The organism is Curtobacterium sp. LFS084, from assembly GCF_047977705.1.
Taxonomy (GTDB): domain Bacteria; phylum Actinomycetota; class Actinomycetes; order Actinomycetales; family Microbacteriaceae; genus Curtobacterium.
Genome location: NZ_JBFPFM010000002.1, coordinates 112,797 through 223,165 on the forward strand (window position 1 = coordinate 112,797; position 110,369 = coordinate 223,165).

At 72.3% G+C, this 110,369-nt stretch carries 115 protein-coding genes and 2 pseudogenes (1 of these 117 only partly in view); 60 read left to right on the forward strand and 57 right to left on the reverse strand.

Features of this window, described 5'->3' with window-relative positions; translation table 11 throughout:
* Nucleotides 1-196: 196 nt before the first annotated feature.
* Complete coding sequence (locus ACNQOV_RS01960) at nt 197-583, reverse strand: ATP-dependent DNA ligase (RefSeq protein WP_416393143.1); 387 nt, start codon at nt 581-583, stop codon at nt 197-199.
* A gap of 59 nt (nt 584-642) precedes the next feature.
* Between ACNQOV_RS01960 and ACNQOV_RS01965 the strand changes: the two genes are divergently transcribed.
* Together ACNQOV_RS01965 and ACNQOV_RS01970 are read left to right on the forward strand one after the other, a co-directional pair.
* Entirely contained in the window at nt 643-1,062 is a 420-nt protein-coding gene (locus tag ACNQOV_RS01965; protein ID WP_416393144.1) for an ArsR/SmtB family transcription factor, read from the forward strand.
* A complete protein-coding gene (locus ACNQOV_RS01970) occupies nt 1,062-2,048 on the forward strand; it encodes an SRPBCC family protein (protein WP_416393145.1) in 987 nt (328 codons plus the stop codon). Before ACNQOV_RS01965 ends, ACNQOV_RS01970 begins: the two co-directional genes overlap by 1 nt.
* A gap of 64 nt (nt 2,049-2,112) precedes the next feature.
* Here ACNQOV_RS01970 and ACNQOV_RS01975 read toward each other — a convergent pair whose 3' ends face one another.
* The 5 genes from ACNQOV_RS01975 to mvk are packed head-to-tail and all read right to left on the reverse strand — an operon-like array spanning nt 2,113 to nt 7,411.
* Nucleotides 2,113-3,270: a hydroxymethylglutaryl-CoA synthase gene (locus ACNQOV_RS01975; RefSeq protein ID WP_416393146.1), complete on the reverse strand. Its 1,158-nt coding sequence runs from the start codon at nt 3,268-3,270 to the stop codon at nt 2,113-2,115.
* Nucleotides 3,267-4,331 carry a hydroxymethylglutaryl-CoA reductase gene (locus ACNQOV_RS01980; protein ID WP_070418055.1) on the reverse strand — a complete coding sequence of 355 codons (1,065 nt, stop codon included), beginning with the start codon at nt 4,329-4,331 and terminating at the stop codon, nt 3,267-3,269. The genes ACNQOV_RS01975 and ACNQOV_RS01980 overlap by 4 nt, the downstream gene beginning before the upstream one ends.
* A complete protein-coding gene (locus ACNQOV_RS01985) occupies nt 4,324-5,406 on the reverse strand; it encodes a phosphomevalonate kinase (protein WP_402267767.1) in 1,083 nt (360 codons plus the stop codon). The genes ACNQOV_RS01980 and ACNQOV_RS01985 overlap by 8 nt, the downstream gene beginning before the upstream one ends.
* On the reverse strand, nt 5,403-6,422 hold the full coding sequence (gene mvaD / locus ACNQOV_RS01990) for a diphosphomevalonate decarboxylase (RefSeq protein WP_416393148.1): 1,020 nt from the start codon (nt 6,420-6,422) through the stop codon (nt 5,403-5,405). The genes ACNQOV_RS01985 and mvaD overlap by 4 nt, the downstream gene beginning before the upstream one ends.
* The gene (mvk, locus tag ACNQOV_RS01995) at nt 6,422-7,411 is read right to left on the reverse strand and encodes a mevalonate kinase (protein WP_416393149.1); all 990 of its coding nucleotides are present in this window, start codon (nt 7,409-7,411) and stop codon (nt 6,422-6,424) included. The genes mvaD and mvk overlap by 1 nt, the downstream gene beginning before the upstream one ends.
* Before the next feature lie 140 nt (nt 7,412-7,551).
* Between mvk and ACNQOV_RS02000 the strand changes: the two genes are divergently transcribed.
* Nucleotides 7,552-9,180 carry a DHA2 family efflux MFS transporter permease subunit gene (locus tag ACNQOV_RS02000; RefSeq protein ID WP_416393151.1) on the forward strand — a complete coding sequence of 543 codons (1,629 nt, stop codon included), beginning with the start codon at nt 7,552-7,554 and terminating at the stop codon, nt 9,178-9,180.
* Nucleotides 9,181-9,262: 82 nt separating this feature from the next.
* Here ACNQOV_RS02000 and ACNQOV_RS02005 read toward each other — a convergent pair whose 3' ends face one another.
* Nucleotides 9,263-9,736, reverse strand: a complete 474-nt coding sequence (locus ACNQOV_RS02005) for a MarR family winged helix-turn-helix transcriptional regulator (protein ID WP_402267778.1) — start codon at nt 9,734-9,736, stop codon at nt 9,263-9,265.
* 41 nt (nt 9,737-9,777) lie between these two features.
* Between ACNQOV_RS02005 and ACNQOV_RS02010 the strand changes: the two genes are divergently transcribed.
* From ACNQOV_RS02010 to ACNQOV_RS02025, 4 genes are read left to right on the forward strand one after another with little or no spacing between them, the layout of a single operon-like run.
* Entirely contained in the window at nt 9,778-10,692 is a 915-nt protein-coding gene (locus ACNQOV_RS02010; protein WP_416393153.1) for an EamA family transporter, read from the forward strand.
* 21 nt (nt 10,693-10,713) lie between these two features.
* Complete coding sequence (locus ACNQOV_RS02015) at nt 10,714-11,169, forward strand: MarR family winged helix-turn-helix transcriptional regulator (RefSeq protein WP_022905449.1); 456 nt, start codon at nt 10,714-10,716, stop codon at nt 11,167-11,169.
* A gap of 22 nt (nt 11,170-11,191) precedes the next feature.
* Nucleotides 11,192-11,614, forward strand: coding sequence for an organic hydroperoxide resistance protein (locus tag ACNQOV_RS02020; RefSeq protein WP_022905450.1), 423 nt, complete (start codon nt 11,192-11,194; stop codon nt 11,612-11,614).
* 24 nt (nt 11,615-11,638) lie between these two features.
* Nucleotides 11,639-12,613, forward strand: a complete 975-nt coding sequence (locus ACNQOV_RS02025) for a zinc-binding dehydrogenase (RefSeq protein WP_416393303.1) — start codon at nt 11,639-11,641, stop codon at nt 12,611-12,613.
* 58 nt (nt 12,614-12,671) lie between these two features.
* Here ACNQOV_RS02025 and ACNQOV_RS02030 read toward each other — a convergent pair whose 3' ends face one another.
* The 4 genes from ACNQOV_RS02030 to ACNQOV_RS02045 form a co-directional block, all read right to left on the reverse strand.
* Nucleotides 12,672-14,438, reverse strand: coding sequence for a chloride channel protein (locus ACNQOV_RS02030; RefSeq protein ID WP_416393154.1), 1,767 nt, complete (start codon nt 14,436-14,438; stop codon nt 12,672-12,674).
* 53 nt (nt 14,439-14,491) lie between these two features.
* On the reverse strand, nt 14,492-14,956 hold the full coding sequence (locus ACNQOV_RS02035) for a MarR family winged helix-turn-helix transcriptional regulator (protein ID WP_416393156.1): 465 nt from the start codon (nt 14,954-14,956) through the stop codon (nt 14,492-14,494).
* Between the two features lie 77 nt (nt 14,957-15,033).
* Nucleotides 15,034-16,491, reverse strand: coding sequence for a sugar porter family MFS transporter (locus ACNQOV_RS02040; protein WP_416393158.1), 1,458 nt, complete (start codon nt 16,489-16,491; stop codon nt 15,034-15,036).
* Between the two features lie 128 nt (nt 16,492-16,619).
* Complete coding sequence (locus tag ACNQOV_RS02045; RefSeq protein ID WP_416393160.1) at nt 16,620-17,147, reverse strand: hypothetical protein; 528 nt, start codon at nt 17,145-17,147, stop codon at nt 16,620-16,622.
* 118 nt (nt 17,148-17,265) lie between these two features.
* Here ACNQOV_RS02045 and ACNQOV_RS02050 point away from each other — a divergent pair, with 118 nt between their 5' ends.
* Nucleotides 17,266-18,168 carry a LysM peptidoglycan-binding domain-containing protein gene (locus ACNQOV_RS02050; RefSeq protein ID WP_402267793.1) on the forward strand — a complete coding sequence of 301 codons (903 nt, stop codon included), beginning with the start codon at nt 17,266-17,268 and terminating at the stop codon, nt 18,166-18,168.
* A 90-nt stretch (nt 18,169-18,258) separates the two neighbouring features.
* Here ACNQOV_RS02050 and pgi read toward each other — a convergent pair whose 3' ends face one another.
* The 4 genes from pgi to ACNQOV_RS02070 all read right to left on the reverse strand — a co-directional run bounded on the left by pgi (nt 18,259) and on the right by ACNQOV_RS02070 (nt 23,008).
* Nucleotides 18,259-19,968, reverse strand: coding sequence for a glucose-6-phosphate isomerase (gene pgi, locus ACNQOV_RS02055; RefSeq protein ID WP_416393161.1), 1,710 nt, complete (start codon nt 19,966-19,968; stop codon nt 18,259-18,261).
* Nucleotides 19,969-20,224: 256 nt separating this feature from the next.
* Nucleotides 20,225-22,456 carry a heavy metal translocating P-type ATPase gene (locus ACNQOV_RS02060; RefSeq protein WP_416393162.1) on the reverse strand — a complete coding sequence of 744 codons (2,232 nt, stop codon included), beginning with the start codon at nt 22,454-22,456 and terminating at the stop codon, nt 20,225-20,227.
* Nucleotides 22,453-22,671, reverse strand: coding sequence for a heavy-metal-associated domain-containing protein (locus ACNQOV_RS02065; RefSeq protein WP_022908520.1), 219 nt, complete (start codon nt 22,669-22,671; stop codon nt 22,453-22,455). The genes ACNQOV_RS02060 and ACNQOV_RS02065 overlap by 4 nt, the downstream gene beginning before the upstream one ends.
* Before the next feature lie 46 nt (nt 22,672-22,717).
* A complete protein-coding gene (locus tag ACNQOV_RS02070; RefSeq protein WP_031263278.1) occupies nt 22,718-23,008 on the reverse strand; it encodes a metal-sensitive transcriptional regulator in 291 nt (96 codons plus the stop codon).
* A gap of 90 nt (nt 23,009-23,098) precedes the next feature.
* Between ACNQOV_RS02070 and ACNQOV_RS02075 the strand changes: the two genes are divergently transcribed.
* The 11 genes from ACNQOV_RS02075 to ACNQOV_RS02125 all read left to right on the forward strand — a co-directional run bounded on the left by ACNQOV_RS02075 (nt 23,099) and on the right by ACNQOV_RS02125 (nt 29,412).
* A complete protein-coding gene (locus ACNQOV_RS02075; RefSeq protein ID WP_416393163.1) occupies nt 23,099-24,286 on the forward strand; it encodes a helix-turn-helix domain-containing protein in 1,188 nt (395 codons plus the stop codon).
* A 164-nt stretch (nt 24,287-24,450) separates the two neighbouring features.
* A complete protein-coding gene (locus ACNQOV_RS02080) occupies nt 24,451-24,906 on the forward strand; it encodes an Asp23/Gls24 family envelope stress response protein (RefSeq protein ID WP_022908523.1) in 456 nt (151 codons plus the stop codon).
* A complete protein-coding gene (locus ACNQOV_RS02085; protein ID WP_022908524.1) occupies nt 24,899-25,090 on the forward strand; it encodes a DUF2273 domain-containing protein in 192 nt (63 codons plus the stop codon). Before ACNQOV_RS02080 ends, ACNQOV_RS02085 begins: the two co-directional genes overlap by 8 nt.
* Nucleotides 25,087-25,401 (forward strand): hypothetical protein, encoded by a 315-nt coding sequence (locus ACNQOV_RS02090; protein ID WP_022908525.1) that lies wholly within the window; start codon nt 25,087-25,089, stop codon nt 25,399-25,401. The genes ACNQOV_RS02085 and ACNQOV_RS02090 overlap by 4 nt, the downstream gene beginning before the upstream one ends.
* A gap of 9 nt (nt 25,402-25,410) precedes the next feature.
* The gene (locus ACNQOV_RS02095; RefSeq protein ID WP_022908526.1) at nt 25,411-25,986 is read left to right on the forward strand and encodes a DUF6286 domain-containing protein; all 576 of its coding nucleotides are present in this window, start codon (nt 25,411-25,413) and stop codon (nt 25,984-25,986) included.
* Nucleotides 25,983-26,546, forward strand: coding sequence for a hypothetical protein (locus tag ACNQOV_RS02100; RefSeq protein WP_022908527.1), 564 nt, complete (start codon nt 25,983-25,985; stop codon nt 26,544-26,546). The genes ACNQOV_RS02095 and ACNQOV_RS02100 overlap by 4 nt, the downstream gene beginning before the upstream one ends.
* Before the next feature lie 88 nt (nt 26,547-26,634).
* Nucleotides 26,635-26,808, forward strand: a complete 174-nt coding sequence (locus tag ACNQOV_RS02105) for a CsbD family protein (RefSeq protein WP_022908528.1) — start codon at nt 26,635-26,637, stop codon at nt 26,806-26,808.
* 79 nt (nt 26,809-26,887) lie between these two features.
* Nucleotides 26,888-28,051, forward strand: coding sequence for an Asp23/Gls24 family envelope stress response protein (locus ACNQOV_RS02110; protein WP_416393165.1), 1,164 nt, complete (start codon nt 26,888-26,890; stop codon nt 28,049-28,051).
* The gene (locus ACNQOV_RS02115; protein WP_402267812.1) at nt 28,048-28,464 is read left to right on the forward strand and encodes an MFS transporter permease; all 417 of its coding nucleotides are present in this window, start codon (nt 28,048-28,050) and stop codon (nt 28,462-28,464) included. The genes ACNQOV_RS02110 and ACNQOV_RS02115 overlap by 4 nt, the downstream gene beginning before the upstream one ends.
* 38 nt (nt 28,465-28,502) lie before the next feature.
* Nucleotides 28,503-28,688: a hypothetical protein gene (locus tag ACNQOV_RS02120; RefSeq protein ID WP_022905857.1), complete on the forward strand. Its 186-nt coding sequence runs from the start codon at nt 28,503-28,505 to the stop codon at nt 28,686-28,688.
* A gap of 76 nt (nt 28,689-28,764) precedes the next feature.
* Nucleotides 28,765-29,412 (forward strand): gamma-glutamylcyclotransferase, encoded by a 648-nt coding sequence (locus tag ACNQOV_RS02125; RefSeq protein ID WP_416393166.1) that lies wholly within the window; start codon nt 28,765-28,767, stop codon nt 29,410-29,412.
* Here the strand turns inward: ACNQOV_RS02125 and ACNQOV_RS02130 are convergent.
* From ACNQOV_RS02130 to rimK, 4 genes are all read right to left on the reverse strand, one after another.
* Nucleotides 29,388-30,374 (reverse strand): NAD-dependent epimerase/dehydratase family protein, encoded by a 987-nt coding sequence (locus tag ACNQOV_RS02130; protein WP_416393167.1) that lies wholly within the window; start codon nt 30,372-30,374, stop codon nt 29,388-29,390. The two genes, ACNQOV_RS02125 and ACNQOV_RS02130, sit on opposite strands and share 25 nt — an antisense overlap.
* Nucleotides 30,371-33,079, reverse strand: a complete 2,709-nt coding sequence (locus ACNQOV_RS02135) for an alpha/beta fold hydrolase (protein ID WP_416393168.1) — start codon at nt 33,077-33,079, stop codon at nt 30,371-30,373. The genes ACNQOV_RS02130 and ACNQOV_RS02135 overlap by 4 nt, the downstream gene beginning before the upstream one ends.
* The gene (locus tag ACNQOV_RS02140; RefSeq protein ID WP_402268020.1) at nt 33,076-34,149 is read right to left on the reverse strand and encodes a 3-oxoacyl-ACP synthase III; all 1,074 of its coding nucleotides are present in this window, start codon (nt 34,147-34,149) and stop codon (nt 33,076-33,078) included. The genes ACNQOV_RS02135 and ACNQOV_RS02140 overlap by 4 nt, the downstream gene beginning before the upstream one ends.
* Nucleotides 34,150-34,238: 89 nt before the next feature.
* On the reverse strand, nt 34,239-35,432 hold the full coding sequence (rimK, locus tag ACNQOV_RS02145; RefSeq protein ID WP_070418032.1) for a 30S ribosomal protein S6--L-glutamate ligase: 1,194 nt from the start codon (nt 35,430-35,432) through the stop codon (nt 34,239-34,241).
* A 66-nt stretch (nt 35,433-35,498) separates the two neighbouring features.
* Between rimK and ACNQOV_RS02150 the strand changes: the two genes are divergently transcribed.
* Both ACNQOV_RS02150 and ACNQOV_RS02155 read left to right on the forward strand, forming a co-directional pair.
* Entirely contained in the window at nt 35,499-35,981 is a 483-nt protein-coding gene (locus ACNQOV_RS02150; protein WP_022906836.1) for an ATP-dependent zinc protease, read from the forward strand.
* Nucleotides 35,981-36,205, forward strand: coding sequence for a hypothetical protein (locus tag ACNQOV_RS02155; protein ID WP_416393169.1), 225 nt, complete (start codon nt 35,981-35,983; stop codon nt 36,203-36,205). Before ACNQOV_RS02150 ends, ACNQOV_RS02155 begins: the two co-directional genes overlap by 1 nt.
* Before the next feature lie 157 nt (nt 36,206-36,362).
* On the opposite strand, the gene ACNQOV_RS02160 is transcribed toward ACNQOV_RS02155, so the two are convergent.
* Together ACNQOV_RS02160 and ACNQOV_RS02165 are read right to left on the reverse strand one after the other, a co-directional pair.
* A complete protein-coding gene (locus tag ACNQOV_RS02160; RefSeq protein ID WP_416393170.1) occupies nt 36,363-37,256 on the reverse strand; it encodes an alpha/beta hydrolase in 894 nt (297 codons plus the stop codon).
* A gap of 117 nt (nt 37,257-37,373) precedes the next feature.
* Complete coding sequence (locus ACNQOV_RS02165) at nt 37,374-37,964, reverse strand: TetR/AcrR family transcriptional regulator (protein ID WP_402267828.1); 591 nt, start codon at nt 37,962-37,964, stop codon at nt 37,374-37,376.
* 23 nt (nt 37,965-37,987) lie between these two features.
* Here ACNQOV_RS02165 and ACNQOV_RS02170 point away from each other — a divergent pair, with 23 nt between their 5' ends.
* The gene (locus tag ACNQOV_RS02170; RefSeq protein ID WP_416393171.1) at nt 37,988-39,235 is read left to right on the forward strand and encodes an MFS transporter; all 1,248 of its coding nucleotides are present in this window, start codon (nt 37,988-37,990) and stop codon (nt 39,233-39,235) included.
* Here ACNQOV_RS02170 and ACNQOV_RS02175 read toward each other — a convergent pair.
* Nucleotides 39,141-39,479, reverse strand: coding sequence for a YciI family protein (locus ACNQOV_RS02175; protein WP_416393173.1), 339 nt, complete (start codon nt 39,477-39,479; stop codon nt 39,141-39,143). The two genes, ACNQOV_RS02170 and ACNQOV_RS02175, sit on opposite strands and share 95 nt — an antisense overlap.
* Nucleotides 39,480-39,543: 64 nt before the next feature.
* Here ACNQOV_RS02175 and ACNQOV_RS02180 point away from each other — a divergent pair, with 64 nt between their 5' ends.
* The 4 genes from ACNQOV_RS02180 (at nt 39,544) to ACNQOV_RS02195 (ending at nt 43,569) form a co-directional block, all read left to right on the forward strand.
* A complete protein-coding gene (locus ACNQOV_RS02180) occupies nt 39,544-40,809 on the forward strand; it encodes a sensor histidine kinase (RefSeq protein WP_416393174.1) in 1,266 nt (421 codons plus the stop codon).
* A complete protein-coding gene (locus ACNQOV_RS02185; RefSeq protein WP_416393175.1) occupies nt 40,791-41,477 on the forward strand; it encodes a response regulator in 687 nt (228 codons plus the stop codon). Before ACNQOV_RS02180 ends, ACNQOV_RS02185 begins: the two co-directional genes overlap by 19 nt.
* Before the next feature lie 137 nt (nt 41,478-41,614).
* Entirely contained in the window at nt 41,615-42,496 is an 882-nt protein-coding gene (locus tag ACNQOV_RS02190) for an ABC transporter ATP-binding protein (RefSeq protein ID WP_402267842.1), read from the forward strand.
* Complete coding sequence (locus ACNQOV_RS02195) at nt 42,493-43,569, forward strand: ABC transporter permease (protein WP_022906827.1); 1,077 nt, start codon at nt 42,493-42,495, stop codon at nt 43,567-43,569. Before ACNQOV_RS02190 ends, ACNQOV_RS02195 begins: the two co-directional genes overlap by 4 nt.
* Before the next feature lie 122 nt (nt 43,570-43,691).
* On the opposite strand, the gene ACNQOV_RS02200 is transcribed toward ACNQOV_RS02195, so the two are convergent.
* Together ACNQOV_RS02200 and ACNQOV_RS02205 are read right to left on the reverse strand one after the other, a co-directional pair.
* The gene (locus ACNQOV_RS02200) at nt 43,692-44,195 is read right to left on the reverse strand and encodes a flavin reductase family protein (RefSeq protein WP_022906826.1); all 504 of its coding nucleotides are present in this window, start codon (nt 44,193-44,195) and stop codon (nt 43,692-43,694) included.
* A complete protein-coding gene (locus ACNQOV_RS02205) occupies nt 44,192-44,707 on the reverse strand; it encodes an NADPH-dependent FMN reductase (RefSeq protein WP_022906825.1) in 516 nt (171 codons plus the stop codon). Before ACNQOV_RS02205 ends, ACNQOV_RS02200 begins: the two co-directional genes overlap by 4 nt.
* A 670-nt stretch (nt 44,708-45,377) precedes the next feature.
* On the opposite strand from ACNQOV_RS02205, the gene ACNQOV_RS02210 reads away from it, so the two are divergent.
* The 10 genes from ACNQOV_RS02210 to ACNQOV_RS02255 all read left to right on the forward strand — a co-directional run bounded on the left by ACNQOV_RS02210 (nt 45,378) and on the right by ACNQOV_RS02255 (nt 56,600).
* Complete coding sequence (locus tag ACNQOV_RS02210; RefSeq protein WP_022906824.1) at nt 45,378-46,559, forward strand: sugar ABC transporter substrate-binding protein; 1,182 nt, start codon at nt 45,378-45,380, stop codon at nt 46,557-46,559.
* On the forward strand, nt 46,556-48,190 hold the full coding sequence (locus ACNQOV_RS02215) for a sugar ABC transporter ATP-binding protein (RefSeq protein WP_416393177.1): 1,635 nt from the start codon (nt 46,556-46,558) through the stop codon (nt 48,188-48,190). Before ACNQOV_RS02210 ends, ACNQOV_RS02215 begins: the two co-directional genes overlap by 4 nt.
* Complete coding sequence (locus ACNQOV_RS02220; protein ID WP_022906821.1) at nt 48,190-49,227, forward strand: ABC transporter permease; 1,038 nt, start codon at nt 48,190-48,192, stop codon at nt 49,225-49,227. Before ACNQOV_RS02215 ends, ACNQOV_RS02220 begins: the two co-directional genes overlap by 1 nt.
* A 31-nt stretch (nt 49,228-49,258) precedes the next feature.
* Complete coding sequence (gene rutA, locus ACNQOV_RS02225; protein ID WP_416393178.1) at nt 49,259-50,359, forward strand: pyrimidine utilization protein A; 1,101 nt, start codon at nt 49,259-49,261, stop codon at nt 50,357-50,359.
* Complete coding sequence (locus ACNQOV_RS02230; RefSeq protein ID WP_416393179.1) at nt 50,356-51,264, forward strand: carbon-nitrogen hydrolase family protein; 909 nt, start codon at nt 50,356-50,358, stop codon at nt 51,262-51,264. The genes rutA and ACNQOV_RS02230 overlap by 4 nt, the downstream gene beginning before the upstream one ends.
* A complete protein-coding gene (locus ACNQOV_RS02235) occupies nt 51,261-52,907 on the forward strand; it encodes an amidase (RefSeq protein ID WP_416393180.1) in 1,647 nt (548 codons plus the stop codon). The genes ACNQOV_RS02230 and ACNQOV_RS02235 overlap by 4 nt, the downstream gene beginning before the upstream one ends.
* A 43-nt stretch (nt 52,908-52,950) precedes the next feature.
* Nucleotides 52,951-54,408, forward strand: a complete 1,458-nt coding sequence (locus tag ACNQOV_RS02240) for an MFS transporter (RefSeq protein ID WP_416393181.1) — start codon at nt 52,951-52,953, stop codon at nt 54,406-54,408.
* 121 nt (nt 54,409-54,529) lie between these two features.
* Complete coding sequence (locus ACNQOV_RS02245; RefSeq protein ID WP_416393183.1) at nt 54,530-55,153, forward strand: isochorismatase family protein; 624 nt, start codon at nt 54,530-54,532, stop codon at nt 55,151-55,153.
* Complete coding sequence (locus ACNQOV_RS02250) at nt 55,150-55,770, forward strand: TetR/AcrR family transcriptional regulator (protein WP_416393185.1); 621 nt, start codon at nt 55,150-55,152, stop codon at nt 55,768-55,770. The genes ACNQOV_RS02245 and ACNQOV_RS02250 overlap by 4 nt, the downstream gene beginning before the upstream one ends.
* A complete protein-coding gene (locus ACNQOV_RS02255; RefSeq protein ID WP_022906814.1) occupies nt 55,767-56,600 on the forward strand; it encodes a GntR family transcriptional regulator in 834 nt (277 codons plus the stop codon). Before ACNQOV_RS02250 ends, ACNQOV_RS02255 begins: the two co-directional genes overlap by 4 nt.
* Before the next feature lie 8 nt (nt 56,601-56,608).
* On the opposite strand, the gene ACNQOV_RS02260 is transcribed toward ACNQOV_RS02255, so the two are convergent.
* The 4 genes from ACNQOV_RS02260 to ACNQOV_RS02275 all read right to left on the reverse strand — a co-directional run bounded on the left by ACNQOV_RS02260 (nt 56,609) and on the right by ACNQOV_RS02275 (nt 59,276).
* A complete protein-coding gene (locus ACNQOV_RS02260; protein WP_022906813.1) occupies nt 56,609-56,836 on the reverse strand; it encodes a helix-turn-helix domain-containing protein in 228 nt (75 codons plus the stop codon).
* A complete protein-coding gene (locus ACNQOV_RS02265; RefSeq protein ID WP_416393186.1) occupies nt 56,836-57,447 on the reverse strand; it encodes a hypothetical protein in 612 nt (203 codons plus the stop codon). The genes ACNQOV_RS02260 and ACNQOV_RS02265 overlap by 1 nt, the downstream gene beginning before the upstream one ends.
* A 93-nt stretch (nt 57,448-57,540) precedes the next feature.
* On the reverse strand, nt 57,541-58,632 hold the full coding sequence (locus tag ACNQOV_RS02270) for a YeiH family protein (protein WP_416393187.1): 1,092 nt from the start codon (nt 58,630-58,632) through the stop codon (nt 57,541-57,543).
* Between the two features lie 44 nt (nt 58,633-58,676).
* Nucleotides 58,677-59,276 (reverse strand): LppP/LprE family lipoprotein, encoded by a 600-nt coding sequence (locus ACNQOV_RS02275; RefSeq protein WP_416393189.1) that lies wholly within the window; start codon nt 59,274-59,276, stop codon nt 58,677-58,679.
* Nucleotides 59,277-59,411: 135 nt separating this feature from the next.
* On the opposite strand from ACNQOV_RS02275, the gene ACNQOV_RS02280 reads away from it, so the two are divergent.
* Entirely contained in the window at nt 59,412-59,762 is a 351-nt protein-coding gene (locus ACNQOV_RS02280; protein WP_402267875.1) for a hypothetical protein, read from the forward strand.
* A 33-nt stretch (nt 59,763-59,795) separates the two neighbouring features.
* Nucleotides 59,796-60,440, forward strand: coding sequence for a hypothetical protein (locus tag ACNQOV_RS02285; protein WP_416393191.1), 645 nt, complete (start codon nt 59,796-59,798; stop codon nt 60,438-60,440).
* 165 nt (nt 60,441-60,605) lie between these two features.
* Here the strand turns inward: ACNQOV_RS02285 and ACNQOV_RS02290 are convergent, their stop codons facing one another.
* Complete coding sequence (locus ACNQOV_RS02290; protein WP_402267878.1) at nt 60,606-62,318, reverse strand: APC family permease; 1,713 nt, start codon at nt 62,316-62,318, stop codon at nt 60,606-60,608.
* A gap of 147 nt (nt 62,319-62,465) precedes the next feature.
* Between ACNQOV_RS02290 and ACNQOV_RS02295 the strand changes: the two genes are divergently transcribed.
* The 3 genes and pseudogenes from ACNQOV_RS02295 to ACNQOV_RS02305 all read left to right on the forward strand — a co-directional run.
* The gene (locus tag ACNQOV_RS02295) at nt 62,466-63,803 is read left to right on the forward strand and encodes a flavin monoamine oxidase family protein (protein ID WP_416393192.1); all 1,338 of its coding nucleotides are present in this window, start codon (nt 62,466-62,468) and stop codon (nt 63,801-63,803) included.
* 108 nt (nt 63,804-63,911) lie between these two features.
* Nucleotides 63,912-64,007 (forward strand): annotated as a pseudogene (locus ACNQOV_RS02300) (DivIVA domain-containing protein); the annotation flags it as partial.
* Nucleotides 64,008-64,073: 66 nt separating this feature from the next.
* Nucleotides 64,074-64,163, forward strand: a pseudogene (locus tag ACNQOV_RS02305) (DivIVA domain-containing protein); the annotation flags it as partial.
* Between the two features lie 144 nt (nt 64,164-64,307).
* Here ACNQOV_RS02305 and ACNQOV_RS02310 read toward each other — a convergent pair.
* The 3 genes from ACNQOV_RS02310 to ACNQOV_RS02320 form a co-directional block, all read right to left on the reverse strand.
* Nucleotides 64,308-65,465 carry a Gfo/Idh/MocA family protein gene (locus ACNQOV_RS02310; protein ID WP_022906501.1) on the reverse strand — a complete coding sequence of 386 codons (1,158 nt, stop codon included), beginning with the start codon at nt 65,463-65,465 and terminating at the stop codon, nt 64,308-64,310.
* On the reverse strand, nt 65,462-66,277 hold the full coding sequence (locus ACNQOV_RS02315) for a sugar phosphate isomerase/epimerase family protein (protein WP_416393194.1): 816 nt from the start codon (nt 66,275-66,277) through the stop codon (nt 65,462-65,464). The genes ACNQOV_RS02310 and ACNQOV_RS02315 overlap by 4 nt, the downstream gene beginning before the upstream one ends.
* Nucleotides 66,278-66,446: 169 nt before the next feature.
* A complete protein-coding gene (locus ACNQOV_RS02320) occupies nt 66,447-67,814 on the reverse strand; it encodes an MFS transporter (protein ID WP_022906503.1) in 1,368 nt (455 codons plus the stop codon).
* A 159-nt stretch (nt 67,815-67,973) separates the two neighbouring features.
* Here ACNQOV_RS02320 and ACNQOV_RS02325 point away from each other — a divergent pair, with 159 nt between their 5' ends.
* Complete coding sequence (locus ACNQOV_RS02325; protein WP_402267895.1) at nt 67,974-68,558, forward strand: TetR/AcrR family transcriptional regulator; 585 nt, start codon at nt 67,974-67,976, stop codon at nt 68,556-68,558.
* Nucleotides 68,559-68,619: 61 nt separating this feature from the next.
* Here the strand turns inward: ACNQOV_RS02325 and ACNQOV_RS02330 are convergent, their stop codons facing one another.
* Together ACNQOV_RS02330 and ACNQOV_RS02335 are read right to left on the reverse strand one after the other, a co-directional pair.
* A complete protein-coding gene (locus ACNQOV_RS02330) occupies nt 68,620-69,024 on the reverse strand; it encodes a hypothetical protein (RefSeq protein WP_416393196.1) in 405 nt (134 codons plus the stop codon).
* Between the two features lie 47 nt (nt 69,025-69,071).
* On the reverse strand, nt 69,072-69,239 hold the full coding sequence (locus ACNQOV_RS02335; RefSeq protein WP_022906506.1) for a hypothetical protein: 168 nt from the start codon (nt 69,237-69,239) through the stop codon (nt 69,072-69,074).
* Between the two features lie 215 nt (nt 69,240-69,454).
* Between ACNQOV_RS02335 and ACNQOV_RS02340 the strand changes: the two genes are divergently transcribed.
* Both ACNQOV_RS02340 and ACNQOV_RS02345 read left to right on the forward strand, forming a co-directional pair.
* Entirely contained in the window at nt 69,455-70,075 is a 621-nt protein-coding gene (locus ACNQOV_RS02340) for an NUDIX hydrolase (protein WP_416393304.1), read from the forward strand.
* A gap of 129 nt (nt 70,076-70,204) precedes the next feature.
* Nucleotides 70,205-70,642 (forward strand): hypothetical protein, encoded by a 438-nt coding sequence (locus ACNQOV_RS02345; RefSeq protein WP_402267901.1) that lies wholly within the window; start codon nt 70,205-70,207, stop codon nt 70,640-70,642.
* A gap of 24 nt (nt 70,643-70,666) precedes the next feature.
* On the opposite strand, the gene ACNQOV_RS02350 is transcribed toward ACNQOV_RS02345, so the two are convergent.
* Together ACNQOV_RS02350 and ACNQOV_RS02355 are read right to left on the reverse strand one after the other, a co-directional pair.
* A complete protein-coding gene (locus tag ACNQOV_RS02350; protein WP_416393199.1) occupies nt 70,667-71,899 on the reverse strand; it encodes an acyl-CoA dehydrogenase family protein in 1,233 nt (410 codons plus the stop codon).
* Between the two features lie 102 nt (nt 71,900-72,001).
* Nucleotides 72,002-72,661, reverse strand: a complete 660-nt coding sequence (locus tag ACNQOV_RS02355) for an AmiS/UreI family transporter (RefSeq protein WP_416393200.1) — start codon at nt 72,659-72,661, stop codon at nt 72,002-72,004.
* Nucleotides 72,662-72,959: 298 nt separating this feature from the next.
* Here ACNQOV_RS02355 and ACNQOV_RS02360 point away from each other — a divergent pair, with 298 nt between their 5' ends.
* The 7 genes from ACNQOV_RS02360 (at nt 72,960) to ACNQOV_RS02390 (ending at nt 79,129) form a co-directional block, all read left to right on the forward strand.
* A complete protein-coding gene (locus tag ACNQOV_RS02360) occupies nt 72,960-73,193 on the forward strand; it encodes a PLDc N-terminal domain-containing protein (protein WP_022907416.1) in 234 nt (77 codons plus the stop codon).
* A gap of 42 nt (nt 73,194-73,235) precedes the next feature.
* Nucleotides 73,236-73,652 (forward strand): hypothetical protein, encoded by a 417-nt coding sequence (locus ACNQOV_RS02365; RefSeq protein ID WP_416393201.1) that lies wholly within the window; start codon nt 73,236-73,238, stop codon nt 73,650-73,652.
* A gap of 56 nt (nt 73,653-73,708) precedes the next feature.
* Nucleotides 73,709-74,335 (forward strand): molybdenum cofactor guanylyltransferase, encoded by a 627-nt coding sequence (mobA, locus tag ACNQOV_RS02370; protein WP_416393202.1) that lies wholly within the window; start codon nt 73,709-73,711, stop codon nt 74,333-74,335.
* A gap of 8 nt (nt 74,336-74,343) precedes the next feature.
* Nucleotides 74,344-74,610: a DUF6457 domain-containing protein gene (locus ACNQOV_RS02375; protein WP_031262690.1), complete on the forward strand. Its 267-nt coding sequence runs from the start codon at nt 74,344-74,346 to the stop codon at nt 74,608-74,610.
* Nucleotides 74,607-75,779: a molybdopterin molybdotransferase MoeA gene (locus ACNQOV_RS02380; protein WP_416393203.1), complete on the forward strand. Its 1,173-nt coding sequence runs from the start codon at nt 74,607-74,609 to the stop codon at nt 75,777-75,779. The genes ACNQOV_RS02375 and ACNQOV_RS02380 overlap by 4 nt, the downstream gene beginning before the upstream one ends.
* Nucleotides 75,780-75,893: 114 nt before the next feature.
* A complete protein-coding gene (fdhD, locus tag ACNQOV_RS02385) occupies nt 75,894-76,826 on the forward strand; it encodes a formate dehydrogenase accessory sulfurtransferase FdhD (protein ID WP_416393204.1) in 933 nt (310 codons plus the stop codon).
* Nucleotides 76,823-79,129 (forward strand): FdhF/YdeP family oxidoreductase, encoded by a 2,307-nt coding sequence (locus ACNQOV_RS02390; RefSeq protein ID WP_022907412.1) that lies wholly within the window; start codon nt 76,823-76,825, stop codon nt 79,127-79,129. The genes fdhD and ACNQOV_RS02390 overlap by 4 nt, the downstream gene beginning before the upstream one ends.
* 82 nt (nt 79,130-79,211) lie before the next feature.
* On the opposite strand, the gene ACNQOV_RS02395 is transcribed toward ACNQOV_RS02390, so the two are convergent.
* Nucleotides 79,212-80,690 carry a PepSY-associated TM helix domain-containing protein gene (locus tag ACNQOV_RS02395; protein WP_416393205.1) on the reverse strand — a complete coding sequence of 493 codons (1,479 nt, stop codon included), beginning with the start codon at nt 80,688-80,690 and terminating at the stop codon, nt 79,212-79,214.
* A gap of 145 nt (nt 80,691-80,835) precedes the next feature.
* On the opposite strand from ACNQOV_RS02395, the gene ACNQOV_RS02400 reads away from it, so the two are divergent.
* Nucleotides 80,836-81,033: a hypothetical protein gene (locus ACNQOV_RS02400; RefSeq protein ID WP_416393206.1), complete on the forward strand. Its 198-nt coding sequence runs from the start codon at nt 80,836-80,838 to the stop codon at nt 81,031-81,033.
* A gap of 103 nt (nt 81,034-81,136) precedes the next feature.
* On the opposite strand, the gene ACNQOV_RS02405 is transcribed toward ACNQOV_RS02400, so the two are convergent.
* Nucleotides 81,137-82,903 carry a hypothetical protein gene (locus ACNQOV_RS02405; protein ID WP_416393208.1) on the reverse strand — a complete coding sequence of 589 codons (1,767 nt, stop codon included), beginning with the start codon at nt 82,901-82,903 and terminating at the stop codon, nt 81,137-81,139.
* 263 nt (nt 82,904-83,166) lie between these two features.
* On the opposite strand from ACNQOV_RS02405, the gene ACNQOV_RS02410 reads away from it, so the two are divergent.
* Nucleotides 83,167-83,400: a PLDc N-terminal domain-containing protein gene (locus ACNQOV_RS02410; protein WP_022907408.1), complete on the forward strand. Its 234-nt coding sequence runs from the start codon at nt 83,167-83,169 to the stop codon at nt 83,398-83,400.
* Nucleotides 83,401-83,547: 147 nt separating this feature from the next.
* Here ACNQOV_RS02410 and ACNQOV_RS02415 read toward each other — a convergent pair whose 3' ends face one another.
* The gene (locus ACNQOV_RS02415; RefSeq protein ID WP_416393210.1) at nt 83,548-84,045 is read right to left on the reverse strand and encodes a GNAT family N-acetyltransferase; all 498 of its coding nucleotides are present in this window, start codon (nt 84,043-84,045) and stop codon (nt 83,548-83,550) included.
* Nucleotides 84,046-84,263: 218 nt separating this feature from the next.
* Between ACNQOV_RS02415 and ACNQOV_RS02420 the strand changes: the two genes are divergently transcribed.
* From ACNQOV_RS02420 to ACNQOV_RS02430, 3 genes are read left to right on the forward strand one after another with little or no spacing between them, the layout of a single operon-like run.
* Nucleotides 84,264-85,724, forward strand: coding sequence for a DUF6421 family protein (locus tag ACNQOV_RS02420; RefSeq protein ID WP_416393211.1), 1,461 nt, complete (start codon nt 84,264-84,266; stop codon nt 85,722-85,724).
* A complete protein-coding gene (locus ACNQOV_RS02425; protein WP_416393213.1) occupies nt 85,721-86,392 on the forward strand; it encodes an SDR family oxidoreductase in 672 nt (223 codons plus the stop codon). The genes ACNQOV_RS02420 and ACNQOV_RS02425 overlap by 4 nt, the downstream gene beginning before the upstream one ends.
* 4 nt (nt 86,393-86,396) lie before the next feature.
* A complete protein-coding gene (locus ACNQOV_RS02430) occupies nt 86,397-87,470 on the forward strand; it encodes a threonine aldolase family protein (RefSeq protein ID WP_416393215.1) in 1,074 nt (357 codons plus the stop codon).
* Between the two features lie 63 nt (nt 87,471-87,533).
* Here the strand turns inward: ACNQOV_RS02430 and ACNQOV_RS02435 are convergent, their stop codons facing one another.
* Nucleotides 87,534-88,061: a GNAT family N-acetyltransferase gene (locus ACNQOV_RS02435; protein ID WP_416393217.1), complete on the reverse strand. Its 528-nt coding sequence runs from the start codon at nt 88,059-88,061 to the stop codon at nt 87,534-87,536.
* Nucleotides 88,062-88,189: 128 nt separating this feature from the next.
* On the opposite strand from ACNQOV_RS02435, the gene ACNQOV_RS02440 reads away from it, so the two are divergent.
* Entirely contained in the window at nt 88,190-88,702 is a 513-nt protein-coding gene (locus tag ACNQOV_RS02440) for an RNA polymerase sigma factor (protein WP_416393305.1), read from the forward strand.
* A 57-nt stretch (nt 88,703-88,759) separates the two neighbouring features.
* On the opposite strand, the gene ACNQOV_RS02445 is transcribed toward ACNQOV_RS02440, so the two are convergent.
* The 5 genes from ACNQOV_RS02445 to ACNQOV_RS02465 all read right to left on the reverse strand — a co-directional run bounded on the left by ACNQOV_RS02445 (nt 88,760) and on the right by ACNQOV_RS02465 (nt 94,415).
* The gene (locus tag ACNQOV_RS02445) at nt 88,760-90,136 is read right to left on the reverse strand and encodes a family 1 glycosylhydrolase (RefSeq protein WP_416393218.1); all 1,377 of its coding nucleotides are present in this window, start codon (nt 90,134-90,136) and stop codon (nt 88,760-88,762) included.
* Nucleotides 90,133-91,053 (reverse strand): carbohydrate ABC transporter permease, encoded by a 921-nt coding sequence (locus tag ACNQOV_RS02450; RefSeq protein ID WP_416393219.1) that lies wholly within the window; start codon nt 91,051-91,053, stop codon nt 90,133-90,135. Before ACNQOV_RS02450 ends, ACNQOV_RS02445 begins: the two co-directional genes overlap by 4 nt.
* Entirely contained in the window at nt 91,043-92,002 is a 960-nt protein-coding gene (locus ACNQOV_RS02455) for a carbohydrate ABC transporter permease (protein ID WP_416393221.1), read from the reverse strand. The genes ACNQOV_RS02450 and ACNQOV_RS02455 overlap by 11 nt, the downstream gene beginning before the upstream one ends.
* Entirely contained in the window at nt 91,999-93,261 is a 1,263-nt protein-coding gene (locus ACNQOV_RS02460) for a sugar ABC transporter substrate-binding protein (RefSeq protein ID WP_416393222.1), read from the reverse strand. The genes ACNQOV_RS02455 and ACNQOV_RS02460 overlap by 4 nt, the downstream gene beginning before the upstream one ends.
* Before the next feature lie 92 nt (nt 93,262-93,353).
* Nucleotides 93,354-94,415 (reverse strand): LacI family DNA-binding transcriptional regulator, encoded by a 1,062-nt coding sequence (locus ACNQOV_RS02465; RefSeq protein ID WP_416393224.1) that lies wholly within the window; start codon nt 94,413-94,415, stop codon nt 93,354-93,356.
* A 256-nt stretch (nt 94,416-94,671) separates the two neighbouring features.
* Here ACNQOV_RS02465 and ACNQOV_RS02470 point away from each other — a divergent pair, with 256 nt between their 5' ends.
* Entirely contained in the window at nt 94,672-95,868 is a 1,197-nt protein-coding gene (locus ACNQOV_RS02470; protein WP_416393225.1) for an FAD-binding domain-containing protein, read from the forward strand.
* Between the two features lie 19 nt (nt 95,869-95,887).
* On the opposite strand, the gene ACNQOV_RS02475 is transcribed toward ACNQOV_RS02470, so the two are convergent.
* The 10 genes from ACNQOV_RS02475 to ACNQOV_RS02520 form a co-directional block, all read right to left on the reverse strand.
* Nucleotides 95,888-96,457: a DUF2510 domain-containing protein gene (locus ACNQOV_RS02475; protein WP_416393227.1), complete on the reverse strand. Its 570-nt coding sequence runs from the start codon at nt 96,455-96,457 to the stop codon at nt 95,888-95,890.
* A gap of 214 nt (nt 96,458-96,671) precedes the next feature.
* Nucleotides 96,672-99,158, reverse strand: coding sequence for a GH32 C-terminal domain-containing protein (locus ACNQOV_RS02480; protein ID WP_416393228.1), 2,487 nt, complete (start codon nt 99,156-99,158; stop codon nt 96,672-96,674).
* A gap of 101 nt (nt 99,159-99,259) precedes the next feature.
* The gene (locus tag ACNQOV_RS02485) at nt 99,260-99,571 is read right to left on the reverse strand and encodes a Sec-independent protein translocase TatB (protein ID WP_402267954.1); all 312 of its coding nucleotides are present in this window, start codon (nt 99,569-99,571) and stop codon (nt 99,260-99,262) included.
* 31 nt (nt 99,572-99,602) lie between these two features.
* Nucleotides 99,603-99,815: a twin-arginine translocase TatA/TatE family subunit gene (gene tatA, locus ACNQOV_RS02490; RefSeq protein WP_416393229.1), complete on the reverse strand. Its 213-nt coding sequence runs from the start codon at nt 99,813-99,815 to the stop codon at nt 99,603-99,605.
* A gap of 52 nt (nt 99,816-99,867) precedes the next feature.
* The gene (tatC, locus tag ACNQOV_RS02495) at nt 99,868-100,671 is read right to left on the reverse strand and encodes a twin-arginine translocase subunit TatC (protein WP_022905745.1); all 804 of its coding nucleotides are present in this window, start codon (nt 100,669-100,671) and stop codon (nt 99,868-99,870) included.
* Entirely contained in the window at nt 100,668-101,603 is a 936-nt protein-coding gene (locus tag ACNQOV_RS02500) for a carbohydrate kinase family protein (RefSeq protein WP_416393231.1), read from the reverse strand. The genes tatC and ACNQOV_RS02500 overlap by 4 nt, the downstream gene beginning before the upstream one ends.
* A gap of 40 nt (nt 101,604-101,643) precedes the next feature.
* Nucleotides 101,644-103,119, reverse strand: coding sequence for a glycoside hydrolase family 32 protein (locus ACNQOV_RS02505; RefSeq protein ID WP_416393232.1), 1,476 nt, complete (start codon nt 103,117-103,119; stop codon nt 101,644-101,646).
* Entirely contained in the window at nt 103,116-104,024 is a 909-nt protein-coding gene (locus tag ACNQOV_RS02510) for a carbohydrate ABC transporter permease (RefSeq protein ID WP_022905748.1), read from the reverse strand. The genes ACNQOV_RS02505 and ACNQOV_RS02510 overlap by 4 nt, the downstream gene beginning before the upstream one ends.
* Nucleotides 104,021-104,968: a carbohydrate ABC transporter permease gene (locus tag ACNQOV_RS02515; protein ID WP_416393233.1), complete on the reverse strand. Its 948-nt coding sequence runs from the start codon at nt 104,966-104,968 to the stop codon at nt 104,021-104,023. The genes ACNQOV_RS02510 and ACNQOV_RS02515 overlap by 4 nt, the downstream gene beginning before the upstream one ends.
* Nucleotides 104,968-106,374, reverse strand: a complete 1,407-nt coding sequence (locus ACNQOV_RS02520; protein ID WP_416393234.1) for an ABC transporter substrate-binding protein — start codon at nt 106,372-106,374, stop codon at nt 104,968-104,970. Before ACNQOV_RS02520 ends, ACNQOV_RS02515 begins: the two co-directional genes overlap by 1 nt.
* Before the next feature lie 137 nt (nt 106,375-106,511).
* Between ACNQOV_RS02520 and ACNQOV_RS02525 the strand changes: the two genes are divergently transcribed.
* The gene (locus tag ACNQOV_RS02525) at nt 106,512-107,570 is read left to right on the forward strand and encodes a LacI family DNA-binding transcriptional regulator (RefSeq protein ID WP_416393235.1); all 1,059 of its coding nucleotides are present in this window, start codon (nt 106,512-106,514) and stop codon (nt 107,568-107,570) included.
* Nucleotides 107,567-109,039 carry a GH32 C-terminal domain-containing protein gene (locus ACNQOV_RS02530; protein WP_416393236.1) on the forward strand — a complete coding sequence of 491 codons (1,473 nt, stop codon included), beginning with the start codon at nt 107,567-107,569 and terminating at the stop codon, nt 109,037-109,039. Before ACNQOV_RS02525 ends, ACNQOV_RS02530 begins: the two co-directional genes overlap by 4 nt.
* Before the next feature lie 59 nt (nt 109,040-109,098).
* Here the strand turns inward: ACNQOV_RS02530 and ACNQOV_RS02535 are convergent, their stop codons facing one another.
* Together ACNQOV_RS02535 and ACNQOV_RS02540 are read right to left on the reverse strand one after the other, a co-directional pair.
* Nucleotides 109,099-110,268 (reverse strand): SGNH/GDSL hydrolase family protein, encoded by a 1,170-nt coding sequence (locus ACNQOV_RS02535; RefSeq protein ID WP_416393237.1) that lies wholly within the window; start codon nt 110,266-110,268, stop codon nt 109,099-109,101.
* Between the two features lie 41 nt (nt 110,269-110,309).
* Nucleotides 110,310-110,369, reverse strand: the 3' portion of a protein-coding gene (locus ACNQOV_RS02540; RefSeq protein WP_416393238.1) for an ABC transporter ATP-binding protein. Its footprint extends 1,848 nt past the window's final position; only the last 60 of its 1,908 coding nucleotides appear in the window; the start codon falls outside the window, past its right edge; the stop codon is at nt 110,310-110,312.

Consider the following 110,369-nt stretch of genomic DNA (forward strand, 5'->3'; position numbering starts at 1 on the left):
AGGGCGACGGAGAGGGGGCGCTGTGGGCCGGGAGACCCCTGATCCGGGACTCCTCACACGACGCGTGGTTCCCCCTCTTCCCGCGCGTGCTGCCGTCATCGGATCCCTGGGCCGGAGTCGATCGCTCGCGCGGTACGCCCACCGTAGTCAGTCTGCACGGACGTGCGCGACCCGTTGACCGTCCACAGGCCGTGTGCTAATGCCCATCCTCGGTACCGGAGTCGTCGTCGGCATCGCCCGGCACCACCGCACGGGACCACGCCGAGTCGTCCGCGGTGCTCGTGTCCGACGGCTCCGGGGTGAGCACGAGCCCTGCGCCCGAGGTGGCGGCAGCGTAGAGGTCCTCGAGCCAGCTGCGGTTGATCCGGGGCACCCGGCTGCCGGAGAACTTGAAGTGCAGACTCACGTTCGGGTGCATCCAGATGGTGCTGCGCCCGTTGCCGTGGACGGCGTCGTCCTTCCACGAGAACGCGAACCGGTGCTCCCGCCGGAGCATGTTCACGATGACGATCTGCAGGTGTGTGAGCGCTCGGTCGTCGATCCGGAGGTCGAGCGGCTCTCCGTCGTAGATGAGCTGACCCATGCGTCCTTGTACACCGCGGGGGTTGTGCGGCGGGCAGGACCGTCGTAACGTACAACCGGATGGTTGCACGTACCGAACTGAGCGATGCCGAGATCGACCGGGTCTTCCACGCCCTGGCCGACGCGACCAGACGCGACATCGTCCGTCGCACCCTGGTCGGCGAGGCGTCCGTGAGCGCACTCGCGGACGCCTACGCGATGTCGTTCGCCGCCGTCCAGAAGCACGTCGCCGTCCTCGAAGGAGCAGGACTCGTGACCAAGGAACCCCGGGGCCGCACCCGCATCGTGCGCGCCGAGCCGGGACAGATCGATCGCGTCCGTGGGCTGCTCGACGGCTACGCGGACCTCTGGCGCGGCCGGATCGAGCGGCTCGACGCACTGCTGGGAGAAGACCGCACGCCGCTGGGAGAAGACCGCGCGCCGCTGGGAGCCCACCGCGCACCGCGCAGCGACGATGACCGAACGCAAGGGAGCCAATGATGCCGACCACGTCCGTCCACACCGACCCCGAGGAGCTCACCGTGACCCTCGTGGCCGAGTTCCCCGTCCCCGTCGAACGCCTCTGGGCAGCGTTCGCGGATCCCCGGCAGCTCGAACGCTTCTGGGGCCCGCCCGGGTTCCCCGCAACGTTCACCTCGTTCGACCTGCGCCCCGGCGGCGTCGCCCACTACCGGATGACCTCGCCCGAGAACGAACGGTTCCACGCACTCTGGCAGGTGTCCGAGGTCGACGAACCCCGCCGGATCGCCTTCCGCGACCTGTTCTCCGACGCCGAGGGCACGGTCGACGACGCGCTGCCCGCGAGCGAGACCGTGCTGTCGTTCGAGGCCGTCGGCAGCGGGTCACGGGTGACGGTGCTGACGTCGTTCGCGTCCGCCGCCGACCTCGACGCCATGCTCGAGATGGGCATGCTCGACGGCTACGAGCAGGCGTTCGGGCAGCTCGACACGGTGCTGGCCGACCTCCGCGAGTACGCCCTCGGCCGGGGCACGGTCACCGAGATCGTGGACGACACCCACGTGGCCATCACCCGCGCGTTCCGGGCGCCGCGGCACCTGCTCTGGCGTGCGTACACGGAGCCGGAGCTGATGCGGCGCTGGCTGCTCGGCCCGGACGGGTGGGAGATGACGGTGTGCGAGGACGACCTGGTCGTCGGCGGATCGTTCCGGCAGGCCTGGGCACCCGTCGGGGACACCGAGGGCGAGGCGTTCGGGTTCGAGGGCGAGCACCTCGTCATCGAGCCGGAACGCCGCATGGTCACGACCGAACGGATGACCGGTGCGCCGTTCCCGGCCAACGTCAACGACCTGCAGTTCGACGAGGCCGACGGCGTCACGTTCATGACGCTCCGCATCACCTACCCCGACCGCGAGCAGCGGGACATGATCCTCGCGACCGGCATGACGGACGGCATGGAGACGAGCTACCAGCGTCTGGAACGCGAGGTCCTGTCCGCAGCGGCGTGAGTCGTGCGGGACGGGAGGGACGGTGCCAGCGGGCACCGCGCCTCCCGTCCGTCAGGCGGTCGCGTCAGCGCTGCGTCGCCTCGTAGCGGCGGGCGCCGCCGCGCACCCCGGCGAAGCGGTACGGCGCAGCCGTGACCTGCGGACGCTCGACGTCCTCGCTCGTCGCGGCACCCGCGGCGTGCAGCTCGCGGTAGGCGTCGACCGAGAGCGGCACCCGGGCGGCGAGCAGCTCGCGGACCCGCCCCTCGCGGCGGTGCTCGCGGTACGCCGGCTGGACGATGCCGGTGACGAGCTCGCCGACGCTGCCGGATCCGTAGCTGAACAGCCCGATGCGCTCCCCCGCGAGGTCGTCGTCGAGGTCGAGCAGGGCCGCGAGCCCGATCCAGAGCGACGCCGTGTAGGTGTTGCCGGTCTGCTTGTTGTACGTGAAGCCGAGGGCGAGCTCGGACTCGTCGAAGGGCACCCCGACGTGCTGGGTGAGCTTCCGGTGCGCCTTGAGGGCCATCTTCGTGAACGGCTGGTGGTGGACGAAGCGCACGATGTCCTCGTACGCCGGGCCGCCCTGCGCCGCGAGGTCGTCCCACGCCCCGACGAACGCGTCGACGTAGGCGCTCACGGACAGGCGGCCGTCCACGAGTGCGGTGGAGCGGTCGTTCGGCCGCCAGAAGTCGTCGACGTCGGCGGTGAAGACCCCGGCGGCCGGCTCGATCTCGATGAGGTCGGGGTCGGCGGCGATCAGCATCGCGGCCGCGCCGGCACCCTGCGTCGGCTCGGCGGCCGTGTCGACGTCGTACCGGGCGACGTCGGCGGCGATGACCAGCACGCGCTCCCGCGGAGCCCGCGCGACGATGCCGAGGGCGAGCTGGACGGCCGCGGTCCCGCCGTAGCAGGCCTGCTTCAGCTCGACGACGCGGACGTTCTGCGGCAGCCCGAGCAGTCCGTGCACGAACACCCCGGCGGCCTTGGACTGGTCGACGCCGGACTCGGTCGCGAACAGCACCGTGCGGATGCCCTCGGCACCGTGCCGGTCGATGATCTCCTTCGCCGCGGCGGCGCCCATCGTGACGATGTCCTCGTCCGGCGCGGGCACGCTGAACGCGTCCTGCCCGATGCCGACGTGGTACTTCGCCGGGTCGACGCCGAGGCGCTCGGCGAGGTCGTCGAGCTCGAGGACGTGGTGACCGGTCGCGACGGCGAGGTCGTGGATGCCGATGCGGGTCATGCTGCACCTCCGGCAGGCTTGGCGCCACGGCGTTCCATGGCGACGTGGGCGGCCATCAGCTCGCCCGGGTTGGTCTGCGCGGCGAGCAGCGAGAGCTCCCCGCACAGGACGGTCGCGGCACACAGGGCAGCGAGACGGCGGGCGTTCGCGCCGGGCTCGCGGTCCTCGCGGCAGCCGAGACGCACGAGGGCGTCCTCGACGACGGGCAGGTCACCGCCCTTGCCGTTGCCGACCGTGCCGACGATGAGGTGCGGGAGCGAGGTCGCGAAGTACAGGTCGCCGTCGCGGTCCTCGGCGCTCGTGATGCCCTGGGAGCCCTCGACGATGTTCGCGGCGTCCTGTCCGGTGGCGAGGTAGAACCCGAGGAGCATGTTCGCGTAGTGGGCGTTCGCGGAGCGGATGGCCCCGGCGATGGTGGAGCCGACCAGGTTCTTCGCGACGTTCAGCTCGGCGATCCGGGCGGCGCTCGACCGCAGGCGCTTCTCGACGACCTCGCCCGGGATGACGATCTCGGCGACGGTGTTCCGGCCGCGTCCGCGGATCCCGTTCACCGCCGTGGCCTTCTTGTCGGTGCAGAAGTTGCCCGAGACGCTGACGTACCGCAGGCCCGGCTCCCACGCGAGGATCGCCGGCAGGAGCTTGTCCGCCGCCTGCGTGACCATGTTGTGCCCGGAGGCGTCGCCCGTGGTGAACGCGAAGCGCAGGAACAGCAGGTCCCCGACGATCTCCGGGTGCACCTCGATGAGCTTCGCGAAGCGGCTCTGCCCGGCGACGATCTGCTCGAGCTCGTCCTGCCGCGCGAGGATGCGCCCGGTGGCCAGGTGCGCGGCGGCGGCGCTGTCGGCGCGGACGACGACCGAGCGCGTCATGCGCTCGTCGACGACGGTCGCGACGATGCCGCCCTCGACCATGCGCGAGATGCGGGCACCGCGGCCGACGGACGGCCAGAGCGGTGACTCGTACGTGGCGAGCGGCACCTCGTGCTCGCCCTCCACCGCGTTGCCGCTGATGCGGATCGGCCCCACCCACTTCGTGGGGATCGGGGTCAGCAGGTCAGTCATCGACGCTCCCTTCGGGCGCTTGCACCGCGACGCTGAGGTGTCTGATGTCGTGCGCCTCCCAGGCGCGGTGGATGCCGGCGAGGTCGGTGTCCGCCGGGACGAGCGCGATGCCGCAGTCGCCGCCGCCGGCACCGGACGGCTTGGCCGCCCCGCCCGCCGCTTCGACGACGTCGCACAGGGTCGCGAGTCGCTCGGTCTCGATCTGCGAGCCGACCGACGTGCCGAGGCGCTGGAGCAGGCCGCGAGCGCGACGGAGCGCACCGAGGGCCCGCTCGGCGTCGCCGGTCTGCAAACCCGCGGTGAGGTCGTCGACGCAGGCGCGGCTCTCGTCGAGGAAGGCCTGGTAGCCGCCGTTCCGGTGCCGACGCACGACGCCGACGAGCTTCGTGGTCGACGCCGGTGAACCGGTCCAGCCGACGAGCAGCTCGAGGTTCTCGGGGGCGGGCAGGCGCTGGACGTCGAAGCCCTCCCACGCGTCCTGGTCACCGAGGATCTCGGTCACGGAGCGGGTGTCGAGCTGGGCCGCGAGCCGCTCGCGGTCGGGCGCGCTGTAGCGGAGCCAGCCGCCGAACGTGCTCGCCGCGAGGTCGCCGCCCGACGCCCGCGGGTTGACCCGGATCGTGGCGAGCAGGGCGACCTGGAACCGCTTCCGCTGCGAGAGCCCGAGCCCGTAGAAGCGGTCGAGGGCGCCGACCGTGGCGACGGTCACGGCAGCGGAGGACCCGAGCCCGAACTTCCGACCGCTCGCGTCGTCGAGCTGGCTGTGGATGCGGAGGTCGTGGAAGCGCGGTGCGATGCCCTGCTCGGCTCGGAGCTTCTCGACGAGGTCGATCGTCGCCATCACGTAGTCGTAGGGGTGGTGCTCGGTGTCGAGCGCGATGCCGTCCTCGGCGCGGGTCCACGTGAGCGGGAGGTGTCCGTACTCCTCGGAGTGCACGCTGCCGGCACCGTGCCCCTCGCTCACCCGCGCGGTGATGGCGCGGTCGAGGGCGATGATGACGGACGGCTGCCCCGGCTCGACGACGGCGTACTCCCCCGCGACGAACAGCTTGCCGTGGGCACGGAACTCGATCACTCGGCGGACTCCTCTGGTCGGACCACACCCGGTGCGTGTGCCGCCGGGTCCTCGGTCCCCGTTCCTTCGGAGCCGACCAGGTACGCGCCTGGTCCGGTACCGGACTCGATGACGTCGCCGAACGACGCCAGCGCCGTGGCGACGGCCGAGCGGTCCTCCGGCTTGCAGAGCACGACGACGTTCGGGCCGGCGTCGGCGGTGGCGTACGCCTCGAGTCCGGCGGCGCGCAGTTCGCCCACGGCGTCGAACACGGCGACGCTGCGGGCGTTCAGGTACCGGATGGGCGGGAAGGCGCCCTCGATCGTGGCGTGCATGCGGAGCGCGTTGCTCTCGGTCAGCTCGCCGATACGGGTGAAGTCCCCCGCGGCGCAGGCGGTGAGCACGTCACCGACGGTCTCGGTGGTGGAGGTGACCCAGGCCGGGTAGAACGGCGACGTCGCGATGGTGCGTCGCATGGCCTCGCGGGAGCCGATCGGCTTCGGGCCGGCGTCGATCGTCACGACGACCATGGCCATCGGCGGCGCGGGGATCGGTTCGGCGTAGGAGCCCTGGTCGTCGCCGGCGTGCCACACCGCGACCCCGCCGGGGATCGACCGGGTGGCCGAGCCGGAGCCGCGACGGGCGAGCCGGGACAGGTCGCGCGGCGACAGGTCGAGCCCGTAGGCCGCGGCGGCGGCGGTGGCGAGCGCGGCGAACCCCGAGGCGCTCGAGGCGAGGCCCGCACCGGTCGGGACGGTGTTCTCGGAGACGACGGACGCGCGCGCGGAGGACCCGGCGAGCCCGCGCACGAGGTCGAGGAACTGCGTGACCCGGACGAGCGCCCCGTCGGTCGTGAGGGCACCGTTGAGGGTCAAGGTGTCGTCCGCGGTGTCCCCGACGGTGACCGACGTCGTCGTCGGGAACACGTCGAGCCCCATCGAGACGCTGCCCGTGGCCGGCAGGGCGAGGGCGGCGTCCGCCTTGCCCCAGTACTTGACGAGGGCGATGTTGGGGTGCGCGACGGCGGTGGCGGTCATCAGGCGCGGTCTCCGATCGTGGTGGTCCAGGTGGCTGCGGCACCTGCGCCGCGCAGTGCGGCCGCGATGCGGTCCGCGTGGTCGTCGTCCGTGGCGAGGGCGATCACGCACCCGCCGCGGCCACCGCCCGTGAGCTTCGCGCCGAGGGCGTCGGCCGCACGTGCGGCGTCGACGAGCCGGTCGAGGTCGTCGCTCGACACGTCGAGGTCGCCGAGCAGCCCCTGCGCGGCGTCCATCGTGGCACCGAGCGCCTGTGCGTCGCCGTCCACGAGTGCCGCCCGCGCGCGTCGGGCGAGCGCGCCGATGCGGTCCACGACGGCGTCGGTGGCGTCCGGGTCGGCGTCGTGGCGGGCACGGACGGCCGCGACCGCCTCGCGCGTGTGACCGGGCACGCCGGTGTCGGCGACGACGAAGGCGAAGCGCGCGCCGAGCTCGACCGGTCCGATGCGGCCGCCCTCGAACCAGACGGGCGCGTCCGCGACGACCCCGCGGGCGTCGAGGCCGGACGGTCGACCGTGGGCGACGCGCTCGCACTCCTGGATGAGGTCGTGGTGCGCCTCGGCGTCGAGGGGCTCGCCGAGGGCGTCCGCGACGGCCGCGGTCACCGCTGCGGCCACCGCCGCGCTCGAGCCCATGCCCCGGGCGGTGGGGACCGCGCTGTCGACACGCACGTGGAACCGGCGGTCCGTCGCGCCGAAGTGGCGGAGCGTCGCGGTGACGGCGGTCACGGTGGGCATCACGGCGGCCGGGGCGAGGTCGAGCGGTCCGGTGTGCACGGCGGACTCGAGGTGGTGCCCCTCGGCGTCGTCGGTCGGCGTCACCGTCGCGACGACCACGGCGTCGAGGACCGGCAGCACGAGCGCGGGTGCGCCGTAGACCACGGCGTGCTCCCCGATCAGGATCGTCTTGCCGTGGGACGACGCCCTACCGGTGCGGCGGGTGGGGCCGGCTCCAGTGGTCGCTGAGTTGTCGAGGTCGTTGGTGGTCATCGTGGGTCACGTCAGCCTAACCGTCCCGGCCACGGGCGCGCTCGACGGTGTCCGTACCCCGCCCGTGCGCGCGCTGCACGAGGTCCTCGTTCGGGGCGTACGGTGATCGTCAGCATGCTGACTACCCGAGGAGCCGCCACGTGAGCACCCACCACACCCCCGACCGTCGACGCTGGGCCGGACTCGTCATCATCAGCATCGCCGTCTCGCTCATCATCGTCGACTCGACGATCGTGAACGTCGCGATCCCGAGCATCGTCCGCGACCTCGACATCGGGTCGACGGCGGTGCAGTGGGTGCAGGAGAGCTACACCTTGGTCTTCGCGGCGCTCCTGCTCGTGTTCGGCTCCCTCGCCGACCGGTTCGGCCGACGGCGCCTGCTGGTCGTCGGCGTCTCCGTCTTCGCGCTCGCGTCGGTCCTCGCCGCACTGGCCCCGACGGGCGACCTGCTCGTCCTCGCCCGCATCGCGCAGGGCGTCGGCGGCGCGATGGTCCTGCCGACGACCCTGTCCCTCGTCAACGCGACCTTCACCGGGCGCGAGCGCGGGATCGCCTTCGCGGTCTGGGGCTCGACGATCGGCGGCATGGTCGCCGTGGGCCCGCTGCTCGGCGGCTGGCTGACGACGGACTTCTCGTGGCGGTGGGCGTTCGGCATCAACATCCCGCTCGGCGTCGCGATCGTCATCGGCGCGTACCTGACCGTGCGCGAGTCCCGCGACACCGTGCACGCCGGCCGGATCGACGTCGTCGGCGCGGTGCTCAGCGTCGTGACGAGCGCCACGCTCGTGTTCGGCCTCATCGAGGGACGGACGTACGGCTGGTGGACGAACGCCACCCGGTTGACCGTCGGCGACTGGACCTGGCCCGGACCGCTGTCGCCGATCCCGTACGCGTTCCTCGTCTGCGTCGTCGCGGGCGTGGCCTTCGTGCTCTGGACCCGGCGGCGGCAGCGCGCGGGCCGCTCCACGCTCATCGCGCTCGACCTCTTCACGATCGGGTCGTTCCGGAACGGGTCGATCGCGGCGCTCATCGTGTCGCTCGGCGAGTTCGGCATCATCCTCTCCCTGCCCATCTGGCTGCAGAACGTGCTCGGGTACTCCGCCCTGCAGACCGGGTTCGTGCTGCTCGCCCTCGCGATCGGGTCGTTCGTCGCGAGCGGGTTCGCCGCGACGGCCGGCCAGCGGATCGGCGCGCTCAGGATCGTGCGCATCGGCATCGCCGCCGAGATCGTGGGCGTCGCGGCCATCGGCTTCGTCGTGACCTCGTCGACGCCGTGGTGGGCGATCGTGCCGTGCCTGTTCGTCTACGGGTTCGGCGTCGGGCTGGCGACCGCGCAGCTGACCGGCGTCGTGCTGCGCGACGTCCCGGTCGAGCGGAGCGGCGAGGCCTCGGGCGCCCAGAGCACCGCGCGCCAGATCGGCTCGGCGCTCGGCATCGCGGTGCTCGGCACGGTCCTGTTCACCTCGACCGGGACCCTGCTCCAGCACCGCCTCGAGGACGCCGGCACCCCCGCGGCCGCGGCCTCGCAGATCGCCGATGCCGTGGTGGCGTCCTCCGGCGGGTCGATCGCGGCACTCACCGAGCAGAGTCCGACCGCCGGAGCCGCGGCGGCTGAGGCGTTCAGCGACGGCACGCGCGCCGCGGCCTGGTCCGCCGCGGGCTTCCTCGTGCTCGGCCTCGCGGCGACGCTGCGGCTGCGCAGCCGCCCCGGGGACGTCGAGGACGGTGCGGCCGAGCCGACCCGTCAGCGCACCGACGTGACCGACTGACGGACGCACGGCGCGGGTCGGCCTCGCACCGCGCCTCCCGGTCCGCGGTCCGCGGCACCGCCTGCGCGGCGAGCCGTCCGGATCAGACGGCCAGGCGCTCGAGCAGGCCCGCGAGCGCCTCGCGCTCGTCCGGCGTGAAGCGCTCGAGCAGACGCCGCTCGGTCGCGAGGTGGTCCGGCAGCACCCGGTCGAGCAGCTCCTTGCCCCGGGCGGTGAGCTCGACGATCTTGCCCCGGCCGTCCGAGGGGTTCGCAGTCCGCCGCACGTACCCGAGCGACTCCAGGCGGTTCAGCCGCTGCGCCACGGCGCTGGAGGTCACCATCGCCTGCGTCGCGAGCTCGACGGGCGTCAGCCGGTACGGGGCACCCTGCCGGGCGAGGGAGGCGAGCACGTCGAAGGTCGACGCGTCGATCCCGTGCCGGGCGAAGGTCGCGGCGAGGACCCCCTCGACCGCGGTCGCCGCCCGACTCAGGCGCCCGATGACGGCCATCGGACTCGGGTCGAGGTCCGGACGTTCCGTACGCCACTGCGCGAGTACTCGATCGACGTGGTCCACGTCGCGATCCTAATCGCTCAGCACTGAGCTACATTTACTCAGTGCTTAGCAATCGACTTCCGCTCATCGCCGTGACGGCGCTCGCTCCGGCGCTCTGGGGCACCACGTACTCGGTCTCGACGACGTTCCTCCCGCCAGGGCACCCCCTCCTCACCGCCACCCTGCGAGCCCTGCCCGCGGGCCTGGTCCTGCTGGCGATCGGCCGGCGCCTGCCGCGCGGCTCGTGGTGGTGGCGGTCGCTCGTGCTCGGTACCCTGAACATCGGTGCGTTCTTCGCGTTCCTCTTCATGGCCGCAGATCGACTGCCCGGAGGCGTCGCGGCGGTGATCGGCGGCGTGCAACCCCTGCTCGTCGCCCTGCTCGCATCCCGGTTCCTCGGCGAGCGTCTGACACCGGTGACGATCGCCGCCGGCACCGGTGGGCTCGTCGGCGTCGCCCTGGTCGCGCTCCGCGCCGAGGCGGCACTCGACCCGGCCGGAGTCGCCGCCGCCCTGCTCGGCGCGGGGTCGATGGCAGTCGGCGTCGTGCTCACGAAGCGCTGGGCCTCGACCGAGCCTCCGATCGTGACGACCTCATGGCAGCTGCTCGCCGGCGGACTCCTGCTGGCCGCACTGACCGCCGTGGTGGAGCCGCTCCCGACCTCGGAGGTGACACTCGGTGCCGTCGGGGCATACGCCTGGCTGGCGATCGTGGGGACGGCGTTCGCGTACCTCGTCTGGTTCCGTGGCGTCGCGTCCCTGCCGACCCGGGTGCCGGCGTTCCTCGGGCTCCTCAGCCCGGTCGTCGCGCTCGCGATCGGGACCCTCGTCGCCGGGGAGACGCTCTCGTCCGGGCAGGTCGTCGGCGTCGCCGTCGTCCTCGCGGCGGTCGGGACAGCGGTGATGCTGGGAGGTCGACCGGCGCGCGACCCGGCCAGATCGAAGACAGGTGTCCGCGACAAGGTTGTGCACAACTGAATTGCGTGCAATCCTTGTGGCATGCCCGTGACCGACGAGATGGTGTGCTTCTCCCTCTACGCAGCGAGCCGTGCCACCACGCAGGCGTACCGGTCCCTGCTCGAACCATGGGGCCTCACGTACCCGCAGTACCTCGTCCTCGTGACGCTGTGGATCGAGGGCGACCAGACGGTCTCGGGCCTCGGCGACCACCTGCAGCTCGACTCCGGCACGCTCTCGCCACTGCTCCGTCGCATGGAGCAGGGCGACCTCGTCCGCCGCGAGCGCCGCAGTGCCGACGAACGCGTCGTCACGGTCACACTCGGTGACCGCGGCCGCACGATCCGCGGCGAGCTCGCCCACATCCCGTCGACGATCGCCGCGGGGATGGGACTGGCCGACGAACACGCCGCGACGGAGCTCATCGCGACGCTGCACCGGCTGACCGAGACCATGCACGCCGCCGCGACGCCGGACCGCGCCGCAGCGGACCACTGACCCCCACGAAGGAAGGAACCACATGGAAGCCCTCTACACCGCCGAGGCCCTCTCCACCGGAGCCGGTCGCGACGGCCGCGTCGCCACCAGCGACGGCTCGTTCGCGCTCGACCTCGCGATCCCCAAGGAGATGGGCGGCTCCGGCGCCGGCACCAACCCCGAGCAGCTCTTCGCCGCCGGGTACGCCGCGTGCTTCCACTCCGCACTGCAGGGCGTCGCCCGCAGCCAGAAGGTGAAGATCGCCGACTCGTCCGTCGGCGGCCGCGTGCAGATCGGCCCGAACGGCGAGGGCGGCTATCAGCTGGCCGTGCTGCTCGAGGTCGTCCTGCCCGGGCTCGAGCACGACCAGGCCCAGGCCCTCGCGGACGCCGCGCACCAGGTCTGCCCGTACTCGAACGCGACCCGCGGCAACATCGACGTCACCATCACCGTCTCGGAGGACTAGTCCATGAGCACCACCCCCACCACCATGCGTGCCGTCGTCCACCACGAGTTCGGCGAGCCCGCCGACGTGCTGACCGCCGAGGACCGCCCGGTCCCCACCCCCGGCGCGGGCGAGGTCCTCGTCCGCACCGTCCTCTCCCCGATCCACAACCACGACCTGTGGACCATCCGCGGCACGTACGGCTTCAAGCCCGAGCTGCCCGCGGCCTCCGGCACCGAGGCGCTCGGCGTCGTCGAGGCCCTCGGCGAGGGCGTCACGAACCTCACCGTCGGCCAGCGCGTCGCCGGCGGCACCTTCGGCGTCTGGGCCGAGTACTACGTCGCGAACGCCGCCGGGCTCGTCCCGGTGCCGGACGCGATGACCGACGAGGACGCCGCGCAGCTCGTCTCGATGCCGTTCAGCGCCATCAGCCTGCTGCACTCCCTCGACCTGCACGAGGGCGACTGGCTCATCCAGAACGCCGCCAACGGCGCGGTCGGCCGCATGGTGGCCCAGCTCGGCAAGGCCCGGGGCATCAACGTCATCGGGCTCGTCCGTCGCGCCGCCGGCGTCGAGGAGCTCCGTGACCAGGGCATCGACCGCATCGTCGCCACCGACGCGGACGACTGGCAGGACCAGGTCCGCGCGATCACGGGCGGCGCCCCGATCGTCGCCGGCGTCGAGTCCGTCGGCGGCAAGGCCGCCGGTGACATCGCCTCGGTGATGGGCGAGAACGGCACCCTCGTCGTCTTCGGCGCGATGGCCTCCCCCACCCTCGAGATCCCGTCGGGCAAGGTCATCTTCGGCCAGCTCACGGTCAAGGGCTTCTGGGGCGCCGTCGTCAGCAGGACGATGGACGCGCCGCTCAAGCAGCAGCTCTTCGGCGAGCTCATCTCGCGCGTGCTGGACGGCTCGCTGACCCTGCCGGTCTCCGAGGTCTTCCCGTTCGACGAGGCCCGCGCCGCGGCGCGCGCCAGCGACACCGCCGGCCGCGTCGGCAAGGTGCTGCTGCGCCCGTAACGGCGACGACCAGGCGGACGGGTGGCGCGGTGCCGGCTGGCACCGCGCCTCCCGTCCGTCAGGTGGCAGGGACCAGGGCCCGCAACGCGTCCGCCTGTCCCAACCACCCGACGGGCCGTCCGTCCTCGTCGACGACCGGCAGGCCCGCGGGGTCGGCGGCGTCGACGACCTCCCGGACGACCTCGTCGAGCGGGGCCGTCGCCGACACCGCGGCCACGTCGGCGACCACGTCCGTGACGGGCCGCTCGGCGAACGCGGTGTCCCCGAGCACGGCGTCCCCGACGGACCGCGCCGTGACGACCCCGGCCAGGCGCCCGGCCCCGTCGACCACGACCACCGGACCACCCCCGGCCCCCTCGATCGTCTCGAGCGCCTGCCCGGCGATCGCCCCGGTGTCGAGCACCGGTCCGAGCGGCCGCGCCGCACCACCCGCCGTCGAGGGCTCCGGGGACCGGACCGCGGCGTCGGTCAGGTCGACACCGCGGCGACTGAGCTTCAGCGTGTAGATCGTGTCCCGCGAGAGCACCTTCGACACCGCCCCGGCGATCACGACCGCGACGACCAGCGGCAGCACGAGTTCGTACGCACCGGTCAGCTCGAACAGCATGATCCCCGCCGTGATCGGCGCACGCGTCGACCCGGCGAAGACCGCGCCCATCCCGACGACGGCGAAGGTGCCCACCTGCTCCTGCATCGACGGGTCGATCGCCGCGACGACCTCGCCGAAGGCCGCGCCGGTCATGGCGCCGATGAAGAGCGAGGGCGCGAACACCCCGCCAGATCCGCCGATGCCGAGCGTGAGCGACGTGGCGACCACCTTGCCGACCACGAGCACGGCGAGGAAGCCGAGCGCGTACTGCCCGGCGACCCCGCGTTCGAGCACCGGGTACCCCACGCCGTACAGCTGCGGCAGGACCAGCAGCACGCCCCCGAGCAGCAGCCCGCCGACGACCGGGCGGAGCCACTCCGGCCCCCGCGTCGCCCGCCACAGGACGTCGCAGGCGTCCTCGACGAGGTACAGCACGCGGGTGAAGCCGATGCCGATCGCCCCGGCGAGCAGCCCGAGCAGCGCGAAGAGCAGGTACTCGGGCGGCGTGATCGACCCGATGGACGGCAGGTGCAGGAAGGCCGCGTCGCCGAAGACGGCGCGACCGACGAGCGCCGCGGTGACGCTCGCGATCGCGACCGCGCCGAACGAGGTCGGGGTGAAGTCCCGCAGCAGCAGTTCGAGCGCGAAGAAGATGCCGGCGACGGGGGCGTTGAAGGTCGCCGAGATCCCGCCGGCCGCGCCGCACGCGACGAGGGTCTTCAGGCGCACCTCCGGCATCCGGGCCCACCGACCGATCGTCGAGCCCAGGGCGGCGCCGATCTGGATGATCGGCCCCTCGCGGCCCACCGAACCGCCCGCGCCGATGCAGACCGCACTCGCGAGGGCCTTCACCACGGCGACGCTGCCCCGGATCCGACCGCCGTTCCGGGCGACCGCGTACATCACCTCGGGAACGCCGTGGCCCCGCGCCTCCCGCGCGAACCGCTGGATGAGCGGCCCGTACAGCAGCCCGCCGACCGCCGGGGCGAGCACCACGAAACCGGCCCCGAGCCACGGCACCCACGGGTTGGCCGGGTGCCCGTCGGTCGCCGAGTAGTCCGCGTGGCCGCTGAACACCCACGTGGCGTGCTCGATCAGCCAGCGGAAGACGACCGCCGCGCCGCCGGCCCCGAGGCCGATGAGCAGTGCCGGGAGCGCCAGCCGGACGGCGGCACCACCGAAGCGGGTACCGGCGGTCACGAGGTGCGGACGGATGGTCTGGGCGGCGTCGGGCACGGTCCTCCTGAGTTGTACGGGCACAATGATTGTACGCGTACAACGAACGGGAGTCACCCCCCGAAGGCGGAGACCTCCTCGGGTGACGGTTCCCCCATCGCCCGACGGAGCGCCGCCATCCCGGCGGTCACGATCGCGCGGTCCGCGACCGGCACCCGCTCGATGATCTCCTCGAGCTCCCGGCGGCGACGATCCGTGACCTCGGCCACCAGTGCACACCCGCGCTCCGTCGGCGCCACCAGGACCTCGCGGCGGTTGTCCGACGACGCCCGGCGTTCGACCCACCCGCCGGCCACCAGACGGTCGACGTTCCGCGTGAGGGTCGACGGTCCGACCGCCAGCCGGTCCGCCAGGCCGCCGGCACGCGTCGGCCCGAGGCTGACGACGAGCACGATCAACCGGAACTGCGGGACCGTGACCGACTCGAGCGCCGGCGCGAGCGACCGCGCGACGACGCCGAGCAGGCCGCGCGACGCGGCGAGGACTTCATCGATCCCGTGGTCCGGACGTTCACCCATGTCCGCCATCCTCGCAGGCGATCACCTCGCCCCTCGATCCCGCGGCCCAGGAGGCCGGCGCGGGGACGCCTTCGTGGTCAGCCGCGGGCCTGCTTCGTCGGGACCGTGAAGATGTTGCCGGTCGTGACGCCCTCCTGGACCTCTTCGAGGGTGCGCCCGCGACTCTCCGGCACGAACTTCCAGATGAAGAGCAGGGCGAGGACGCCGACGGCCGCGAACCCGAAGAAGGTGCCCGTGATGCCGGTCGCGGCGACGACCGTGGGGAAGTACAGCCCGAGGAACGCGTTCGCGATCCAGAGGCAGAACACCGAGATGCCCATGCCGAGTGCGCGGATCTGGGTCGGGAAGATCTCGGACAGGATCACCCAGGTCGCGATGTTGAGGAACGTCTGCATCGAGCCGACGAACGCGACGACGAGGAACAGGATCACCCACGGGCGGGCGGGGTTGCCCTCGACCAGGGTCATCGACGCGATCCCGATGAGGAAGTGGCAGACGGTCGTCAGCGAGTAGCCGAGGATGAGCGTCGTGCGCCGGTTGATCTTCTCCATGTTGCGGATCGCGATCGCGCCGCCGACCACCGCGATGACCCCGGGGGCGATGTTCGCGATGAGGGCCGCCGACTTCGCGAAGCCCGACTCGACGAGCACGGTCTGGCCGTAGTACATGATCGAGTTGATGCCGGTGAGCTGTTGCGCCACCCCGATGCCGGCACCGATGAGCACGATGCGGATCAGCCACTTGTTGCCGAGCAGGGTGCGCCAGCCGCTCTGCCGCTCGACGTCCGCCTCGAGCTCGTTCGACCGGGTGATGTCCTCGAGTTCGGCGTGGGCGCGCTCGCGGGAGCGGATCTGCCCGAGCACCTCGAGGGCCTCGTCGTCGCGCCCCTTGGAGGCGAGCCACCGCGGTGACTCCGGCACGCGGAGCATGCCGATGAACAGCGCGATCGCCGGCAGGGCACAGACGGCGAGCATCACGCGCCAGACGCCCTCGCCCTCGCCCCAGAGGGAGCCGATGATCGCGTTCACCACGAACGCGGCGAGCTGGCCGATCACGATCATCAGCTCGTTCCGACCGGACAGCGACCCGCGGATCTCGTACGGCGCGAGTTCCGCGAGGAACACCGGCACCACCGTCGAGGCACCACCGACCGCCAGGCCGAGCAGGACGCGACCGACGACCATCACCCCGAAGACCGGGGCGAACACGCAGACGAGCGTCCCGACGAAGAACGTCACGGCGAGCAGGATGATCGTCCTGCGGCGCCCCCAGCCGTCGGCGATCCGGCCGCCGAGCATCGCGCCGATCGCCGCCCCGAAGAGGAGCGAGCTCGTGACCACGCCCTCGGTGAGGTTCGTGAGCCCGAGCTCCTGCTTCATCGGCAGCAGGGCGCCGTTGATCACACCGGTGTCGTAGCCGAAGAGCAGGCCGCCGAACGTGGCCACGAGTGCGAGGACGCCGAGGCGTCGGACGTGCGGGCCGTGTCCGACCGGCGGGAGGGGGACGCTCGTGGCTGTCGGTCTGATGTCGACCATTCGGTGACTCCTTCGTCAGTGATCGGGCTGCATCGCTGTGGAGGATCGTAGCCCGAAACCATGTCCTGTCAATCGGTCATACACACGGAATGACGAATGGATGGCTCCGCGAACGCCCCGGTCAGCGATCACTCGCCGTTGTCGGCGGGGTCATCGAGCACGTCACCCAGCGACGGCATGTCCGCACCGTGGTCGGTGTAGCGACGGACGGTGCGTCGAGCGGCGGCACTCGCGGCGCCCGAGAGCCGGGGGTTCCGTCGTGCAGCGTCGGCCACGCGTCCAGCGTGCCCGGCGGTCGACAGCAGGATGTTCGCCAGCGCGCGGGCGTCGCCCGGCTCCGGGACCCCCGTCACCGTCCAGGCCGTGCGGACCTGCTCGTCCGGGGTGACCCCGCGACGCGTCCCCATCCGGTGCCAGTCGGACAGCGAGCCCTCGGTGCGGGCGGCGGCACGGTCGGCCTCGGCCGCCCGACGACGCTCGGCGTCGCGAGCGGCGTCGTCGGCCGCTTCGCTCCGTTCGATCCGGTCGACCAGGCCGTCCGCCCGCTTCCGGACCTGCTCGGCACGCTCGCGCGCGGCGGCGTCGTCACCGCCGGCCTCGGCGATGCGGGCGGCGTGCGCGGCGGCCGCCGCGGCGAGGATCTCCGAACGCTCCATGCACCGACGGTAACCCGTGCAGCCGACAGCGCCCGACCGTACGTCCACCGACACATCGCCGCACGGGCGACGGTGTGCACGTCCGGCAGTCCGCTACGGTTGAACCCGAGGGGGAGTCATGAAACGAACCGCAGTGGTCGGAACCGTCCTGGTGTCGACCGTCCTGCTGTCCGGCTGCTCGTGGCTGCGCGGGACGGACGGGGCGATCCCCGCCCCGTCCGCCCCGCCCACGAGTGCCTCCCCGACCCCGAGCGACACACCCACCGCCGACGGCGACTCGGCCGCGGACCTCCTCGAGGCCTCCGCGACCCCCCGCACACCGACTGCCGCGCCCACCGAGGCCGCCGCACCGGCACCGACGCTGACGCCCATCCCGGCCGGCACGGTCCTCGCCCAGGGCGACGTCGCGTCCCCGAAGGGCAGCATCCACTTCCACTTCCGAGTCGTCGCCGACGGAGCGGACGCGTTCACCGCCGAGTACTCCGGGTTCACGTCGACGCTGCCGGTCCCCGTCGGGGTCGGGCTGTTCGACCTGCCGAAGGAGGTCGGCGACGGCCTGACCTACCGCGGGGTGGGCGACCACACGCTCGGCGGGCCGACGAGCACGCCCGGCTCCGCATCGGTCCCGCTCACCGGGTCCGGCGTCGAACCGTCGCACCTCGGCACCCTCGTGACGTACTCGGCCGCCCGTCCCGGCCAGGACGTCCCCGTCGAGATCGCCGCGGACAAGGTCCTCGCCGTCACGACCGTGCGGTGGTCGATCCCCGCCCGGCAGACGAACGTGCACCCGGTCGACCACGGTGCCCGCCCGAACGCCACCGGATCGGTGACGGCAGCCGCCGGCGGCGGGGCTCCTGCGCGGTACACCGTGGCGCCCGACGACCTCATCGGCGACGTCGCCGCACGGTTCGGCATCACCGTCCGGGCGCTCGTCTGGCTCAACGAGGGCGTGCAGGTCTTCGGCGAGGACCAGCACCTCTACGAGGGCACCACGCTCAACCTCGACCCGCTCGGCCGCTGAGCCGCGCGGGTCCCGCCGGAGCGCGACCCACCGACGACAGGAGGCGCGGTGCCAGCCGGCACCGCGCCTCCTGTCCGTCAGGTGCGTGCGTTACTCGCCGCGCAGCTCCAGGTACTTGGCGATGAGCGCCTTCGTCGAGGAGTCCTGCGCGTCCAGCGCGGCCTGGTCACCGTCGACCGCCGGGGCGATCTGCAGCGCCAGCTGCTTGCCGAGCTCGACGCCCCACTGGTCGAACGAGTCGATGCCCCAGATCGTGCCCTCGGTGAACACGATGTGCTCGTACAGCGCGATGAGCTGACCGAGCACGCTCGGGGTGAGCTCCGGCGCGAGGATCGACGTCGACGGCTTGTTGCCGGTGAAGGTGCGGGCGGAGATGATGGCCTCGTCCGTGGTGCCCTCGGCGCGGACCTCGTCCGCCGTCTTGCCGAACGCGAGCGCCTTCGTCTGCGCGAAGAAGTTCGCCAGGAAGAGCGCGTGCACGTCCTGCCCGGGCTGCACCGCCCCGCCGTCACCGGTCTCGTCCTTGAGCGGACGCGCGGGCTTCGCGACCGTGATGAAGTCGGTCGGGATCAGGCGCGTGCCCTGGTGGATGAGCTGGTAGAACGCGTGCTGGCCGTTCGTGCCCGGCTCACCCCAGAAGACCTCGCCGGTCTCGGTGGTGACGGGCGAGCCGTCCCAGCGGACGCGCTTGCCGTTGGACTCCATGGTGAGCTGCTGCAGGTACGCGGCGAAGCGGTGCAGGTACTGCGTGTACGGCAGGACCGCGTGGCTCTGCGCGCCGAGGAAGTTCGAGTACCAGACGTTGAGCAGGCCCATCAGGACGGGAACGTTCTGCTCGAGCGGCGTCGTGCGGACGTGCTCGTCGATCGCATGGAAGCCCGCGAGGAACTCCTCCCAGTTCTCCGGGCCGATCGCGATGACGACGCTCGTGCCGATGGCGGAGTCGACCGAGTACCGGCCGCCCACCCAGTCCCAGAAGCCGAACGCGTTCTCGGGGTCGATGCCGAACGCCGCGACCTTGTCGAGCGCGGTCGACACGGCGACGAAGTGCTTCGCGACGGCGTTCGACTTCTCGTCGTCGGACGCGTCGGCCAGGCCGAGCCGCTCCCAGAGCCACTGGCGGGCCAGGCGGGCGTTGGTCAGCGTCTCGAGCGTGCCGAAGGTCTTCGACGCGACGATGAAGAGCGTGGTCTCGGGGTCGAGGTCAGCGGTCTTCTCGTAGATGTCCGCCGGGTCGATGTTCGAGACGAACCGCGCCTCGAGGCCGGGCTGGACGTACGGCTTCAGCGCCTCGTAGACCATGACGGGGCCGAGGTCGGAGCCACCGATGCCGATGTTCACGACGGTCTCGATGCGCTTGCCGGTGACACCGGTCCACGCGCCGCTGCGGACCTGCTCGGCGAAGGCGTAGACCTTGTCGAGCGTGGCGTGCACGTCGGCGTCGACGTCCTGGCCGTCGACGACGAGCGCCGGCGAGGCGCCCTTCGGACGGCGCAGGGCGGTGTGCAGGACCGCGCGGTCCTCGGTCGCGTTGATGTGCTCGCCGGCGAGCATCGCCTGGAAGCGCTCGGCGACGCCGGTGTCCTTCGCGACCTGGAGCAGGTCGGCGAGGATCTCGTCGGTGACGAGGCCCTTCGACAGGTCGACGGTGAGGTCGGCGGCCTGGAACGTGTAGCGCTCGGCGCGAGCGGGGTCGCTGTCGAACCAGCCGCGCAGGTCCGGGGTGAAGCCGTCGGCGATGCCGGCGAGCTTCTTCCAGCCGTCGGTCGATGTGGGGTCGACGGGAGCGGATTCGGTCACTTGTGGTCCTCCTGGATCGCCTTCAGACGTACGAGCCCGCGGGTCACCGCTGCGCTGCGTCGCGGACCGCCTCCGAGCGTAGTGCGCTCCGGCGGATGGTGTGCGCCGTCGGACAGGAGGTGCGGGGCACGTTCGCTGTGCGCGTCACGGGGCGAGCGGCGCGAGCGCGTCCGCGACCGGGCAGGCCCGGGCGACGCGCCAGGCGCGTCCGGCCCGCAGGTGGCGACGCCGCGGGCCGTGCGCGGTGGCGGCGCGGTCAGGACTCGGGGGTGAAGCGGCGGAGGCGCAGGCTGTTCGTCACGACGAAGACCGAAGAGAACGCCATCGCCGCGCCGGCGAGCACCGGGTTCAGCAGCCCCGCCATCGCGAGCGGGATCGCCGCGACGTTGTACGCGAACGCCCAGAACAGGTTGCCCTTGATCGTGCGGAGGGTCGCTCGCGAGAGCCGGATCGCCTCGGCCACCACGGTCAGCCGACCGCTCACCACCGTGATGTCGCTCGCCGCGATCGCGGCGTCGGTCCCGGCGCCCATCGCGATCCCGAGGTCGGCCGCCGCGAGGGCCGCGGCGTCGTTCACGCCGTCACCCACCATCGCGACGTGTCGGCCATCGGCCTGCAGGCGGCGGACGGTGTCGAGCTTCGAGGCCGGGGTGGCGCGGGCGTGCACCTCGTCGATGCCGACCGCGGCGGCGACGGCGCGTGCAGTGCCCTCGTTGTCGCCGGTGAGGAGCACCGGGTGCAGCCCGAGCTCCCGGAAGCGCCGGACGGCGTCCGCAGCCTCGGGCTTCACGGTGTCGGCGACGATGACCACGCCGAGTGCTCGGCCGTCCGTCGCGACGACGACCGCGGTGCCACCGTCGGACTCGGCGTCCCGGACGGCACGCAGCACGGTCTCCGGGACGGCGACGGACCACGACGTCTCGAGCCACGCGGTCGTGCCGACGAGGACCACCGCGCCGTCGACGACCGCCTGGACCCCGGCCCCGGGGGTCGCGGTGAACTGCGCCGCTCCGGTGACGTCGAGTCCTCGGGCGCGGGCGGCCGCGACGATCGCCCGGGCGACGGGGTGCTCGGAGCCGTCCTCGACCCCGGCGGCGAGCCGGAGGACCTCGGCGTCGTCGGTGCCGGGCGTGCCCGTGACCGCACGCAGGGCCATCGTCCCGGTCGTCACCGTCCCGGTCTTGTCGAGGACGATCGTGTCGACGCTGTGGGTCTGCTCGAGGACCTGCGGGCCACTGATCAGGATGCCGAGCTGCGAGCCCCGGCCGGTCCCGACCAGGAGCGCGGTCGGGGTCGCGAGGCCGAGCGCGCAGGGGCAGGCGATGATGAGCGTCGCGACCGCCGCGGTGAAGGCGGCCGTCAGGGATCCGCCGAGGACGAGCCACCCGACGAACGCCGTCACCGCGAGCCCGATGACGATCGGCACGAAGACCCCGGACACCCGGTCGGCGAGGCGCTGGACGTCGGCCTTCCCGGTCTGCGCGTCCTCGATGAGCCGCCCCATCCGGGCGAGTTCGGTGTCGGCCCCGACCCGGGTGACCGCGACGACGAGCCGACCGCCGACGTTGATCGTGGCGCCGGTGACGTCGTCGCCGTCGTGGACCTCGACCGGTACGGACTCGCCGGTGAGCATGCTGCGGTCGACGGCCGACGTGCCCTCGCGCACGGTGCCGTCGCTCGGGATCCGCTCCCCCGGCCGGACGACCACGACGTCGCCGACGACGAGGGACGCGGCGGGCACGCGCGTCTCGGTGCCCCCGCGCAGCACCGTGGCGTCCTTCGCGCCGAGTTCGAGCAGCGCCCGGAGTGCGGCGCCGGACTGCTGCTTCGCGCGGGCCTCCATGTACCGCCCCGCGAGGATGAACACCGTGACGGCCGACGCGACCTCGAGGTAGAGGTCGCTCGCCTCGGGATCGGTCGCGAACCACGAGAAGGTCATGTGCATGCCGGTCGTCCCGGCGTCGCCGAGGAACAGCGCGTACAGCGACCACCCGAACGCGGCGAGGACGCCGACGCTCACGAGGGTGTCCATCGTCGCCGCGCCGTGCCGGGCGTTCACCCAGGCGGCCCGGTGGAACGGCAGCGCGCCCCACACGGCCACCGGGGCGGCGAGGGTCAGTGCCAGCCACTGCCAGTTCGGGAACTGCAGGACCGGCACCATCGAGAGGACGACGACGGGGACGGCGAGGACCGCCGAGACGACGAGTCGTCGCCGGAGCGCCGCGGTCGGGTCGTCCACGCGGTCGTCGTCGGCGCCGTCGGGGTCGGCGGTCGCCGGCGGCCGCGGCACGGAGGCCCCGTACCCGGCCGACTCCACGGCCGCGATGAGGGCACCGGTGTCCGAGCTGCCGGAGACGGTGGCCTTCTCGGTCGCGTAGTTCACGGTCGCGGTGACGCCGGGGAGCTTGCCGAGCTTCCGCTCGATGCGGTTCGCGCACGAGGCGCAGGTCATCCCGGTGATGTCGAGCTCGACGACCCCGTCCGTCATGACCGCACGACCTCGTACCCCGCCTCGGCGACGGCGGCGCGGAGCGCGTCCTGCGGCACCGGGGCCGCGGACGTCACGGTCACCTCGGAGGCGCCGCCGGGGACGAGCCGCACCCGGACGTCGGACACCCCGTCGAGCTCGCCGAGCTCCTCGGTGACGCTCATCACGCAGTGGTCGCAGGTCATGCCCTCGACGAGCAGCAGTTCGGTGGTCATGGTGGTTCCCTTCTGGGGTCGGGTCACGACGTCGGCGTCGACGCCGTCAGGAGCGGACGAGCCGCGCGATGGCGTCGCTGGCCTCGCGCACCTTCGCGTCCGCAGCGTCACCGCCCTCGGCGACGGCCTCGGCGACGCAGTGCCGCAGGTGGTCCTCGAGCAGCGAGAGGGCGACGCGTTCGAGTGCCCGGTTCGCCGCGGAGATCTGGGTGAGGACGTCGATGCAGTACGTCTCGTCCTCGACCATGCGCGCGATGCCACGCACCTGCCCCTCGGCGCGACGGAGTCGCTTGAGCAGGTCGTCCTTGTCCCCGATGTAGCCGACGTGTTCGTGCATGCTGGCCTCCGTCATCCGTACGGTACCCCCCTAGGGTATACCCATCCGCCGTTGCCGTGACCCCGGGACGAACCGTGCGATGATGCGACCATGACCGAGGTGGCGACGAACGGCTTCCGCAGACTGCGGTTCGCCGACGGCGACGGGTCGGACTACTCCGACATCTTCGAGGCCGAGTACCACGGCTCCGACTTCGCCTCGGGCACCTTCGCCACCCGCGACACCCGCTACGAGTACACGGTCGTGGGCGACGACGACCTGACGCTCCGGACGATGCGGGCCGAGGGCGGCAGGCGTGGTGGAGTCATCGGGCCACGGGACGACCACGTCGTGTTCTGGCTCACCAAGGGGCAGCTCGAGATGCACTTCGCCGACCGGTCCCGCGTCGTCGTCCCCGGCAGCCCGTACATCGCCTCGGCGTCCGAGGCCTACCGCTTCGAATCGACGGGCACGATCTACAACGGCGTGCACATCGCCGACCGGTTCCTCCGCGCGGTCGGACAGGACCTCGGCTTCGCACTCCCCGACGGCCCGCTCCTGTTCGACCAGCAGGACGAGGTCGTCGCGCGCCAGGAGCCCCTCCGACACCTCGTGCGCGAGATCGGTCCGATGCTCGTCGACGACCGCGTGCTCGGCCCGATGCGCACGGCACTCAACCGCCGGCTCGCGGTCGTCGTCCTCGACACGTTCCCGGTCCGGAACCGCGGCTCGGACGTCCCGGTGGCGAACCGGCTGCGGGACGCGGTCCGGTTCATCGAGGAGCACGCCGCCGAACGCCCGGCGGTCCCCGAGATCGCCGCCGCGTGCGGGCTGAGCCAGCGCGGCCTGCAGGACGTGTTCTCGCGGACCCTCGGGTCGACCCCGCACCGTTTCCTCCGCGACCACCGACTCGACCGCGTCCGACGCGAGCTCCTGCACACGGACGGCGACGAGAGCGTCACCGAGATCGCCCGGCGATGGGGCTTCACGAACCACGGACGTCTCGCCGTCGCGTACCGCGACCGGTTCGGCGAGGACCCGGCGTCGACCCTGCGCTCCTCACGCGCCGCCCGACCGGGCCGCGCCTCGTGGCGGCTCCGTCGTGCCGTCGAGTTCATCGAGTCGAACCCCGACGAGGCTTTGACGCTGCAGGCGATCGCCGACGCCGCGGGCGTGCGCCCACGGCGGCTGCAGCAGCTCTTCCTGGAGGAACGGGGCGAGTCCCCGATGGCGGCCGTGCGGTCGATCCGTGGTGCTGCAGAACGCAACGCGTCGGACGGAATCAGCGCAGCTCGCTGACCGTCGGCACAGCAGGGGTACGCAGCGCTGCGCGTTCCGCGCCATCCCTGGGAAGTTCCTGAACTCGATCGGCCCCGTGTGACGATCCTCGAGTCAGCCCCGTCTCATCCGTGAACAGCAACCGCTGGGAACGCCCGGCGGGACCGAATCGGAAGGAAACCACGATGGCTGACACCACGACGACCACCCCGGCTGCGACGACCGCGGGCCGCGCTGCGACCGCACCGGCTGGTGGCGTGACGGGCAAGACCACGATCGACGACACGGTGGTGTCGAAGGTCGCGGGGATCGCGGCTCGCGAGGTGAACGGTGTGCACTCGCTCGGCAACGGCGCAGCGCGTGCGATCGGTGCGATCCGCGACGCGATCGGTCAGCGTGACTTCGGTCAGGGCGTCAAGGTCGAGGTCGGCGAGAAGCAGGTCGCCGCGGACATCGTGATCGTCGCCGAGTACCCGGTGTCGCTGCAGCAGGTCGCCGACGGCGTCCGCTCCGCGGTGGCCCGTGCGCTGACCCAGATCGTCGGCATGGAGGTCGCCGAGGTCAACGTGACCGTCCAGGACGTCTACATCCCGGGCGACGACGACGACAACGACGACAAGAAGGAGTCCCGCGTTGAGTAACACACTGGTCGGCGCGCTGATCGGCGCGATCCTCGCCGTCGTGGCGTTGCAGTTCGGGTTCTGGGGCTTCGTCCTGGTGGTCGTGTTCGGTGCTCTCGGCGCGCTCGTCGCGGCGTTGGTGACGGGCAAGATCGACCGCGGCGCCCTGACGGACGTTCTGACCGGGCGTCGGAGCTCCCGGTGAGTGCCGGCCCGGACGTCCCGGGCCGGGTCGAGATCACCGCTCGTGCCCTGACCTCGCTGGCGCGGGCCGTCGCAGCCGAACGGCTCGGCGCGCCCGCGAAGCGGGTGCGGGTCGGCCTGGGCGATGCGTCCGGGGCGCTCGCGCTCGACATCACCGGTCCGATCTCGGCGGGTGAGGACATCCTCGCCCGGTCCGTGCGGGTCGCTGACGAGGTCAAGGGCCGGGTCGGGGACCTCACCGGCCGCCGGGTGGGCAGTGCCCACATCGAACTCACCGGGATCGTGCGCGAGCACCGGTCCCGGACCCTGTAGGAGGCCATCATGAGCAACGGTTCCGTGGAACGACGCATCCGTCGCCGCAGCGTGCACCGCTCCCGCTCGACCGCGGTCGCCGTCGCCCTCGTGGTGCTGGCGTTGGTCGCGGCGTGGATCGGCACCGAAGCGGTCCTCGCCGGGATCGGCCGTCCGCCGCTCGTGGCGGACCCGCAGCAGGTCGTGGACGCGGCCCTGCGCCCGGACGCGGCGTTCGTGACGATCGCCGAGGTCGTCGCGGTGGTGCTGCTGGTGCTCGGTGTGGTGCTGATCGTGCTGGCCCTCAAGCCCGGCCGGCAGCACCGCTCGGTCATCGACCACGACCGTGGCGCGGTGATCATCGACAGCCGCATCGTCGCCTCGACGGCCGCCAACGCGGCCGGGCTCGCCGCGGGTGTGCCCGAGGGCAACACGTCCGCGACCGCTCGTGGCCGTTCCACCCACGTGCGCGTGGTGCCCGTCAGCGGGATCCCCGTCGACGACTCCGTCGTCCGGGACGCCGTCCAGGCACGCCTGGCGGGCTTGGACGAACGCTTCGGCCGGCGCGTGAGCGTCAGCGTCGAGGAGAAGGGAACGCTGGCATGACCGGCAGCAACCGGACCATGAACCGGATCATCCTGCTCGTGCTCGGCCTGGTCGCGGTCATCGTCGGTGTCACCATCGGCGCCGGCGTGCTGACCCCGGTCCGGGACGCCGTGCAACCGTACGTGGACCTGCCGCGCAACCTCGACGTGCCCGCGTCGTCGCTGTGGATCGTCGTCGCGGTCTGCGCGGTCGTGATCGTGCTGTCGCTGCTGTGGGTGTTCACCCGCGGTCGTGGCGGGACCTCCGTCGCCGTGCGGGAACGCTCCGGCGACGACCAGGTCACCGTGAACGTCGCGCTCGTCCGCGACGTCGTCGAACACGAGCTCCAGGACGTCCGTGACGTCGTCGGTACCCGGGTCGACACGTACCTGGTCCGTCGTCAGCGCGCCGCACGCATCCGCGTCGCGGTCCGCCGCGGCGGTGACGCGGTCACCGTCCTCGACGCCGTCGACCACGCCGTCTCCACGCTGGACCGGACCCTCGGCCGGCAACTGCCGATCCTGGTCCACCTCACGGGCGGCACCCGCTCCGCCCTCGCCAAGGCAACCCGCGTCCACTGACACACGCGTGCCGGGCGGCCACCGCGCCTCCCGACCCGCCGGACGCACCACCCACCGGGCGTCAGCCCGACCGATGAAAGGACCCCTCATGGGACTCGACGACAAGATCAAGAACGCCGCTCAGGACCTCGCCGGCAAGGCGAAGGAAGCCGTGGGCAAGGCCACCAACGACGACGACAAGGTCGCCGAGGGCAAGAAGGACCAGGCCGCCGCGAGCGTCAAGCAGACCGGCGAGGACGTCAAGGACGTCTTCAAGAAGTAGGACGCACGAACCGTGTCGGGGCACTCGCGATGTCGAGTGCCCCGACATGTTTCCGGTGGACCGAACGAGGAGGAGAACGATGCAGCACGACCCGAATGCGCACACGCAGGTGACCGAAGTCGCCCTGCCCGCGGAGCTCACGGAGCCCCTGCCCGACGACGCGAGCACCGTGACGGTCGTCGCCCGCACCGCGGCCGAGACGGCGCTCGGCGTCCCCGGCGTGCACCACCTCGGCGGTCTCGCCGCCCGCGCAGCCGACCAGCTCCGCCAGCAGCTCGGGAAGAGCGCCGGGACCGCGGGCGTCCAGGTCGACGACGAGGACGGCGCCCTCGCGGTGAACGTCTCCGTCGTCGTGAGCTACCCGCACCCGGTCATCGCCGTCGCGGACGAGGTCCGCAAGCAGGTCGCCGCGGCCACGCGACAGGTGTCCGACGTCCCGACCTCGGTCGACGTCCGCGTGCTCGACGTGCACGGTCCGTTCGACGACGAGCAGTCGCCGCTCGGCCGGGCGGCGGAGGCGACCGGCGACGCCGTCAAGCAGGCCGCGACCGCGACCGCGGATGCGACCAAGCGCGCCACCGACGCCACGGGCGCGGCGCTGAAGGACGCGGCGGAGGCCACCGCCGACGCCACGAAGCGAGCCGCGTCCGCCACCGCCGACGTGACCAAGCGCACCGCCGAGGCGACCGCCGACGTCGCCCGTCAGGCAGCTGACGCCACCCGCGACGCCGCGGAGGCGACGGCGGAACAGACCAAGCGGGCAGCCGACGCCACCGCCGACGCCACCCGCCGTGCGGCGGACGCCACCGCCGACGCGACCAAGCGCGCCGTCGACTCCGCCGCCGAGACCACCGGTGACGTCCGTGACGCGGCGACCGAGGCGCTGGCCCGCTCCTCCGAGCTGGCAGCGGACGCCGCCGACTCGGCGAAGGACGCCGCAGCCGGTGCACGGGACGCCGTCGTCGACACCGTCGCCGAGCACGACGCGACCCCGGCCGACCGTGCCGCTGCCGCCGCAGACGCGGCCGAGGACGCGGCCGACGCCGCCGAGGACGCCGCAGCAGCCGCGTCGGAGTCCGCCGACGCAGCAGCCCGGGCCGCCCGCTCGGACGCAGCGGACACGCAGGACGCAGCGGACACGCCGGACGCGCCGGCCACGCAGGAGGCACCGGAGGCGTCGGACACCGCGGCCGCCCGTGACGTTGACACCGAGTCCGGTCGCCACCGTCAGGACCTGCCGTGACGACCGCCTGGTCGGGGAACCGTCGGACGCGCGTCCGACGGCCCCGCCCGCGCGGCGTGTGGATCGCGGGCGGCATCGGCGTCGTCCTGGTCCTCGGCACGCTGCTCGGCGCGTTCCTCCCCCTCGTCGGCTTCCTCGGCAGCGTCACCGCCACCACCGCCGGCCTCGTGCCGTTCCCGTTCATCCGGGTCACGGTCGTCGCCCTCCTCGGCGCGATCGTCGTCCTGGCGCTCCTGCTGCTCGCGTTCACCCGGCGGCACACCGCCACCGCGACCATCGCGGTGGTCCTCGCCGTCCTGGTGAGCATCGCCGTCACGGTCGTGCCGGTCGTCCTCGTCGCCGTCGGGTCCGCCGACCGTGCCGGTGACGTCTGGCCCATCGTCACCGAGCTCTGGAACCGCTTCACCGGCTGAGTCCCTCGGCCGTCCGCACCACCATCGAAGGAGTCACCATGCGCAACCGCATCATCCTCATCGGCGCGATCGTGTTCCTCGGGTTCTGGTTCGGCGCACGCGCCACCCGTCCCGTGAACAAGAAGTCCAAGGCCCAGACCGCGCGCGAGCTCTGGAACGACCCACGTTCGCGGAAGGCCCGCAAGAAGCTCCGGAAGAAGATCGCCGGAGCGACCAAGCACTGACACCGACACGAGGCGCGGTGCACGTGACCCGATCTGGGTGGCGTGCACCGCGTCCGTCGTTCGCTACGGTCGCAGCATGCACCGTCTCTCCCCCGCACAGCGCTGGGTCGTCGCGCTCGGCACGTTCGCCGTCGTCCTCCTCGTCGTCGGCGTCGTCGGGCTGGTCGTCGGGCTGTCGAACCGGTACGGGTGCCTCGGGGCGGGCGAGACCTGGCCCGAGGAGCGGTGCCTCGGCGACGACTCCGGGATCGTCTGGGGCAGCGTCCTCGGCATCGTGGGGCTGCTCCACCTCGGTCTCACCGGGCTGGCCGGCGCGATCGTCTGGACGGCCGCGCCGACGATCGCTCCCGGCCGTCTGCGTCGCCCCGCCCCGAACGTCGGTGTGAACGTCGTCTTCACGGTCGGCGCGCTCCGGCAGCCCGAGGTGCAGGACGCCCTGTTCGGCGACCCGGTGCCCACTGCCGAGGACGCCCTGGCCGGCTGGCGGATCGACGACGCGACGAGCACCGACCCGGACGTGATCCGAGCGAGCGGACCGGGCCGTCGTCCGACCCTGCGACGCGGCACCAGCGAGGACCGGGTCGAGGGTGCGGCCCTCACGCTCGGGTACGAGTGGCAGCTGCGGGACCTCGACGACCACGAGCCCGCCGACCACCAGCGCATCGAGGTGACGCTGGAGTCGGGTACCCGGGCCTGGGTCTACGTCGCCGCCGACGAGGTCTGAGCGGCAGCGAGCCGTTCGAGCCCCTCGTCGATCGACACCGCGGGCGTCCACCGCAGGTCCTGGCGGGTGCGGCGCTGGTCGAACCAGTGCGCCGTCGACAGCTGCTCGGCGAGGAACCGGGTCATCGGCGGCTCGTCCTGCCCGGGTCGTACCCGCCAGAGGGCCTCGACGAGCGATCCGGCGATGCGGGCCACACCGGCCGGCACGTGCAGCCGGGGTGCCGGGACCCCGGACGCCGCGCAGATGCCCGCGAGCAGGTCGGCGACGGGCCGGGGCTCGCCGTTCGTGACGACGTGGGCGGCGCCGTGCACCGCGTCGTCGGCGGCGTGCTCGAGCGCGGCGACCATGGCCGAGGCCGCGTTGTCGACGTAGAGCGTGTCGATCAGGGCGGCGCCGGAGTCCAGCACCGGGAGCCGTCCGCTGCGGGCCCGGTCGACGATCCGCCCGATGAGCTGGGTGTCGCCCGGTCCCCACACCAGGTGGGGGCGGACGGCGGTGACCGCGAACCCCGGGGCGTCGGCGGCGAGGGCGAGGAGCTCTGCGGCGGCCTTCGTGCGGGCGTAGTCCCCGCGGGCGCGCGCCGGCTCGGCCGGTGCGGCGCCCGCCCCGACGAGCGACGAGCCGGTGTGCGCGACCGAGGGCGACGACACGAACACGAACCGTGTCGCCCCCGCGCGGCGTGCGGCGTCGAGCAGGGTCCGGGTGCCCTCGACGTTCACGCGGACGAAGTCGGCCGGGTCGCCGGCGAGCGAGACCTCGGCGGCGAGGTGCACGACCGCGTCGACGCCCTCGACCGCCCGGACCACCGCGGTGGGGTCGGTCACGGTGCCGAGGACGTCCGCCGCCCCGCCCACGCCGGACGGACGCCGCTGGAACGTCCGGACCTCGTGGCCGGCGTCCCGCACGGCCGCGGCGGTCGCCCGCCCGAGGAACCCGCTCGCGCCGGTGACGAGGACCCTCACGGCCGGACCATCCGCCCACCGGACAGCACCGATGCGGCCCACCGTGACAGCCGCGCACGGTCGACCTTCGAGTTGTGCCGGATGTCGGTCGGCAGCTCGGGCACGGTCAGGACCGCCGCGACGGGGATGCCGGCGGCTGCCCGCACGGCCCGAGCGAGGTCCGGGTCCGCGAGTGCGGGTCGACGAGCGCGGCGCGTGCCGGTCGTCTCGACGACGGCCACCGCCTGCTGCGTCCCGCGCGGGCCGACCCCGGCGAGACCGGCGCGGCCGACGCCGGGGACCCGTTCGATCCGCTGCTCGGGTCCGACCGGTGTGACCACCCCGTCCGGGGTCGTCAACACGTGCTGCAGGCGCCCCTCGACCCAGAGGCGGCCGGCTGCGTCGAGGTGCCCGACGTCACCGGTGCGGTGGCCCCGAGGGTCGTCCACGCCGAGCCGCGACACCCGGTCCTGTCGCCAGAGCCGGTCGTAGCGCGCCCGGACGTGCGGCGCGGCCACGACGATCTCGCCGGTGACGCCCGGGTCGTCGGTCAGCGTGCCGGTCGGCAGACCGTCGCCGTCGAGCGGGGCGATCCGCACCCGGACGTTCGCCGCCGGGGCCCCGACGCAGATGCCGTCGTCGACCGCGGACCCTGCCGAACGGACCCCGTCGAGGTCGACGTCGGTCATCAGCAGCCCCTCGGTCATGCCGTAGGGCGTGTGGGCGCTCGCATTCGGCATCAGCTCGGTGGCCGCGGTCAGCAGGGCCGCCGACACCGGCGCCCCGGCCGACAGGAACAGCCGCACCCGGCCGAGTGCCGCACGCTCGTCGGCGGTGAGCGCACCCGCGGTCGCCACGACGTTGGCGACGGCGGCCGGCGACAGGAAGACGACCGTGGCGTCGGCTGCCTGCACCGCGTCGGCGACCGCCCGCGCGGTGAGCGTCCTGGGTGCCGTGACGTCCATGTCCGGTGCGACCGACCGCGCCCCGAGGGCCGGACCGAGGAGGGCGAACGGGGCGAACCCGGCGACGAGCCCGGTGCCGACGCCGATGTCGTACTGGGTGGCCAGCGCGTCCCGGACGGCACCGAGCTGCCCGTGCGTGTACACGACGCCCTTGGCCGGGCCGGTCGACCCCGACGTGAACAGCACGGCGGCCGGTGCGTCGGCGCCGGGGGCCTCGGGCATGGCGGTCCCCCGTGCGAGCCGGTCGGCCCCGCGGCGAGCGACCTCGGTGAGGGTGCGTTCGACCCGGAGCGCACGCCGGGCGGCGGCGGGCAGCGCGACCGTCGCGATCCGACGACCGGGCCAGCCGAGCGCCCGCGCGGCTCCGAGGCCGGGCAGCGCACCGATGATCCAGTCGGGACGCGCGCCGCGCACGGCCCGGGTCAGGCCGCGCAGGCCGAGCCCGGCGTCGGCGACCACGACGACCGAGCCGATGCGGACGCAGGCGTAGAGGACCGCGGTGAGGTCGGCTCCCGGGGTGACGAGCAGCGAGACACGCTCGCCGGGGCGGACGCCGAGGTCGACGAGTCCCGCCGCGATCTCGTCCACCCGGCGGGCGAGCAGCCGCCACGACACCGTGCGGGGCCCGCCGGCGGCGGCCATCTCGACGAGCGCGGCGTCGTCGCGCTCGCGCAGTGCGTCGAGTGCGGCCCACAGCGGTCGGCCCGCGTCGGCGGCTGTGTCGGTGGGGGCCGGGAGGGACGGTTCGGCCCCGGCGGGCCCGTGACCGTCCGGCAGGTGGTCACCGAGCCAGTCGAAGACCGTCCCGGCGACGTCGGCGTCGTCCGGCAGCAGGTGCCCGGCGCCCTCGAAGCGGTGGACGTCGGCGTGCGGCAGGCGGTCCACGAGGTCGTCGAGGTAGCGCTCCAGGAACACCGGGTCGCGCGGGCCCCACATCACGAGGGCCGGCACGTCGAGCGCCGCGACCCCCGCGGCGATCCGGTCGAGTTCCGGTGCGCTCGGGTGGTCGGCGTCGACGGGGATGTCGGCGACGAACCCGCCGATGCCCCCGCGACGGGCGGCGCCGCGGTAGGGCGCTCGGTACGCGTCCGCGACGGGACGGTCGAGCCGCGGGTGCGCGATCGCGAGGGTCGTCTCGAGGAACGCCGGCGTCAGCACCGTGGCGCGGCCGAGGAGCTCGGGACGGAGGGCGAGCCGCAGCGGCGCCGGGATCGGGGCGTCGTCCGGCTGGTGCACGGCGGTGTTGCAGGTCGTGACGGCCACGACGAGGTCCGGGTGGTCCACCGCCCAGCCGAGGGAGACGACCCCGCCCCAGTCGTGCCCGAGGGTCACCACCGGGCCGGTCAGGCCGAGTTCGTCGGTCAGCGCGCCGAGGTCTCGCACGCGGTCCGCCAGCCCGTGCTGCGTGCCGGTCCGCTCCGAGAACCCCATGTCGAGCTGGTCGACCGCGACGACCCGCCACGCCGGACCGCCGGCCGCGGCGACGTCGAGCGAGGTGCGGAGCACCGACCGCCACAGGTACGACCACGTCGGGTTGCCGTGCACGCACAGCAGGGTGCCGACGGGTTCCACGCCGAGCGCGGCCAGGGAGCCGGCCGTGTCGAGGAGGTGCCAGGAGCGCTCGGGGCGAGCCGCGCCTCCAGGACCCGCAGCGGCCGGGACCGCGACGATGCGCGACCAGGCGGGGTCGAGTCCGGGCAGGGGCGGCGGGGGCGTCGCCGGAGCCGTGGCAGCGGCGACGCGCGGGAGGCCGGAGGTCACCAGCGCAGTTCCATCATCGCCGTGTTGATGCCGGAGCCGACACCGCCGAGGAACACCCGGTCGCCGGGGCGGATGGCGCCGCGGGCGACCTCGTCCGCGAGGGTGATCGGGATCGACGCCGGACCGACGTTGCCGAAGCGCTCGTACGTGGTGGGGACCTTGTCGCGCGGGACGCCGATGGCCTCGACGAACGCGTTGGTGTGCACGTCGGAGACCTGGTGCAGCACGTAGCGGTCCATGTCGGCCCAGTCGAAGTGGGAGCGCGCCTCGTTCCAGGCGGCGACGACGAGTTCCATGCCGCCCTTGAGGAGCATCTTCGCGTCGGTGAACATGCCGTCGACGCTGCCGACGCAGAGGTCGTACCACTGGGTCGCCGCGCGGGTGACGCCGCCGACGATCCGGTGGCCGCCCGGGTGCATGTCCGCCGGGCCGAGCACGGCTGCGGCGGCACCGGAGCCGAGCGTCAGGCTGGCGAACTCGCTCATGAAGTCCTTGCGGTTGCGGCCGCCCTGGTTCAGGCGCTCGATGGTGTTGAGCTGCACCTGGTCGGCGTCCTCGCCGTCCACGACGAGCGCGTACTTGATCTGGCCGGAGTCGATCATGCCCGCGGCCACGCTCATCGCGTTCACGAACCCGAGGCAGGCGTTCGCGATGTCGAAGTTGATCGCGGACGACGGCAGCCCGAGTCCGTGGTGCAGCCGCACGGCCACCGAGGGCTCGAGGTGCGGGCGGGTCACCGACGTGTTGATGAGCAGGCCGACGTCCTCGGGGCGGATGCCCGCCTCGGCCATGGCACGGCGCCCGGCGTCGATCGCGGCGTCCTGGAAGGACTGCCCCTCACCCCAGTTGCGACGCTCCTTGACCCCGGCGACACGCTCGAGCAGCCCCATCGGCAGGCGCAGGCGGCGCAGCACAACGCGGAGCTTCTCCTCGATGTCGGCCGAGGTGGTCACGCGTTCCGCCACGGTCGTCGCGACGGAGAGCAGCGCGACGTTGTCGTGCTTGGCCGTGGCGTTGCCGGGCCGCTCCGTGTCGCTGCTCGTCGCCTGGTCGACCGGCCGTTCCGTCATGATCGTCACCGACACATACTTCCGCATCTGGCCTGGGTACGCGATCCGGAAGCGCTGACAGGCGGGGGACAGTGCGCTCCGGATGCGCCTCACGCCTCGGGCTGGCGTGGTTCCTTGGGGAGTTTCCGGACCTTCGCGCGACGCTTCCGACGCTCCGGGATCATCGATCGCATCTCCTCCAGCTTGCCGAAGCAGAGCAGGCGGTCCCCGGGTTCGAGGGCGACGCCGCTCCGGGGGTTGGGGATGACGCCGGAGCCGCGGTGCAGCGTGAGGACGGTGATGTCGCGGTCCCAGAGACCGGACTCCTTGATGGTCTTCCCGACGAGGTCGGCGTTCGTGTGCACGAGGAGCTCGGCGACGCCGTACCCGGTCGAGACGGAGAGCCGCTGGCGGACGTCGATCTCCGGGAAGGCCACCTGGTTCGCGATGAAGTCGATGATCGCTCCGGCGATGTCGAGCCCCGTGGCGCGCTCGATGCCCTCGAGCCCCGGCGACGAGTTGACCTCCATCACGAGCGGTCCGTCGTTGCCTTCGAGCATGTCGACGCCGGCGACCCGGAGGCCCATGATCTGCGCCGAGCGGACCGCGGCCTCCTCGTACTCGGGCGTCAGCGTGACCTTCTCGACGGTCCCGCCGCGGTGCACGTTGGACCGGAACTCGTCACCCGAGGCGCTCCGCCGCATCGCCGCGACCACCCGGTCGCCGACGACGAGCGCACGGATGTCCTTGCCGCGGCTCTCCGAGATGAAGCTCTGGATGAGGACGTTCTGCTTCGTGGAGTGCAGCGTCTCGACGATCGACTCGGCCACCTTGGCCTCGGGGGCGAGGATGACGCCGATGCCCTGCGTGCCCTCGAGCAGCTTGATCACGACCGGAGCGCCGCCGACGCGCTCGATCGCCCCACGGACGTCGGCGCGGCCGTTCACGAACGTCGTCGCGGGCATGCCGATGTCGTGCCGAGACAGGATCTGGTTCGCCCGCAGCTTGTCGCGCGAGTTCGTGATGCCGTTGGCGGTGTTCGGCGTGTAGACGTCCATCTGCTCGAACTGCCGGACCACCGCGGTGCCGTAGTACGTGATCGAGTTCCCGATGCGCGGCAGGACGGCGTCGTAGTCGGACAGGAGCTTGCCGCGGTACTGCAGGTCCGGGTCGTCGCCGGTCAGGTCGATCGCGAACCGGAGCGTGTTGAGCACCTTGACCTCGTGCCCGCGGTCGATCGCGGCAGCCCGGAGGCGCTCCGTCGAGTACGCGTGCGGCGCGCGCGACAGGATGGCGAGTTTCATCGGGTGTGCTCCGGGGTAGGGGTATCGACGGCGACGCTCCATCCAAGCATGCGACAGGATGGGCACATGGCCCGAGAACCGAAGTCACCCAACGGCGGTCTCGTGGTCGCCGGATGGCGGGAGTGGGCCGCCCTGCCGGGGCTCGGCATCCCGTGGATCAAGGTGAAGCTCGACACCGGTGCGCGGAGCTCGGCGCTGCACGCGTTCGACCTCGAGGAACTCCCCGGCGACCGGGTCCGCTTCTCGGTGCACCCGTGGCAGGACACCGATGCCGACGCCGTCACGATCGAGTGCGCGGTGCACGACCGTCGCATCGTCCGCAGCTCCACCGGGCACACCCAGGAGCGCATCGTGGTGCTCACCGAGATGTCCCTCGCCGGGCGTGTCTTCGAGGCCGAGGTCACCCTGAGCAACCGCGACCAGATGGGCTTCCGGATGCTCGTCGGCCGCGAGGCACTGCGCCAGGGCTTCCTCGTCGACCCGGCCCGGTCCTTCATGGCCGGTCGGGCCCCGAAGGAGATCCGCCGGCGCAACCGGGGCCGCGCCTGATGCCGAGCGGTCACGCGGCCGACGTGCTCGAGCGCATCGTCGCCGGTGTCGACGCGGCCGGACTCGGTGCCTACGGCGTGCACGTCCGGATCGGTGACGACGAGGTCGAGCACCGGTGGCGCAGCGACGATCGCGAGAACCTCTACTCCGTCTCGAAGGGCGTCTGCGCGCTCGCGATCGGGATCGCCGTCGACGCGGTGCGCGAGGTTCGCGGGACCCACTGATCATTCCTGCTCGCTGACCGTTCCGGTTCGCGGATCCCGGGGATCGCGAACCGGAACGGTCAACGCCGTGACGGGAAGGGCCCTCGACCGGACCGACGGGCGGTCGGGAGGGACGGTGCGGGCCCGACCCGCGCCTCCCGTCCGCCGTCGGTGCGGGTCAGGCCTGCAGGTGCCGACCCAGGAACCGCAGCTGGTCCGGCGCGAGGCGCCGCCAGTAGGCGGAGGTGTGGCCGCCGGCCTCGAAGCCGCCGGCCGGTGCCGTCGCGAAGCCGTCGACGTACGTCTGCACGGCCGGCTCGAACCCGTCGCCGGTGCCGCAGTCGACCCGGACCGCGACGCCGTCGAGCGATGCCTGTCGGCCGAGCACGGTGTTCGCGGCGAAGTCCGCGGGGTCGTCGAACGCGCCCCGTGCCGTCTCCCCCGCCGACCGCCACAGCGCAGGGCTGATCGCGGAGACCGCGCGCACGTGCTCCGCGCCGAGACCGCCGGCGAGGTGCAGCGCGCCGTAGCCGCCCATCGAGTAGCCGGTGAGCCCGAGTCGCGCGGTGTCGAAGCCTCGGCGGGCGAGCAGGGGCAGGAACTCGTCGACGACCATCGCGGCGGGGTCGTCGCCGTCGGCACGACGGTGCCAGTACCGGTTGCCGCCGTCGACCGCGGCGATCGCGAACGGCGTCCCGCCCGCCGCGACGTGCGCGGCGAGGAACCGGTCGTAGCCGAGGTGGGAACCGAAGAAGTCCGCGTGGTCGTCGCCGTACCCGTGCAGGGCGACCACGATCGGCAGGGGGTCGTCGGACCGCGGCGCGGCGATCGTCCAGCCGACCTCGAGTCCCTTCCGTGCCCGGGACGTGAACGATCCGGACACGGTCGGCACCGGGGTGACGTCGGGGACCGTTCCCGCCGGCCCGTCGAGGCCGAGCACGCGGTACATGGTCGACCGGCCGGGGAGGAGCCGGAGGTTCACGGCCTCGGCCGCGGCGCCCGCCACGACGACCGCGGCCCCGCCGACGATGAGCGAGCGGCGGGTGATCCGGGCTGCACGGGAGCCGCTCATGCGCGGGGGACGATGCTGTCCGGGGTCACACGCGTCATCACGAGGGTCGGGGAGGTCCGCTGCACACCGGGCAAGCTACCGAGTCGGGCGCCGGAGCACCTCGGGTACACGCGGACGTCAGGTGTGAAGTCGCGCAGGAACCGGTCGCTCCGCCGACCCGAGGAGCGCGTCGGCGACGGCACGCGCGGTACCCGTCCCGAGGCCGGGTTCGCGCAGGCGCATCGCGAGGTACCCCGAGACGAGGAGCAGCAGCTGCTCGGCGAGCGCCCCGGCGTGTGCGCCGACCACGGGCTCGGCCGACGCGGTCAGGCGTCGACGCAGGGTGTCGGTCTCGTGGTCGAGGACCGCGCGGACGTCGGACGGGGCGTCGACGTACTCGGCGGCAGTGCCGAGGAACGCGCACCACCGCGAGCCCGCTGCGGTGGACCGGTACGCGTCGAGCGCGTCGAAGACCGCCAGCAGACGGCCGCGGTCGTCCGACGCGTCCGCGACGGCCCGGTCCCACGTCGCGAGCCAGTCGTCGTGCCGGCGACCGAGGGCAGCGGCCACGAGGGACTCCTTGCTGGCGTACCCGCGGTAGAGCGTGGCGCTCGAGATCCCCGCGCGCTCGAGGACGGCGTCGATGGGCGTCGCGGCGATGCCCTGCGAGAAGAAGAGCTCCTCGGCGGCGTCGAGCAGCTTCCGCTCGGTTCCTGGACGCATCGCCATGAGAGCACCCTAGGCTCTCAAAAGTGAAACGATCGTTTTCGTTACGAGAGTCGGTGTTCGTGGGGAGCGGCCTCGGTCTGATCGCCGCGACGTACGGCTTGGTCCGGCTGGCCTACGGCCTCTTCCTGCCCGACGTCCAGCGGGACCTCGGGCTACGCGCCGACGCTGCGGGGTGGGTCTCGTCCGGAGCCTCGGCGCTGTACTGCGTCGGCGCCGTGGTCGGGTACCGCTGTGCCGGCCGCGTGCCCCGGGTCCTCGTGGCGGTCGCCGCCGCCGTGGCTGGCGCAGGTGCACTCGGCATGGCTGCGGCCGGCGCCCCCGCGGCGTTCGCGATCGCGTCGGTCGTCGGTTCGGCGGGCGCGGGGCTGGCATCGCCCGCGCTCGTCAGTCTCGTGACGACCCTGGTGCCGCCGCCGGCGCAGCGCCGAGCGCAGGCCGTGGTGAACGCCGGGACGGGCCCCGGCCTCGTCGCCGCGGGCGTCCTCGCGCTCGCGCTCCTGCCCGACTGGCGGACCGCGTGGACGTGGTCCGGCATCGCGACCCTGGTCGTCGGGGCGGTCCTCCTCGCGTCCTCGTGGTCACCCCGCCGGACGGGGGCCGGCGGGCGGACCCGCACCGAGCGGTCCCCGGCCGCGGGGCCGGACCCGGCGTGGTGGAGGGCACACCGTGCGGTCCTCGTGCTCGCCCTGCTCTTCGGCGCCGGGTCGGCGGTCGTGTGGACCTACGGCCGCTCGGTGCTCGTCGATGCCGGCGCACCGGTCGCCGTCTCGGTGTCCGCGTGGATCGCGCTCGGCGTGGGCGGCGCCGCGGTCGTGGTGACCGCCCGGTGGACGAGTCGGCTGCGTGCCCGCACGCAGTGGGCACTCACCGGTGTCGCCGTCGCCCTCGGTGTGTTGGCGCTCGGCACGGTGCCGCAGTGGACGCCCGTGGCGCTCGTCGCGTGCGCCGTGTTCGGCTGGGGGTACACCGCGGCGACCGGGGCCCTGATCGCGTGGACCACCGAGATCGACCCGGAGCGGTCCTCGGCGGGCACCGCGGTGCTCTTCGTGGCGCTCGTCCTCGGCCAGGCCGGCGGTGCCGCGGCAGCCGGAGCGGTCGTCGAGCCGCTGGGGTCGCCCGGCACGTTCGGGGCCGGGGCGCTCGTGACGGCCGTCTGCGCCGTGCTCGGTGCCCGGGTCAGAGCAGCGGGCGCAGCTCGATCTTCCGGTCGCACGCCACCGACGCCTCCTGTGCGACCCGCAGCGCGGCCTCGGCGTCCGGCAGGTCCATGACCCAGAACCCGGCGACGAACTCGGCCGGGTCCCCGACGAGCCCCGGGACGGTGGTCGGCTCGGCACGACGGGCATCGACCACGACGGCGTCCGACGGGGCCGACACCCCGGCCGCGAAGACGACGGCATCGCCGAGCCGCTCGTTGAGCGCGTCGACCGCGTCCGCCTCGGCCCGTGTCGCGGACGCGGTCCGACCGGCGGCCTCGGCCTGCCCGTCGTCGATGACGTTGACGAGGAAGTGCACGGCGTCTCCCCTGTTCGGTTGACCGCAGGCTACTCCGACCACCGCACCCGCTACCGTGGTGCCCATGGGGACGGCGGCGGAGTGGTCACGGCTACCGGTGGGGCGCCGTGAACACCGGCAGGACGCCCTGCTCGCGGTCGTGCTCGGCGTCGGCCTGACGATCACGACGATGCTGTACGGCTCGGCCGGCACCTACGGCGACGACCAGGCGGCGTGGTGGGTCTCGGGCCTGCTCATCGTGGCGAACGCCGCGCCGGTCGCGTTCCGCCGTCGCTGGCCGATGATCATGGCGGTCGTCTCGGCCCTCGCGTTCGCGGCGACGCAGATCCTGCACGTGCCCGAGCTCTTCCTCGTGAACTTCACGCTGTTCATCGCGCTCTACACGGTCGGCGCGTGGTGCTCGGACCGGGTCCGCGCCGAGGTCGTGCGGTGGGTGGTCATCGGGGGCATGTTCGCGTGGCTGTTCGTCGCGATCACCTTCGGGTGGGCCGTGCCGAACGCGCTGCCGAACGACGACGGCGGACTCATCCCGCCGTACATCGCGCTCTCCCTGCTCAACATCGTGATCAACGTCATCTACTTCGGCGCTGCCTGGTACGCCGGCAACCGGGCCTGGGCGTCCGCGGTGGCGAAGCACGAACTCGACCTCCGCACCGCCGAGCTCGCCGCCGAGCGGGAGCGCAGCGCGGCCCAGGCGGTCACGATCGAGCGCGTACGGATCGCCCGCGAACTCCACGACGTCGTGGCGCACCACGTGTCCCTGATGGGCGTGCAGGCCGGGGCCGCACGCCGCGTGATCGGCAACGACCCCGAGCAGGCGACGGCGTCGCTCGGCGTCGTCGAGCAGAGCGCCCGGACCGCCGTCGAGGAGCTCCGTCGGATGCTCGGCACCCTGCGGGCCGACGGGGACCTCGGCGACGACCACCGTGCCGCGCCGAGCACCGAGGGGCTCGCCCGCATCGGCGAGCTCGCCGACTCCGCCCGCACGGCCGGCCACCCGACCGAGTACGTGGTCGTCGGCTCCACCCGTGCCGTCCCGCCGACGGTGTCCGCCGTCGCGTACCGGATCGCGCAGGAAGCGGTGACGAACGTCCTCAAGCACGCGGGTCCGAGCGCCCGGGCGGACGTCCGGGTCCGGTACCTCGACGGCGGCGTCGAGGTCGAGGTCACCGACGACGGCCACGGCGACCGGGCACCGCGGAACACCGCGGGCAGCGGACTCGGCCACGTGGGGATGCGCGAACGCGTCGCCGCGGTGGGCGGACGGATCGAGATCGGGCCGCGCGCCCGGGGAGGCTTCCTGGTGCGGGCATGGCTGCCGACGACCTGACCATCGTGCTCGCGGACGACCAGGACCTCGTCCGGGCCGGCTTCCGCGTGATCCTCGAGTCCGAACCGGGCTTCCGGGTCGTCGGCGAGGCCGCTGACGGCGCGGAGGCGGTCGAGGCGGTCCGGACGCACCGACCGGATGTGGTGTGCCTCGACGTGCAGATGCCGAACGTCGACGGGCTCGAGGCGGCGCGCCGGATCGCCGCGCTCCCGGAGCCCCCTGCCGTGCTCGTCCTGACGACGTTCGACCACGACGACGCCCTCTTCCAGGCGCTCGAGGCGGGGGCGAGCGGCTTCCTGCTGAAGAACGCCTCCCCCGAACGGCTGATCGACGCCGTCCGCACGGTCGCTGCCGGTGACGCGCTGCTCGCCCCGGACGTGACCCGGCGGGTGATCAGCCGCGCGACCTCGGGGCCGGCGGCGCCCGCGGCCGCGGACGGCCACGGTGACGACGCCGTCCAGACCGCGGGGCTCACCGAGCGTGAGACCGAGGTCCTCCGGCTGCTCGCGCGCGGCCTGAGCAACGCCGAGATCGCCACCGAGCTCTGGGTCGGCGAGGCGACCGTGAAGACCCACGTGTCGAACGTGCTGCAGAAGCTCGGACTGCGTGACCGCATCCAGGCGGTCGTGTGGGCCTTCGAGCACGGCGTGGCCGGAACCCCCGCCTAGTCCCCCGTCCGACCCGCGCTCCCCCACGCGGCGGAGGCCGCAGTGCTCCGATCCCCGTCGCCAGCCGGAGGCGCCCGTCGCACCGCGCGCAATAGCGTCGACGCAGGCGGACCGAACCGCCACGAGAGGGGAACGAGATGCTCACCATCGACGGGGTGACCAAGCAGTACGGTGACCGCCGCGTGCTCGACGACGTGACGTTCACGGTCGGCGACGGACGCCTGACCGGGTTCGTCGGCGGCAACGGCGCCGGCAAGACCACCACGATGCGGATCCTGCTCGGCGTGCTCCAGGCCGACGCCGGCACCGTGTCGATCGACGGCTCCGTGATCGGTCCGGCCGACCGCCGCCGCTTCGGCTACATGCCCGAGGAGCGCGGCCTCTACCCGAAGATGCCGGTCGCCGAGCAGATCACGTACTTCGCCCGGCTGCACGGCGTGGACAAGCGGACCGCCACGGACCGCACCACGGACCTGCTCGACCGCCTCGGGCTCACCCAGCACGCGACCGACGCCGTCGAGAAGCTGTCCCTCGGCAACCAGCAGCGTGTGCAGGTCGCGGCGGCACTCGCCCACGACCCCGAGGTCCTCGTGCTCGACGAGCCGTTCTCCGGCCTCGACCCGATGGCCGTCGACGTCGTGCTCGCCGTGCTGCGCGAGTCGGCGGCGGGCGGCGTGCCGGTCCTGTTCTCGAGCCACCAGCTGGACGTCGTCGAACGACTCTGCGACGACGTCGTCGTGATCGCCGACGGCACGATCCGCGCCGCCGGCCCGCAGGAGGAGCTGCGGAAGCACGCCGGGCCCGCCGCGTGGGAGCTGCTCGTCGACGGCGACGTCGCCTGGCTCCGCGACGAACCGGGGGTCACCGTCCGCGAGTTCGACGGCGGCTACGCCGTGTTCGAGGCCGACGACGCCACCGCGCAGCGGGTGCTGCAGCGTGCCGTCCAGCACGGCACCGTCGGGTCGTTCTCGCCGCGTGTACCGCGCCTCAGCGAGGTCTTCCGGGAGGTCGTCCGATGAACTCCTCGTTCGTTGCGTCCGTGCGGCTCGTCGCCGCGCGCGAGATCCAGGCCCGCCTGCGCAGCAAGGCGTTCGTCGTGTCCGCCCTGATCCTCGTCCTCATGGTCGTCGCGTCGATCGTCGTCGGCGGCATCGTCGGCAAGGCGACGTCGGGCGACACCACCCCCGTGGCGGTCGTCACGGGCGTCGACCTGCCGACCAGCAGGGGGCTCGACGTCACCGAGGCGCCGACCACGGCCGCGGCCGAGCGACTCGTCCGGAGCGGTGACGTCGACGCGGCGGTCCTGCCGTCCGACGACCCGCTCGGCTACCGCGTCGTCGGACTGGACGACGCGCCGACCGACGTCGTGCAGGCGCTGAGCGTCTCGCCCCGCGTCGAGCTCCTCGACCCGAGCGCGATCCCCGGCGGGCTGATCTACATCGTGGCGCTGGCCTTCGGCGTCGTGTACTTCGCCTCCGCCGTGACGTTCGGCCAGTCGATCGCCCAGAGCGTCGTCGAGGAGAAGTCCACCCGCGTGGTCGAGATCCTGATGGCGGCGATCCCGGCACGGGCGCTCCTCGCCGGCAAGGTGCTCGGCAACAGCGTGATGGCCTTCGCGCAGATCGTCGCGGTGGCGATCGCGGCGGCGGTGACGCTCGCGGTGACCGGTCAGGACAACATGTTCACGGTGCTCGGCCCGAGCATGCTCTGGTTCGTCGGCTTCTTCGCGATCGGCTTCGTGCTCGTGGCCTCGCTGTTCGCGGCGGCCGCGGTGCTCGTCTCGCGCCAGGAGGACGTCGGCAGCGTCACCACCCCCGTGATGATGCTCGTGATGATCCCGTACATCCTCATCATCGTCGCGTACAGCAACCCGACGATCCTGGGCGTGATGTCCTACGTGCCGTTCAGCGCCGCGATCGGCATGCCGATGCGGATCTTCCTCGGCACGGTCGAGTGGTGGGAGCCGATCCTGTCGCTCCTCGTCGTGGCGGCCTCGGTCGTCGTCGTCGTGCTCGTCGGCGCCCGGATCTACGAGAACGCGCTGCTGCGCACCGGCGGCCGCGTGAAGCTCGCGGAGGCCCTCCGCGGCTGACGCCGCAGCACCGGACGGGAGGCGCGGTGCGGGTGGGCGGATCTGCTCACCCGCACCGCGCCTCCCGTCCGACCGCCGGCGCTCAGGCGCTCAGGCGCTCAGGCGCTCAGGCGCTCAGGCGCTTAGGCGCTCAGCGTCGCGAACGCGGAGCGGTGCCAGACCAACGGGCTGTGCGCGAAGTCCGACATGAGCCCGAGGACCCGGAGCACGACGATGTCGTGATCCCCCGCCGGGTAGGTGTGCTCGACGGCGCACTCGAGCCAGATCGGAGCACCCTCGAGGAACACCGAGCCCGTCTCGGAGACCGTGGTCTCCACGCCGACGAAGCGGACCGACCGGTCCTTCGACGCGAGCTGCCGGGTGACCTGCGCGTGCCCCTCGCCGAGGATCGAGACGCCGATCGTGCCGGCCTCCCGCAGGACCGGCCACGTCGACGAGGTGTGCTGCACCGCGAACATCACGAGCGGCGGGTCCTGGGACACCCCGACCGTGAAGGACGAGGCGACGAGCACGGTGGGCTCGTCGTCGACGACCGCGGCGAGCGCGGCGACCCCGCAGGGGAAGCCGGAGAACGCCTGGCGGAGGGCGGTGAGGTCGGGCGCCTCGGGCGAGTAGGGGCTGATCATGAGCGGGTTCCTTCCTGGAGGCTCGCGGCCGCACCGAGGACGACGTCACGCCACCGGGCGAGCCAGACCTCGGTCGATGCGGGCTCGGAGTACTGCTTGTCGTTGAGGTACAGGGCCGGGGCCGGGACGGTCGCGCCGAGCTCGACGAGCACGGGCTTGAGGAAGACCTCGGGGGCGAGGGCGTGTGCGGGCCCGGCGCCGAGCATGAGCGGGACGACGGTGACCCCGGCGAGCCCGTCCCCGGTGCCGAACTGGTCGAGGAACAGTTTGAGCACGCCGGTGTAGGTCGCCTTGAAGGTGGGGGAGGCGACGACCACGAGGTCCGACGCGGCCACGGTGCGCACCGCCTCGGCGACCCCGTCGTCGCCCCAGCCGAGCAGGCCCGGGCCGAGGTCGATCACGTCGACGACGTGGTCCGGCGCACGGCCGGTGAGCCGTTCGAGCACGACGGTGGCCGCGTCGAGCGTCCGTGATGCCGGTTTGGGGTTGCCGGCGACGACGGTGGTGATCATCGTGTGCTGCTCCTGCGGTCGGGGGCGGGGTGGTCGGGGACGGGATGGTCGGCGACGGGGTGCGAGTGCAGTCCATCCGGCGTTCGTTTCGCCTCCGTGGCGCCGTCGTGTCGGGTGGGTTACGCCAGCGCGCCCCAGGCGACGCGACGGGGAATGTCCTGGTCAGCGGGCGGCGGTGCGGGCCGGTTCCGCGCATTCCGCCAGCGTCGGTCGCCTCCGGGAGCGCCGACTTGTGAGAGACGCGTTACCGGAAGTCGGCGCGGGTGCGTCCGGGGTGTTTCGCCCGGGCGTCGCCGCCGCGTGATCGCGCGGATCCGCGCCGATCCGGGTGCGGGCGGCGGGAACGGCCGGCCCGGAACGGCGCCCCGCGGCGGGTCGTCGAGCGTGCCGTGTCGGTGGCCTAACACCGGCGAAACAAACGCCTAACAGGACCGTTACCCCGCGGGCCCCCTCGGCCGTCCACAGCCCGTTACATTCGCATCAGCCCCACCGGAGCGGCCCCGTCACCCACGACGCATCGCCGCCGGCGGAGCGCTCTCCCACATCCCGTGCCGTGACCGGGCCCCTCGCCGTCACGCCCACCCCACCCCGCGCCGCGGGGTGTTCGGCGTCCCCGCAGCACCCGCACCCGTCACCCGTCCCCGCACCACGTCCTGGAGGTCCTCGACCGATGTCGTCCCCCGCACCCACCCGAACCAGGCTCGTCCGACCAGCGGTCCTGGCCGCCGCGCTCTCCGGCGTGCTGTTCCTGTCCGCCTGCTCCGCCACCTCGACCGCCTCGACCGGTTCGGCGGACGACTCCGCCGGGGTCGAGCACGCCTCCAGCCAGATCACGGCAGCCAGCGTCGACCCGGAGTTCACCTTCGAGGGCAAGCCCTTCGACATGTCGAAGATCGCCGGCAAGACGATCTTCAACATCCCGAACTCGTCCGCGGTGCCGTTCATCGTGTCCGTCGACGAGGCGGGGCAGCAGCTCGCCGAGCAGTACGGCGCGAAGTGGATCGAGTACACGAACCAGGGCACCCCGACCGAGCAGTCCGCCGGCATCGACCAGGCGATCAGCCGGAAGGCCGACATCATCGTCCTCGCGCAGGGCGTCAACGGCGAGCTCATCGTGCCGGCGCTCAAGCGGGCGAAGGCGGCGGGCATCCCGGTGCTGATCAGCCACACCTACCAGACCGGCGAGTCGCTCCCCGACCAGCTGCAGCCGCTCGTCGCCGCGCAGGTCACGGCCCCGTTCCACGAGGCCGCGAAGCTCAACGCCGACTGGGCGATCAAGGAGACGAAGGGCGCGGGCGACGTGCTCATCATCACCTCGTCCGAGGTCCCGCCGTCGGACGGCATCGTCAAGGCCATGCAGGAGGAGTTCGACCAGTACTGCTCCGGCTGCAAGGTGAAGGTGACGAACGTGCCGGTGGCCGACTGGGCGACGAAGATCTCGTCGACCGTGCAGTCCGCGATCCAGTCCGACCCGAACCTCGACTACGTCCTGCCCGTGTACGACTCGATGGCCCTCTTCGTCGAGGCCGGGGTGACGGCGGCCGGCAAGACCGGCCAGGTGTTCACGTCCTCGTACAACGGGACGCCCGCGGTCATGAAGATCCTGCAGCAGGGGAACGTCATGACGATGGACATCGGCGAGAACATGGAGTGGCTCGCCTACGCCACGCTCGACCAGGCCGGCCGCGTCCTCACCGACACCCCGATCGTCGAGGACGGTGACGAGAAGACGCCGCTCAAGGTCTTCACGAAGGACAACGTCGACGAGGCCGGGACGCCGCCGGCGCCGAGCAAGGGCTACGGCGACGCCTACAAGTCCGGCTACGAGGCGATCTGGGGTCCGGCGAAGTGAGCGCCGCCCGGGAGGCACGGCTCGGCCCCGCAGCGCACGCTGCGGTCGCCGACGCCGGTGCGGTCACCGCACCGGTCCTGCGGATCAGCGGGCTCACCAAGCGGTTCGGCGGCCTGACCGCGCTGGACGGCGTCGACCTCGAGGTCCGTCCCGGCCAGGTCCACGCGCTGCTCGGCGAGAACGGCTCCGGCAAGTCGACCCTCATCAAGATCCTCTCCGGCACGTACGCGCCGGACCCGGGGGCGACGATCGAGGTCCGCGGCGCCCGCCTGCCCCTGCCCGTGCCCCCCGGGTACTTCCGCCGCGTCGGCATCAGCTTCGTGCACCAGGACCTCGCGCTGGTGCCGTCGCTCGGCGTGACGGAGAACCTCCGGCTCGCCACGGTCGTCGCCGGCCGCGGGCCGTTCGTCCGCTGGGGCGCCGAGCACCGGGCGGCCGCCGAGCTCTTCGCCCGGTACGGGGTGGACATCGACCCGCGGGCCCGGATCGACGAGCTGACCGACACGCAGAAGGCCCTCGTCGCGATCCTGCGGGCCGTCGCCGAGCTGGGCGAGCACCGCGCCCTGATCGTCCTCGACGAGCCGACGGTGTTCCTGCCCAAGGAGGACGCGGACCTGCTCTTCCGCGTCGTCAAGGACCTGGTGTCCGACGGTCGCACGTCCGCGCTGCTGGTCTCGCACGACATGTCGGAGGTGCTCGAACACGCCGACCGTGTCACGGTGCTCCGTGCCGGTCGGGTCCAGGCACACCGTGACACCGCGACCACGACGGCCGACGAGCTCGTCTCGCTCATCGTCGGACGCGGTCTCGACACGGCGACCGCCCGCAGCCCGCGTCCGGCGACCACGGGCGACGCGGTGGTGTCGGTCCGGGACCTCCGTGCCGGTGTCGTCGACGGACTCTCGTTCGACGTCGCGGACGGCGAGGTCGTCGGCATCACCGGGCTCGCCGGCTCCGGCGTCGAGGACGTGCTGCCCGGCCTGTACGGCGCGCGGGCGGCGAGCGGTTCGCTCACGCTGCGGGGCACCACCGTCGAGGTCGGCGGGACCACCCCGGCTGCCTCCGTCGCCCGGGGCGTGGTCTACGTCCCCGCCGACCGGAAGCGCGAGGGCGGCGCCCTGACCCTGTCCGTCGAGCAGAACGTGACGCTGCCGGTCCTCGGGAAGCTCCGGAGCGTGCTCGGACTCTCGCCGGCACGGGAGCGGTCGCACGTCGAGGGACTCGTCCGCGACTGGGACGTCCGTCCCGCGGACCCGTCGGCGCTGTTCGGCACGCTCTCCGGCGGCAACCAGCAGAAGGCCGTCCTCGCGAAGTGGATGCAGGACGACCCGACCCTCGTGCTGCTCCAGGAGCCGACGCAGGGCATCGACGTCGGTGCCCGCGCGGCGATCTTCTCGATGCTCCGCCGGAGGGCCGACCAGGGCGTCCCGATCCTCTGTGCCTCGACGGACTACGACCAGCTCGCCCAGATGTGCGACCGCGTCGTGGTCCTCGCCCACGGCCGTGTCCACGACGTCCTCACCGGCGACCGGATCGACCGCGACGTCATCGCGGCGGCCGTCGTCGCGAGCCTCGTCGATCCCGCCCCCTCCTCCCCCGTCGACTCCTCCCCCGTCAAGGAGACCGCCTGATGTCCACCACCGCCGAACCCGTCCTCGAGACCTCGATCGTCCGTCCCTCCCGCCCGCGCTTCTCGTGGGGGCACACCGAGCGGTACGCGCTGCTCGGCGCCTGGCTCGTCATCGTCATCGCGTTCAGCGTGGCGCTGCCGGACACCTACCCGACGCTCGGCAACCTGCAGAACATCCTCGGGTCGCAGTCGGTGCTGCTCATCCTGGCGCTCGGGTTCCTCTTCCCGCTGACCGCCGGTGAGTTCGACCTGTCCGGCGCATCGACGATGTCGCTCTCCGCGATGGCGATCGCCGTCCTCAACGCGAAGATGGACGTGCCGCTCGTGCCCTCGATCCTCGTCGGCCTGGCGATCGGCGTCGTCGTCGGGCTCGTGAACGGGCTCCTGACGGTGGCGTTCCGGATCGACTCGTTCATCGTGACGCTCGGCACCTCGACGTTCATGATCGGCATCATCCAGTGGATGAGCGCGTCCTCGTCGGTCACCGGGATCGACGCCGCGCTCGTGAACGCCACGGTCGGCTGGCGCGGGCTCGCGGGGCTGCCGCTGGCGTTCGTGTACGGGCTCGTCGCGACGGTCGTCGTCCTCGTCGTCCTGAGCGCCACGCCCGTCGGCCGCCGTCTGCTCTTCGTCGGCACCGGCCGCACGGTCGCCGAGCTGTCCGGTCTGAACGTCCGTCGGCTCCGGGTGGGCGCGTTCGTCGGCGCCGGCTTCACCGCCGCGGTCGCCGGGGTCGTCTACGCCGGCACCCTCGGCGGGGCGGACCCGTCGAGCGGACAGTCGTTCCTGCTCCCCGCGTTCGCCGCCTGCTACCTCGGGGCGACCGCGATCATCCCCGGGCGCTTCAACGCCATCGGCACGTTCATCGCCGTGTACTTCCTGTTCTCCGGCGTCGTCGGGCTGCAGATGCTCGGCGCCGACAACTTCGTCCAGCAGCTGTTCTACGGCGGCGCGCTCATCGTCGCCGTCGCCGTCTCCCAGACCATCCGTCGACACGCCGTCGCGAGCGCCGCCAAGGCCGCCGCGAAGCAGTCCTGACCCTCCACCACACACAGAAAGCGAGTCCCCCATGGACATCGGAGTCTTCATCCCGATCGGCAGCAACGGCTGGCTCATCTCGACCACCTCGCCGCAGTACAAGCCGTCGTTCGACCTCAACCTCGAGATCGTGCAGAAGGCCGAGTCGTACGGCTTCGACTTCGCCCTGTCGATGATCAAGCTGCGCGGCTTCGGCGGTCCGAGCGGGTTCTGGGACGAGAACCTCGAGTCCTTCACCCTGATGGCCGGGCTCGCCGCACGGACGGAGCGCATCCGCCTGTTCGCCACCACCGCGGTGCTGACCATCCCGCCGGCGATCGCCGCCCGCATGGCCGCAACGATCGACTCGATCTCACACGGACGCTTCGGGCTGAACCTCGTCGCCGGCTGGCAGAAGGCGGAGTACGACCAGATGGGGCTCTGGCCGGGCGACGAGGTGCACTTCAAGCGCCGCTACGCGTACCAGACCGAGTACATGCAGGTCATGAAGGAGCTGTGGGAGGACGGCGTCAGCAACTTCCAGGGCGAGTACTTCCAGATGGACGACTGCCGGATGCTCCCGAAGCCGACGTCGCACATCCCGATCGTCTCGGCCGGCCAGTCGTCCCAGGGCATGGCCTTCGCCGCGGAGTACTCGGACTACAACTTCTCGATGGGCGTCGGCGTGAACACCCCGACCGCGTACGCCGAGCAGAACCAGGCGCTCCTCGAGGCCCGCGCGAAGACCGGCCGCGACGTCGGCTCGTACGTCCTCTTCATGGTCATCGCCGACGAGACCGACGAGGCCGCGCAGGAGAAGTGGCAGCGCTACAGCGACGGCGTGGACGTCGAGGCCATCGCCTGGATGACCGGGCAGGCGCTCACCGACACGAACGGCGAGGACGGCAACACCGCGAAGCGGATCTCGCTCCCGGAGGGCGCCGTGAACATGAACATGGGCACGCTCGTCGGCTCGTACGAGCGCGTCGCGGCGATGCTCGACGAGGCCGCCGCGATCGAGGGCACGAAGGGCATCATGCTCGTGTTCGACGACTTCCTGCAGGGCATGGACGACTTCGGCACGAAGATCCAGCCGCTCATGCGCACCCGCGAGGGCGTCGTCTCCTCCGCACCGAGCGCGGTCACCGCATGACGACCGACACCACGGCGCCGGTCCTCGAGGTCGCGGTCGTGCAGGCCGGGCAGATCCCCGCCGACCACGACCGGGCGCTCGACGAGCTCCTCGCCCTGTTCGAACAGGCAGCGGCGGGCGCCGACCTCGTCGTCTTCCCGGAACTCACCACGACGCCGTACTTCTGCGGCGTCCGGAACGACACCCGCAAGGCATGGGCGCAGCCGGTCCCCGGTCCGGCGACGGCCCGGTTCGCCGCGGCCGCGAAGCGACTCGGCACCGCGGTGGCCTTCGGCCTCTACGAGGACGCCGGCGACGCGCAGTACAACAGCGCCGTCCTGATCGACGCGGACGGCACCCTCGTGCACGGCACCGACGTGCACGGCGACCGCGTGCCGGCCTACCGGAAGACGTCGATCCCGACGAACGCGATCTCCGACGTCGACGAGAAGCACTACTTCGCGCCGGGGTCGGGGCCGGTCGTGTTCGACGCGCTCGGCACCCGGTTCGGCATGCTCATCTGCTACGACCGGAGCTTCCCCGAGTACTGGCTCGCCTCGCGTGCGGCCGGCGCCGAGGTGATGCTCGTGCTCGTCTCCTCGATGGGCTTCCGCGAGACGCTCTTCACGCAGGAGCTGCAGGTGCGCGCCCTCGAGACGCAGACCTGGGTCGTCGCCCCGAACCGGGGCGGCGAGGAGACCGTCGACGGCAAGACCGTGAGCTACTTCGGTCGATCGTCGGTCGTGTCGCCCCGCGGCGAGCTCGTGGTCTCCGCCCCGGCGCACGAGGCCGGCCCGATCGTCCGGGCGACGCTCGACGTCGCCGAGGTGGCGGCAGCGAGGTCGGACTTCCCGCTCGGCCGCGACCGGCAGCCCGGGGTGTTCCGCTACCTCGCAGATGCCCACGCGGCGGCGGTGCCGGCGTGACGGACGTCTTCGCGGTCGTGCGCGGGACGATCGCGCCCCAGCTGGAGCAGGCGCTGCGGGACAGCCGCGCCAACCCGCTCCCGGCCGCGCCGTCGTCGCTCCCCGCCGAGCCGGGCCACAGCCACGCGCTGTTCGCCCGGCTCCTCGGGGCGGCGGTCGACGCCGCGCCGGCACCCGCCGCGTCGACGCCAGCCGCACCGGTCCGCGCGACGACGGACACCGCGTCCGACCCCGCCGCCGCGAGCGTCACGGAGCTCCTCGCCGCCTACCGTGACGGCGCCACCACCCCCACCGCGGTCGTCGCCACCCTCGCTCCGCACTGGACGAGCGACGCCGTGTGGTCCGACGCGGTCCTCCGACCGGTCGACGGTGCCGAGCAGGCAGCGGCGGAGTCCACCCGGCGCTGGGCCGCGGGCGACGCCCGTCCGCTCGAGGGCATCCCGTTCGCGGTGAAGGACATCATCGACGTCGCCGACACGGTCGTCACGAGCGGGTCGCTGCAGACCGGCGACCGCGTGGCCCCCGCCGACGCGACCGTCGTGGCACGACTCCGTGCCGCCGGGGCGATCCCGGTGTTCATGGCCGCGACGACCGAGTTCGCCTGCGGCGGCCCGCACAACGCCCGGTACGGCGCGGTCCGGAACCCGTGGGACCCCGAGCGGTGGACGGGCGGGTCGTCGACCGGCTCCGGCTCGGCGCTCGCCGCGCGGATCGTGCCGCTCGCCCTCGGGTCGGACACCGGCGGCTCCATCCGGGTCCCCTCGGCGCTCTGCGGCACGACCGGCATCAAGCCGACGTACGGCCTCGTCCCCCGCACCGGCGTCGCGAGCCTGTCGTGGACCCTCGACCACGTCGGCCCGATGGCCCGCACGGCCGAGGACCTCGCGCTCGTGCTCGCCGTCATCGCCGGCGGCGACGGCGAGGACCCGACGACGCACACCGCGGTCCCGCTCGTCGAGGCCGCGCCGGACCGCGTCGTCGGACTCCGCATCGGCGTCCCGCGCGGCTGGTTCACCGAACGGGTGGACGGCGCCGTGCTCGACGCGCACACGGCCGCGATCGACGGGTTCCGCGGCCTCGGGGCGACGATCGTGCCGATCGAGTTCGACGACCTCGAGGCGATCGACGCCGAGTGCTGGACCGTCTTCTACGGCGAGCTCGCCGCCAACCAGGAGGCCAACGCCGACACCGCCGACCTGTTCGACGCCGGCACCCGGGCCCGCTTCGACGTGGCGTTCACGCCGACGGCCGCGGACTACCTCCGGGCCCTCCGTCGCCGCCCGCTCGTGCAGGCCGCGATGGTCCGGCGGATGGACGAGGCCGGCGTCGACGTCGTGCTGACACCGGGGATCGGCGCCACCGCGCCGCGCCTCGACGACCTCACGATGTCGGTCGACGGGGTGCCGTACAACCTGCACGACGTCGTCCCCCGGAACACCCGGCTGTTCGACTACGTCGGCTTCCCCGCGCTCATGATGCCCGCCGGGACCGCGCCGGACGGTCTGCCGGTCGGGGTCCAGCTCGTCGCGCGCCCGTGGGACGACCGGCTCGTGCTGTCCGCCGCCGCGGCGTTCCAGGCCGTCACCGACCACCACCACCGGGTGCCGCCCGCATCCGCCACGAGAGGGTCGACCGATCAGTAACCGCACCACGGACGAGGGCGGCGCCCGCCGACGCGCGTGGCAGGTGCTCTGCGCCTCGAGCCTCAGCGTCGTCCTCGTCTTCATCTCCTCGAGCGCCCTGCTCGTCGCCCTCCCCGACGTCAGTCGCGACCTCGACGCCACCGCCCTGCAGTCCAGCTGGGTCCTGCTGAGCTACATGCTCACCACCACGACGCTCATCCTGGTGTTCGGCCGGATCGCGGACCTCGTCGGTCGCCGTCGGCTGTACATCGCCGGCATCCTCGTCTTCCTCCTCGCCTCGCTCGCGTGCGGGGTCGCGCCGGACGCCGCCGTCCTGCTCGCCGCACGACTCGTGCAGGGGGTCGGTGCCGCCGCCATCGTGACGAACACCACCGCGCTCCTCACCGACGTGTTCCCGGAGTCGATCCTGTCGCTCGGCCTCGGGCTGAACGCCACCGTCGCCGCCGTCGGGCAGGTCATCGGCCCGGTCGTCGGCGGCCTCGTCGCGGAGTCGTTCGGCTGGCGCTGGATCTTCCTCGGCGGCATCCCGATCTCGCTCGCCGGCCTGGTGTGGTCCCTGCGGCTCATCCCCCGAGCGGCCCGCCCACGCTCCGGCGAGCGCCTCGACGTCCCCGGCTCGCTGCTGTCCGTCGCGGCGGTCGGCCTGCTCGTCGGTGCCGTGTCGGTCGGCGGCTCAGCCGGGTGGGCGGCGACGCCGGTCGTGGCGATGGCCTCGGGCGCGGTGCTGCTCGGCGCCGTGTTCGTGTGGACCCAGCGCCGTGTGGCGCACCCGCTCGTCGACCCGGCGATCTTCCGTGACCGGGCGACCATCACGCTGTTCTCGGCCGCCGGACTGTGCGCGCTGTCGAGCTACGCGCTCGTGCTGCTGGCGTCACTGTCGTTCCAGGCGGTCTCCGGCAAGGACGCCGTCGAGGCCGCCCTCTGGGTCCTGCCGACCCCGATCGGCACGACGGTGGCCGCGGCGAGCGCCGGGGTCCTCGCCAGGCGGGTCCCGGCCCGGACGCTGTCGACCATCGGCATGCTCCTCATCGCGATCGGTGCGGCGGTCCTCGCGGGCTCCCTCGCCGACGACGGCGACTACGCGGTCACGGCCGTCGGACTCGGTGCCGTGGGCGTCGGCACCGGCGTGTTCATGACCCCGAGCACGTCGGCGCTGATGACCCGGGTTCCGGAGCACCGCCGGGGTATCGCGAACGCCATCCGGTCGGCGCTCCAGAACGCCGGCTTCCTGTTCTCGACGGCGCTCGGCCTGGCGATCGCCACGAGCGGCCTGTCCGCGGCGCAGCAGGCCGCGGCCTACGACGGCAGCCTGCTCGGCCTGCCGGCGACCGACGTCCAGGCCTTCGTCGACGGGGTCCGCGCGGCGGCGCTCACCTTCGCCGGGTGCGCGGTCGTCGGTGCGCTCATCGTCGCGTTCGGTCCGTTCGGACCACCGGACCGGGAGGCGCCGCTCCGGCCCGGCACGTCGAGTCCCGTCCCCGGGCCGGGGACGACCGCATGACCGCCACGACGCGTGCGCGCCGCTCCGTCCGCACCGGCCGCCGGAGCGGCGGCCGACCCGACGGGGCCGCACCGCGCCTCCAGGACCACCACCGCCCCACGCACGACGGAAGCAGGACCGCATGAGCGACGACCACGACGACTACGCCTCGGCCGGGTACACCGGCGCCCTCGAACCCGGCCGGCGGGCGGCGCTCGTCGTCGTGGACCCGGTCCGGGCGTACGTCGACCCGACGTGCGGGCTGTACGCGGGGGTCGAGGAACCCGTCGAGCGGATGCGCGAGCTCACCCGGGCGGCGCGGGCGGCCGGCGTGCACGTCGCCGTCACGACGATGGCGCTGTCGGCCGACGGGTCGAACGCCGGGGTGTTCTTCCGGAAGGTGCCCGCGCTCGCCGCCTACCTGCCGGGGACCTCGACGGGCGCCTTCATCGCGGGGCTCGCCCCGGTCGACGGGGACACCCTGGTGCCGAAGCAGTACCCGAGTGCGTTCTTCGGGACCTCGTTGGCCGCGGACCTCGTGGCCCGCGGGGTGGACACGCTGTTCATCGCCGGGCTGTCGACGAGCGGGTGCATCCGGGCGACCGCGACCGACGCGATGCAGCACGGGTTCGTGCCGATCGTCGTGCGCGAGGCCGTCGGCGACCGGCTGCCGAGCGTGCACGAGGCGAACCTGTTCGACATCCAGGCGAAGATCGGCGAGGTCTGGGGCATCGACCGGGTGCTCGCGCACTGGAGCGCCGCGTGAGCACCGAGGCACCGGTCCGCGGACGGCCGCGGAGTGCGGCGGTCGACGAGGCCGTGTACGTGGCGTGCGTGGCGATCCTCGCCGAGGGCGACCCGCGGGCGTTCACGATCCGGGCGGTGGCCGACGCCGCCGGGGTGGGGGCGGCGACGATCTACCGGCGGTGGCCGAGCCGGGACGTGCTCCTCACCGAGACCGTCATCCGACTGATGGAGGAGACGATCCCGACGGAACTCGACGCGCCGATCGACGAGGGCGTGCTCGGGCTCACTCGCGGCTGGGTGCACGCGCTCGTCGCGACCCCGGTCGGACGGGCGCTTCCGCTCATCGTGGAGGCCGCCTCGCACGAGCCCCGGGTCGCCGAGGCGGTCGCCGCGTGGCACCTCGACCGACGCGTCCGGGTGAACGCGATGCTGCAGCGCGCCATGGACGCCGGCGACCTGCGGCCGGACGTCGACCTCGGGATCGCCGTCGACCTGCTGGGCGGCCCGACCTTCTACCGCCGGGTGTTCGTGTCCATCGACATCCAGGCACCCGACTACCCGGTGCGTCTCGCCCGGGAGTTCCTCCGGTGGGCCGGGTGGACCGGCGACACCACGACCGTGGGGGTGGTCTCGTGACCGACGTCGCGCCGGACGACCGGCTGGACGAACCGACGGGACGCCGTCCCGTGCCGCCGTGGACGGACATGGGCGTCGGCGACGTCGCGCCCGGGCACTGGATCGGCTTCAACCGACGCTCCGACGCGGCCCGGCAGGTGTCCGACCTCATCCGCGCCGACATCGTCGCCGGTCGGTTCGCCGGACCGCTGCCGTACGAGTGGGAGCTCCTCGACCTGTACGGCACGACGCGGAACGTCCTGCGCGCTGCCCTGACGCTGCTCAAGGAGCAGCGGCTGCTCACCCGGGCCCCGCGCTCCGGCACGTTCGGGGTGCGCCCGGTGGCCTCGGTGAGCCTCGCCCGCACCACCGAGGAGGTCACGATCTACGGCGAGACCGCCGGCGGCAGCATCTTCGACTCGCCCCGCCTGAGCATCGTGCACCTGTGCGTGCAGCTCGTCCCGGCGCCGGAGACCGTGCGGCGGAACCTCGAGATGGACGGCAGCGCTGCGTACTTCGTCGAGAGCCTCATCTCGTTCGACGGGGAACCGAGCCGGGTGCGGACGAGCTGGGTGCCGCGCGAGCGGTTCCCGGACCTCGTGTCGGAGCCCCTCACCGAGTACGTGCCGGACGTGCTCGTCCGTCGGGTCGGGCAGCGGCCGGTCGCCCGTCGGCTCCTGCTCAGCACGGTGAACGCGGACCAGTGGACCGCCGACCTGCTCGACATCGACCCCGGTCAGGCGATCTTCCACATCGAACGGCTGATGTGCCTGGCCGACGGCACCCCGGTGGAGTACGGGTTCTCGCGGTACCGGGGCGACCGGGCGGTGATCGACTCGCGGGTGGTGTGACCGGTCGGCTAGGACCGTCGCACGGAGAACACGTCGCCCGGCTGGCAGTCGAGCGCCTCGCACAGGGCGGTGAGCGTCGAGAACCGGATCGCCCGGGCCCGGTTGTTCTTCAGCACCGACAGGTTCACGACGGTCACGCCGACCCGGTCCGCGAGCTCGGTCAGGGACATCCCACGGGCGACGAGCAGGTCGTCGAGGTGGCAGACGACCCGGTGGCCGTCCTCCTCCGGCGGCATCAGACGAGTCCGGCCTGGTCGCGCACCATCCGCTGCGACGCGGTGAGGGCGAACCGGAAGCAGGTCACCAGGAGCACGCCGAGGTAGACGGGCACGTACTGCGGGTCGACGAGCGGCGTGGGGAGCCTGCCGTCCCACCCGAGCCCGGCGACCACCCAGTTCCAGCCCATCCGGCGAACGAAGTCCGGCAGGAAACCGGCCACGATGGTGAGCCCGGCGGCCCAGTCGAGCAGCCGCGTGGTCCGACGGTCGAAGAGCCCGCCCCGGCTGATCTGCCACGCGACCGCGGCGACGGCGGCGATGAGGGCCGCGACGGCGACCACCTCGACGGCGTCCCCCACGCGGATGAACCCGAGGGCCCCGGCCGGGACGTCGGTCGTCCGGACGCGCATCGTGAGCTCGGTCGCCTGGACCGTCGCGCCCCCCGGCGGCTGCGGGACCCGGGTCGTCGGCTCGATGCGCACCGGCACGGTCACGACACGGTCGCGGACCGAGTGGACGAGGTCCGCGACGTACCACCACACGACCCACGCGACGCCGACCGCGCACGCGACGACGTAGGCGAGGTAGGACCGCGAGCCCCGCGGCGGCTCGTAGACGGGTGCGCTCATGTCCTTCTCCCTTGTCGATCATCGATACCATCGAACATCGATAGCAACGATAAACGATGGGTCAGATCGGGGCAAGGCCCGGCAGGGGACCCGTCAGAGGAGGCCGAACACCGCCTGCGCGCCGAGGCTCGTACCCGCGACGAGCACCCACAGCGCGATGCCGAGCAGCATCGGTCGGAACCCCGCCCGTCGGAGTGCGCCGAAGTCCGTCGAGACGCCGATCGCGGCGAGGGCCACCGTGATGAGGAACGTCGCGGCGGTCGAGAACCCCGGGGCCGCAGCGGCCGGCAGCACCCCGACGGTGCGCAGGAGCACGACCACGAGGAAGCCGACGAGGAACCACGGGACCAGGCGGAACACGCCGGCTCCGCGGACGCCCCCGGCGCGACCCTGGCCGTCGGCGGACGCCTGCTGCGCACGGGAGGTGCGCCGCGCCTCCAGGCCGGCCAGCCCCAGGACGATCGGGATGATCATGAGCGTCCGGACCAGCTTCACGACCACGGCTGTGTCGGTCGCCTGGCGACCGTAGACCGTCGCCGTGGCGACGACCGACGAGGTGTCGTTCACCGCGGTCCCCGCGAAGACGCCGAAGGCGTGCTGCGACAGCCCGAGCGCGTGCCCGACGAGCGGGAAGACGAACACGGCCGCGATGTTGCAGAGGAAGATCGTCGACATCGCGTAGGCGACGTCGGCACTGACCGCGCCGATCACGGGGGTCACGGCCGCGATCGCCGAGGCGCCGCAGATCCCGGTGCCCACACCGATCAGCGTGCGGAGCGCACCGGACACGCGGAGCAGCCGACCGATCCCCCACGCGGCGGCGAGGCACACGACGAGGGTCGTCAGCATCACCGGCAGGGTCTCGCCGCCGATCCGGAGCACCTCGGCGATCGAGAGCTGTGCGCCGAGCAGGACGACCGCGAGCTGCAGGACCCGGCTCGACGCGAACTTCACGCCGGGCTGGAGGACGCCGAGGTCACCACCGGCAGCCGCGCCGGTGCCGGACGCGGGGCCGCCGACCTCCTGCTGCCGGCGCCGACGCACGAGCCAGCCGACGAGTGCGCCGAGCACCACCGCGGGGACGGGACCACCGACGACCGGGACCTCGCGGCCGACGACGGTGGCGGCGAGCCCGATGAGCACGGCGAGGGCGACACCGGGCCAGACGGTGCGGAGGAACGGCATGGCGTCCAGCATGGCAGCACCCGGCGGCGGCGCGCGCTTCGCGGTCAGCCCTCCGGCGGCGTCTGCCCGGTCATCACCACGCGCCCCGCGGCCTCGTCCCACCGGAAGGTCGCGTTCGTCCGGCCGCTCTCCTCGGCCGTCGTCTCGTCGGGCTTCGCGTAGCGGTAGGTCACCGCGATGGTCGACGCGTCGGTCCGGCTGATGTCGGGGACGAACCCGTACTGCTCCTTCGTGGCGGTACCGAGGTACCGGCCGTCGTGGAAGAGCAGGATCGCGACGGGCGAGCTGCCGGTGGCGCGCTCGACGCTCACCGTCACCCAGGACAGCGGTGCGCAGGCGTCGTACCCGGCGGTGTCGGCGTTCGCCGCGTCCCACCTCGCGTCCTCGAGCCCGGCGGGCAGCGGCAGGTCGGCGATCGGGCCGGCAGCGGCCTCGGCACCGCTCGACGGACCGCAGGTCGGCGTCGGGGTGGGGGGCGACGACGGCGTCGACGACGGGCTCTCCGCCACGGCCGTCGGCGTCGCGGTCACGGTGCGGGTCGTGGTGGCGGTCGGGTCCGCATCCTCCCCGCCGCTGCACCCGGCCAGGACGACGGCCAGGACGGCGGCGAACAGGATCCCCCCGGTGGTTTGCAGCGTGCGCATCCGGTCAGGTTCCTCCTCGCCGCGCGCAGCATTCTCGGCGTATTCTTTGGTTCGGGAGCAACGACGATTCCGGCCATGCCTCGTCGTGTCGTACTCCCCGACCCCGACGGGCCCACGACCCGACCAAGAGCCCGCGTGTCTGAACACCTCATCGAGTACGTCGCCCGTGACCGAACGGGCATCACCGCCGTCGTGACGACCACCAGCGTCATCGACGTCGACACCGTGATCCAGCACATCCACGCCGGCCACGCCGGGTACTACGTCGCCGCCGACTCGTGGAAGCGCACGCCGGTGCGGAGCCTGTCGTTCCTCGGTGGCGCGTACCTGTTCGCGAACTGGGACGGCTCGAAGCGGAACATGCTGCACGACCTCGCGCTCCGCGCCCCGACCCGCTCGATCGAGACGAAGCCCGTCCGCCCGCGTCCGCGGTTCGCCCGCGTGCTCGACGCGGTCCTCGGCCGCCGGCGGTCCCACCGCCTCTGACCGCTCCGGGCCGCGTCCGAGCAGGATGGGTCCGTGCGGGACGTGACGGACGGGTGGGTGCAACGGCTCCGTGACGGCGTCGCGCCCCGACAGTGGCCGGTGCACCTCGCCGCCGCGATCCTCGTGGTCGGCGCGTCGGCACTCATCGCGGCGGAGTTCGCGTCGCCGGCCTTCGTCGCCCAGCTGGCGCGCAGCAGTCGCGTCGGCAGTGTGGTGCTGATCGAGCTGTTCCTGGTCGTCGTCGGCATCGTGATGTCGGTCGGCACCTGGTGGAGCGGCCGTCGTGACCGCCGGACGCTCGCACGGATCCGCGCGGCCGGACACACCCCCGAGTTCTTCCTGCCGGTGCTGACGAAGGGGCTCCGGACCACCGAGGACCTCCCGCGGCCCCGCCCCGAGGTGTGGACGCTCGATCGTGCCGGCATGCACGGCTGGACGCCGGAGCTGGACGCTCCGGTGATCGATCTGTCCTGGACGAGGATCCGGGCCGTCGACCTCGCCACCAAGGGCTCGCGCGGCTCGCGCGTCGACTACGCGCTCTGGTTCGACCTCGTCGGTGGAGGCGAGCTCGTCCTGCCGCCGCGGACGGCCCTCGGCCGTCCGTTCGAGGCCGGACCCGGCGCCCTCGAGACGCTCCTGCCGGTGCTGCGGTCGTTGCGGCGCGAACCGGCGGCGTGATGGATGATCGGCGGAGCCCGTCATCGGCGCACCGCGCCGACCGGTTGACTGCCGGACCGGGAGGGACGGTGCGGGCCCGCCCCGCGCCTCCCGTCCGGCGTCGCGTCGGCCGGGACCTGACCCGCCGCACCCACGTCGGCTGCGGGCCGAGGTCGGTCGGCGCGCTCAGTCGTCGTCGCGCCGCGACCTCGTGCGGCGGAACCGCTTGCCGGTCTCCTCGTCGACCGCGATGCTGCCGGTCGGCAGGTTCGAGAAGTCGGGTGCGATGACGGTCGGTTCCGGGACGGCACCCGGGACGTCGAGGACGAGGATGTTGCTCGTGCTCGTGAGGGTCCGCCCCCGGAAGAAGTCCGGCGACCGGACCCACCAGACGACCATCAGCACGACCCCGATGAGGATCGCACCGACACCGACGACGGCGACGGCACCGATGCCGAGGATCGTGACGTCCTTCCCGTCGTCGCCCTGCAGCCAATCGGGTTGGGCGAACTGCACGAGGCCGTAGACGAACGTGACCGCGAGGGTCAGCCCGCCGAGCAGCGGGACGAGGCCCCGCATGACGAAGTTCCGGACCGTGCTGAACAGCGTGCGCCGGTAGACCCAGACGCACGCGAAGCCGGTGAGCCCGTAGTAGAACGCGATCATCAGACCGACGGAGCCGATCAGGGCGGTGAGGAGGTTCGTCGAGATGACGGTGAAGAGCACGTAGAAGCCGATCGACGCGACGCCCATCCCGATGGTCGACCAGGTCGGGGTGAGAAAGCGGCGGTGGATCCGGGCGAAGTGGGACGGCAGTGCCTTGTAGACCGCCATCGAGAGCGAGGTGCGGGCGGTCGGCATGATCGTGGTCTGCGTCGAGGCGGACGCCGACGTGAGGATCGAGAACGACAGCAGCGCCATCGCCGCGTGCCCGAGGAACGAGTTGCCGAAGAGCGCCGGGCCGATCGCCGAGAACACGTCGTCGGCGTTGCCCTGGGCCCCGAGGCCGATGCCCTTCGTGCCGACGCCGGCGAACGCGATCGCCGCGATCGAGACGAGGGCGTAGATGACGAGGAGCAGGACCGTGCTGATGACGGCCGCGCGACCGGGGGTCTTCTCGGGGTCCTTCGTCTCCTCGTTGAGCGAGACGGCGGTGTCCCACCCCCAGTAGATGAAGATCGCCGTGAGCATGGCGGGCGCGATGACCGACCCGAAGTCCATGCCGCTCGGCCACAGCCACGACAGCGACGGCGTGATCGAGCCCTCGACGCCGTTGCCGGTGGCGACCCGGACGAGCGCGACGGCCGCGAACATCACCAGGACGAGCACCTCGACGCCGAGCAGCACGTACTGCAGGCGGGCCGACACCTCGACGCCGACGTAGCAGATGAACGTCATGATCGCGATCCAGGCCACCCCGGCCACGGTCGACCACAGCGTGCTGTTCCCGAGGGCGCTGATCGCCGGGTCGTTCGTCAGGACGCCGACGAACGAGTACCCGTACGAGCCGGCGATCTGGGCGAGGTTCGCCATCACGATGACGTCCGCGGCGATGATCCCCCACCCGCCGAGCCAGCCGGTCACGGCACCGAACGCGCGGGTCGCCCACGTGAAGGTCGTGCCGCAGTCGGGGTCCTCGCGGTTGAGCTCCTGGTAGGCCACCGCGATCATCCACATCGGGATGAACGCGAGCAGCATGATCGCCGGCGCCTTCACCCCGGCCAGCAGGGCACCGCCGCTCGCCACGACCAGTCCGAGACTCGCCGCCAGGCTGTAGGCGGGCGCGGTGGACGAGATGCCCATCACGACGCTGCCCACCAGCCCGATGGCTCCCGGACGCAGCCCCTTCTCGGTACCGACCGTCTCGGTCGACACCGTCACGACCCGTTCGTCTCGCATGACCACCACGCTCTCTCGATGGCGGGCGACGGAAACCGTCGCCGTTGCTCCACGACTCTGTGGATACGAGCACTGAAACTAGACCCTGGCGACGATTTCCGCACCTGGCTGTGTCAATCTTGATCCAGTCCCGAGAGGAGCACCAGCATGGAGGAGACCGAGGTCGTCGTGATCGGTGCCGGCGTCGCCGGACTCACCGCCGCTCGGCTGCTCGCCGGGGCCGGGCGTCGGGTCGTCGTGCTCGAGGCCCGCGACCGGATCGGCGGACGCGTCCACACCGACCGGACCGACGGGCTCGTGACCGACCTCGGTGCGTCGTGGATCCACGGCGTCGAGGACAACGCGGTCGCCGACGCCGTCGCCGCGTTCGGGATCCGCACCGTCGAGTTCACGGTCGGCGGGTACCAGGTCGACAGCCGGCCGATCGCGTACCACGGGCCGGACGGCCGTCGGCTCGACGCCGGCGCAGCCGCCCGGTTCGCCGCCGACGTGCACACCGTCGACCGCGACCTGGTCGACGAGATCGAGCGGTCCGCTGCGGACGACTCGTACCGCGACGTGGTCGCCCGGGCCGTCGCGGCACAGGGGTGGGACGGCGAGCGGGCCGAGCGGGTGCTCGAGCACCTCGAGCACCGGAGCGAGGAGCAGTACGGGGTCGCGAGCGACGAACTCGCCGCGCACGGGCTCGACGACGACACGATCGCGGGCGACGAGGTCGTGTTCCCGGACGGGTACGACGCCCTGCCCGCGCACCTCGCGGCGGGGCTCGACGTCCGGCTCGGACACGTCGTCGCGCGGGTCGACCACGGCGACGACGGCGTCGTCGTGACGAGCAGCCGGGGCACCGTCCACGCCGACGTCGTCGTGGTGACGGTCCCGGTCGGGGTGCTCCAGGCCGGTGACCTGGTGCTCGAGCCGCCGCTGCCCGGACGCCACCGCGAAGCACTCGGACGCCTGCGGATGAACGCCTTCGAGAAGGTGGTCCTGCGGTTCCCGGAGCGGTTCTGGGACGAGGACGTCTACGCGATCCGGCAGCTCGGGCCGGCCGGGCACCGGTGGCACTCCTGGTACGACCTGACGCGGCTCGACGGCGTCCCGACGCTGCTCACCTTCGCCGCCGGGCCCGCCGCGAGGGCGATCCGCGGCTGGAGCACGGAGCAGGTCGCGGACTCGGTGCTCGAGCAGCTCCGCCGGTTGTACGGCGATGCCGTGGGAACACCGACCTCGGTGCTCGTCACGGCGTGGCAGGACGACCCGTTCGCCCGGGGCTCGTACGCGCACATGCTGCCGGGGTCGACGACGGACGACCACGACGACCTCGCGACACCGATCGCGGGGCGCGTGCACCTGGCGGGCGAGGCGACGTGGACGCTCGACCCCGCGACGGTGGCCGGCGCCCTGTACTCGGGGCACCGCGCGGCCGTCGCGGTGCTCGGGCAGGACGTCCCGATCGACCGGCTCTGGGCGGACACCCCCGCCGGGTGACGTGTGCGAGGATCGTCGCGCACGCCGGGACGAGGGGTTCGTCTCGGCACGACAGTCCGGCGATGGGCCGGCGGTGGGCCGGCGATGGGCCGGTACGAGGGGGAGAGCATGCTCGCGAGCGATGTGACGAACGTGCGGTTCGCACCGACGAAGTGGCGCGAAGGGTACGACCAGGGCGAGGTCGACGACTTCCTCGACCGGGTCCGGGCGACCCTCGCCGGGTACGAGTCCGGACGTCCGGTCGACCCCCTCACGCCCGAGGACGTCACCCTGGCGCGCTTCCGGCCGACCAAGTTCCGCGAAGGCTACCGCCAGGACGAGGTCGACGACTTCCTCGACCGCGTGGTGGTCGCCCTGCGGGAGCACGCCGGCCGCGGCTGACCGACCCCGGCCGTCGCCGGCCGAACGCCCGCGGCTGACCGAGTCTCGGCTGGGCGGACACCCTCGCGGTCCTCGGACCGCGAAACTGTCCGCCCAGCCGAGACTCGCGGGTGGTCCGGACCGTCAGACGGCGGCCGGCTCCGTGGCGAGCGTGCGGGCGAACGGGTCGAAGTCCTCCGCCAGCGATGCGATCGGTGCCACGGTGGACGCGACCTCGACGAACGCACGGCGCTCGACGGACTCCTCCACCGCGACCATCGCGTCGAGCACGTGGTACCCGACCTCGCCCGTCGCGATGTGTGCGCCGCCGCCGCGGATCGCCCGCGCCATGTCGAGCACGCCGAGTCCCCGGCCGGCCGTGGGCTCGGCGTCGAGGACGGTCTCCCACTCCTGCTCGAACGGGAACGACACGTCCTTCGACAGCGGCCGAGCGATGCGGATCGGGTGGCCGCCGCCGAAGGTGTTCGGGTCGGGCAGGACGATCGTGCCCTCGGTGCCGTTGACCTCGAAGACGCCGTGCCGGAACAGCGGGGTGTCGAACGAGAGCAGGGACTGCGCGTTGCCGCCGTGCTCGAACGACGTCAGCACGGAGAGGTGCGTGGGGACCTCGACCGGGAACTCCTGGCCGGCGTTCGGCCCGACGACCAGCTGCCGGGTGTCCCGCGAGCGGGAGCCGGTCGCGACGACCGAGGCGATCGGCCCGAGCAGGTGCACGAGCGCGGTGAAGTAGTACGGCCCCATGTCGAACAGCGGGCCGGCGCCCTTCGCGTACAGGAACGACGCGTTCGGGTGGAAGACGTCGGGGCCCTGCCACTGGAAGCTGGTGACCGCGGTCAGCGGTGTGCCGATCGCGCCGGCCTCGATCGCCCGCTTGGCGGTCTGCCACCCGGTGCCGAGCACGGTGTCGGGTGCGATGCCGAGCCGCAACCCGAGCGACTCGGCGAGTGCGACCAACCCGGCTGCGGACTCGCGGTCGACCCCGATCGGCTTCTCGCTCCACACGTGCTTGCCGGCGCGGAGCGCGGCGGTGGAGACCTCGACGTGCGTCGCCGGCAGCGTGAGGTTGATCACGATCTCGACGTCCGGGTCCGCGAGGACCTCGTCGCCGGTACCGGACGCTGCGACGCCCCACTTCGCGGCCGACGCCGCCGCGCGCTCGGTGTCGATGTCGCCGATCCGGACCACCTCGACGTCGGGGAACCGCGTGAGGTTCGACAGGTACTGCTCGCTGATCATGCCGGCGCCGATGAACCCGATGCCGACCGTGCCCGTGCGGGTCATGCGGAGACCGCCTCCGTGCTCAGGGTGGCGCGGAGCCACCGGTAGGACTGCTCGACGCCGTCGAAGACGTCGCCGTCGTAGCCGTCGAACTCGATGACGGCGTACTCGAGGGCGGGCGCCGCGGCCAGCGCCTCGGCGAGCCGGACGTCGCCCTGGCCGGCCGGGGTCTGGTCGGTGGGGATCGTCGCGGTGGAGATGCCCTCGCGCATCGGGCCGTCCTTGACGTGCACGGCGACGATGCGGTCGCCGAGCTCCTGGATGAACGCGACGACGTCGATGCCGGCGGCAGATGCCCAGTAGAGGTCGAGTTCGAGCACCACGCCCGGGTCGAGGAGCGAGGCGAGCACCTGCAGCGCGGGCTGGCCGTCGATCTGCGGCCGGAGCTCGTGGTCGTGGTTGTGGTAGCCGACGCGCAGACCGTGCTCGGCGGCTTCGACGGCGGCGGCGTTGAGCCTGGCAGCGATGCGTTCGACGCCCTCGCGGGTGGTCCAGTGGTCGGGCCCGACGAACGGGTCGATGACGATCTCGAGGCCGAGCTCCTTCGCGGCGGCGAACGTGTCGGCGTGCGACGGGGCGGTCATGACGCTGCCGTCCGGCAGCGGGATGGTCTCCTCGACGAGGAAGGCGTGCCCGGTCGTCGCGGTGATGCCGTGGGCGTCGAACGCCTGCTTGAGCTCGGCGGATCGACCGACGAACGCGAACGCCTCGACGGTGTCGAAGCCGATCTCGGCGAGGCGGCGGACGCCGCCGTCGAGGTCGGGCTCCAGCGCGGCGTTCACCGTGTAGAGCTGCAGGGAGATGGCGGGAGCCATGGTGGGTCCTTTCTGCCCGCGTCGTCGCGGGGTGGCGGTGACGGCCGGGGCCCACGCCGCCGGTTCCTGTACGACGCGCCAGCGGCGTGCAGGCCGTGCCGGTGGGGAGAGGCGCGGCTCGCGTTGCGGACGCGGGTCGCGCCTCCAGGCTGCTGACGCACGGAGTGCGCTACTTGACCGACTTGATGGGGAGGATGACGAGGGCCCCGAGCAGGACCGCGACGCCGGCACCCCAGAGCATGAGCGTGTAGTTCTGCCCACCGCCGATGCCGAGGAGGAACAGGCCGACCGCGGGGGCGAGCGACTGGGGCAGGGCGTTCGCGATGTTGATGACGCCGAGGTCCTTGCCGGGACGCTCCGGGTCGGGCAGCACGTCGACGATGAGGGCGGTGTCGATCGCGGCGTAGATGCCGAAGGCGAAGCCCATCACGATCTCGGCGAAGTAGAACCCGCCGACCGTGTCCACGTGCGCCAGGATGACCAGGCCGACCGCGGTGAGGGCGGTGGAGCTCCAGACGAACACCTTGCGGCGGCCGACACGGTCGGACACCCAGCCGGAGAGCGCGGCGCTGGCGAGGAGGGCGACGGTGTAGAGGAGCACACCGAACGCGACGACCCCGACGGCCTCCTTCTGCGGGAGCCCGATCCGGTCCTCCATGTAGAGGAGGCGGTACGTCGTGAACATGAAGGTGCCGAAGGTGATGAGGAAGCGGCCCCACCAGGCGAGCCCGAAGTCGCGGTGCTTGATCGGGTTCGTCCAGAACGAGCTGATCAGGTTGATCCAGCTGAACGGCTTGATCGGCGTGGTGGGCAGGTCGTCACGGGCGATGACGGCGTAGACCACGATCGCGATGATCGCCAGGATGCCCGGAGCGATGAAGAGGACGGGCAGGTTGCCGACGAGGTAGACGGCCAGGTACAGCCCGGCGAGGATCGCGATGTTCTGGGCGAGGGCGATGACGCTCGACGCCTTGCCGCGCTGGAACTCCGGCACGTTGTCGGCGAAGCTCGCGGTCAGCGTGGCGAGCACGGCGTTGGCGGTGACCTGCGCGAGGACCCACGCCAGGGTGAGCTGCAGCTGGTTCGGTGAGAAGGCCAGCCAGGCGAGTGCGCCGACGAAGACGACGACGCCGCCGATCATCCACGGGCGACGGCGACCCCAGCGGGTGCGGGTGCGGTCCGAGATGGCTCCGAAGAGCGGGTTCGCCAGCAGGGCACCGAAGGCGCCGAACGGCAGGACCGATCCCACGACCGACTCCGGGTTGCTCGGGTTGAGCTCGCTCGCCTTGATCGACATGCTCACGAACACCGGCGTGAGCAGGGCGACGAACAGGCCGAACTGGGCGAAGCTCAGGCCCCAGAGGTAGCCGCGGCCGACGCGCACGGAGCTGACGGCCTGGGTGATGCCCTCGACCGAGAAGGCGCGGGAGGCTGCTGCCTCGTCCGTCGCGGTGGCGCCGGCGGCTGCGGTGACCGCGGGGGACGCGGTCCCGGCGATGCCGCGAGTGGGTTCTTCCTTCGACGTCGGTGTCGACATGACTCCTCCTCGAGTCACAGGGGCTTCGGGGCCCGTCTGAATCCCTAGTCCTACTAGGTGATCGGGACAGTAGCACCCAAAACCTCCGACCGGAAGTTTTTGTTGCGGTACTTTCCGCTCGTTCTTCGGCAACGCAGGGCTGCCGGTAGGTTTGGCCGCGTGACCTCCACCGACGGAAGCAGCAGCCGCGGCCCGTACGCCAAGGGCGTGCAGCGTCGGCAGGAGATCCTCGACCAGACGCTCGAGGTCGTGGCCTCCCGCGGTATCGACGGCACCTCGCTCCGGGCGATCGGCGAGGCGATCGGCGTCTCGCACGCCGCGCTCCGGCACTACTTCTCGTCGCGGGAAGCCCTGCTCGTCGAGGTGCTCCGGGAACGCGACGAGGCGTCGAACCGGGCGCTCGGCGACACCGCGGGCGTGTTCACCAGGCTCGAGTTCGTCGCGCACCGCAACGTCGTCGAACCCGCACTGGTGACGCTCTACACGACCCTCCTCGGGACCTCGGTCGAACCCGGGAACGAGACGGCACGGTCGTACTTCGCGGGGCGGTTCGCGACGGCCAGGGCCGAGCTCGCCGGCCAGCTCCGCGACGAGCTCACGGCGTCCGGCCGGCACAGCGACGTGGACCTCGACCAGGTGGCGTCACTCATCATCGCGGCGTTCGACGGCCTGCAGGTGCAGTGGTTGCTCGACCGGGACGTCGACATCGCCGGGACGCTCCGGCTGCTGGAGCGGGTGCTCTAGTCTCCGAGCGTCTCCGAGCGTCTCCGAGCTCACCGTCCGGTGCGGCCCGCACCTCGGGCCGTCAGTCGAGTCGAACCTCGGCGACACCGCTCCCCCGGCACTGCAGGGGTGCCCCGAAGCCGTAGTCCGTCCAGGCCCGGTCGACCCCGCGCTCGTCGAGCTGCGCACCGTGGGCGTCGAAGAGCGCCACACGGCCGCGTTCGTCCTGCGTCTGCTCGACCGGGACCGTCCAGGTCGTGCCGTCGACCTCCGACGTCGCCGACTCCCGCTCCGGCGTGCAGTCGGCACCGACGCACACGGCGACGGACTCGACGGCGGTCGCGAGGTGGTCGGGCACGACCACGTCCACCGTGTTGCCCTGCCCGTAGTCGGCGCAGGCCGACCCGGGCGAGGAGCACCCGGCGAGCGCCAGCACCAGCCCGATCCCGATCGTGGCGGTGACCAGCGTGCCCCGGCGATTCCCCATGCTCGATCGTCCCAGGTCACCCGCCGGTCGGCCACCCCGCGCCGCGCTCACTCCGTGCCGTCGTCCTCCTCGGGGTTGAAGTGCGAGTCGTCGCCCGCGTGTCCGGCGGCGAGGCCGTCGGGCTCGTTGGGGATCGTGCCGTCCTCGCCGAGGCCGTCCGGCTTCGGCGTGCCCTCCGGGTCGTTCTTCGGTGCGGTGCCGTCGGTGTCGCTCATGGTGTGCTCCCGTGCAGTGTCGGTGCGGGACCGCCGTGGTCCCGGTGGTGTCGGAACGTACCGACCCCGCCTCGGAGAAGCCCGCCGGACGCGGCCTCGACCACGCCTTCCGGATGTCCGCGCGGGCGGCCAGCGCCTAGGCTGACGGCGTGAACCCGGCGCGCCAGCAACTGTCCGCGCTCGTGGCTCCCGGTGCCGCCCCGCTCGTGACGGGCATGCCCGAGGCGAGCGCCTCACGCAACGCCGCCGTCCTCATCCTGTTCGGCGAGCTCGACGACGTCCCGAGCGACCGTCCGGCCGCCGACGCCGCGGTGTCCAGGGGACTCGACGTCCTGCTCCTCGCCCGTGCCGCCACACTCCGGGCACACCCCGGCGAGGTTGCGTTCCCCGGCGGCCGGGTCGACCCGGGGGACACCGACGCGGTCGACGCGGCGCTCCGCGAAGCGCGCGAGGAGACGGGTCTCGACCCCGCGGGCGTGGACGTCCTCGGCACGGTCGCCCCGGTGCCGCTCGCGTTCTCGAGGCACCTCGTGACGCCGGTGCTCGGGTGGTGGCGGGAGTCCTCCCCCGTCCGGGTCGTGGACCGGGCCGAGTCCGCCGCGGTGTTCCGCGCGCCGGTCGCCGACCTGCTCGACCCGGCCCACCGGGGTGTGACGGTGATCCGCCGCGGCGGCCAGGAGTGGCGCGGCCCCGCCTTCACCATCGACGCCGACGGGACCGAGCACGTCGTCTGGGGCTTCACCGCGATGCTCCTCGACGCGCTCTTCGACCGCCTCGGCTGGGCCGAACCGTGGGACGACCGTCGCGAGGTCGTCCTGCCGCGCACGCGCGCCTGACCGCGTCGCTGCACGGGCGGTCGCGGGTGCGGCCGGGCCCGCTCCCGGACGGGAGGCGCGGTGCGGGCCCGACCCGCGCCTCCCGTCCGCCGTCGGCGCACGTCGACACCCTGCCCCTACGCTGGGGACGTGGGGGCACGCGAGGACTGGTGGGACGATCCCGGTGACGACCTGGAGCTGCACCCCGAGCGACCCGTCGAGCGACCCGCACGGCCGGCGCCGGGCGTGGGCGACCTCGTCGCCACCGTCCTGCTCCTCGGCGCGGCCGTCCTCGTGAGCCCGGCGGCGTGGTTCGCGGTCCTCGTCGGCCAGCTGGCGTTCGCCGCCTGCGCGCAACCCACACCGGGGTGCGCCGCCGGCGACGGGGACGTCGGCACGACCATCGAGGCCTGGCACCTCGTCCTCACGGCGGTCGTCCTCGTCGTGGGGATCGCCGGGTCGGTCGCACGCCGCGGCCGACGGCGGACGGGGTGGCCCGTCGCGCTGACGACGCTCGTCGGCGTGCTGCTCGTCTTCGCCGGGGCGGTCGTCGCGCTGCAGGTCGCCAGCGGCGGCAACCTGTTCTGACCGACCCGGCCGACGGCGCTCGGACTACCGACGCGTCGCGCCGATCGCCCAGACACGCGGCGGCTCGACGCCGTTCACGGCGTGGTCGCCGATGATGCGCGCTTTGAACACCCACGGGTTGTGGCTGCCAGCGGTGCGAGCGTTGCGCCAGTGCCGGTCGAGGTTCTTCGTCGTGCTCACGCCGGACGCGGCGAGGGCGTCGAACAGGTGGCTCGTCGCCGTCGTCGCGAGGGAGGTGAGCGCGACCTGCGCCTGCGCCGTCGCGAGCTCCGCACGGTCGTTGCGCCGCTCGTCCTCGGCGGTGTCGAGGGCGGCGCCCTCGTACGCGGCCTGCAGCGCCTCCGCTGCCCGGTCGACGATCGCCGACGCGGCGAAGCCGGCGGCGGAGACCTCACCGACGACCTGCAGGATCTGCGGGTCGGCCGCGAAGGTGTCGGCGTTGCCGTGCGAGAACACGCGGTTGCGGCTCCGGACCTGCAGGGCGATCTCGCGTTCGGCGGCGAGGACCGAGCCCGCCAGCACCGTGAGGAGCACGGCCTGGTAGTAGGCGGTCTGGTACTTGAACCGGTCGTCGAACGGGATGACCGCGTCGGCGGCGACGACCGCGTCGGTGAAGGTGCTGGTGCCCGAGCCGGTGGTGCGCTGGCCGAAGCCGTCCCAGTCGTCGCCGTGGGTCACACCCGGCTGGTGGGCGTCGACGATCGCGATGACCCGTTCCCCGGTGTCGGTGCGCTCGGCGTACGTGTCGATCCAGTCGGCGAAGATGCTGCCCGTCGAGTAGTACTTCTGGCCGCTGATCCGGAACGTGCCGTCGTCCTGCGGGGTCACCTTCGTGATGACGTCGCCGATCTGGACGGCACCGACCTCGGTCCAGGAGTTCCCGGCGATCTCCCCGCGGCCGAAGCGCTCGAGCCACGCGTCGCGCTCCCCCGTGCGGGCGACGAGTCGGTCCTCGACGAGGGCGAAGTGGCCGCGAAGGGCCTGCGGGATGTTGCTGTCGGCGGCGGCGAGTTCGGTGAGCAGGCGGAACACCTGCGGCAGCGTCGCACCCGCCCCGCCGAACGCGACGGGGACGCGCACGGCGCCGAACCCGGCGGCGGCGAGCTCGCGGATCTCGTCGAAGGGCAGGCGGTGCTCCTGCTCGCGGGCGCTGGCACCGGCGGCGATGCGGTCGAAGATCGGTCGGAAGCGGGCGGCGAGGGTCTCGTAGTCGACGGCGTCGTCGGTCGCGGGACGGGCAGCGGTGGTGTCGGTCATGGTGGTGTGCCTTCCGGTACGGGGTCGGGCGGTGGGGGGCGGGGTTCGGGGTCGGGCGGTGGGGCGGGCTTCGGGGTCGGGGTCTCGGTCGCGGCGCTGTCGTCAGACGGCCGCGGTCGGCGCGGCGACCACGTGCTCGACCGGGGTGGCACCGTCGACGCCGGCTGCGGCGGTCGACCGGGGCGATCCCCGTCGTGCGAGGACCGCGGCGCCGACGAACACGGCGATCGCGACCACGACCGCTCCGGTGGTCCACCAGCCCCCGGCGGGCCACCGTCCGGCGAGTCCGAGCAGCGCCGGCACCGTCGTGGTGGTCTGGCTCGCGAGGACGAGCGCCCAGGCGGTGAACCGGCCGATGTCACGACCCAGGGCGAGCAGCAGGAAGAACAGCGTCCAGAGCCCGGCCCACGTCGCCCAGAGGACGGCGAGCACCGGGTCGACCGCGACGTTCGTGACGGCGAACGCGACGGCGACCGCCGCGACGAAGCCGCAGAACCACCCCAGTCCGGTCGCCCCGAGGCCGGCGAGGGCATCGAGACCGACGTACAGGTAGGTCAGGCCGAACAGGAACGTCCCCGTGATGGACAGCAGGGCGGGGAGGGAGCCGTCTGCGGCGACGGCGACGGCGATGCACAGCAGGAGCTGGAGGCCGCCGATGAGGACGTTGAACACGCCGCTGTCCCGGCCGGGGACGCGTCCGAGGAGCGTGAGGCCGTTGACCAGGAGCGCTGCGCCGGAGAGAAGCAAGCAGATGTACGCCATGCGGAGAACCGTGGCACCGCGCCGTGCCCGCCGGAAGGGTTGTGTCGCACCGTGTCCGTCCGTGACGCGCGGTGACGGAGCGGCCGCGGCTCGTTGCTCCGCGTGACCGACGGGCCACCGGTGCCCCGTGCACGGACGGATCGACTGACGTGCCCGGGGCCGGTGGGCCGGTGAGCGGTGGGCCGGTTGGCCGGTTGGCGGTGATGTCAACCGCTGGACGGACGATCCCCGACCGTGCCCGCTCCTATCCTGGGACGGCCGCGCAGCGCACCGCGCGCCGCGACGAGGGGAGGACGACGTGCTCGAGAACCTGGGTGGGACGCACGTGCTGGTGGTGCTGGTCCTGCTGGCGCTGGACGTGATCGCGCTGGTGCAGGTGTGGCGGGACCGACGGCGGAGCGACGTCGTGAAGGTGCTCTGGACCGTCGTGATCCTCGCGCTGCCGGTCATCGGTGTGCTCGGCTGGGCCGTGAACTGGCTCCTGGGACGAGCAGCCGATCGGCTCGACCGGGCGAACGGCCCGCGCGCGTGAGCGTCGTCCGCCCGCTCCGTGCTCGTCCGGGCGCGTGACGCGGTGACGAGCGAGCGCCACGCCGAGCTGATCGCCGGACTCGAGTCGGCCGCGTCGGACGAGTGGGGTCCGCGCGCACTCCTCGCCTGCCTGCGGAAACTGCGCGACGGCGGCCCGACCGAGGGCCGCTCCGTGGTGGTCCACGACGCCTGGGCGACCGAGGACGGGTTCCGGGTGGTCTACGACGCACCGTTCGGCGGTCCGCGGGTCGGTGTCATCCGCGACCGCGGCACCTCGGTCGACTGGCTCGACGTGTACACGACCGGCGACGAGCCGACGCCCGAGGAGTTCGGGTGGGAGGTCGCGGACCACAACATCGGCGAACCGCTCGGTCGGCACATCGACGACCTCGACCTGGACGCCGACGGGCTCGGCTGGTGGGGTCACCGGCCGCTGCGCCGTCCCGGTCGGCGGGGCTGACCCACCGCACCGGGGCCGCACATCGGGCATGATGCAGGTCGACCCGAGGAGGCCCCGTGCACCAACCGTACGACGCCGTCCTGCTCGCCGGTGGGCGGGCAGCGCGACTCGGCGGCATCGACAAGACGGCGCTGCGCGCTCGCGGCACGACGCTCCTGGACCACGCGGTCGCGGCTGCGGCGAGCGCCGTCCGGGTCGTCGTGGTCGGACCGCGTGACGCCGACGCGCTGCCCCCGCGGGTGGTCCGCGCGCGTGAGGACCCGCCGTTCGCCGGTCCCGTGGCCGCGATCGCCGCCGGGCTGGAGGCGGTGTCGGTGCACGCGCCGCTCACCCTCGTCCTGGCGTGCGACCTGGTCCACCCCGGGGCGGCGACCGCACGGCTGGTCGAGGCGGCGACCGCGCGGCTGTTCGAGGCTGCGAGCGCGACGGCGACCGACGGACTCCGGGACGGCGTCGTCGCGGTCGACGACGACGGCCGACGCCAGCCGCTGCTCGCGCTGTACCGGACGGCCGCGCTCCGCGAGGCGGTGGAGTCGGTGCGAGCGGACGCCGGCACGCTGGCAGGCACGTCGATGCGGCGGCTCCTCGCTCCGCTCGACCTGGTCGAGGTCGCCGTGCCCTCGGCGCTCTGCGCGGACGTCGACGATCCGGATGCCGCAGCCCGTCTCACCGATCCTGCTTGACTGGCCCCATGACCACAGACGACGTCCTGGCCGGATGGACCGCAGAGCTCGCCGCGGCGCTCGGGTTCCCCGCCGACTTCGAGCTCGACGTCGACGTCGTGCTCGACCTCGCTCGTGACGCGGCGCACGGGGTGGCACGGCCGGCCGCACCGCTGACGACGTTCCTGGTCGGGTACGCGGCGGGGCTCCGCGGTGGCACGACGGCCGACGTCACCGAGGCCGCAGCCACCGCGACCCGGCTCGCCACCGCACGGGGCGAGCAGTCGGACGCGTGACGGGCTCACTCCTGCCCTGGCTGGACGCCCGGGACGCGGCGCACCGGCAGGGCCTCCAGCTCCGCGACGTGCCCGAGACGATCGCGCTCGACGGCGCCGTCGGTCGCACGCTCGCGGCGCCGCTCGACGCTCCCGGCGACGTCCCCGGGCACGACGGTGCCGCGATGGACGGCTGGGCCGTGGCGGGCGACGGACCGTGGCGGGTCGGTGCGCCGATCGTCGCCGGGGCTGCGCCGTCGGTCGAACCCCTGGTTCCCGGCACGGCGCGTCCGATCACCACGGGGGCGCCCGTCCCCCCTGGCACGTCCCTGGTGGTCCGCTCCGAGGACGCCGGACTCGACGCGGCGGGGCTGCTCGTCCGGCACACCGCCTCGCACCGGCGACACGTCCGGCCCGCTGCGGAGGAGATCGCACGAGGCGAACTGCTGTTCGGGTCTGGGCAGGTCCTGACCCCACCGCGGATCGCCCTCGCCGCGGCGTCGGGCGTCGACGAGGTGCGCGTCGCCCCGGCGCCGACCGTCCGGGTTGCGGTGCTCGGCGACGAGGTCGTCGGGCGCGGTGTCCCACTGCCGGGTCGTGTCCGCGACGTCTTCTCCCCCACGCTGCCCGCCGTCCTCCGGTCGATGGGCGCCGATCCGACCGTGGCCGTCCACGTGCCGGACGGCGCGGACGAGACGGCCGCTGCCCTCGGCGACGCCCCGGAGCGCCTCGTGGTGAGCACCGGCGGGACGGCCGGCTCGTCGACCGACCACGTCCGCGGCGCGCTCGCACGGATCGGTGCGGAACTCGTCGTCGACCGCGTCGACATCCGGCCGGGCCGACCGGTGCTGCTCGCTCGCCGGGGACGGACGCTCCACCTGTGCCTGCCCGGCAACCCGATGGCCGCCATGGTCGGGATGGTGCTGTTCGGCGGGCCGCTGGTGGCCGGGCTCCTGGGGCGCCCGGTCGATCAGCCATCGGTGGTCCGGCTCGGCGTCGACGTGCCGAACGAGCGGTCCGGTGCCCTCGTCCTGGCGTACCGGTCCACGGATGCGGGTGCGGTCCCGACGACGCACCAGAGCTCGGCGATGCTGCGCGGGCTGGCCGAGGCCGACGGGCTGCTCGTCGTCCCCGCTGGCGGACGACGAGCCGGCGAGACCGCCGCGGCCATCCCGCCGCCCTGGGGCTGAGGACCCTGACGGGGTGACGACCCCGACGGGGTGACGACCCCGAGGCTGGCCCCGATCCGCACTCGGACGGGCGAGCCCCTTGGTGGTCGCAGCCGCCGGTGGTAGACCCGAACCATGAACCGGATCACCGCCCGGAAACGCGTCACCCGCATCACCGTCGGAACGTCCCGGGCGGTCCGGGACGACCTGCTCGCCGTCGAGGAGCCCCTGGAGATCCGCGTCGGGGGGAGCGCACTCGCGATCACGATGCGCACCCCGGGGAGTGACTTCGACCTCGCCGCGGGCTTCCTGGTGTCCGAGGGCGTCATCGCCCGGGGCGACGACTTCGCGGCCGCCCGGTACTGCGCGGGCGCCACGGCCGAGGGGTTGAACACGTACAACGTCCTCGACGTCACCCTCGCGCGGGGCGTCCCCGCGCCGGACCCGAGCCTCGAGCGGTCGTTCTACACGACGAGCTCCTGCGGGCTCTGCGGCAAGGCGAGCATCGACGCGGTCCGGACGCAGTCGCAGCACGCCGTCCTCCACGACGACCTCGTCGTCGACCCGGCGCTCCTGGCAACCTTCCCCGACCATCTCCGCGAGGCCCAGGCCGTGTTCGAGAAGACCGGCGGGCTGCACGCCGCAGCGCTGTTCGACGGCCGCACCGGTCGCATGCTCGTCCTGCGTGAGGACGTCGGGCGGCACAACGCCGTGGACAAGGTCGTCGGCTGGGCCGTCAAGGAGGACCTGCTCCCCCTGACCGGCACGGTCCTCATGGTGTCGGGGCGCGCGAGCTTCGAACTGACACAGAAGGCGTCGATGGCCGGCATCCCCGTGCTCGCGGCCGTCTCCGCGCCGTCGTCGCTCGCGGTCGACCTGGCCACCGAGGTCGGCGTCACCATCGTCGGCTTCCTCCGCGGGCAGAGCATGGTGGTCTACAGCCGACCGGACCGCATCGCCGAAGCACGAGCAGCAGCAGCAGCAGAAGCCGAAGCAGAAGCTGAAGCTGAAGAACAAGCAGCAGCAGACCCCGCCTCCCACCCCCGAACGACCGTGAGCGCCTCATGACCGAAGAACCCCCCGTCGCCGACGTGACCGACGCCGACCTCACCGTCGGCGAGCCGAAGGACTGGGCCGCCGGCGTCCCCGGGGTGCTGCACTCGATGGGTCCGGCGATCCAGCAGCTCGGCGTCGCACGCACGCTGAAGCTCATGACGTCCCTGAACCAGAAGGGCGGCTTCGACTGCATGAGCTGCGCCTGGCCGGACCCCGACCACCGCAAGGTCGCGGAGTTCTGCGAGAACGGCGGCAAGGCGGTCGTCTGGGAGGCCACGCCCGTGCTCGTGCCGGAGACGTTCTGGGCCGAGCACTCCGTGACCGACCTCGCCGAGAAGACGGAGTACTGGCTCGGCATGCAGGGTCGGCTGACGGAGCCGGTCTGGAAGCCGAAGGGCTCCGACCACTACGAGACGGTCAGCTGGGACCGCGCGTTCGAGATCATCGCGGACAAGCTGCGGAGCCTCTCCAGCCCCGACGAAGCGTCGTTCTACACCTCCGGGCGCACCTCGAACGAGGCCGCCTTCGTCTACCAATTGTTCGTCCGGGCCTTCGGCACGAACAACCTGCCGGACTGCTCGAACATGTGCCACGAGTCGACGAGCCTCGCCATGGCCGAGACCGTCGGCATCGGCAAGTCCACCATCGCGTACGACGACTTCGAGCAGACCGAGCTCATCATCGTGATGGGGCAGAACCCCGGCACCAACCACCCGCGGATGCTCACCGCCCTCGAGGACGCCAAGAAGAACGGCGCCGAGATCGTCGCGGTCAACCCGCTCCCCGAGGCGGGGCTCCGCCGGTACAAGAACCCGCAGAAAGTCCGGGGCGTCGTCGGGACGGGGACGCAGATCGCCGACCAGTTCCTGCAGATCCGTCTCGGTGGGGACATGGCGCTGCTGCAGGCCGTCGCGAAGCGGGTCGTCCTCGCCGAGCAGGCGGCACCGGGCACCGTCGTCGACCACGCCTTCATCGCCGAGCACACGAGCGGGTACGACGCCTTCGTGGAGCACATCCTGCAGGTGGACGACGACGAGGTCGTCCGCGCCACCGGCCTGACGATCGACGAGATCGACGAGCTCGCCGACCGCTACCTGCGGTCCGAGCGCACGATCATCACCTGGGCGATGGGCATCACGCAGCACACGAAGGCCGTCGACACGATCAAGGAGATCATCAACCTCCTGCTGCTGCGCGGGAACATCGGCCGCCCGGGTGCCGGCGCCTCGCCGATCCGGGGTCACAGCAACGTGCAGGGCGACCGGACGATGGGCATCTGGGAACAGATGCCGGACAGCTTCCTCGACGCCCTCGCCGCCGAGTTCCACTTCGAGCCGCCGCGCGAGCACGGCGTCGACGCGCTCAAGGGCATCCACGCGATGCGTCGCGGTGACATCCGGTTCTGGATGGGGATGGGCGGCAACCTCGTCGCCGCGATCTCGGACTCGCAGCTGGCCGAACAGGCCTTCCGTGGCACCGAGATGACCGTGCAGGTGTCGACCAAGCTGAACCGGTCGCACGCGGTCGTCGGTGAGGAGGCGCTCATCCTGCCCACCATGGGCCGTACCGAGATCGACGTCCAGGCGTCGGGGCCGCAGTTCGTCTCCGTCGAGGACACGGTGTGCTCGGTGCACGGCAGCCACGGCCAGGTGCCGCCGGTCGCCCCCGGCCTGCTCTCCGAGGTCGCGATCGTGTGCGAACTCGCGAAGGCCACGCTGGGTGACCGGGTCGCGATCGACTGGCAGCGCATGCGCGACGACTACGACGTGATCCGCGACCACATCAGCCACGTCGTGCCCGGCTTCGACGACTACTCGCGTCGTGCCGGCAGCAAGGAGGGCTTCGTCCTGCCGAACGGTCCCCGGGACTCGCGCACCTTCGCGACGGCGACCGGCAAGGCGATGATCACGGTCAACGAGCTCGAGCACGTCGACCGACCGGCGGGCACGCTGCTCCTGCAGACCCTGCGCTCCCACGACCAGTACAACACGACGATCTACAGCCTGAACGACCGGTACCGGGGCATCAAGAAGGGGCGGCACGTGGTCTTCGTGAACCCCGACGACCTCGCCGAGCTCGGTCTCGAGGACGGCCAGCACGTCGACGTCACCACGGTCTGGGACGACGACGTCGAGCGCGTGCTGCGCGACCAGCGCATCGTCGCCTACCCGAGTGCGAAGGGCTGCGCGGCCGCCTACTTCCCCGAGGCGAACGTCCTCGTGCCGCTCGACAGCGCGGCGAAGGGCAGCAACACCCCCGTCTCGAAGGCGGTCCCGGTCCGGCTCACGCCGACCGCCGCCACCCGGTCCGCGTAGGTCGCCAGGCGCTCCGGACGTCGCGCCCGTGGGCCGGGAGGCGCGGTGCGGGCCCGCACCGCGCCTCCCGTCCCACGGACGGTCACGTCCGCTGCCCGCGGAACGTCACGACGAGCGCGTCGACCACCAGGAAGAGGAGCAGGCCGACCCCGAGGGTCGGCAGCACGGCGCTGAACGCGAGCGCCGCCGCGACGACGGCCGCGACGCCCCACCACGGCGCACGGGCCAGCGCCCCGCCGGTCGGCGCACGCCCGACCCGACCACCGGGCGGACGGCGCTGCCACCACATGCCGTACCCGAACACGACCATCGCGGCGATGCCGAGCGCCGTGACGAACAGCAGGACCTGGTTCGGCAGGCCCCACATCGTGCCCATGTGCGTGTCGATGCCCCACCGGGTGAGCTTCGCGGGGACCGAGAACGTGTCGAAGTCCGTCCGGGACACCACGCTCCCGTCCCGTGGGTCGATCGCCACCGAGTCCACCGCCGTCGGGTACGACCGCTTGATCTCGGCGACGGTCCAGGCCTGGTCGGCCGTCGTCGGCGGGGTGATCTGCACCTCGGCGGCGTCGATGTTGACGGCCTTCGCCGCCGCGAGCACCTCGTCGAAGCGCTCCGGGGTGACCATCGGTGCGCCGGCACCGGTCGCGGCGGACCCGTGGTGCCCGGCGTGCTCGTCCGCCGGAGCGGACGACGGCCCGAGCGACGTGGTCAGCGACCGCGTCTGCCAGCCCCACGCGGCGCGCAACGCATCGACGTTGGCGCCGCCGAACTGTGACCAGGTGATGCCGGTCGCGGACAGGAAGAGGGCGCCGACGAGCAGCCAGATGCCGGTCGAGGCGTGCCACGAGGCCAGGCGGCGGTGTCCGCTGACGCCCCGGGCGGGGCGCACGAGGTCCCGTCGGCGACGCGCTGTCCGTGCCCGGGCGATCCAGAGCGCCAGGCCGGCGAGCGCCACGACCCCCAGCCACGACGCCGCGGTCTCGCTGTACACGCGCCCGACGTCGCCGAGGAACAGCGTGCGGTGGAAGGTGCTGATCCACGTCCGGATCGGCAGGGCACCCGAGGTGCCGTAGACGAGCAGGTCGCCGCGGACCTCGGCCGTGCCGGGGTCGACGAACACGGCGCGGGACTGTGACTCGAGCAGCCCGTCCTCGGCGAACATGACGCGCGTCGTGTCAACGGCCGTCGGCGCCGGACGCACCGCGGACAGCGTGTCCTCGGGATGGTGCTCGTCCGTGTACGCCTGCGCGGCCGCGACCTGGTCGGCGAGCGGCAGGGGTGCCGCACGCGACGGTGTCGTGAGCTCGTGCGCGTACACGGCCGACTCGATCGAGGGGGCGAGCGCGTACGCGGCGCCGGACAGCGCGGCGATCAGGACGAACGGTCCGACGAACACGCCGGCGGCGAAGTGCAGCCGGAGCAGGAGCTGCAGGAACCAGCCGCGTCGGCGGTCGGGCGTCGGCTCGGGTCGGGTGGGCGGGGTGACGGGACGATCGTCCAGGGCGGTCATCGGGTCCTCGGTGGCCGGGGTCGGGCCGGGTGCCGCGACGAGAAGCACTCTACAAGTTGTAGAACCGTTGATGCACGGACTCGCGGGGAGCCGTGCCGCCGAGCGCAACCGGCCAGCCGGAACCCGTACCGGAGCGCGACCTTGAACGAATCCGAATCGACTGCCGACGCCCGGGCCGGATACGGTCTGCCGCATGACGATCGACCCCCGGAACGGAAGCGGCACCGGTGCCTCCCTCACCGAGTTCATCCCCGCCGTGGAGTGGCTCTGGTTGGTGGTCGGCCTGGTCTGGCTCGTCGTGGCGATCGCCGGCGACCACCTCACCGACCGGCTGCGCGGCGCAGGAGCGCCGGGCAGCGGACGGCGCCCCGGATCCGCCCGATCCCACTGATCCGAGGCCGTCGCCGCACCGGGGACTCGACGAGCCGGACGCCGGCTGACCACGCCGGAGTCCCCGGCGCGGCGAGCGTTGCCGCACCGGGGACGTCCGTCGATCAGTTGTAGGAAGCCAGCCGGTTGGGGGCGGTGTTCCCCGCCGGCGTCGGCACCGCTCCGCCGACCCCGTTGATCACGCTGGAGATCGTGCCCGTGTCACCGAGCGACACCGTGACGAGCCCGTGCGCGCGGACACCGGCGGTCTGCGGGACCTCGAACGCCCGGTCGGCGTGCACCGCGGGGTTCGTGTTGAAGAAGCAGTAGACACCGCCGCCCCAGATCTCGTGGCTCGTGACGTTCGCGGCGACCTTGTACGCCGCGTAGCCGGCGCCGGTCGGGCTCTGCCACGACGCGTTGTCCGGCACGTCGTACGGCATCTCGTTCTGGAAGAAGATCGTCCGTCCGTTGTTGCCGTTCCACTGCACTTCGTACTTCTGGTAGTGCTCGACGAACAGACCGGTCGCGAGGACGTCGTTGCCGTTCACCTCGACACCGGTCGCGCCGGTGTTGACCGCCCACCCGGTGGCGGCCCCACCGTGGTCGGCACGCCAGGCCCAGATGTGGTCGACCAGGGTGTCGTCCGCGTTGACCTGCAGGGTCGTCGTCGCCTTGCCCTGGATGCTCGAACCGACGCGGAAGAAGACGTCCTGGACGCTCTGCGGGTCGGCGGCGTGGTCGACGTGCGAGCCACTCGTGCCGAGTCGGACGAGCTGGGCGCTGTTCTGCGAACCGGCGTCGACGACGAGGTTCGACACGTTCACGCCGGCGACGTCGGTCGAGGTGAGCACCGCGTTGCCCTGCGTCGGCACGAGCGTCGGGAAGCCGATCCCGGTGACGACCGTGTCCGGACGGGTGATCGCGATGGGCGCGTTCAGCTGGTAGGTGCCGGGCGTGAAGAACAGGTTGAGTCCCTGCGACAGCGCGCTGTTGATCGTCGCCGCCGAGTCGCCCGGGTGGACGACGTAGAAGTTCCGCATCGGGATGTCCGTGCCGGCGGTGTCCGGCCAGGTCACACCCGACGAGTTCTGCCGCAGCGACGGCACGAACACGTGGTACTTGTTCGACGAGTCGACGTACAGGTACGGCTTCTCGCGGGTCGTCGGCGTGGTCGCCAGGGTCGTGTAGCTCTTCGAGAAGTCGTTCGCCGGTGCACCCTGCACGCCCGAGAACGTCATGTTCCAGTTGCCGCCCTGCCAGGACCCGATGGACGAGCTGCGGGTGTACCACTGCTGCTGCGAGCCGGACGTGACCGTCCCGTCGACCTTCGTGTCGGCGATGTACCCACCGGACGAGTACCCCTGGCCGCCGTCCTGGTTCGAGGGTCCCATCGTGAGGTTCCCCTTGATGTGCACCCGGCGCATCGGCGCGGCCTGGGACACCGCCCAGCGATCGGTCCCGCCCTCCGGGACGATCGCCACGTTCTCGACCGACCGCCAGAAGTTCTGCGTCGCGTTCTTCTCGTCACCGGCGTTCCACCCGGAGTCGACGTTCACGGCACCGTTGATGGTGACGTCGTCGGGGTTCTTCCCGAGGCCGGCGACCGTCGTGTAGAACCCGAGGTTCGCCCACACCCGTCCGTAGGAGCCGGGCTTGAACAGGAACGCGTACCGCTGGCTCCCGAACTGCGCGCTGGTGCTCCGGAGCTGGGAGTCGAACGCCGCGTCGATGTCGGCCTGGATCGTGGACGTCGGTGTGGAGGGACTGTAGATCTTGACGTTGCTCCCGAAGTCCGGGGTGTCGCTCGTGGTGACCGCCTGGGCGGAGACCGCGGGCAGCACTGCCCCCACGACACCGACGCTCAGCGCGATCGCGACGAGGTGCTTCATCCGTCGTTGCATGATGCTCGATTCGTCATCGTGCGGCGTCGTTGCCGCACGCAACAGACGGTAGACCCGACCGTGCCCGGGAGCAGTCCGACGATCGGAGGACCAGGACGTGCCCCGGACAGCCCAGCGTGCGCCTTCGTGCTCGGCCCGCCCGGCGAGCAGCGATGTCAACCGCTGGACTGACGAACCGCCCGCCGCGCCCTCCTATCGTTGGACCGCCGCACAGCGCACCCCTGCGCCGCGGCGGACGAGGGGAGAACGACGTGCTCGAGAACCTGGGCGGCGCACACGTGCTGGTCCTGCTGGTCGTGCTGGCGCTGGACGTCCTCGCGCTGGTGCAGGTGTGGCGGGACCGACGTCGGAGCGACCTCGTGAAGATCGTCTGGACCGTCGTGATCGTCGCGGTGCCGGTCATCGGCGTGGTCGGGTGGGCCGTGAACTGGCTCCTCGGACGTGCGGCCGACCGGCTGAACCGGACGAGCGGTCCGAGCGCCTGACGCGGAGCGTGGCCGGACTCGGAGCAGCAGCGTCGGACGAGTGGGGTCCGCGGGTCGTCGGCCCGGTAGCCGTGGACGCGACCACGGCTCGACCAGGAGGCGCGGTGCGGCACCGACCCGCGCCTCCCGACCCACGGTCGCTGCGTTTCAGAGCCGCTTCGCGTACCACCGGTCCGAGTAGGGGTCTTCGGTGAAGGCGGGCACGCGCTCGAACCCGAGCCGCTCGTAGAGCGCACAGGCCTCGGCGAGTTCGGCACGGGTGTCCAGCCGGAGCACGCCGATCCCGCGGTGACGGCACATCACCTCGACCTCGCGGACGAGCCGGGCCGCCGTGCCCCGCCCACGCGCTTCAGGCAGGGTGAAGACCTTCGTGAGTTCGGCGACACCGAGACCGAAGCGCGCTCCAGCACAGGCGACGGCCCGCCCCTGCTCGACGGCGACGAGGAACACCCCGGACGCGCCGTGCAGGTCGTCGTACGGCTCGTCGCGCAGCGCCTGGTCGACCTCGTCCTCGGTCGCCGGGCGTCCGTACCAGCGCGACGCGACCTCGGCGAGGTACGCCCGCACGATCCCGTCAGCCACCGGGTCACCGGGGTGGACCGCCTCGACGGCGACGCTCGACCCGTCGCTGATCCGTCCGTCCACGATCCTCCCTGAAGCCCACTGCGACCGTACCGGTGGAGCGGTGTCGAGCGCAGTCCAGCTCCGCAACGGAGGAACCTTGCGCGGTGCGATCAGTTAGGAGCGCGGGGCCGCCGGATGCGCACGATTCCGCCGGAGATGGGCAAGATTGCGTCCCCCGATCCTGCCTAGGCTCGATGCACCAGCGCACCCGCAGCCAGCCCAACGACGGGAGGTACGACATGTCGCAGTTCGTCCAGGAGTTCTCGAAGGACGCCATCGTCGGAGAACCCGAGGTCGTCGAGGACCGCCTGTCCGTCCGCGAGGTCGCCGCCCACCCGGCCTGGCTCCGGCTGAAGGACGCCGTCACCGCGCTGCAGACCGTCCAGGTGCAGGACGGCTCCGTGCCAGAGCCGGCCGACCACGCTGCCGCGACCGAGCACGTCGCGACGATCGTCCCGGCCATCGCCGAGCTCGCCCCGCACTTCCCGCACGACGCCGCGTTCCTCGACGCCGTCCAGCAGGACTTCGCACGGTGGCGCGACGAGGGGTTCCGGGTCCCCGACTTCCTCGACTCCCTGACCGCGTTCCAGCCGCAGCAGCACCGCGTCGACGGGATCGGCCACCTCGTCGTGTTCCCGATGGTGACGCAGAACGGCAGCTCCTCGCGGTTCGTCGAGGCCGTGCTCGTCGAGGTCATCTGGCCCGAGTTCATCGCCGAGCTCGAGGCCGGGGACTACGGCAACGCGCTCTTCGTCGCGCTGCGGTTCGTCGACTTCACCCCCGGGTACGACACGAACTCCGCCGTGCTCTTCCCCGAGACCGTCGCGATGCGCGAGCTGCCGACGTTCACGTGGGGCGCGATCTTCCAGGACCGCGAGGCCGCCCGCTACCGCCGGGTCGTCCGCGCAGCCGCCGAGATCACCAAGCTCGACCTTCCTGACGACGCACGCGCGATGCTCGACGACCAGGAGCTCACCGAGCGGGTCTTCGTGATGTGGGACATCATCCACGACCGGTCGCACATGCGCGGAGACCTGCCGTTCGACCCGTTCATGATCAAGCAGCGGATGCCGTTCTTCCTCTACTCGCTCGAGGAGCTGCGCTGCGACCTCACCGCGTTCCGCGAGTCAGTGCGTCTGGAACGCACCCTCTCGGCGCTGCCGGATGCGAGCCTCCAGGACGCGCAGCGCGCGATCCGCGACCACGCGCGCCTCGTGCAGTACGCCGTCGTGTTCGACCGGATCTTCCGGTTCGCGATCACCGGCAGCCGTGTCCGGAACTACGACGGGCTCGGCGGGCAGCTCCTCTTCGCGTGGATGCACCAGCACGACGTCCTGCACTGGACGGACACGCAGCTCACCATCGACTGGGACGCCGTGCCGGACGTCATCATCGCCCTGAGCGACCAGATCAACGAGCTGTACCGGCGCTCGATCGACCGGCCGAAGGCGGCGCACTGGCTCGCCGCGTACGAGATGCTCACCCGGACGCTCACGCCGCACCCGGCCTCGGCGTGGGCGCGCGGACTCCCGACCGAGACGCTCGCCGGGCCACCGAAGGGCTACACCGACGCCGTCCTCGACGACGAGTTCCCGCTGTCGATGTTCTACGAGGCGCTCGACAAGAAGATGGCCGCGGTGATCGAGTCGACCGCGGGCATCACCGGGACGAGCGACGACGCACGGGCCGCCGCCGCGTGAGCGACGGCAGCCTCGCCGGCCGCACGGTGCTGGTCGCGGGGGCGACCAGCACCAGCGGCCTCGCCGTGTCACGGGCGCTGGTCGCCGCCGGAGCGACGGTGGTGGCCGTGGGCACGAGGGCAGCGGGCCTGGAGGCGCTCCGCACCGCCGTCCCGGGCGTCACCACCCACGAATGCGACCTGTCGTCGCGTGCCGACGTCGACGCGCTGGTCGCGCGGATCCACCGGGACACCGGGCCGGTCGACGGGCTCGTCCACCTGGTCGGCGGCTGGCGCGGGGGCGGCAGCATCGCCGGGCAGACGGACGCGGACTGGGACTTCTTCGACCGCGGGTTCCGCACCCTCCGCAACACCACCCGAGCGCTGATCGACGACCTCGTCGCATCACCGGCCGGGCGACTCGCGTCCGTGTCGTCCACCGCCGTCGACGCCCCCACCGCCGGCGCGGCGAACTACGCGGCCGCCAAGGCGGCGGCGGACGCCTGGGTGCGCGCCGTCGCCCAGGGGTTTCGGAAGGACGCCCCCGACACCGCAGCAGCGGCCGTGTTCGTCGTCCGGAGCCTGGACGGCCTCGAGGACCGCCTCGGCGACGAGGTCGTCCGCCTCTGGGACGTCGATCCGGCCACCGTGAACGGCACCCGACTCCCCCTCGACCCCTCCCTAGGATGAACCAGTGACCCTTCGACTCCACGACCTGGACCTGCGGGGCTTCGCCTCGGACAACTACGCCGGCATCCACCCCGAGATCCTCGCGGCGATCACCGCGGCCAACGACGGCCACCAGATCGCGTACGGCGAAGACGTGTACACCGCACGCCTCAACGAGGTCGTCGGGGAGCACTTCGGGGCGCAGGCGCAGGCGTTCCCGGTGTTCAACGGCACCGGCGCGAACGTCGTCGGCCTGCAGTCGATGCTCCCCCGCTGGGGCGCCGTCGTGTGCACCTCGACCGCGCACATCCACACCGACGAGGCCGGTGCCCCCGAGCGCGTGGGCGGGATCAAGCTCCTGCCGGTCGAGACGCCGGACGGCAAGCTCACCCCCGAGCTCATCGACAAGGAGGCCTGGGGCTGGGGCGACGAGCACCGCGCGCAGCCCCTGGCGGTCTCGATCACCCAGACCACGGAGCTCGGCACCGCCTACACGGTGGACGAGGTCCGCGCGATCGCCGACCACGTCCACCCGCTCGGCATGACCCTGCACATGGACGGCGCCCGGATCTCGAACGCGGCCGCCTCCCTCGGCGTCCCGCTGCGCGACTTCACGACCGACGCCGGCGTCGACGTCCTGAGCTTCGGCGGGACCAAGAACGGGATGCTCTACGGCGAGGCGATCGTCGTCCTGAACCCCGACGCGTCCGAGGGCCTGCACTACCTCCGCAAGCTCAACATGCAGCTCTCGTCGAAGATGCGCTTCGTCTCGGCACAGCTCATCGCCCTGCTCACCGACGACCTCTACCTCCGGTCGGCCGGGCACGCGAACGCCATGGCGCAGCGACTCCGCGGCGCCCTCGAGGCGGGGATCGCCGACGGCAGCATCCGCGGCGTCGGGTTCAGCCAGGAGACCCAGGCGAACGGGGTCTTCGCGACGCTGCCGGCCGGCGTGGCCGATCGCCTCCGCGAGCACTTCCGGTTCTACGACTGGGACGCCAGCCGGAACGAGGTGCGGTGGATGTGCTCGTTCGACACCTCGGAGCAGGACATCGACGCGTTCGTGGCGGCGCTGACGCGCGAGCTCGCCGCCGTCTGACGACCGTACAGCGGACGGGAGGCGCGGGGCGGGGCCGCACCGCGCCTCCCGACCGTCAGCCGGTCACGTGACGGTCCGCACCAACTCGACCAGGCGTAGCGACGGGGCGTCCCGCCCCTGCCCCAGCAGGCGGAATTCGCGGGAGCGACCGCTCGGGCGGAACCCGCGACGCTCGTAGAAGCGACCAGCAGGCACCGCCTGGTCGTACACCTCGAGGCGGAGCCGATCGCCGTGCCCAGCTGCCCACCCGACGACGTGGTCGAGCAGCGCGTCCGCGACGCCGTTCGCCCGGCCGCGGGACGACGGCGTGACGTACACGCCGGTGAGCACGGGATCGTTGCCGTACGCGTCACCGACCTGGCCGCTCATCATCCCGATCCAGCGCCCCGTCCGGTCGACCGCCACACTCGTCGTCTCGGTCCCCTCGCCACGTCGCGCGCGGAGCCGCCAGTCGTCCTCGCTCATCGCGAGCGTGTACTCGAGCGTCGCACCGTAGGAGATCGGGTCGTCGGTCGTGTTCTCGATGCGGAGCGACCGCACCTGCTCCCAGTCACGCTCGGTCGTGGTCCGGATCGAGAACGCAGCCTGCACGACTCCACGGTACGACCCGCGCTCTGGGGTGTCCGTCACGGCCCACCCGACGGGTGCCTCCTCCGAATCCTCGGCACGCATCCACCCGAGGATCGGAGTCCGTCGTGCCCCTGCACGCCCCCACCACCGTGTCGCCAAGGTCCGCGGACCCCACGGCGTTCGCATCCGTCGTGCGTCGGCACACGCCACTGGTGCGCGCGACCGCGATGCGTCTGCTGCACAGTCGGGCGGACGCCGACGACGTCGTGCAGGAGACGTTCCTCGCGGCGTGGACGCACCTGGAGTCGATCGTCGACCCGGAGGCGATCGGCGCATGGTTGGTGACGACCGCGCGGCGACGGAGCTACGACCGGCTGCGTCGGGGCGGGTCGTCGGCGATCCGGTGGGTCGACGAGTCGACGCCGGCGACCGAGGACCACGCCCCGACCGGGGTCGCCGAGCGGTCGTCGCTGGCGGGCGCGGCGAGCGCCGTCCTCGCCGCGATGCCGGCCGTGCAGCGCCGGTGCTGGGAGCTCCGGCACCTCGACGAGCTGCCGTACCGCGAGGTCGCCGCCGCGGTCGGCCTGCCGGTCTCGACGGTGCGCGGGATGCTCGTGCGGGCCCGGTCGACGCTCGCGCGGGAGCTGGCCGGGTGGCGGTGACGTCGGGGCGTCGGGGCGTCGGGGCCGATGTGCCGCGGGCGACGACCGCTCGCGTGGTCAGGTGACGACCGTCGCCGTGTCCTGGTCCGTGTGACCGCTCGACGGCTCCCGGGACGACGTCGTCACGGCCTCGACGCTCGTCCGGAAGGCATCCGCGGCGGCGGTCCGGACCCGGCGGAGGACGCCGTCCGCCCCCTCCTCGAGCCGGACGAGTCCCATCCGCCGCAGGTAGGGCGCGGTGCGATCGCTCGCGGCCCGGCCGACCACGACCTCGGCGGCCAGTTCGAACTCCTCGACGTTCCGTCCCCCGGCGGCGTACGACCAGTCCACGAAGTCGAACAGGGGCCACCATGTGAACCCGCGGACGTCCATCCCGCTCGCCGCCAGGTCGCGGACGGCACCACCGGCGTCACGGACCCAGGCCGAGCGCAGGTCGTCCTCGCCCTCGATCGACGTCTCGGTGACGAGCATCGGCAGTCGGTACCGGTCGGCGAAGCGTCCGAGGGCCTCGGTGAGTCCGTCCACCCAGCGGTCGTGCGTGTGCTGGACCGTTCCGCCCGACCCGGTGACGAGTCGCCGTGGCGTCAGGTCCGGGTAGTAGTTCACGCCGAGCAGGTCGATCGCGACCGCCCCGGTGACGAGCTCCCCCAACGCCGCCTCGGTCGCTCCGTGGGCCAGCAGCCAGTCGTGCGCCGGGTGGCCCGGGACGACGTGCCCGAGGACGAGGTCGGTCGGCACGGTGCCGAGGAGGGTGATCAGCGCCGCTTCCTCCTCGGTCGCTGGCTCGCCGTCCCCGGACTCGACGAGGGTGCTGGCCTCGACGTGCACGACCACCGCGCGGGGGTTCGCGGTGCGGACGGCGCGGACGCTCCGCTGGATGCCGTCGGCGATCGCGAGGACCACGGCCGTCCATCCGGCCCACCCCGCAAGGCCCGGTGGCCAGACGCCGCGGAGGCCCGCGAACGACGCGGTGGTGATCGGTTCGTTGAGCGGGGTGACGTGGTCGACGACGCCGGCGTACCGGGCGGCGAAGGCCCCGGCGAACTCGGCGATGACCTCCGGGTATCGGGGGTCCGCGAACGAGCCGTCGAGCCACGTCGGCGTGCCGTAGTGCACGAGGTCCGCGATGACGGTGACGCCGCCCGAGGCCGCGTGGGGCAACCGTTCGTCGAGGACCGACCAGTCGAACAGCCCGGGGCCGAGGTGCACCTTCGGCCAGTCGACCCCGTAGCGGAGCGCGCTCGCGCCGAGCTCCCGAACGGTGTCGAGATCGGTCCGCCACGCGAGGTCGTGCCCGGTGAGGACGTGCTCGTCGAGCGGTGCCATCCCGAAGCGGGCCGGCGGGTACACACACGTGTCCTCGATGCCGAGCGCCCAGGTGAACGATCCCGGAGCGAACGGCGGCCCGGAGGCTCCGGCCGCTGCGCCGGTCACTTCAGCCCCGAGGTCGCCACGCCCGCGACGAAGTACTTCTGCGCGAAGAAGAACCCGAGGGCGATCGGGACGAGGGAGATCACGGCCCCGGCGAGCAGCACCGCGTGGTCGGTGACGTGCGCCCCTCCGAACAGGGTCAGGCCGGCCGGCAGCGTGAGCATGTCGTTCGAGGTGCTCACGACGAGCGGCCAGAGCAGGTCGTTCCAGAGCGCCATGCCGTTGAGCACGGCCACCGTCGCGATCGCCGGCTTCGCCAGGGGCAGGATCACCTGCCAGTAGATCCGCCAGTGGCCGGCCCCGTCGATCCGCGCCGCCTCGTCGAGCTCCGGCGGGATGTCGATGAAGAACTGCCGGAACAGGAAGATCCCGAACGCGCTCGTGGCCCGGGGGATGATGAGGCCCTGGTAGGTGTTCAGCCACCCGAGGTGGAACAGCTCGACGAACACCGGGATGAGCGTCACCTGGAACGGCACCATGAGCGTCGCGATGACGAGCACGAATGCGACGTTCCGCCCGACGAACCGCATCCGGGCGAGCGCGTAGGCGCACATCGAGTCGAACAGGAGCGTCAGCACGGTCGTCACGACGGTGAACACGAACGAGTTGAGCAGGAGCCGGAGGAACGGGAGCTGCTGCCACACCCCCTCGTAGCCGTGCAGCGTGATGCTCGTCGGGAAGAGCGAGGCGGGGTGGCCGAACAGATCGGCCTCGGACCGGAACGACCCGCTCACCATCCAGATGAACGGCACGAGCGCGAACACGAGTCCGATCCCGAGGTACACCCACTTGAGCACGGAGCCGGTGACGACGAGGCCACTCCGGCGGCCGTGTCGCCGCCGTCGGTGCTCAGTGGTGGAACGGGAGGCACGGGTCGACTCCGTCACGGACGGTCGCCGGGTCAACGCGTCAGTCGACATCGTCGTAGCGGAAGAGTCGGAGCTGCAGGAGCGAGATCAGCATGATGATCACGAAGAGGACCCAGGAGATCGCTGACGCGTACCCGGTCTGGTAGTTCACGAACCCGTCCCGGTAGAGCAGGTTCACGAGGGAGTCGGTGGCGAACACGGGGCCACCGCCGGTCATCACGTAGACGAGGTCGAACACCTGGAACGACTGGATCGTGAGGATCATCGACGTGAAGAGGAGGGTGGGGCGGATGCTCGGCAGGGTGATCCGCCAGACGGTCTGCCAGCGGTTCGCGCCGTCGAGCTCGGCGGCCTCGTAGCGCTCGGCCGGGACGCCCTTCAGCCCCGCGATGAAGAGGATCATCGCGAAGCCGATGCTCTTCCACACGGCCACGAAGATCACGGTCGGCAGCGCGAGCGAGGTGGACTGCAGCCAGGCGACGCTCGGCAGACCGACCAGCGCGGTGAGCCCACCGACGAGGCCGATGTCCGGGTCGAGGAGGAACTTCCAGACCAGACCGATCGTGACGAGGGAGACGATCGTCGGGAAGAAGAACACCGAGCGGACGATCCGGTTCAGCAGGGTGTCCCGCTGCAGGAGCAGCGCCGCGACGAAGCCGAGCACCACCAGCAGCACGACGGACACGACCGTGTACTCGAGCGTGACCCGCAGCGCGTTCCAGAACTGGGGGTCGTGCGCCAGCTGGACGTAGTTCCCGAACCCGACGAACTGCTGCGAGACGGCGCCGACCGTCCAGTCGAAGAACGAGTAGTACAGCGAGCGCAGGATCGGGAAGAGGACGAAGACGCCGAGGATGAGCAGCGACGGGGCCATGAAGAGCCACGCCGGCTGGAAGCGGGGCGCTCGGCGACGGCCGGGGCGTGCCTCCTGGCCGTCGGGGGCGGCGGCCCCGTCACGCGTGTTGCGTGGCGGGGCCGCACCGACGAGTCGGTCGGTCACTTGCTGCAACCGGTCAGGCCGTCGATGGTCTGCGCGGCTTCCTTCGTCGCTTCGGCGACGGAGGTGCCACGGGTGATCTTGCCGATCATCGGGACGTACGCATCGGAGTCCACCTTGGTGGCGTTCGTGACGTGCGGCAGGTACAGACGGGAGTCGGGGACCTGGCTGGCGAACACCGAGACGGTGGCGTCGGCCTTCAGGTCAGCGTCGTCGGAGAGGTCGGTGCGGAGCGGCGGGAAGCCGGTCTGCAGCGAGAACTTCTGCTGCGCCGTCTTCGAGGTCCAGTAGGCGAGGAACTCCTGGGCCTGCGTCGGGTACTTGGTCTTCGCCGAGATCGACAGCGGCGCGATCGAGCCGAGGGTCGTCGACTTGCCGTCGACGCCGACCGGCACCTTCACGATGCCGAGGTCGATGCCCGCCGACTTGTACCCGGGTGCTGCCCACGGCCCGTTGATCTCCATGGCGGCCTTGCCGGCGGAGAACAGCGAGTCGGCTTCGGCACCGGTGAGGCCGACCGGGCTGACCTTGTCCTTCGCGACGAGGTCACCCCACGTCGAGAGCCCCTGGCGCGAGGCGCTCGTCTGGACGGCACTGCAGCCCTTGCTCGTGACGATGTCGCCGCCCTCGAGCCACTGGAGCACCGGCCACATCTGGATGGTCTGGTTGTCGGCGAGCGCTATGCCGTACTTGCCACCGGTCGTCAGCTGCTTCGCGTCGGCGGCCATCTCCTGCACGGTCGTCGGCGGGTTCGCGATGCCGGCTGCCTCGAAGAGCTTCTTGTTGTAGTACAGGCTCAGCGTCGCGAAGTTCGCGGGGACCCCGTAGAGCTTGCCGTCGTAGGTGAACTCCTGCACGGTGCCGGGTGCGAACTCCGATGTGTTGATCTTGCCGTCACCGCTGCCCGTCATCGTGATCGGCAGCACCGAGTTCGTCTTCACGTACTGCGCGACGGCGTTCGGGTCGCTCGACACCGCGGCCACGTCCGGGCCCTGGCCGGTCAGCCAGGCCGAGGGCAGCTTCTGCTGGATGGTGTCCCACGGCTGCACGGTCATGTCGACCGTGATGTTCGGGTGCGACTTCTCGAAGTCCTTGACGATCGTGGCGTACCCGGGCCGGTCGCCGCCGGTGAAGCCGGTCCAGACCTTCAGGGTGACGGGGCCGTTGCTCGTCGCCGCGCCGCCGGCGGAACAGCCGGTGAGGACGAGGGCGAGGGCGGCGGCGCCGGAGACGACCGCGAGGGTCGTGCGTGCGTGCTTCATCGTGAACGCTCCTTTGCGTTGCAGGGGGTGCGCAGGTCGGTGTTCGGTGTCGATCGGTGCGCGGGAGGAAGGGGGACGGGGGAAGAACTCGGTCAGGTCGCGAGGCGCTCGGTGTCGTCGTCGCAGCCGCACGACCCGCGGAGGACGACCTCGACCGGCAACTCGGTGTGCCGTTCGGCGTCGGCGGCGGAGGTCCGGCGCGCGTCGACGAGGTCGAAGAGCCGCTCGGTGGCGATCCGGCCCATCTCCTCTGCCGGGACGCGGACCGTCGTGATCCCCGGAGTCGTGACGCGGGCGAGCCCGAAGTCGTCGAAGCCGACGACCGAGACATCCTCGGGCACCCGGACGCCGGCTCGACGGAGGACCCGGAGACCCCCGACCGCCATGTCGTCGTTCGCGAAGACGATGCCGTCGGGCAGCTCGTCCGGCGCGCCGGCGAGCATCCGGTCGACCGCAGCGGCACCGGATGCCTCGGAGAGGTCCCCCTCGATGACGGACACCTCGGCGAGTCCGTGTGTGTTCGCCGCGCGGAGGAACCCCTCGCGGCGGTCCAGTCCGGTCTGGTGGTCGAGGGTGCCGGTGACGTGGAGCAGCCGGCGGCGCCCGTGGACGGTGACCAGGTGGTCGACGAGCTGCTCGGTCGCCGCGACGTCGTCGATCCCGACCGACACCGCGCGGGCGAGGTGCGGGTAGTTGCCGATCAGGACGACCGGCAGGCCGCTGGCGACCAGGGCCTGCACGTGGTCGTCGTCGATCGCGGCACTCGTGACGATCGCGCCGTCGGCGGTCCGGGAGCGCATCACCCGCTCGTACGCGACGCCTCCTGAGGTCGTGTCGGCGTTCGTCGAGACGATGACCTGCGCGTCGTGCGCGTTCGCCGCGGTCGACATCCCGGTGAGGACGTGCATGAAGTAGAGGTGACCGAACACGTGGGTCGAGGAGTTCGGGACGATGAGGGCGACGGCGTCGGCGCGCTGGCTGCGGAGCGCACGCCCGGCCGAGCTCGGGACGTAGCCCAGTTCGTCGGCCGCCTGTCGCACCGCCGCGCGGGTGCGCTCACTGATGCGCTCGTGGCCGGCGAGGGCCATGCTCGCAGCTGCCGAGGTGACGCCGACCTTGGCGGCGACGTCCTTCAGGGTCACGGACTTCGGCACGGCGCCTCCCTAGGATGCTTTATCGATTAACTGCCCTCATCATGCACTCGCTTAATCGATGAAGCAAGGACTGTCCGGAAAGTACTGTGGGCCGGCTCCGCCGTCCCGGGCGGGAGGCACGTGGCGGGCCCGCACCGCGCCTCCCGACCGGATCGGGTCGCGCCGGCGACCCTCGACCGCGCCGGGCTGCCCGCTCGCGTCGACCGGGTACAACGGCACTCGGCTCGCACGCCGATGCCGCGCGCAGGATGGCGCGGTGTTCATCCCCACGCGAGCCGCCGGCATCGACGCACTCCACGAGTTCGTCCCGCGAGCCGGCGCGGACTACCGACGCGACCGCAACCACGACCTCGGACCGGCGCGGACGAACGTGTCCGGACTCTCTCCGTACATCCGGCACCGGCTGGTGACCGAGCAGGAGGTCGTCGACGCCGTCCTCGACCGACACAGCCTGCACGCCGCCGAGAAGTTCGTGCAGGAGGTGTTCTGGCGGACCTACTGGAAGGGGTGGCTCGAGCAGCGTCCCGAGGTGTGGCGCCGGTACCGGACCGACGTGCGGGATCTGCTCGGCGGCGACCTGCCGGACGGCTACGAGGACGCGGTCGCGGGTCGGACCGGGATCGACGCGATGGACGCCTGGGTGCGGGAGCTCGTCGACACCGGGTACCTGCACAACCACGTCCGGATGTGGTTCGCGAGCATCTGGGTGTTCACGCTCGGGCTGCCGTGGCAGCTCGGCGCCGACTTCTTCCTCCGGCACCTCCTCGACGGGGACGCGGCGTCGAACACGCTCTCGTGGCGGTGGGTCGCCGGGCTGCAGACGCGTGGGAAGACCTACCTCGCGACGGCGGACAACATCGCGCGGTACACGGACGGACGGTTCTCGCCGACGGGGCTCGCCACGCGTGCCGTCGCGCTCGACGAGGACCCCTTCCCGCCGGCCGCGCCGATCCCGGACGACGACGACCCGGCCGCGATCGGTCCGCGCTCGGGTCTGCTGCTGCACGACGAGGACCTCGAGCCGGTCTCGTTGCTCGCTCTGCTCGGGGGCTCGGTCCCGTCACTCGCCGCGACCGCGGTCGTCGGGGCCGCCGCTGCCCGGTCGCCCGCGGGGGCGTCGACGCTCGTCGAGGAGTTCACGGCCGGTGCCCTCGACGACGCGGCGTCACGGTCGCTCGACGCCGACGGGCGAGCGGCCGAGGTGCTCGACCCGTCCGACGTGGCCGCCGTCGTCGACTGGGCGACCTCGGAGCGGCTCGACACCGTCGTGGTGCCGTACGCCTCCGTGGGGCCGGCGCAGGAGCGCTTGGACGCCCTGCGGTCGGCACTCGCCGAGACGGACACGGGGCTGGTGACCGTGCGGCGTCCGTGGGACAGCCGAGCGTGGCCGTTCGCGTCGCGCGGCTTCTTCCCGTTCAAGGAGCGCATCCCGGGGGTCTTGCGCGGGCGGTAGCCGACGGGTCCGGCGGTGGCTACGGCAGCATCTGCTGGAAGGTCACGACGGCACGGCCGATCCCGACGACGAAGCCGAGCACGGTGACGGCGATGGCCACCCAGAGCGGCCACATCCCTCGCCCTGGTGCCACCTTGCGGACCACGACGTACCGGCCGATGACGTAGACGACCGGCGACAGGAACGCCCACGGCCACGGGAACGGGCGGACCACACCGCGTCGGCGGAGCACGCGGTGGTCGAGGAACGCGAGCACGACGTTCGCGGCGTACAGGAGCACGCTGAACCCCTGCAGCGCGAAGTACCCGGCCGTGTAGATCGATCGCGGGTCGACCGTCCGGACGCCCGGTCCGACGACCTCGTACCGGATCTGCGGCTGGTACAGGAACGAGATCGGCAGCGCGAGGAGCGGGAGCAGCGCGAGGACCCAGACGAAGACGGTGTCGGTCGGCACGTGGTCGGCGAGGATCGGGCGCGGCATCTGTGCCCGCGGCGGGCCGACCTGCGCGGTCCACCCGGTGCCGTCCCACCACCGACTGCCGTGCTCCCCCGAGGGGTCGGGGTACCAGCCAGGGGGCGTCGTGGACATCGGTGCTCCTCGAGGGTCGTCGGGAGCGGACCGCCCCCGCGTCCGACCGTAGGGCAGCGCGGCGCGGTCTGCTCCGATCCGGAGCTGACGAACCGTTCAGGAACGGTGTCACGCCCCCGACGGTGCGTGCTTGCGCTGATGGTCCGCCACCACGACGGACGGGAGGCGCGGTGCCGGTTGGCACCGCGCCTGGCGTCCCTGTGTGGTCGCGACGTCATCCCCAGATGGACCGCAGGGTCCAGGCCGTCAGGTCGTCCACCCGGGCGGTGCCACCCGTGGCGAAGGCGCTGACGCCGGTGCTGGTCGGGTCCGGGAAGACCTGGTCGGTGAGGACGACCTGCCCGTCGTCCGCGAACACCTCGATCGAGGACCTGTCGACCAGGATGCGGAGGTCCAGGCCGCCGCGGGTCAACGGCAGGGGTGCTTCGCTGCGCGAGGGGAAGGCGCTGCTGAACCCGACGTTCCCCGAGTGGGTCCGGTCGATGAAGACCTTCCCCGTCGTCGTGTCGTACCCGACCTGCGTGGACTGTCCGGCGCCGGTCCGCACGGCGAGCCCGAAGGTCTTCGCCGATCCTCGGGTGAGGTGGGCCCGCAGGTCGAGCGTCTCGCCCCGCACGGGGAGCACCGTCGTCGTGTTCGCGACCGGGACGTTCCGCGCCCGGACGGGACGACCGGAGTGCAGCCGGTCGATGCCGTCCACGGGTTGCTCGACGATGCGGACCTTCCCGTCGACGGTCCGCAGTGACAGGGAGCGTGGGAACGTCTCGGCGCCCTGCCACGGTGTGGTGGGCACGTTGGAGGCGTAGGCCCAGTTGTTCATCCACGCGATCGCGATGCGTTGACCGCCCGGGGCGTTCTCCCACGTGTTCTCCGCGTAGAAGTCCTCGCCGTGGTCGAGCCAGTCCGCCCGCTCGTACTGGTTCAGTGCCGGGGCGTCACTCTGGGTGAACGCGTCGGCGAGGATGTGCCCCCACCCACCGGTGCCCCGGTCGACGATCTGGACCTGCGCGTCCTCACCCCGGAACTCCGCGATGTCCCACGAGGTCCAGTCGAGGACCTCGCTGTTCGACCCGGTCGCGCTCCGGACGACCTTCCCGCCGACGAGGAGGTTCACCGTGGTCTGCGTGTCCCACGGCGCGGCCTCGTGGTCCGCCGCGATGATCTGCCCGACCATCAGGTGGCCCCAGCCACCCGTCCCGTCGTTGTCGTCGACGATCTGGACCTGGGCGTCCTCGCCCCGGTACGCGGAGGCGTCGAGGCTCGCCCACCGGAGCGTGCCGGTGCCGTCACCGGTGACCGACTGCACGACCTTCCCGCCGACGACGAGGTTGACCGCCGTGGGGTGCGGCTGCCCCCACGGGTGGTCCCCGCCCGCGACCTGCAGGTCGACGTACGGCTTCGTGATCGTGAACGTCGGCGATGCGATCGTCCCCGTCCCGGTGTCGCCGGCAGGCGTGAAGGTGTCGAGCACCGAGCTGCCGATCTGGTTCGGCAGGGACTCCTGGGTCGGACCGGCACCGACGAACGCCCCGGTGGCCGTCCATCCCGTTCCGTAGGTGGGTCCGGCGAAGTCGGCGAGGACGGTGCCCTCGGGGACCGTCCCGGCGGGGACCGCGCCCGGAACGGCGGGGCTGTCGCCGCCACCGACGAGGAAGTTCAGCCGCTTCCCGCGGACCGTGAACGGCGCTGAGGTGAGGGTCCCCGTCGATGCGTCACCACCGGCGAAGCTGTCGACGAGGTACCGGCCCTGGTACCCGCTGACGTCCTGCTGGTCGGGGAGCGCGCCCGCCGCCGGACCGGTGCCGAACGCGGAACCGGTCGCCGTCCACCCGGCGTAGGTGCCGGACTCGAAGTCGGCGACGTCCGTGCCCCGCGGCGCCGTGTAGGTGGCGGGTCCGTCCGGTGTGAAGGACGTCCCGTCGAACTGCCCCGTGAAGTACTGGACGCCGGTGCTGCCCACGCTGACGGTGAGGACCCACTTCGTCCTCCGGCGGTCGCCGTCCACCGGCAGGGAGTAGAGGTCCGGCATCTCCCACACACCGCTGGTCGCACCACGCGGGCCGAAGTCGCTCGCGTGCGTCCACGACCGGAGGTCCTTCGACGTGTAGAAGGCGATCTTGTACTGGTCGGAGAGCGTGACGGCCATCACCCACTGCTTCTTCGGCGCGTACCAGAACACCTTCGGGTCGCGGAAGTTCGTCGAGTGGAGGTCGAGGACCGGGTTGCCGGCGTACCGGGTCCAGGTGCGGCCGTGATCGGTGCTGTACGCCATCGACTGCGTCTGGATGCCGGTGCCCGCCTGCACGCTCGTGTAGAACGCCACCATCGCGGGGTGCCGCTTCGTCCCGAGGCCGCTGGTGTTGCCGGTGTCCACGACCGCTCCCCCGGAGTAGAACGCCGAGCTCCCGGGGTCGGGCTCCGGGCCGCGCACGGGGATCTTCTGCCAGTGCACGAGGTCCTTGCTGACGGCCCCCTCCCACGTGCCGTAGCTGAACAGGTACCAGAGGCCGTCCTCGTGGACGAGCCCGTTCGGGTCGCCGATCCAGCCGGACGGGAGCGAGTAGTGGAACTGGGGCCGGTACGTCTCGTGGTACTGGCGGGTGTCGGCTTCGCTGGCGGTGGCGGTCACGGACGCCAGGACCAGCGCGCCCGTCACGGCTGCCGCCGCGATCGCGCCGAAGCGCTGCAGTGGTCGGAACATGGTGGTTCGAGCCTTCCTCTCTGAAGACCTTCTCGGGAATCGTCGGGACGACGGGGGTGCGAGCGCAGGGTTTCAGCCGTGCGGTTCGCGAGCGCAGGGTGTCACTCGTGCGGTCCGCGCCCGCCGGGCGGCGTCACGGACAGGTGGTCCGGCTGCTCGCTCGCGGACGGTGTCGACGGCGGTTGGGTGAGGGCGTCACGGATGATCCGGCGTGGGTCGTACCGACGCGGGTCGAGCTCGGACCAGTCGATCTCGACACCGGTCTCCTCCTCGATCTGCGCCTTCGTGGCGTCGGCCCACCGACGGAGTCGTCGGATGAACACGGCGAGTTGCTGCGCCGCGCCGACGAGGCGATGGGGACCGAGGAACACGGCGGCGACGATCCCGAGGACGATCAGCTTGTCGACGTCCACCGCACGCTCCCGTCGGACCGGCGTGGTCGGGTCATTCGGTGGGGGTCGCCGGGGCCGCTCCCGGTGCGGGAGCCGCGGTGTCGGACGCGGGACGGCGCTGGTCGCCGTCCCGCACCTCCCGCCGGAAGATCGTGAGCGACTGTCCGAGGCCCTTGGCGAGCGCCGGCAGCTTCGTGGCGCCGAAGAGCAGGACGACGATGCCGAGGATGACGAGCAGGTGGATGCCGGTGAGGTTGCCGAGCACGGTGTTCTCCTTGGATGGACGGGATGGGGGATGCAGGACAGGAGGGTGCGCGTCAGTCGACGGCGCGCGAGGCCGCTGCGAGGCGACGCTCGAGGCGACGGTCGTGCAGCCACGCGACGGTGCACGCGGCGAGGTAGAGCACGACCATGGGCACGGCCAGCAGGAACATCGAGGCGACGTCGGCGGACGGCGTGACGAGGGCGGTGAAGACGAGGATGCAGAGGACCGCGATGCGCCAGGCGCCCCGGATCGCCGCCGCCGAGAGCACCCCGACGACGTTGAGCAGGACGAGGAACACCGGGAGGACGAAGGCGATCCCGACGGCGAGCACGAGCTTGATCGCGAAGTCGTAGTAGGCCTTCGCGTCGACGATCGAGGTGTCCTGGTGCGCGACGAAGCTGCCGAGCACCTGCACGACGTGGGGCAGGACGGACCACCCGAACCAGCACCCGCCGAGGAACAGCGGGATCGCCGAACCGAGGAACCCGACGGCGTGGGCCCGCTCCTTCCGGAGCAGCGCGGGGACGACGAACGCCCACGCCTGGTGGAGCCAGACCGGACAGGCGAGGACGACGGCGATGGTCAGGGTGATCTGGAGGCGGAGGTCGAAGGCCCCGCTGATCGCCGGGAAGTTCAGCTCGGCGGTGTGCCCGCCGATGCCCGTCGCGAGTTCGGCGACCGGGGCACGGAGCCCCGCGAGCACGGCGGGTGTGAGGAACCAGCCGGCGACCGCCGCCACGGCCACGGCCAGCGCTGCACGGGCGAGCCGTCGGCGCAGTTCGTCGAGGTGCTGGCCGAGGGACATCGTGCCCGTCGTGCGGCGCCGTGCCCCGTCCGTGACGGTGGGCGCCGTCACCGCTCGGCCCTCGGTGCGCCGGCGAGGTGGATCTCGTCCGCCGTCGGCAGGTCGGCACCGCGGCGACCGACCGTGATCGCCGCGGCGGTGGAGCAGGTCCGCCCGAGCACGGTCAGCGCCGCGCGGTCGAGGGGCCCCAGCGACGATCCGTCGGTCGGCTGCGCCCGGTCCCCGGTGAGCTGCCGGACGAGCGTGGCCGTGTAGGTGTCGCCGGCACCCACGGTGTCGACGACCTCCACCGGTTCACCCGGGACCGACACCCGCTCGTCCGCCGTGGCCAGGACGGACCCCGAGGCACCCGTGGTGATCACCGCGAGTTCCGGCCCGAGGGCGAGGATCGAGTCGAGCACCGCCTCGGGGTCGAGCGTGGGCCAGAGCCACGCCGCGTCCTCGTCGGAGAGCTTCACCACCGTCGCGCGGGTCGCCAGCTCCTCGAAGCGGGCGCGGGCACCATCCCGGGTGCCGAGCAGGGCGGGACGGATGTTCGGATCGAACGAGACGGTGCCGCCGGCGGCCGTCGTCCGCTCCGCCGCGGCCAGCACCGCTTCCGCGCCGGGGTGGAGGAACGCGCCGATCGACCCGACGTGCAGCCACTCCGGTGTCCGTCGCAGGGGCGGGAGGTCCCACTCGATGTCGAACACGTAGGAGGGCTGCCCGTCGGCACCGAGCTGCACCGTCGCGGACGACGTGCGTGCGGCGCCGAAGGCCCCGTCGACGAGCCGCACACCCGAGGCCGCGAGGTGCTCCGCGATGCGGTGCCCGCGGTCGTCGGGACCGAGCCAGGTGGCGAACTCGACGTCGGCGCCGAGCCGTCCCAGGCCGAGCGCGACGTTCGCGGGTCCTCCGCCTGGTACCTCGCGGACGTGTCCGGCTCCGTCGTGGACGACGTCGACGAGTGCCTCCCCGGCGACGGTGATCACCGACACGGGCATCCCCGTCCACGAGCGGCGACGCTGCCGCGTTCCCAGGGCATCAGGCCGGCCCGGATCCCGCGACGACCACCGCCGGCGCGGGCGTCACCGGTGCGACGGTCTCCCCGAGCGGCCACCACCTGGCACCGGCCGGCGCCTCGACGGTCCACGGGGGTGCCTGCAGCGGGTAGACCCGGGTCGTGACGGATCGGCCGGCACTGGTGAAGACCTCGACGACGGAGCCGTCGAGCAGCACCCGGACCGCCGGCCTGTCGGCCGCGGCGTCGAACGCGTCACGGACCATGGCAGGGCTCCGGTCGGCCCGGTGGTCCGTGCTGGCGCTGGACCGGTCGACGGTGAGCGTGCCCGCGTCGGCGTCCACGACGACGTCGAGGAACTCGTCGTCGGAGAACCGGACCCGGATGCGGCCGGTGACCGGGACCTCGAGCACGATCTCCGCCTGGGCGCCGATGGTCTCACCGCGGTCCGACGGCACCGTGGCGGGGCGGAGCGCGTCGACGGCCGGGTGGGGTTCGGTGCAGAGGCGGCCGTCCGCGACCCACGCGCGGCGTGGCAGGGAGATCGCGCCGGACCAGCCCGCCTGCTCGGTCCACTCCGGTGTCCGGCCCTCGGTGACCCAGCCGAACAGCACCGACCCCCAGGACCCTGCCCGCATCACCGAGGCCGCGTAGAAGTGCTGGCCGTCATCGATCCGGGACGGCTGCGGTGCACCGGTCAGCGGCACCGCGAGCACGTCGCCGGGTCCCTCGGCGTGGGACCAGGACGCGACGATCGCCACGTCGGTGCCGTCGACCGTGATGACCTGGGGGCACTCCCACCCCTCGCCGGTGTCGATGCCGTCGACCGTGCCGCGGGGCATCGCGACCAGGTCGCCGACGAACGTCCAGTCGACGCCGTCGGTCGAGCGGTAGTGCCGGACGGAGGCCACCTGGTCGACGTCCGCGGCACCGACGGCCATCGACCACCCGTCCCCGTCGGCCCAGACGAACGGGTCGCGGAACATCGTGATCGCCTCGTCGGCGGTGGGGTCCCGGACGACCTGGACGGGCGCACCGAAGGTGGCCCCGCCGTCGGTTGACTCGGCGAGCAGCACCGACTGGAACGGGCTGTGGTCGACCTTGCCGGAGTAGTAGGCGCGGACGACGCCCTCGTGCAGGACCGTGTTGCCGGACCACGCACCCCCGGAGTCGGCGCCACCGGGCACCGGCACGATCGCCGGACGGTGGAGCGTCCAGTGCACGAGGTCGTCGCTCGTCGCGTGCCCCCACTCGACCGGGACGTCGAGGTCGACGCGCGGCCGGGACTGGAAGTACAGGTGGGCCTGCCCGCCGATGTCGATCGGGCCGTTCGGGTCGTTGACGTACCCGCGGGGCAGTCGGACGTGGAACTGCGGGAGGTGGTGGTCGGCTGGTGCGATCACGGTCGGTGCTGCTTCCTGGGACGGAGTGGGGACGGCGCGGGCGTCGGCCGAGGGAGCCGCTGCCGGAGGCGCCTCGGTCACGGGCGTGTCGGTCATCGGGACGACCCCGCCGTGACGCCCTCGATGAAGTACCGCTGGGCGAAGACGAACAGCAGCACGCTCGGGATCATCGTGAGGACCACCCCGGCGAGCACGACCGAGATCGAGCCGGTCCCGAGGTTGCCCTGCAGCCCGACCAGTCCGAGCGGCAGCGTGAAGGTCTCCTGCTGGTTGAGGAAGATGAGCGGCCGGTAGTACTCGGCCCAGAACGCCGAGAAGTTCAGGATCGCGAGCGTCGCGATCGCCGGGCTGGCCATCCGCGAGTACACGTGCCAGAACACGCCGAACTGTGTCGCACCGTCGATGCGGGCCGCCTCGCCGAGCTCCCGCGGCATCTGCATGAAGTACTGCCGCATCAGGAAGGTGCCGAACGCGCTGCCGAGCGCGGGGACGATCAGGGAGGCGATGGAACCGGTGAGTCCCATGTCCTTGAGGATGACGAAGACGGGGATGATGATCGTCTGGATCGGCACCATCATCGTGGCGAGGAAGATGCCGAAGATCGTGTTCTTCCCCGGGAAGCTGATCATCGCGAACGCGTAGCCCGAGAGCGTGCAGGTGATGGTCTGCCCGACGACGATCAGGAGCGTGACGATGACGCTGTTGACGAAGAACTGGCCGATCGGGATCTGGTTGAACACCGCCGCGTAGTTGCTGAAGTCCCACGAGAGCGGGATCCACTGCGGCGGGTTGTTGAACGACTCCGCCGGTGTCCGGAGCGACGTGGTGAGCGTCCAGAGCAGCGGTCCGAGCGCGAACACCGCCGCGATGATCAGGATGACGAGTCCGATCACGCTGCCGACGGTCGCGACCGGCCTGCGGCGACGGACGATGTGGGCGACGCTCGGTTGCGCGACGGTCTCCGGCGCGTGGAGCGGGTTGAGGACGTCGGTGGTCGTCATTGGTAGAACACCAGCTTTCGTGCGGCGATGAACTGGATCCCGGTGATGATGCCGATGATGACGAGCAGCAGGATCGCGATGGCGGAGGCGAACCCGAACTGCAGGTTCTGGAAGCCCGCCTGGTAGAGGGAGATCGTCGCGGTCGTCGTCGCGGTGCCCGGCCCGCCCTTCGTCATGATGAAGGGCTGGTCGAACAGCTGCATCGCGTTGATCATCGCGATCACGGTGGCGAACAGGATCGTCGGGCTGATCAGCGGGATCTTGATGCGGAAGAGCGTGCGCCACGGTCCGGCGCCGTCGATCGCCGCGGCCTCCTGCACGTCGACGGGCACGGACATCAGGGCGGCGACGAACAGGACGAACGTGAAGCCGACCTGTTGCCAGACCACCACCAGTACGACTGTGACCTTCGCCCAGAACGGGTCGTTGAGCCAGTGCGCCCCGGGGAGCCCGATCTCGTTCAGGTAGTAGTTGATGAGCCCGAACTTGGTGTCGAAGATGTAGCCCATGAAGATCGACACCGCGGCGGACGACGCGAGCAGCGGCAGGTAGAACGACGTCCGGAAGAAGACGCGCGTGGCGTTGCGCTTCCGGTTGTTCGCCAGGACCGCCAGCAGCATCCCGAGCGAAATCTGCAGGGCGACGATGCAGATCGCGAGGACGACGGTCACGCCGAACGACGCGAGCACCGGCCCGTCGGTGAACAGCCGCACGTAGTTGTCCAGCCCGACGAACTTCGGGCTGCTGATCACGTCCCACGACGTGAACGAGAGTCCGAGCGACGCGAGGATCGGGATGAAGGTGAAGACGGCGACGAAGACCACCGCCAGGCCGATCATCGCGTAGCCGAAGGAGGCTTCGCGGCGTCGGACGCGTCTGGCCGCCGGCCGGCGGGCTGCGACCTCGGCAGCCCGCCGGGAGCGGATCCCTGTCGTCGCGGTCATCACGACGCCTGCGCGGCGGCCTTCTCGATGTCGGCCTGCAGGCCGTCGAGCGCCTTCTTCGCGTTGCCGGACGAGATCGCCTGCGTGGTGCGCTGGTTCAGGGCCGTCGCGAGTGCGTTGTAGTACGGCGGCGCGGAGATCGGCACCGAGTTGTCGAGCTGGTCGTAGAACACCGACCAGTGCTCCGGCCCGGTCGTCCCGTACCGGTCGGCCGTGAGGAGCGACTTCTGCGCGGGCGTGGTGACGTTGCCCGGCCAGAGCGCGTCGAAGCTCTCGGGCTGCACCATGAGCTTGATGACCTCGAAGGCGAGGTCCTTCTGCTTCGACGAGTTGAAGATGCCGTACCCGCCGGCACCGAAGAGCGACTTGTTGCTCTTCCACGTCGGGAACTCGACGACGTCGAAGCTGCCGTCCTTCATGCCGGCGTTGTGGAGCCCGCCGGCCCAGAAGCCGCCGCCGATCGTCATGCCGATGCGCCCGGAGGCGAAGAGCCCCTGCAGCGTGCTGCCACCGCCGACGTCGGGCGAGGGCGACGCCCCCGACTTCTGCAGGTCGATGACGTACTGCAGTGCCTCGACCGCGGCGTCGGAGTTCGCGGTCGGGTCGCCCCACTTCCAGCCGCCCTTGCGACCGCTGACGCCCACCGCGTTGCCGTCGAACGCCTTGCTCCCCCAGAGCCAGTCGCCGCCGGAGTAACGCCCCTCCTCGAGCAGGTTGCCGTCGTTCGCGTACAGGAACGAGGTCCAGCTGCCCCAGAGCCGCACGACCCAGTCGAACGCGTAGGTGCTGCCGCCGACCTTGGCCAGGCTCTCCGCCGACGAGTGGAAGTCGTCCATCGACCAGTTCGCGGCGGGGCGCGAGAGTCCGGCCTTGTCGAACAGGGAGGTCGAGTAGAACATGCTGCCCGCGTTGAAGCTGTCCGGCAGCGTGTAGAGGTGCCCCTCGTACATCGTCGACTCGACCAGCGAGGGGTGGATGCCCCTGAAGTAGGTGGACAGCCCCGACAGGTTCTTCGTGACGAGGTCGTCGAGCGGCGTCAGCAGGTTCTTCGACGCGAGCAGCTGCTGCCCCTCGGTCGCGACGCTGACGATGTCGGGGACGTCGCCGGACGCGATCTGCGTGAGCACCTTCGCGAGGAAGTCGTTCCAGTCGGTGCCGTTGATCGCAGTGACCTGCAGCGACGCCTTCTTGTCGAGCTGCCGGATCTTCGGCTCGATGGCCTTCTGGAGCGCGGTGGCCGCGCTCTGCTCCCCGAAGTAGAGCATCTTGATCGTGCCCGACGTGCCGCCGGCGGTGCCGGAGGTGGAGCACGCTGCAAGGGATCCGATGCCGGCCAGCGCGAGCCCGGCCCCACCGAACTTGAACAGCGTGCGTCGGTCGATCGGGGTGCTGAATCCGTTCGCCATGGGTCGCTCCTCTCTGAGCGATCGTGGCCCCGTCGAGTCGGAGCCAATACGTATTTGCTCGCTGACTGTACACACCTCGACCGGATGAGGCAATACGTATTTGCTTCTGCCATGATGAGGGGGTCGAAGGAGGACAGATGGCGAGCCGAAAGCCGACGGAACCGTCGCACCGCGTCACGATGAAGGACGTCGCGCGGCACGCCGGCGTCTCCCAGCCGACGGTGTCGTTCGTGCTGAACGACCGGCGGGACGTGTCGATCGCCGCGGACACCCGGGCCCGCGTGCTCGAGTCGGCGAAGCAGCTCAACTTCCAGCCGAACCGCGCCGCACAGTCCCTGCGGTCCAACCGGTCGTACACGGTCGGGGTCATCGCGGACCGGCTCGTCTCCCAGCCCTACGCCGGTCACATCGTGCTCGGCGTCCAGCAGGCCGTCCAGGCGGCCGGGTACGTGTGCTTCGTGGTCGAGACCGCGCAGACGTCCGACGGGGGCAAGGCCGCCGTGGCGAACCTCGTGCAGCAGGGCGTCGCCGGCCTGATCTACGCCGCCCCCGGGCCCGAGGACGTGGTGCCGGTCTCCGGCGTCGAGGACGTGCCGACGGTCTTCGTGAACTGCTTCCCGCCGGACGGCGCGCCGGCCGTCACCGTGCTGGCCGACGAGTTCCAGGGCGGGCGCGACGTCGCCGCCGCCGTGTTCGCGGCCGGACACACCGACGTCGCGTTCCTCGGCGGGCCGGAGGACGACTACGCCTGCCGCGAGCGCAAGCGCGGGTTCGACGAGGCGGCGGCCGAGGCCGGTCTCCGGGCGGACACCGTCCCCGTCCGGTTCGGCACGTACCAGGTCGGGTCGGGCTACGACCTCGCGATGGAGTTCCTCGCCGAGGACCCGCCGACCGCGCTGGTGTGCGGGAACGACCGCATGGCCGTCGGCGCACTGATGGCCGCGCAGTCCCTCGGGCTGCGCTGCCCCGAGGACGTCAGCATCGTCGGCTTCGACGACCAGCCCGACCTCGCCGACCAGATGCACCCGCCGCTGACGACGGTCGCGCTCCCCCACCAGCAGATGGGCTTCGACGCCGGCACGCTGCTGCTCGCCGAGACGCACGACCCCGGCCGCCACCTCGTGCCGTGCGAGTACGTCCCGCGCAGCTCCCTGGCCGCACCACGCGCCGACATCGAACCGCAGGAGTCCGAGTGACCGACCAGCCGAGCACCCACCTCCGCCCGCCGAACGGCTTCGTGGGCGACGTCATCCCGTTCGCCGACGGTGACCGGGCCTGGCTGTACCACCTGCTCGACGAACGGTCGGACGCGGCACCCGTCGACCGCCCGACCGGCATGCCCTGGGCGGCGGTCTCGACGACGGACTTCGTGACGTTCGAGGACCACGGCGTCGTGCTGCCCTCGGGCGGCCCGAACGCCAGCGACTTCGACTGCTACACGGGCAGCGTCGTCCGTGACGACACCGGGCTGCTGCACCTGTTCTCCACCGGCCACAACCCGCGCATCACGACCGACACCGACCTCGGCCGGAAGGACGTCCAGGTCGTGTGCCACGCGACCTCCGACGGCGACCTCACGAGCTGGACGAAGCACCCCGAGTGGGACCTGCCCGCACTGCCGGGCTACGCGCCCGAGGACTGGCGCGACCCGTTCGTGTTCCGCCCGTCCGCCGACCGCCCCTGGCAGATGCTCCTCGCGACACGCCGCCCGGACGAGCCGTACCGCCGGTCCGGCTTGGTCGCCCGCCTCGAGTCCGACGACCTCGTCACCTGGCGCGACGCCGACCCGTTCTGGGCACCGCACCGGTTCATCGCCCACGAGTGCCCGGACGTCTTCCGATGGGGCGACTGGTGGTACCTCGTGTACTCCGAGTTCTCCGACGCGTTCTGCACCCGGTACCGCATCGCGACGTCGCCCGACGGGCCGTGGCTCGCACCCGCCGACGACACCGTCGACGGCCGTGCGTTCTACGCCGCGAAGACCGTCGCCCTCGGCGAGGACCGCTTCTTCGTCGGTTGGATCGCCACGAAGGAGGGCGAGCGCGACGCCGGGGCGTGGCAGTGGGCCGGCACGATGGCGACCCTGCAGGCGCACCAGCGACCGGACGGTTCGCTGCGCTTCGACCTCCCCCGGACGCTCCGGGCGGCGTACGCGGACGAGCTCGACGTCACCGACGACTTCGCGCCCCTGAACGGTGCCGCACCGGTCGTCGGGGACGGCGCAACGACCCGGTACGCCTCGTGGATCGGGCCTCGGCTGCCCACCGAGGCACTCGTCACGATCGAGCTCGACGTCGCCCCGGACACCCGATCGTTCGGCGTGCTCCTGCGCACGAGCGACGACGCGGAAGCCGGCTACGCGCTCCGCCTCGAACCGGACCGTTCCCGACTCGTCCTCGATCGGTGGCCGCGCGGGACGACCGGCGGCGAGCAGTGGCAGATCCTCGGTGACGTCCCGCACGCGGTCGAGCTCGAGCGGCAGGTGTCCCTCGCTCCCGGTCCACACCGCATCGACGTGCACCTTGACGGCGACCTCTGCGTCGCCGTCGTCGACGGCTCCGTCGCGTTGAGCACGCGGCTCTACGACCGCCCGTCCGGGCGCATCGCGCTCTTCGCGCAGGACGGCGCGTTCGCGCTGACCCGGGTCACCGTCGGCACCCGCTGACGGGCTCCGCACGGACGGACGGGAGGCGCGGTGCCAGCCGACACCGCGCCTGGCGTCCGTCAGTCGTCCTCGTGCGCGGCCAGGGTCGCGAGCACGAGCTTCGCGATCCGCCGTTGTCCCGCGTCGTTCGGGTGGATGCCGTCCGTCGAGTAGATCCCGGTCCCGGAGTAGTCGGCCTCCGGGAAGGTGTCCGCCATGCCGACGAACGCGGCCCCGCCCTTCCCCGCGGCGTTCTCGATCTCGGCGAGGTAGGTCGACCACGGGCTCGCCATGCCGTCCGTCATGCCCGAGGCCGGGGTGAACTCCCCGATCACGAGCAGCGATGGCTTCGTGGGGAGCGCCGCGAGCGCCTTCAGGAACGCCACGTACTGCGTGCCGAGTTCCTCGGGCGAGAGCTTCGATGCGTCGTTGCCACCGAGCGTGATCGTGACGAGGTCCGGAGCAGCGCGACGCATCGCCGTCAGGAAGCCCTCCTGGTCCTTCGTGAAGGTCGCGATCGTCGATCCGGAGTGCGCGGAGTCGTAGCGGTGGATGCCCGCGTCTCGGTCACCGTCGAAGATCGTGAACCCCAGCAGCGAGAACGGTGCGACGGCGGTGACCGTCACCGAGTGTTCGCCGCTCGACAGCCCGTCCACCGTCGTCGTCGTGCCGGCGCTGGCGGTCCCCGTCGTGGCGACGGTCTCCGGTGCGCCTCCGTCGACGCTGTAGGTGAAGTCACCGGACCCGGGGTAGCGCGCCCACCAGATGTCGATCCCCGTCCCCGTGAAGGGGTAGGTCCGCGACGCACCCGCCTGCATCGCGACGGACCGGTAGCCGAGGTCCGGCACGGTGGCGTCGAATTGACTCGATCCCGTGCTCGCCGTCGCCCAGTCACCCCAGGTCGAGTCCGGGCCGTACACGGCGAACTGCGCCGGGAGGTACCCGGCACCACCGGTGACGCCGTCCGTCGGGTGCTCCGTGCGGAGTCCGTCGAGCGTGCGGTCCATCCACCGGGTGGAGCGGGCGGAAGCGCCCTGCCCCTCGGTGATCGAGTCCCCCAGGGCGACCCAGTTCGCCGGTTCGTCGGCCCGGTCGGCCACGGCCGCGTTCCAGGTCGCGAGGGGGCCGGTGTCCTCCGGGGTCTTCGCCGTCGAGCACCCCGACACGACGGTCGCCAGGAGCGCGACGGCGGCGCCGGCGACGAGCCGTCGACGCCACCCGCGATCGGCGTCCTGCCTCGGACTGTCCACGTTGCCTCCCGTTGGTCGAGCCGTCGTCCGCGATCGCACGCTCACGCTCCGGTGCGGGCCGGACCCAGCTCGTCCGGCGCGACGTCCTTCTGCACCGCGAA

What these genes read in the sequence shown, in the direction of transcription:
- ACNQOV_RS02075 (WP_416393163.1), top strand. Translation starts at nt 23,099, where the DNA reads ATGACCGAGGTGGCGACGAACGGCTTCCGCAGACTGCGGTTCGCCGAC.
- ACNQOV_RS02500 (WP_416393231.1), bottom strand. Translation starts at nt 101,603, where the DNA reads ATGCCCGTGTCGGTGATCACCGTCGCCGGGGAGGCACTCGTCGACGTC.
- ACNQOV_RS02350 (WP_416393199.1), bottom strand. Translation starts at nt 71,899, where the DNA reads ATGACCGACACCACCGCTGCCCGTCCCGCGACCGACGACGCCGTCGAC.
- ACNQOV_RS02220 (WP_022906821.1), top strand. Translation starts at nt 48,190, where the DNA reads ATGTCCACCACCGCCGAACCCGTCCTCGAGACCTCGATCGTCCGTCCC.
- ACNQOV_RS02050 (WP_402267793.1), top strand. Translation starts at nt 17,266, where the DNA reads ATGAAACGAACCGCAGTGGTCGGAACCGTCCTGGTGTCGACCGTCCTG.
- ACNQOV_RS02450 (WP_416393219.1), bottom strand. Translation starts at nt 91,053, where the DNA reads ATGTCGACTGACGCGTTGACCCGGCGACCGTCCGTGACGGAGTCGACC.
- ACNQOV_RS02405 (WP_416393208.1), bottom strand. Translation starts at nt 82,903, where the DNA reads ATGAAGCACCTCGTCGCGATCGCGCTGAGCGTCGGTGTCGTGGGGGCA.
- ACNQOV_RS02210 (WP_022906824.1), top strand. Translation starts at nt 45,378, where the DNA reads ATGTCGTCCCCCGCACCCACCCGAACCAGGCTCGTCCGACCAGCGGTC.
- mvk (WP_416393149.1), bottom strand. Translation starts at nt 7,411, where the DNA reads ATGACCACCAACGACCTCGACAACTCAGCGACCACTGGAGCCGGCCCC.
- ACNQOV_RS02045 (WP_416393160.1), bottom strand. Translation starts at nt 17,147, where the DNA reads ATGGAGCGTTCGGAGATCCTCGCCGCGGCGGCCGCCGCGCACGCCGCC.
- ACNQOV_RS01965 (WP_416393144.1), top strand. Translation starts at nt 643, where the DNA reads ATGGTTGCACGTACCGAACTGAGCGATGCCGAGATCGACCGGGTCTTC.
- ACNQOV_RS02315 (WP_416393194.1), bottom strand. Translation starts at nt 66,277, where the DNA reads ATGGCTCCCGCCATCTCCCTGCAGCTCTACACGGTGAACGCCGCGCTG.
- ACNQOV_RS02245 (WP_416393183.1), top strand. Translation starts at nt 54,530, where the DNA reads ATGAGCGACGACCACGACGACTACGCCTCGGCCGGGTACACCGGCGCC.
- ACNQOV_RS02290 (WP_402267878.1), bottom strand. Translation starts at nt 62,318, where the DNA reads ATGCGAGACGAACGGGTCGTGACGGTGTCGACCGAGACGGTCGGTACC.
- rutA (WP_416393178.1), top strand. Translation starts at nt 49,259, where the DNA reads ATGGACATCGGAGTCTTCATCCCGATCGGCAGCAACGGCTGGCTCATC.
- ACNQOV_RS02070 (WP_031263278.1), bottom strand. Translation starts at nt 23,008, where the DNA reads ATGCACGAACACGTCGGCTACATCGGGGACAAGGACGACCTGCTCAAG.
- ACNQOV_RS02020 (WP_022905450.1), top strand. Translation starts at nt 11,192, where the DNA reads ATGGAAGCCCTCTACACCGCCGAGGCCCTCTCCACCGGAGCCGGTCGC.
- ACNQOV_RS02295 (WP_416393192.1), top strand. Translation starts at nt 62,466, where the DNA reads ATGGAGGAGACCGAGGTCGTCGTGATCGGTGCCGGCGTCGCCGGACTC.
- ACNQOV_RS02060 (WP_416393162.1), bottom strand. Translation starts at nt 22,456, where the DNA reads ATGACGGACGGGGTCGTCGAGCTCGACATCACCGGGATGACCTGCGCC.
- ACNQOV_RS02040 (WP_416393158.1), bottom strand. Translation starts at nt 16,491, where the DNA reads ATGGTCGACATCAGACCGACAGCCACGAGCGTCCCCCTCCCGCCGGTC.
- ACNQOV_RS01975 (WP_416393146.1), bottom strand. Translation starts at nt 3,270, where the DNA reads ATGACCCGCATCGGCATCCACGACCTCGCCGTCGCGACCGGTCACCAC.
- ACNQOV_RS02200 (WP_022906826.1), bottom strand. Translation starts at nt 44,195, where the DNA reads ATGATCAGCCCCTACTCGCCCGAGGCGCCCGACCTCACCGCCCTCCGC.
- ACNQOV_RS02515 (WP_416393233.1), bottom strand. Translation starts at nt 104,968, where the DNA reads ATGACCGCGACGACAGGGATCCGCTCCCGGCGGGCTGCCGAGGTCGCA.
- ACNQOV_RS02505 (WP_416393232.1), bottom strand. Translation starts at nt 103,119, where the DNA reads ATGACCGACACGCCCGTGACCGAGGCGCCTCCGGCAGCGGCTCCCTCG.
- ACNQOV_RS02390 (WP_022907412.1), top strand. Translation starts at nt 76,823, where the DNA reads ATGACCGAAGAACCCCCCGTCGCCGACGTGACCGACGCCGACCTCACC.
- ACNQOV_RS02330 (WP_416393196.1), bottom strand. Translation starts at nt 69,024, where the DNA reads ATGGGGAATCGCCGGGGCACGCTGGTCACCGCCACGATCGGGATCGGG.
- ACNQOV_RS02310 (WP_022906501.1), bottom strand. Translation starts at nt 65,465, where the DNA reads ATGACCCGCACGGGCACGGTCGGCATCGGGTTCATCGGCGCCGGCATG.
- ACNQOV_RS02270 (WP_416393187.1), bottom strand. Translation starts at nt 58,632, where the DNA reads ATGCCGTTCCTCCGCACCGTCTGGCCCGGTGTCGCCCTCGCCGTGCTC.
- rimK (WP_070418032.1), bottom strand. Translation starts at nt 35,432, where the DNA reads ATGAAACTCGCCATCCTGTCGCGCGCGCCGCACGCGTACTCGACGGAG.
- ACNQOV_RS02080 (WP_022908523.1), top strand. Translation starts at nt 24,451, where the DNA reads ATGGCTGACACCACGACGACCACCCCGGCTGCGACGACCGCGGGCCGC.
- ACNQOV_RS02180 (WP_416393174.1), top strand. Translation starts at nt 39,544, where the DNA reads ATGGGGACGGCGGCGGAGTGGTCACGGCTACCGGTGGGGCGCCGTGAA.
- ACNQOV_RS02335 (WP_022906506.1), bottom strand. Translation starts at nt 69,239, where the DNA reads ATGAGCGACACCGACGGCACCGCACCGAAGAACGACCCGGAGGGCACG.
- ACNQOV_RS02205 (WP_022906825.1), bottom strand. Translation starts at nt 44,707, where the DNA reads ATGATCACCACCGTCGTCGCCGGCAACCCCAAACCGGCATCACGGACG.
- ACNQOV_RS02105 (WP_022908528.1), top strand. Translation starts at nt 26,635, where the DNA reads ATGGGACTCGACGACAAGATCAAGAACGCCGCTCAGGACCTCGCCGGC.
- ACNQOV_RS02230 (WP_416393179.1), top strand. Translation starts at nt 50,356, where the DNA reads ATGACGACCGACACCACGGCGCCGGTCCTCGAGGTCGCGGTCGTGCAG.
- ACNQOV_RS02265 (WP_416393186.1), bottom strand. Translation starts at nt 57,447, where the DNA reads ATGAGCGCACCCGTCTACGAGCCGCCGCGGGGCTCGCGGTCCTACCTC.
- ACNQOV_RS02320 (WP_022906503.1), bottom strand. Translation starts at nt 67,814, where the DNA reads ATGTCGACACCGACGTCGAAGGAAGAACCCACTCGCGGCATCGCCGGG.
- ACNQOV_RS02510 (WP_022905748.1), bottom strand. Translation starts at nt 104,024, where the DNA reads ATGACGACCACCGACGTCCTCAACCCGCTCCACGCGCCGGAGACCGTC.
- ACNQOV_RS01980 (WP_070418055.1), bottom strand. Translation starts at nt 4,331, where the DNA reads ATGACTGACCTGCTGACCCCGATCCCCACGAAGTGGGTGGGGCCGATC.
- ACNQOV_RS02165 (WP_402267828.1), bottom strand. Translation starts at nt 37,964, where the DNA reads ATGGCGATGCGTCCAGGAACCGAGCGGAAGCTGCTCGACGCCGCCGAG.
- ACNQOV_RS02065 (WP_022908520.1), bottom strand. Translation starts at nt 22,671, where the DNA reads ATGACCACCGAACTGCTGCTCGTCGAGGGCATGACCTGCGACCACTGC.
- ACNQOV_RS02355 (WP_416393200.1), bottom strand. Translation starts at nt 72,661, where the DNA reads ATGGCGTACATCTGCTTGCTTCTCTCCGGCGCAGCGCTCCTGGTCAAC.
- ACNQOV_RS02400 (WP_416393206.1), top strand. Translation starts at nt 80,836, where the DNA reads ATGACGATCGACCCCCGGAACGGAAGCGGCACCGGTGCCTCCCTCACC.
- ACNQOV_RS02160 (WP_416393170.1), bottom strand. Translation starts at nt 37,256, where the DNA reads ATGAGCGGCTCCCGTGCAGCCCGGATCACCCGCCGCTCGCTCATCGTC.
- ACNQOV_RS02375 (WP_031262690.1), top strand. Translation starts at nt 74,344, where the DNA reads ATGACCACAGACGACGTCCTGGCCGGATGGACCGCAGAGCTCGCCGCG.
- ACNQOV_RS02095 (WP_022908526.1), top strand. Translation starts at nt 25,411, where the DNA reads ATGAGCAACGGTTCCGTGGAACGACGCATCCGTCGCCGCAGCGTGCAC.
- ACNQOV_RS02025 (WP_416393303.1), top strand. Translation starts at nt 11,639, where the DNA reads ATGCGTGCCGTCGTCCACCACGAGTTCGGCGAGCCCGCCGACGTGCTG.
- ACNQOV_RS02195 (WP_022906827.1), top strand. Translation starts at nt 42,493, where the DNA reads ATGAACTCCTCGTTCGTTGCGTCCGTGCGGCTCGTCGCCGCGCGCGAG.
- fdhD (WP_416393204.1), top strand. Translation starts at nt 75,894, where the DNA reads ATGAACCGGATCACCGCCCGGAAACGCGTCACCCGCATCACCGTCGGA.
- ACNQOV_RS01960 (WP_416393143.1), bottom strand. Translation starts at nt 583, where the DNA reads ATGGGTCAGCTCATCTACGACGGAGAGCCGCTCGACCTCCGGATCGAC.
- ACNQOV_RS02340 (WP_416393304.1), top strand. Translation starts at nt 69,455, where the DNA reads ATGCCCGAGGCGAGCGCCTCACGCAACGCCGCCGTCCTCATCCTGTTC.
- ACNQOV_RS02140 (WP_402268020.1), bottom strand. Translation starts at nt 34,149, where the DNA reads ATGACGGAACGGCCGGTCGACCAGGCGACGAGCAGCGACACGGAGCGG.
- ACNQOV_RS02100 (WP_022908527.1), top strand. Translation starts at nt 25,983, where the DNA reads ATGACCGGCAGCAACCGGACCATGAACCGGATCATCCTGCTCGTGCTC.
- ACNQOV_RS02460 (WP_416393222.1), bottom strand. Translation starts at nt 93,261, where the DNA reads ATGAAGCACGCACGCACGACCCTCGCGGTCGTCTCCGGCGCCGCCGCC.
- ACNQOV_RS02150 (WP_022906836.1), top strand. Translation starts at nt 35,499, where the DNA reads ATGGCCCGAGAACCGAAGTCACCCAACGGCGGTCTCGTGGTCGCCGGA.
- ACNQOV_RS02125 (WP_416393166.1), top strand. Translation starts at nt 28,765, where the DNA reads ATGCACCGTCTCTCCCCCGCACAGCGCTGGGTCGTCGCGCTCGGCACG.
- ACNQOV_RS02120 (WP_022905857.1), top strand. Translation starts at nt 28,503, where the DNA reads ATGCGCAACCGCATCATCCTCATCGGCGCGATCGTGTTCCTCGGGTTC.
- ACNQOV_RS01970 (WP_416393145.1), top strand. Translation starts at nt 1,062, where the DNA reads ATGCCGACCACGTCCGTCCACACCGACCCCGAGGAGCTCACCGTGACC.
- ACNQOV_RS02480 (WP_416393228.1), bottom strand. Translation starts at nt 99,158, where the DNA reads ATGTTCCGACCACTGCAGCGCTTCGGCGCGATCGCGGCGGCAGCCGTG.
- ACNQOV_RS02260 (WP_022906813.1), bottom strand. Translation starts at nt 56,836, where the DNA reads ATGCCGCCGGAGGAGGACGGCCACCGGGTCGTCTGCCACCTCGACGAC.
- ACNQOV_RS02420 (WP_416393211.1), top strand. Translation starts at nt 84,264, where the DNA reads ATGTCGCAGTTCGTCCAGGAGTTCTCGAAGGACGCCATCGTCGGAGAA.
- ACNQOV_RS02475 (WP_416393227.1), bottom strand. Translation starts at nt 96,457, where the DNA reads ATGTCCACGACGCCCCCTGGCTGGTACCCCGACCCCTCGGGGGAGCAC.
- ACNQOV_RS02185 (WP_416393175.1), top strand. Translation starts at nt 40,791, where the DNA reads ATGGCTGCCGACGACCTGACCATCGTGCTCGCGGACGACCAGGACCTC.
- ACNQOV_RS02035 (WP_416393156.1), bottom strand. Translation starts at nt 14,956, where the DNA reads ATGGGTGAACGTCCGGACCACGGGATCGATGAAGTCCTCGCCGCGTCG.
- ACNQOV_RS02155 (WP_416393169.1), top strand. Translation starts at nt 35,981, where the DNA reads ATGCCGAGCGGTCACGCGGCCGACGTGCTCGAGCGCATCGTCGCCGGT.
- ACNQOV_RS02110 (WP_416393165.1), top strand. Translation starts at nt 26,888, where the DNA reads ATGCAGCACGACCCGAATGCGCACACGCAGGTGACCGAAGTCGCCCTG.
- ACNQOV_RS02275 (WP_416393189.1), bottom strand. Translation starts at nt 59,276, where the DNA reads ATGCGCACGCTGCAAACCACCGGGGGGATCCTGTTCGCCGCCGTCCTG.
- ACNQOV_RS02520 (WP_416393234.1), bottom strand. Translation starts at nt 106,374, where the DNA reads ATGGCGAACGGATTCAGCACCCCGATCGACCGACGCACGCTGTTCAAG.
- ACNQOV_RS02525 (WP_416393235.1), top strand. Translation starts at nt 106,512, where the DNA reads ATGGCGAGCCGAAAGCCGACGGAACCGTCGCACCGCGTCACGATGAAG.
- ACNQOV_RS02190 (WP_402267842.1), top strand. Translation starts at nt 41,615, where the DNA reads ATGCTCACCATCGACGGGGTGACCAAGCAGTACGGTGACCGCCGCGTG.
- mvaD (WP_416393148.1), bottom strand. Translation starts at nt 6,422, where the DNA reads ATGACCGCCACCGCCGTCGCGCACCCCAACATCGCCCTCGTCAAGTAC.
- ACNQOV_RS02015 (WP_022905449.1), top strand. Translation starts at nt 10,714, where the DNA reads ATGCCCGTGACCGACGAGATGGTGTGCTTCTCCCTCTACGCAGCGAGC.